Origin of the sequence: Paenibacillus bovis (assembly GCF_001421015.2) — a bacterium.
Classification (GTDB): domain Bacteria; phylum Bacillota; class Bacilli; order Paenibacillales; family Paenibacillaceae; genus Saccharibacillus; species Saccharibacillus bovis.
The window spans coordinates 4529434-4644776 of the sequence record NZ_CP013023.1 but is presented as its reverse complement, the minus strand read 5'-3'; the positions used below and the strand labels follow the sequence as shown (position 1 = coordinate 4644776).

Sequence of the window (115343 nt, the reverse complement as noted above, 5' to 3'; positions counted from 1 at the left end):
GAAATCAATCCACTACGTGGCGACTGTGGTTAACGCTTATCGTCAGGCGATTGACTCCTATATGGCTGATCCGGAGAACTATGTACTCAAGCCTGAATGGCTGGAGGATATCAACAAAGCGGCCAACCGTCCGCTGAATACCGGATTTTTCTATGATACGCCGGATAATGAAGATCATATCTATGAGCCGGAAGACAAAGCGGTACCTTATGACTTTGCCGGGTTGGTATTGGATTATGATGAAGCAACCGGAATGGCTACCATTCAACAGCGCAATCATTTCAAACCGGGACAGGAGATTGAGTTCTTCGGTCCAGGCAATACTTTCTTCAAGCAGATCGTAGGTCAGATCTGGGATGAAGAAGGCAATGAACTGGACGCTGCCCGTCATCCGCTGCAAAAAATCAAAATGAAAGTGGATCAGCCGGTCCGTTACTTTGATATGATGCGCAAGAAAAATGTAAAAAAAGTTAAAATGTCGGCTGCTGTATAAAGCAATATATCAACAAGATAGTTGGATAACCGATAGCTATAACTAAATAGATAAGGCTTTTTATACATCATAGTATAAAAGGCCTTATTTTTTGTGGGAAAAAGGTTAATTTATCCTTGGTCTTCACCGATAATGAAAGCATACGTATATCCATCGTACCTGTTTGGCAGTTTATGATAGTACATTTTAACTGTATAACTAACTTAGAATAACATCTTACTTAAAATGAATTCTAATGGGGTAGGTGTAGGGTCATGGGATTGGGACGCAAACGGAGCAAGTCGGGGCAGCAGCCAGTCAGATTGGATAAAAAATTATTGAAAAAAAGCAGGGGAAAAAGGGAGCAGGCGCAGCATACAGACATAACAGATTCATCGGCTCCAAAAGCAGTACATACATGGTTCAAAAGAAAACCTGCACGATTCAAACCCGCACGATCGATAGCGAAAGGATCAAAAAAGAAAATAATTCCTGATTGGCATTCCCTTCATCCTGCCAAATCGGTAGGGATGAAGCTGTTCCTGATTTTCTTTGTCGCGATTATGCTGTTTGTAATTTCGCTCGGCAGCTTTTCGTATTTTCAGGCCAAAAGTGTTATTAAAGAAAATGCTGCGATCAGCAATGAACAGGCTATTATCCAAACCGGTGAAAAGCTGGATGTGATGCTGAACCAGCTCGTTAATTCTTCGATTCAGGTCTTTTTTGATCCGACAATGCAAAAAGATCTGTCTACACTGTCGAGAAAAGATCTTAGTGATTATGACAAGTATCAGACCATCAATTCCGTAAGCGATAATCTGCAAAATCAGATGAATTCCATGGACTCGATTGAGTCAATCTATATGATTCCGCTCGATGAATCCATAAAAATTATCGGAGCAGGTGTAGGCATACCGGAGGCCAGTGAAGTCCGCAGTACAGACTGGTACAAGTCTCTCGCCAAAGGCGATAGCGTGATGACCTGGATACCTACCTCACAAATGGATGGAGCCAATAAAAACTTTATGTATGCACGGGCAATGCGAACATCCAGCAGTACCAGTTCCTTTGTCTTTGTTATGAATATTAACAGTAAATGGATCAATGACCAGATCAGCAGTCTCAAGCTGGGAGACGGTAGCCATGTCGATCTAATCGGAGGACCGGATCATACAGTAATTGCTTCTACAGAACCGGATACCGTAGCCAAGCCTTATGCATACGGATTTGTAAATGAGATTCAAAATGGCAGCGGACGCTTCCAGCACGATGAAGGCGCAGCACCTATGCTTATCGCTTATAGCGTACTGGATACGGTGGACTGGAAGCTGGTAGGGACTGTACCTGTATATTCGCTGGTTGCCAGTGCCGGCCAGATTCTGACAATGACCTGGCTGATGGCTGTGATCGACGGGCTGGTCGCTATTGTGATCGGTATACTGATTATTCGCATGATCGGCAGACCGCTGCGCAAGCTGCAGCAATTGATGAATCAGGGTGCACAGGGGATGCTGCATGTACGTACCGATCATCGGTCTTCGGATGAGATTGGTCAGCTCTCGCTTGCTTTTAACGATATGATGAGTAATATTACTGCGCTGGTACAGCAGACCAATCATTCTGCCCAGCAGGTACTGGATACAGCTGTATCTCTCAGTCAGGCTTCCAGACAGACCGCTACTTCAGCCAGCGAGATTGCTACCGCTACCGAAGAAATCGCAAATGGAGCAAGCAGCCTGGCCCGTGAAGCGGAGCGGGGAACGGAACTGGCGGATACCATGAATCAGCAGATGGACAAAGTGGTAGTCGCCAATAAACAGATGGGTGCTTCTGCCCAGCAGGTGGAAAAAGTCAGTGAAACCGGTGTGCAGCATATGGAGCAGTTGCTGCATAAAACGACAGTTACCCAGGACATGGTGCGCTCCCTCGGAGCACGTATTGATTCACTCAAAGAAAGTACTTCTTCCGTACAGCAGGTGCTGGACGCAATGCAGAATATTACCAAGCAGACGAATATCCTTTCCCTGAATGCAACAATCGAAGCTGCACGGGCCGGAGCCGCAGGCAAAGGATTCATGGTCGTAGCAGGAGAGGTTCGTAATCTGGCGGAGCAGTCTCGCCAGTCGATCCTGATGGTTGGTGAGATTACCGCCAATATTCAGAATGAAATGGAAGAAACAGTGAAGGTGCTGAATCAGGCGTATCCTCTTTTCCAGGAACAGACCGAATCGGTCAAAGATACGACTTCGATCTTCGAGACGGTGCAGAGTCAAATGCTGGAGTTTGTAGAGAAACTGAATTCTGCGACAACCTCGATCAGCGAACTGAATCAAGTTCAGCAGGTGATCAACGAAGCGATGAGTAATGTCAGCGCAGTCGCAGAGCAGTCTTCGGCTACATCGGAAGAAGTGGCTTCGCTCAGCAATGAACAGCAAAATGTCAGCGGTCAACTGGTCACGCTATCCGGTCAACTGGAAAATGTATCGGTAGAGTTGAAAGAAACGATTGCGCGCTTTACCATTGAGCAGGAGCAGGAGCAGGAGCAGGAGCAGGAGCAGGAGCAGGAGCAGGAGCAGGAGCAGGAGCAGGAGCAGGAGCAGGAGCAGGAGCAGGAGCAGGAGCAGGAGCAGGAGCAGGAGCATGGACAAGAATGGGATCAGGAAGATGCAGATGGTGGCGCAGCAAGTGACAAGCAAGCTGGCATCATTGTAGATATGACAAAACAGCCTGCTTCTTCCGAAGCTTCTGCAGATGCAGAAAATAAGGAAATCAAGCTTCCTATACTGGAAAAAGAAGCTTAACGCATTTACACAAAGTGTGCGTATCTGTCATAGGCAAGCTACTGGAAATACGATTCCGTCATAAATCTACTTTCCATAACAAACTTTTCCGATCATAAAATTTCCTGATAACAAACTTTCCCAATAACAAAACTTCCCAACAACAAAACCCATCGCTATCCGACATGTGTCATTTGTCAGGATAGCGATGGGTTTGTTATGATCTGGCTATGTCCAAAAGGTCTGTGTATTTACAGATAATCAGGATCGGGGAAGGTCTTCACGGATCGGTTCAAATTCTTCTTTGGGCAGACGAATCCAGCGCTGTAGATAGCCCTGCTGGAACAGCTCTTTGAGCAGAATAATCAGCACCGGTGACAGTACAAGACCGGCTACACCGAAAATGGAGAGCGAGATGATCATCGCAGACAGCATCAGATACGCCGAAGAGATACCGATCGAGTTACCGGTAATCTTGGGCTCCAGCAGCTGGCGGGTTAGCATAACCACAACCAGTACAATAGTCAATCCGATTGCCAGACCTGTCTGGCCTACAATGAACAGATAAATAATCCACGGAATAAAGACGACCGGAATTCCAAGCAGCGGCAAAATATCAAAAGCTGCACTAAGCAGTGCCAGTGCAAAAGAATGATCCACACGCAAAATCAGCAACCCTATGTATACCAGTACAAATGTAATCATAACCATGATCAGCTGGGCTTTGATATATCCGCCAATTGCGCGGAATACATACTGTTTCAGGAAATAGTAGGCTTTTTTGATCGTATTGGGTGTTTTTTCTCCAGCGACTCTTCGCCATAGATTAATTTCGGCACTCAGGAAAAAGGCCAGGATAATACCAACAGCAAAATTTCCGATAAAGGAAGAAAATGTGCCCAGCCAGCCAATTGCATAATTGAAGGTCGCTTTGACCCAGACGGCCAGTCCGGCGGTAAAGGTAGCAAAATATTCGTTGATCCGCTCAGTCAGATCAACAGGCAGTGCATTCATTTCTCGCTGCAGGATCGTTGTAAAGCTGGCAAAGTGCTGCTGTACAATCACGGCATACCGGGGCAGTTCATCGGCAACCTGACTGATCTGGGATACAAAAATCAATCCTGCACCAAACAGTGCACCCAGAATAATAAGGACAAAAGCAAGCACAGCTATCGCGGAACAGACCATTTTGGGCAATCCTCTGCGATTCAGGAACATAGCAAACGGCTCGATAATTGCAAAAATCAATACCGACAGAAATACCGGAGCGGCAATACGGTAAAGCTGACTGGAAATCAGCAGAACCAGGTAGACGGTCAGGATAACGATCCCGATATCAAAAGCCGTCCGCCAGTACTTTTTGTAAAGAGGTAACATGTGATGCCAAATCTCCTTTGCTTAATAAAATAGACAAATCTGCACCGGAAAACATGCTGTACGGCAGAATTGGAGCAATCCGTCCATAGGCAGCAATTCCGACTGTACATATACGATGTGTCCGCCGGATTTGTTACAAAAATAAAAGGAAGCATTATTGCAGGGGAAACAGATAAGATGTCTGTTCACATACAAAAGGCTTTCCCGCCTGATCTTCATCAGGGAGAAAGCCTTGGATGATCCGGCAGAGGACAGCAGAGGCCTGTGCCGGAAAATAAGCTTGGATCAGATTTTCATGATACCGCCCATACTTGCATTGGTCACAAGCTTGGAGTAACGTGCCAGATAGCCGGTTTTGACTTTTGGCTCGAATTCTTTCCATTCGGTACGACGGCGTTCAGCCATTTCTTCTTCGCTGATATGCAGTTCGATTTTGCGCTCATTCAGATCCAGCTCGATGATGTCGCCATCATGTACGAAAGCGATAGGACCGCCTTCGGCTGCTTCCGGAGAGATATGACCGATACTGATACCGCGGGAAGCGCCGGAGAAACGTCCATCGGTGATCAGGCCGACTTTGGCACCGAGGCCCATGCCGACGATCTGGGAAGTCGGAGCAAGCATCTCGGGCATACCCGGCCCGCCTTTTGGACCTTCATAACGGATAACGACAACATGGCCTTCTTTGACATGGCCGTTGGCGATACCGTACAGTGCATCATCCTGGGAATCAAAGCAGATCGCAGGACCTTTATGGTAGCCACCAACGGAAGCATCGACTGCGCCGACTTTGATAATCGCGCCTTCCGGAGCGAGGTTGCCGAACAGTACAGCCAGACCGCCGCGTTCCGAATGCGGATTGTCGATCGCATGAATAACTTCGTGATTTTGGATTTCCTGGCCTTCAACATTCTCGCGAAGCGTTTTGCCGGTAACGGTGATACAGTTCTCGTGCAGAGCACCCGGCTTTTTGAGCAGTTCGTTCAGAACGGCGCTTACGCCACCTGCGAGATGTACATCTTCAATATGCCAGTCGGAGGCCGGAGCGAGCTTCGCCAGATGCGGTACACGGTTGGCTACTTCGTTGATGCGTTCGATCGGATAGTCGATCTCGGCTTCATGCGCCAGTGCCAGTGTGTGCAGTACCGTATTGGTAGAACCGCCCATTGCCATATCCAGCGCAAAGGCATTGTCGATCGCTTCCAGTGTAACGATATCACGCGGTTTCAGATCCAGCTTGATGAGTTCCATCAGCTGCTTGGCGGATTTTTTGACGAATTCCTTGCGGTCTTCGGAAACAGCGAGGATTGTACCGTTACCCGGCAATGCGATACCCAGCGCTTCAGCCAGACAGTTCATAGAGTTGGCGGTGAACATACCGGAGCAGGAGCCGCATGTCGGGCAGCCGAACTGTTCCAGTTCCAGCAGACTCTTGTCATCGATTTTACCCGCCTGATAAGCACCTACACCTTCGAATACGGAGGTCAGGGAGATCGAACGACCATTACTGTCTTTACCGGCTTTCATTGGGCCACCACTGACGAACATGGTCGGAATATTCACGCGCAGTGCGCCCATCATCATACCCGGTGTGATTTTGTCACAGTTCGGGATACAGACCATGCCATCGAACCAGTGAGCGGAGACAACAGTCTCCAGGGAATCTGCGATAATCTCGCGGCTTGGCAGGGAATAACGCATACCGATATGTCCCATGGCAATACCATCATCAACACCGATTGTATTGAATTCGAATGGAACGCCGCCAGCTTCACGGATCGCTTCCTTGACGATTTTACCGAATTCCTGCAGATGCACATGTCCCGGTACGATATCGATATAAGAGTTACATACCGCAATAAACGGCTTGCCAAAATCTTCTTCTTTTACCCCTGCTGCACGAAGCAAACTACGATGTGGCGCCCGATCAAAGCCTTTTTTGATCATATCAGAGCGCATCTTTTTGTTTGTGTTGACTGCCATGGTGTCGGTTTCCCCCCAAATATATAATATAGTAGCTTTTTTGCTTTAGCGCGTTTGAACGCCAAAGGCACAAGCTGAAAAGAAAATGCATAATACGACAGGATACTACACGGATTATACAAAAGTTTTTAATAGAGTCTATCATAAGTGCTATCTTTTTACTAGCTTATATTACATAACATCACAAAAAGCAGACGTCTCTGCCAATTACGAACAGAGAAGTCTGCTTGATCTTGCATTATGAACGAGCATAATGCATCTATAGGGAGAATTAACGGCTGCCGCCCTTGCGTCCAATTTCTTTGTAGAAATCTTTGTCGTGCGACTCTGAAGTTGCTTCTCCACCTTTGCGCCCGATCTCCTGATAGAATTCCTTGTCATGGGATTGGGAAGTGGCCTGACCACCTTTTTTGCCAATTTGCTGATAAAACTCTTTGCTGTGATTTTTGGAAGTGGCCTGTCCGCCCATGCGACCGGCTTCTTCGCGGCTCATTTTCCCAGTACTTTTACTGCGTGCCATAACAATATCACTCCTGTCAAAATAGATTAGGTGAGGCTACATGTAGTTGCTCTTTAATTACCCGGTCCATTTGCCATGAAACGATATTTAGCCATTTATTTAGATATCGACTATGAATTATTCAGCGTAAAAACGAATATCGGCGCTGTGCATGGCGGAATTTGAGTCGTATATAACGAGGCAGTTCCGGTTCCACCCAGTAATGTGTCCAGCGCCGTACGGCAGGCTGGGCAAGCAGCAGTGTGATCAGAATCGCCAATAGGATCAGCAGCATAACTCCGGTTGTACTGCTGATATGGCCGAACATGCCCGAGGCTTCCATCGTGCGAACAAGCAGGCCGTGCAGCAGAAATACGTATAATGTGCGTCGTCCCAGCCCGGTAATGTAATGAGATCCCCACGGAACAAAAGCGAGGAATGCCAGCGAAGCGATCAGTTGCAGAATATACATAGCCAGTCGGCCGACCAGGCCATGCCATAGATCCACACCCAGCTGCATAAAGGTCTGGTTGCCATAGAACCATCCGGTATTCAGCGATCCGTCTGCCAGGATAAATCCGGCAAGCAGCATAATCGACAGTCCAGCCGCGAGCAGCTGACGATAGCTCCGGAACCAAGCCGCAAAGCGTTCAAATCCAAAATGATAACCGATAATGAAAAAAGGAAAATAGATCAGTGTTCGTGACAATGCCAGCCATACGCCATCCACAGGCAGAGAGCCAACGAGCAGCCCAAGCACTACCGACAGGATGATTTGCCGCGTAAAGCTCAGCTGGCGCATCATGATCAACATTACTCGCCACAGCATATGCCCTGCGAGAAACCAGAGCAGCAGATAGGGAGCAAAAAAGGAATGTGTAATCCCTTGCACACGGAACACCGTAAAATCGAGCAGCGAATAAATGCTCTGAAACAGAATATACTGCAGCAGGATAGTGCGCAGGATTTTAAGTCCTGTAGGTCCATATAGATTGGAACGGGCAAAATACCCGGTAACCAGCACAAACAGCGGCATATGAAACGAGAAAATCCACAGAAAAATACCATGTGCTACATCCGAATGACGAATTACGGGTTCCAGCATATTGCCGATCACTACACATATGATTAACAGAAAACGCAAATTTATAAAATAAGTCTCGCCTGCTGTGGAGCAGTGAGCCTGGACAGATGTACGCGGTTGATAGAGATGACTAATATTCATCATTTTCCCTCCACAAATTCTGATGATTTAAAAATAAGACAAAAAAGATTTTAATATTGTGATTAAATTCACAATAGAAAGCGCTCTCTGTCATTAAAATTGTGTATATATGATGAAGCTGCATCATTGACAACAAAGAAAGCGGTTGCGAAAATGGATAATATGACCAGCTACATACCACGGCATGAGTTCGATGCCGAATCAGGAGGATGGATAATGAATAATCAGAATGGTTATCCGGAAGTGGTCACTTTCGGGGAATCCATGGGTTTGCTGACTGCGGAAGACTCCCGCGGACTGGAATACGCCTCACAGCTGCGCAAATCTTTTGGCGGTGCGGAGAGCAATCTGGCGATCGGTATTGCACGTCTGGGTCACTCGGCCGGCTGGTGCGGTCGGCTCGGCGATGATCCGCTGGGGCATATGATCCAGAAGTCGATCCGGGGAGAAGGCGTGGATGTATCCCGCTCGATTCTGGCAACAGGAGAGCCTACCGGACTAATGCTGCGTGAAAACGCGTCAGGTCATGCTTCTGTATATTATTACCGCAAGCTGTCTGCGGCCAGCCGGATGACACCGGAAGATCTGGATGAAGATTATATCCGTAATACCCGCATTTTGCATGTAACCGGCATTACGGCGGCGATCAGTGAATCCGGGCTTGCTACCGTAAACCGAGCGATGGATATCGCAAGGGAAGCCGGAGTAACGGTATGTTTTGATCCGAATCTGCGGCTGAAGCTGTGGACACTGGAAGAAGCACGGCGGATCCTGCTTGCTCTGGCAGAAAAATGTGATTATTTCCTGCCCGGTCTGGATGAGCTGGCCTTACTGTACGAGACAGAAGATCAAAACGAGATTTTTGCCCGGCTGCGCCGACTGCGTGCAGTCAGCATCGTGAAAGGGGGCCCGGATCTCACATATGTGGTCGAAAAGGAAAATACCCTGGAAGTTCCTTATTTTAAAGCAGAACGTGTACTGGATACGGTAGGTGCTGGCGATGGATTCTGTGCCGGCTTTATTACAGGACTGCTGCGCGGATATACGATTGAAGAAGCAGTACGGCTGGGCAATCTGAACGGTTCGATGGTGATTCAGGCGGTTGGGGACTGGGAAGCACTACCGACCGATGCACAGGTGCAGGCGAAGCTGAACAATAAAGCTCATGTAGAGCGTTAATTGGATGATTGCAGAGGCTGCTAATCGTAGATTATGAGATTACGGGATTAAGGTCTTTGATAGACAGATACCCGCAGGACATAACCAGTTCTGACAGGTGTATGGATGTATTGCTAATCTAATTTCGATAAAAGAGGAGTAATGATATGAAAAAATTACAACTGCTGCAAAAAATGATGGATAACGGTGTAGTCGCTGTACTGCGCGGAGATTCTGCCGATCAGGTATTTGCTATGGCGGAACAGGCTATCGCCGGGGGTATCAAAGTGATCGAGGTGACGTTGACAGTACCGGGAGCACTGGGTGCTATCGAGAAGCTGAGCCGGATGTACAATTGGAAATCCGATGGCGATAATTTTGCTATTATTGGAGCAGGCACGGTACTGGAGCCGCAGACAGCGCGGGCAGCGATTATGGCAGGTGCCGAATTCGTCGTAGGGCCATCTCTGAATCCGGAAACAGTCAAAATCTGCAACCTGTACCGTGTGCCTGTACTGCCGGGAGTAACGACATTGGAAGGCGTTCAGCATGCACTGGAGCTGGGTGTGGATATTGTCAAATTGTTCCCGGGCAATCTGTATCAGCCATCTATTATCAAAACACTCAAAGGTCCTATGCCGCAGGCCAATTTTATGCCAACAGGTGGAGTATCGCTCGACAATCTGGGAGAATGGATCAAAGGCGGAGCAGTTGCTGTAGGAATCGGTTCGGATCTCACTACAGAAGCTGTCAAAACAGGCAACCTCAGTCTGGTACGTCAAAAAGCCGAGCAGTATATGCAAGTATATCGTGAAGCCAAACAAGGTTAAGTCCTACGTTTAATTATTTTTGCAGACGTGTGCATAAAAAATAAACAAAGCTTTACCGGAGCGTATTGCCGGGTAACCAGAGGGCATCACAGGTTTACCAGATAGTATGTATTGGTCCAAAAGATCAAAAATATCGATATCATCACGTGGTCCCAATTCTTACTCCAAAATAACTATTTTGGTCTGAAACACAAGTGAAAGTGTATTCCGTCATATGGAAAGTGGTATACTACACATAGAGCAGCCTGTTGTCCTGCCAGGGAAACAGGCTGTTCTTGTATATCAGCAAGGCTCCGGCAGGGCTGCGGATACAGGGAATATATTCATACCGGCACAAGCGAAATGCAAGCTGCTGCGCATGAACCCAATTCCTGATCCGGCAGAATTCATACTGACCGGACTTGAAGTGGAAGGAGAACTTATGTTTAGACGGAAACGTAAATATGCAGGAAGTTATGGAGGCAGCCGCCGCGGCGGACGTGCCGGTAAGATTGGCAAAATTCTGCTTGGTATTCTGATTGTGCTGCTTATTGTAGGCGGACTGGCAGCCTGGTATTTGTTGACACCTTATGGACCGACAGAACAAGCAGAACAGGCATTGACGGCACAGCAGCAAAAGGTAACCGTACATACGACAGAGAACTGGATAGCATTTGATGCGGCCAAGCCGAAAGGCAATAGTGTGATTTTCTATCCTGGAGCACGGGTGAAACCGGAAGCGTACAGTCTTTTTGCCAGAGATCTGGCTGCGTCGGGTCACTCCGTATATATTATGAAATTTCCATTTAATTTTGCCTTTACCAAAGCGGATGCAGCCGATGCAGTAATCAGCAGTCATCCCGATGAAAAGTTTGTGATCGGGGGACATTCATTGGGCGGCGTATTTGCTTCGCGGTATGCAGTAGCTCATACGGACCGGATTGCGGGTGTCTTTTTCCTGGCGTCCTATCCGGATCAAAATGGTAATCTGGCAGAGTTGGGTCTGCCGGTGATGTCGATCACAGGCTCCAATGACGGCGTACTGCAAAAAGACAAGTATGAAGCTTCCCGTTCGCTGCTGCCAGCGGATACAGCCTATTACAGTGTAGAAGGCGGTAATCACGGACAATTCGGCAGCTATGGTGAACAGAAAGGCGATCAGCCTGCCAAAATCAGCGAAAAAGAACAGCGTGCCCAGACGGTCAGCGCTCTGATCAGCTGGATGAAAGCATTTCCTTCAGACAGCAAAAAATAATCGCTCTGATTAACATTATCCATAACGAGCCGTATATCCAAGCAGTGTTTTCTTCCGTCATTTTTTCCGGGGGAAGACACTGCTTTTTGTATAGACGGTTTTGGGGGTAAACTAATAAGGAAGAGTACAGCACCATGAAAAGGAGATCATCAGTGGCAACTATCATCTACCAGTCACGCCAGATTCATTGCGATGCCATACTATGGGACAAGGATGGAACATTGCTCGATTTTATGCAGTTATGGGGCCAGTGGGCAGAGCAGCTGCTCAGTCGTATAGAAGCTTTTTTGCAGGAGCGTGGTCATTCCTTTACAGGCCACCGGGAAAAGGTGATGGGAACGATCTATGATCCTTCCGGCCGCTTGGTTGGTTATGATCCACGCGGCCCAATAGCTATCGCGTCTGCCCCGGAGACAATAGCTATACTTTCCTGGCAGCTGTATAGCGCGGGCATACCATGGGACGAAGCGGTGCGGCATATTACAGAGTTCAGCCGTCAGGCAATGGAGCATATGGAACAATCGAAGCCTGTTCAGCCGCTGCCGGAGTTGGTACCGCTGCTGGACAGGTGCCGCCAGGCCAGTATACCGATGGCGGTGGTGACCTCGGATTATACTTCCGAAGCTATCAAGCATCTACGCTGGAGCGGACTGGAAAATTATTTTACCGGGATGATCGGCAGTGATCAGGTATCAGCAGGCAAGCCTGCGCCAGATCTGGCTCTGCTGGCCTGTGAGCGTCTATCGGTTCTGCCGGAACGTACAGTGCTGATCGGTGACAGCAATGCCGATATGCAGATGGGCCGTCAGGCCGGTCTGGCCTGCTGTATCGGGATCTCGCCGACTGCAGGGGATACTGGACATTTGCCGGATGCAGATATTGTTATTCAGCATTACGGAGAGCTGCAGATCAGATCCACAGAGTAGCAAAGACGAGCCGGATCTGCTTTTTTGCCACACGAGTACAGACTTCAACTACAAACAAGGGAGTGATAACCATATGGATAAAGTAAATCAGCTGGCAGAGTGGATCAGGGAATCCAGCCGAATTGTCTTTTTTGGCGGAGCAGGAACATCAACCGAGAGTGGTATACCGGATTTTCGTTCGGCTGCCGGGTTGTATCAGGAAATAGGACAGCGTGGATACTCACCGGAAGAAATGTTGAGCCGTCCATTTTTTGACCGGGAGCCGGAGCTGTTTTATGAATTTTACCGATCCAAAATGCTATACCCGGATGTACAGCCCAATCCGGTGCATGAGCTATTGGCGGAGCTGGAGCAGCAGGGCAAGCTGCAGGCGATTATCACCCAAAATATCGATGGATTGCATCAAAAAGCCGGCAGCCATAATGTACTGGAGCTGCATGGCTCGGTACACCGTAATTACTGCATGGAGTGCAAAAGACAATATACGCTGTCCGATGTACTGGCTCAATCCGGTGTGCCGCGCTGTCCGGTCGATGGAGGCATTATTCGCCCGGATGTGGTGCTGTATGGAGAGTCACTGGATGGAGAGGTTATTGACCGGGCGGTAGCAGCGCTAATGTCAGCAGATTTGCTTATTATTGGCGGGACTTCCTTAACTGTATATCCGGCCGCCGGTTTTATTACGTATTTCAAAGGCAGACATACTGTATTAATGAATGCTTCGTCAACAGCACATGACCGTCATGCCGATCTGCTCATTACCGATCCAATGGGACAGGTAATGAAAAAGGTACAGCAGCTGCTGGCAGAATGATGATTGCATAATGATAACGCTTCCGGTATGATTTGTGAGGATATATGGATTTTATTCAGCTGAAGGGTGGGAATTACTTTGGTATATGTAGCGGCGGAAAATCGTTATGAGAATATGAAGTATAATCGTACCGGTCGTACCGGTCTGAAATTGCCTGCGATCTCGCTGGGATTGTGGCATAATTTTGGAGGAATCAATTCGTATGAGAATTCCAGAGAGATGCTGACACGCTCCTTTGATCTGGGAATTACTCATTTTGATCTGGCTAACAACTACGGCCCTCCGGCAGGCTCGGCCGAGGAGACGTTTGGTCAGGTGCTCAAGCATGATCTGGCTGCTTATCGTGATGAAATGATCATCTCGACCAAAGCTGGTTATTATATGTGGCCGGGTCCTTACGGCGAATGGGGCTCCCGTAAAAATCTGGTCGCCAGTCTGGATCAGAGTCTCAAGCGGATGGGTCTGGAATATGTGGATATTTTCTACTCTCACCGATTTGATCCGGAGACACCACTGGAAGAAACAATGATGGCGCTGGATCACATTGTGCGTTCCGGTAAAGCGCTATACGTCGGAATCTCCAGCTACAATGCAGAGCAGACCCGCGAAGCTGCGCGCATCCTCAAAGAGCTTGGTACTCCGCTGACGATTCATCAGCCGCGTTATTCTATGCTGGACCGCTGGATTGAGAATGGTCTGCAGGATACGCTGGATGATTTGGGAGCAGGCAGTATTGCTTTTTGTCCGCTGGAGCAGGGTGTACTGACCAGCAAATACCTGAATGGTGTACCGGAAGATTCCCGTGCTGCCGGTTCCTCGGTCTTCCTCAAGCAAGATCAAATCAAGCCCGAGACGATCCGCAAAGTTCGCGCCCTCAATCAGCTGGCTGCTGCACGCGGACAAAGTCTGGCACAGATGTCGCTGGCCTGGGTACTGCGTCATGGCCGTCTGACCTCCGCATTGATCGGAGCGAGTCGTGTATCCCAGATCGAAGAGAATATCGTAGCGCTGAACAATCTGGAATTCTCTGCCGAAGAACTGCAGCGTATTGATACGATCCTCAAATCATCGGCAGAACACAGTGAATAAACATTACGCAGGGTAGCAGGGCAACATCCAGCATGACCTTTATCGAACAAACTTGTTCAATCAAGTATCACAGGTTCTGCAAAGTGCTGGAGATTACAGAGGATTAACCGCTACAATGTGCTTGGGATTGCAGAAAATTAGGGTCTACAGACTCGGATTATGACTTTATTCCCTATAGCCCCTTTTATAATCTGCGATGCTATTGAATGAATGATAACACATACCTGAAAAAGGCTCCCTTCATCGTGGGAGCCTTTTTTGTATGGGATGCCATTGATCTGGATATTTGATTGGGAAAATATCGATAGATACCCATAGTACATCCGGCAGATATCTATAGCACACCCGGAGGCTGGATTGAAGCACGATACTGGCTGGGCGAGACTCCGTAAAATCGGCGGAACTGCTTGGAGAAATACAGCGCATCGGTTAGACCCACCGAAGCGGCAATCTGCTGAGTGGACAGCTCCGGTCGCTCGCGCAGCAGCTGACGTGCTTTGTCGATCCGGAGTTTGAGCAGATAGGTCACAGGCGTCATGCCCGTTTCCTTTTTGAAAATACGGGACATATAGGCGCGGTTATAGCCAATACTGCTGCACATGTCTTCGATCGATACGGGATGCGCATACTGGCTGGACATATAATGGATCATTTGTTTGACTGTTCGCCGGGTGATAGACTCGGCTCCAGGCAGTGCTGCCTGCCGGGTAAGCTTTTCGCTGGCTTCCGCCATAATCAGATGCAGATAACCGAGAGCGGCCAGATCAGAGCTTTCTTTTTGGGTATAAAAAGCCTGAAGCATGGACTGTAGATACAGCCCGATCTGTCCGGAATCTTCATGCTGCTCCGAACGGGCAACCGGCGAACCGGCGTGAAATCCGGTATGCTCAGCCAATTTTTCCGCTTGTTCTCCTGCAAAAGCCATCCAGTGATAATGCCAGGGCTGCTGGCGATCGGATACATAGCTGACCAGCTGACCGGGATGAATAAGAAAAGAGTCGCCTGCACTCAGCTTGTATGTGCGATTCTCGGTAATAAACTGCCCCTGACCGCTGGTAATGTAATGGTACAGGTAATAATCATAGATTTTGGGACCCAGCCTGTGGGAAGGCGGAGTCTGACTTTCTCCGGTGAATAGTACATACAGCATACCTTCATCGTGAAAGATGGGATTGGGAGCGACCTGATATGTTTTTTCGAACATGGCTACAGAGGCCTCCTTGATTCGCATAAGCTGAAATAACATATCAATAAAATAGATGATGTAAAAAGGGTAATGCAAAATGGATAGATATTCCAGTTATGAATAACGATTGTTTTATAGTAGAATTATACAACAGTGAGGTCACATTTATCCATATAAACAGCACATCTGTTCATTACATATCATAGCGCTTTCAGGATATACTGGGATCAGGACAAAACAGAACTGACAGCAGATTGAATTTATGTATAAGGTGGAATTAACCCATGAATCAGGAACAGATGAAACAGGCATTTACCGAGAAGTACGGAACAGGTGGAGATATTCGCGTTTTTCATGCTCCGGGACGTGTAAATCTGATTGGTGAACATATTGATTATAACGGCGGCTATGTACTGCCGGCAGCACTGGAATTCGGCACAGCACTCGCGATTCGTGCCAATCACGACAAGGTAGTCAGACTGGCTTCCGTCAATTTTCCCGAGCTGGAAGGAACATTTGCGCTTCCCGAGATCGGGCTGGGAACGACCAAGGAATGGATGGATTATCCACTTGGTATAATGACCGTTTTGCAAGAACGAGGAACTTCATTATCATCCGGATATGATCTGTTGTTTTTCGGCAATATTCCAAACGGATCGGGTCTTTCTTCCTCGGCATCGATCGAGGTTGTGACGGCATACGCGCTGCTCAGTCTGGAGCAAGGTCACATTGACACTGTCGAAATTGCTGTAATGTCGCAGAGAGCGGAAAATGAATTTGTCGGTGTGAATTGCGGCATTATGGATCAATTCGCTGTAGCGAACGGGGTCAAGGATCATGCGATCCTGCTGATGTGCGATACGCTGGAGTATAAACGTGTGCCTTTCCGGACCGGACAATACAAGCTGGTGATCGGCAATACCAACAAACGTCGCGGATTGGTTGATTCCAAGTACAATGAACGCCGTTCCCAGTGCGAAGCCGCACTCACAGCATTGCAGCCGCATGTGGACAATCTGAGCTATCTCGCCCAGCTGACACCGGAGCAATTTGGCCTGCTGGAAGAACAAATACAGGACAGCATTGTACGCGATCGTGCCCGTCATGTCGTGGAAGAGAATGCCCGTGTACTGGCTTCGGTAGAAGCACTGCGTCAGGATGATCTAAAGCAGTTCGGAGAACTGATGAACGCTTCTCATGAATCCCTGCGTGATCTGTATGAAGTCAGCTGCACCGAGCTGGATGTAATGGTCGAGGAAGCGCGCCGGATTCCTGGCACACTCGGCTCCCGGATGACAGGCGCGGGATTCGGCGGCTGTACGGTATCACTGGTGCATGAGGACGATACTGATCTATTCGTACAGCAGGTAGGTCAGGCTTACCGCGAACGTACCGGACTGGAAGCGGACTTTTACATTTGCGGCGTCGGTAATGGCGTCGAGGAATGGAACGGATAACAGGAAGCATACAGATAAACGCATAACAAGAAGCATACAGATAATAGATACATCAGCATAATGGATGCAACCAACGTATCATTCATAATTCATCCAAAGTTAAAAGTCAGACGGTATAATAAAACAGTACATGCGAACAGAGTATCATGAGCGCATAAAGAAATTTAATTATAATAACAGCCATCCGTCATAAAGGCAGGCCGGTACATTATGAAAAACGATGTATTCGGAACATATAGATCTTATGGCGGAAGGACTGACAGGAGGAAGAAAAGATGGCTATTTTGGTAACGGGTGGCGCAGGATATATTGGATCGCATACGGTAGCGGATCTTTTGGAACGCGGCGAAGAGGTAGTGGTAATTGATAATCTGATGACAGGCCATCGTGAAGCTCTGCTCGGAGGCAAATTATACGAAGGCGATCTGCGCGACAAGGAACTGCTGGCCCGTATTTTCAGTGAAAACAGCATCACGGCGGTAATTCACTTTGCAGCCAGCTCGCTCGTCGGCGAGAGCATGCAGAATCCATCCAAATATTACGATAACAACGTGTACGGCGCGATGTGCCTGCTGGAAGAAATGCAAAAAGCCGGCGTCAAAAACATTGTCTTCTCCTCCACAGCTGCAACCTATGGCGAACCGGAAAAAGTGCCGATCGAAGAAAGTGACCGCACCGAGCCTGCCAATGTGTACGGCGAGACCAAGCTGGTTATGGAGCGCATGATGGCCTGGTTCGATAAAGTACACGATATTCGCTATGTAGCGCTGCGCTACTTTAATGCAGCAGGTGCACATGCCAGCGGAAAAATCGGTGAAGATCACCGCCCGGAATCGCATCTGGTACCGCTGGTACTGCAGACTGCGCTGGGTCAGCGTGAACACATCTCCGTCTTCGGCGACGATTATCCGACAGAAGATGGCACATGTATCCGCGACTATATCCATGTCAGCGATCTGGCGGATGCGCATGTCAAAGCGGTAGAGTATCTGGGAGCCGGTGGCAGCAGCAATGTATTCAATCTGGGTAATGGACTCGGCTTCTCTGTAAAACAGGTTATTGAAACAGCCAAAAAAGTAACCGGACGCGATATCCCGACGAACTATGAACCACGCCGCAGTGGAGACCCTGCCGTACTGGTCGCTTCTTCGGACAAAGCACGCAGCGTACTCGGCTGGAAGCCTTCACGCGATCAACTGGAAGATATCATCGCCAGCGCATGGCAGTGGCATGAATCTCATCCACAGGGATATGGTGACCATGAATAATACGACCGAACGTACAACCGAACAGAACAGCGCTCTGCTGGCGATTGATGAACTGGTCAAATTCGCCTTTTCCAAACAAATGATCAAAATTGCCGATCTCGATTACAGCCGCAATCTGCTGCTGAACAAATTCCGATTTGATGAACCGTATAATCCTGATGTGGCCATCCTGAGTATGGTCAATGAAGGAGAAGCGGCTGCAGAGCCTCAGATCATGATCGATACACTGATCGATTATGCGTACAGTATCGGTCAGCTGCAGGAGAATACCGATACGTACCGGGATCTGATCGATGCCGAGATTATGGGGCTGCTGATGGCACGTCCGTCGGAAGTAACCGCAGACTTTTACGATACGCTGGACCGGGAAGGGATCGAAGCGGCGACAGACCAGTTTTATCAGCTGTCGATCAACTCCAACTATATCCGTATGGACCGCGTTTCCAAAAACGTATATTGGAAGCAGCCTACAGACTACGGCGATCTGGAGATGACGATCAATCTGTCCAAGCCGGAGAAAAGCTCCGCCGAGATCGCGCTGGCCAAGCTGATGCCGCCGCCGTCCTATCCAAAATGCCTGCTCTGCCGCGAGAATGTTGGTTATGCCGGACGAATCAATCATCCGGCCCGTCAGAATCTGCGAGTTATTCCGCTGCAGCTCAGCGGGGAATCCTGGTTCCTGCAGTACTCTCCATACGTGTACTATAATGAGCACTGTATTGTGTTCCATCATGATCATGTGCCAATGCAGCTCACCAGTCAGACGTTCCGCCGACTGCTTGATTTTGTGGATGAGTTCCCGCATTATTTCCTCGGCTCCAATGCCGATCTGCCGATTGTAGGCGGATCGATTCTGACGCACGATCATTTCCAGGGCGGTCGTCATACATTCCCGATCGAAAAGGCAGCGGTAGAGCAGGTCTACACGCATCCATCCCGTGAAGGTTTGATGCTGGAGCTGGTCAACTGGCCGATGAGCGTTGTGCGTCTGCGTGCTTATAACGATTCGCAGCTGCTCGAAGCAGCCAATGATATTTATGAGCAGTGGAAAGTGTATAGCGACGAGCAGGTGGATATTGTGGCTTCTTCTGCTGGCCCAGATGGTACAACGGTGCGTCATAATACAGTGACCCCGATCGTCCGCCGTCAGGGCGAGCAGTACGAGATGGATCTGGTGCTGCGCAACAACCGGACGAGCGAGCAGTATCCAGATGGCATTTTCCATCCGCATCCGGAGATGCATCATATCAAGCGCGAGAATATTGGACTGATCGAGGTTATGGGTCTGGCGATTCTGCCAGGTCGTCTCAAAGAAGAACTCGATCTGATCGCCTCGATTCTGACCGGAGACGCAGCGCTGCTCGAAGCAGTACGTGCGCAGCCGGATCATCAACTGGCACTGCATGGACCATGGATCGGGCAGCTGGTCGACCAGTACGGAACCGAGCTGGAACATGATCAGGCGACTCTCGTAGTGCAGGATGAAGTAGGCCGCAAATTTGCGCATATTCTGGAGCATGCCGGTGTATACAAAAAGGATGCTGCCGGACGCGAAGGCTTTGCACGCTTCATGACGCATCTGGGATACCGCTTAAAATAATATTATATTAAACAGCGTTAACCTGACGGGTACACTGTGTTAACACTGTCTCTGTTTTGTTATACGATCAGCCAGGACGATTCCTTTGCATATAAAGGGTCGTCCTTTTTTTATGTTTGTTATGAAAATGAACCGATTTGAAGCTCCACTAAAAACACCCTTTTCGCAGCCTTGTGCCAGAATAGGCGAACCGTATAACAACAGGCAAATCGCTCCAAAAATATAATTACTTCCAGTTGTACTTAAAAACGTAGTCATATCGAATTATGGCAATATGTCACAAAATCCGAAAAACAGGTGGATGTCCAGACGACCTGATACCGTACGCAATTTCTGTAAGCTCAATGTTAAGAATCAGGAAGGATAGCAAAATAAGGAAGTAAAGTTGAAACTGGTAATTAGTGGTGGTTATAATACAAGAAACCATACCAAATCTTCCCAAATGAAAAGAGCGGAAGAAAAAGGATAAGGTCGATCCATCTATTCTGAAATATCCTGCCGGTTGCTGTTAGCCTGCTGCTTATCAGGAGGGGAAATGATTACGGTTATGGCAGCTGCTCTAAAGGATCATGGTACATTATGGTCTGCTGCTGTATCAGAGTCTCAGGAACACAGGCACCATTCAGGGGGAGAAGGGATGCATACTTAAAAGCGTATCTGCTACATAGTTTTGTATGATGTACGAGCTGTCAGCCGGGTTTTGGGATCACCAGCGTCTTTTGTAAAATGACGGATATGGTGCTTTTCGTGATGCGCTTTTTAAATAGAATTAATTTACATATGTACAATAATTGTTATTTTTAAGTTATTTTTTGTTAATTTTCAAAAAACGTATTTACAGGTCACTCTGGATGTATTAAGGTAGCCTTGTAAGTTCGATACACATTATTATTTTTTTTATTTTAACTATCAAAATTTAAAAAAGGAGAGAGTATGGGATTAAAATTGCTGGCAAATAAAAATATCTTGATTATGGGGGTGGCCAATAACCGCAGTATTGCCTGGGGAATTGCCCAATCGCTCGCTGAACAGGATGCACGGCTCATTTTTACATACGAGAATGAACGAGTGAAGAGCCGTGTTGAGAAGCTGGTCGAGTCTATTCCCGGAGCGGTTTTGCTGCCTTGTGATGTGCAGAACGAGACGGAGATCGATCAGCTTGCCGCTTATTTGTCTGAACATATGGGTGTACTGCATGGATATGTTCATAGTATCGCTTATGCCCGCCCGGAAGATCTGGAAGGAAACTACGTCGACACTTCGCGTGAAGGATTCGGTCTCGCGCAGGAGATCAGCGCTTATTCACTGGTAGCTGTAGCCCGTCGTGTCTATCCGCTGATGACCGAAGGCGGCAGTATCATGACCATGACCTATATCGGTGCAGAGCGCGCTATCCAGAACTACAATGTTATGGGCGTAGCCAAAGCAACGCTGGAAGCTTCGGTACGTTATCTGGCCAATGATCTGGGCATGCACGGTATTCGCGTTAATGCCATTTCCGCCGGTCCGATCCGTACACTGGCTGCTTATGGAATCAAGGATTTCAACGGCATGCTCAAAAAAATCGAAGAAACCACGCCGCTGCGCAAAACGGTGGATACCGCCGAAGTCGGAGATACCGCCGCTTTCCTGATGTCGGACTGGTCCCGCGGGATTACGGGTGAAGTGATCCATGTGGATGCCGGATACCATATTACTGGAATGTAAGGAGGAGCCCTTTTGCTGACCGCACAGATGAAATGTCAGATTATTTCAGTGGACGGCAGATCGAGCCGGGAACAGCTCGAACAGGATGCAACCGGAATTAGCCGGTTATTGTCGCTCCGAGGATTATCCTCAGACAGCAGGGTCATTCTGAAATCCGCCAACTCGTACTTGTTTATCGCTGCGTTGTTTGGCCTGTGTCATCATGCAGTATCGCTTGTTGTCGTCGATCCGCAGATTGGTCTGGATGAACTGCTGCATATTCATGGCGAGACCGAAGCAGATCTGCTTATCACCGATATCGACCCGCAGCTGCCGGGTCTGGAGACCATTTTGCTTTCCGAACTGGCAGACAGTCTGTCCGTGACGCGCCGAATGGAAATTCAGTCTCCACAGGAGACGCTTTCGCTGGATGCTTGGTGCGCACGGCGTGATGCCCTGATTCTGTATTCGTCAGGAACCACCGGCAAGCCCAAAGGCATCGTCAAATCGGGACAGCTGTTTATGGACAATATCGTACACTCGATCCGGGCGATGGGATACCAATCTTCGGACTGTATGCTACCGGTCGTGCCCTATTCTCATTTTTATGGAATTTCATTAATCTTCTCATGGTGGTTAACCGCCTGCTCCCTCATCGTATGCAACCCACAGAATCTACGGAGCGTGATTACCAACATTACTCGTGAACGAGCTACTATCGTAGATGCTAACCCCTCTGCTTATTACACCATGTTACGCATGTTAGCCCGTAAACCCAGACAGCTGGAAGCTCTGCAAAATGCTCCGGTCCGGATGTGGTGCGTGGGCGGATCTCCTTTGACGAGAGACTTGGAAGAAAAATTTGATGCTTTGTTCCACAAGCCGCTGCTGAATGGCTACGGATTGTCGGAACTTGGAAATGTAACCCTGGGAACCGTCGGTAACCCGCATGGCTGCGGCGCTCCGCTGCCCGGTATTGAAGTTCGTGTACTGGATAATCAGGGGAATCCACTGCCCGATCAGGAGATCGGTGAGGTATGGATACAGACGCCCGGTTGTATGGAAGGCTATCTTGATCGCCCGGATCTCACGGCAGCAGCTATTATTAACGGCTGGTTCCGTACCGGCGATATGGGCTTTACCGACAATGGCAATCTTCATGTCGTCGGACGCACAGGCAAAACGGTCAATCGGATGGGTTATCTGGTCTCGCCTGCCTATATCGAAAGCCGGATCAGTCTGCTGGGCTGCCGCTCCTGCGTGATCGCTCTGGAAGATGAACTCAAAGGCAGTCTGCTGATTACTTTTGTGGAAGATGAAGCGGTGCTGACTCTCGCCGAACTGCGCAGGGAAATGAATCAGATCCTGCCGACCTATATGTATCCGGATCTGCTGATTCCACTGCCGGGATTCCCGCTGAACCGTAACGGCAAGGTGGATCGCCTGGAATTGGAACAGCTCGCTATAACCAAAACTACAGAGCGTAGTGTACGTAAATCCGCCGAAACATTAGTGTGAAGCAGATAACAACGATTTAATAAACTACAATTTGTAGTTTTAATACTGGAATTTCTCTGTTCCCTCTAAAAAGAACGGCGAAAAACCAGAACCATTCAAGAGAGAAGGGATGATTAATAATGAGTATGGACCAAAAGCTGACGGAGGATTTGTTGTTATTGGAAAGGCACGGAGCGGTATTGAGATGCCTGAATTATCTAATGACACAGCGTCAGGAAGTACTGGATATTCTGTCGAAGATCTCGTCATACCGTGCAGCCAATGCGGAGATTGATTCCACGATCATGACTCTGCAGGGAGCACTGGAGGAAGTGCGTAACAACAAGCCAGGCTGGCAGCAGTCGATGGCGGTATTTATGCCTTCGAACGTCATTTTGTACTCTTACGCATTGTATCTGCTGATTCCTTCGCTGTATGTTAACGAAATTGCTTTCCGACCGGCTTCGTATGTGGCGGAACATGTAGGTTTGCTGCACGAGAAGCTGCAAGCAGTACACGGTCTGCCGATCCATCACCAGAAAGTCAGCCAAAAAGTATTCGTAAATGAATATGTCAAACCGGCTGATATCGTTGTCTTCACCGGCGGATACTCCAATGCGGAGCAGATCAAAAAACAATTGCGCAAAGAGCAGTTGTACATTTTCTTCGGACAGGGGATCAACCCATTTATTATCGGTCCGGATGCGGATCTGGCACTGGCGGTAACGGATGTTATCCGGATGCGCCTGTTCAACTCCGGTCAGGATTGCCTCGGCCCGGATATTATCCTGGTTCATCAGGAAGTAGCGGATACTTTCAAAAATCTGCTGATCGAGCGCGTACAGGGACTCACCTATGGACACAATCAGGACCCGGATGCACATTACACGCCTATTTTCTACAAAGATACGCTGTATAGTGTCTCCGAATATTTCAATACGCATGATCAGTTTATCGTCTATGGCGGCGGAATTGATTTCCGTACCAAAAAGATGGACCCGACCATTCTGTACAGCACGCTGGATGAAAACCTGGATATTATCGAGTATTTCTCTCCAGTGTTTAACGTAGTGAGTTATAAGGATGATCAACAGCTGATCCAGCGCATCTCTTCCAGCTATTTCAGCGAGCGGGCGATGGGATGCAGTCTGTATGGCTCCGAGCATCTGAGCGATATTCTGCGCCGCAAGCATACACTGACGATTAACGAAACACTGGAAGATGTGGATCAGGGCAACAAGGCATTCGGCGGCTACGGAACGATGTCCAACTATATTTTCCACAATAATACGCTGGTCTCCAAACCGATCCTGATCTCGGCTGTGGTCGCGGAGTACCTGCAGGACAAGAGGACTCTGGTATGACCGCTTCACTGCCTGCCTGGGATATCGTTGTAAGCTATCTGGAATCTGTAGGTGTGAAGCATCTGTTCGGATTGCCTAGCGATGATCTGAAAATTCTGAAGCCGCTGTCCAAAGCCGATATGGAATTTATTATTTGCAAGGATCAGCGTAATGCGGTCTTTATGGCTTCCGGGTATTCACTGGCCACTAGTCGCCTTGCTGTCTGTGTGGTAGGAAAAGGGCCAGCGCTCAGCAATACGCTGACCGGCCTGCTGGAAGCACAGAATCTCAGTGTGCCACTCCTGCTGCTTGCACTGGGAACCGGCGGAGACAAGCTGGGTACGCGTTCTTTTCAGGAAGCTGATCAGATGTCGATGGTGAAGCCGCTGGTCAAATGGGCATACCGGGTAGAGCATGGCGACCGACTGCAGTGGGCACTCGAAAGAGCTGCCTTTATGGCGGTCAACGGCGCTCCCGGTCCGGTCTATATCGAACTGCCGGAGCAGCTGGTTGATCAGCTGTCACCGGTAACAGAGCATTTTGCTCCGCTTGAACGACTAAGTGTACTGCCCGGACGTGATCAGCTGAAAGCGGCAGATGCACTGCTGCGAAATGCTCGTCGTCCGCTAATTCTCACCGGTGGTGGCATGAAAAATGGAGACGGCAGCAAGCTGGAGCAGCTGGCTACCAAGTATGGAGCAGCCGTATTTGCAACAGCATCAGGCCGCGGGACAGTGGATGAATATCATCCGCTGTTCGGCGGAGTCGCCGGATTGTATACGGATGTCAGCTGCCGGGTACTGTGGGAAGAAGCCGATCTGGTCATTGCACTGGGCAGCCGTCTGGAAGAGACAGCGACTTTTGAATGGGAATCGTGGCTGGAGCAGAAGCCGCTGATTCAGGTCAATATGGAGCTGAATGATCTGGCGCACCAGTATGAAGGACTCAAATTGCTGGGTGATGGATATGCCGTTCTGGATCACTGGCTGGAGCAGCCGCTTCGTCCGGCAGATTCGGACTGGGTGCAGCGGATTGCCGATTGCAAAGAGGCAGCAGTAGAACGCCGCAAAGCAGCAATGGCCGAAATCGCTGCAGAACCCGGATTGCATGTGCCGGAGCTACTGGAGATGATCGCCAGCCAGTGCGGTGAAGATTTGGTGCTGGTACAGGAAAATGGACTGCAGGATATGTGGTCATACTTTTACCCGTATTTTGCTTTTGGCAAGCAGGCCTGGTCGATCGTTCCAAGTGATCAGACAAGTCTCGGATTCGGTGCAGCTGCTGCGCTTGGAGCGGCAGCAGCCGGTCAGCGTCCGGTCGTGGCACTCGTCGGAGACGGCGCGTTCAACTTGTTCCGCTCAGATCTGATTACGGCAGCAGAATATCGGATTCCGGCGCTGTATCTGGTACTGAATAACGGTGGATATGGATGGCTGCAAAATCAGCTGGGCTATCAATCCTCCACACTGAACGGTTCCTATCCGTTCGTATCTGGTCAGGAGCAGCTGGATGTGAGCAGCATTACGCACGAATTTGTGGATAACCGGGTTATTCGCAGCCGTGAAGAAGCGGCAGAGCAGCTGGCCGCAGCCTGGGATTCCTATCGTCAAGGCCGCTTGGTCATCGTTGATGTTCAGGTCACGCTGACGGATATTCATGAGAAAATCCGCCATGTATACGGAGACTTCCCACTGCCGGAACGGACGGCAGTTACGAAATAATCTCAACAACCATAAAGGACGTGAACCTATTGAAAAGGCGTGTAGTGGTGACCGGTCAGGGTGTAATCACACCGGTCGGGCTGAATACCGAAGACTTCTGGAACTCGCTGGTCGCAGGACGAAGCGGTGTAGGTCTGGTAGACCATTTTGACGTATCCGAGATTCCCACCAAGATTGGAGCCCAGGTCAAGGGCTTCGATCCTCTGGAATATATGAGCAAAAAAGAAGCCAACAAAATTGCACAATTCACCCAGTTCGCACTGGCTGCCGCCCATCAGGCTATGAAGCAGTCCGGCCTGGTCATCAATGAAGAGAACGCGTCCCGTGTCGGTGTCGTTATCGGCTCGGGAGCCGGCGGTCTGGATGTGGTGGAGGAGAATTACCGCAAGCTGACCGAGATCGGTCCGAAACGGGTATCGCCGCATTTTGTTACAGCCATGATGATCAATTCGGCGCCAGGTGAAGTCGCTATTGCTTTTGGTGCCAAAGGTCCGTCATTTGGCGTTGTGACGGCATGCGCGACCGGCAGCAACTCGATCGGTGAAGCGCTGCGCACGATCCAGTACGGTACTGCCGATGCGGTCATCGCCGGCGGAGCAGAAGCGAACTTCAGTCAGCTCGATCTGGCAGGATTTGCGAATATCCATGCGCTGTCCAGACGCAATGAAGAACCGCAGCAGGCCAGCCGCCCCTTTGACTCGGCGCGTGACGGGTTCGTGATCGGTGGAGGAGCCGGGGTAGTCATTCTGGAAGAACTGGAACATGCGCTCAAGCGGAACGCGACGATTCTGGCGGAAGTGGTAGGCTATGGCTGTACGACAGATGCCTATCATATTACAGCACCCGATCTGAGCGGTGCAGGCGCAGCCGATGCGATCCGATTGGCTCTGCAGGACGGCGGACTTCAGCCGGAAGATGTAGATTACGTAAATGCGCATGGAACCAGTACTCCATTTAACGATCAGATGGAAGTAAATGCACTGCGCAAAGTATTCGGAGAGCATGCACCGAATCTGGCGATTTCTTCGATCAAGTCGATGACCGGCCATCTGATGGGCGGCGCAGGAGCTGTGGAATTGATCGCTACGGTGCAGAGTATGCTGCACAGCACCGTTCCACCAACGCTCAACTGCGAAGATCCGGATGATAAGGAACTGAATTTTGTACCGAATGTAAGCCAGGAAAGGGAAGTCAATGCAGCCATCAGCAACTCCTTCGGGTTTGGTGGACATAACGTATGCATTGCTGTACGCAAATGGAAGGGAGAGTAACTCCTTTGGATTTGACCAAGATTCATATTCCTGACGTACTTCCTCACCGTTATCCGTTTGTGATGATCGATGAGGTATCCGGCTATGAGACATCCGGCTGGGCCAGAGGTTACAAAATGGTCGGCCGGAATGAATGGTATATCAGTGATACACAGCCTTATATGCCTTCTACTCTTATTGTGGAAGCACTGGCACAGCTGATGGCTTTTGCCACGATTGACGAAGCGGGCATTTCCTTTTTGACCACATTAAAAGGAGTGCGTGTACACAGTCAGGCTGCTGCCGGAGATCGTATAGATCTGTATGTGGAAGTGATTCGCCGTCGCAAAGGTTATGTGCTTGGCAAAGGAACAGCTTCCGTAGGCGAACGAATCGTCCTCGAAGCGGATGAGATCGTCTCCTACGATCTGAAGCGTTAAGACCATCATGGAAAGGGAGTTAACAGAAATGCAGCTATATTCCTTAACGAATGCCCAACAACGGATATGGTACACCGAGCTGCTGTATCCAGGCACTTCCGCATCCCAGCTCTCTGCTACCATCCGAATGACAGGGAAACTGAATTTGCCTACTTTTATGAAAGCAATCAATCTGGTTATTCGCCAGTACGATGCTTTCCGCCTGCGCATTACCACCGTAGAAGGGGAACCGCGCCAATACGTGGTTCCTTATGAAGAACAGCAGTTTGAATGTGTCAGTCTCGAAGACTTTGACAGCATGGAACATCTGGAAGCCTGGCTCGACGAGCAGAAGCGCCAGCCGCTGCCGGTGATGGACTCCTGCATGTATCGCTTCCTGTTCGTACGGATCAGTGAAGAGGAATACTGGCTGAATATCAAGGTGCATCATATTATTTCCGACGGAATCTCGATGGTACTGTTCGGCAACCAGTTTACCGATTATTACATCGAGCTCATGCAGGGCAAAGAGCCGGTGATCCCGGAAGACTGCTCGTATATCGATTATCTGACGGCCGAAGAAGAGTACGTAGAATCCGAGAAATATGCCAAGGATCGCGCGTACTGGATGGACAAATTTGCCGATATCCCCGAAGTGACCGGCTGGAAATCGTATAATCCGATGACAGTCAGCACTGCGGCTGTACGGGAACATTTTGAAGTTCCTGGTTATCTCAAGGACGAGATTCATGCTTTTTGCCGGGAAAACCGGATCTCCCTGTTCCAGCTGTTTATGAGCTCCATGTATGTGTACATGCACAAAATGACCAATCAGCAGGATATCGTTATCGGTACTTCGCTGGCGAACCGCCGTACCAAAAAGGAAAAGCAGACGATGGGTATGTTCGTCAGTACAATTGCCGAGCGGGCGTTGGTAGACAAGGATATGCAGCTGCTTGATTTTGTCAAAGGGGTCGCCCGTGGACAAATGTCGGTGCTGCGTCACCAGCAGTATCCATACAATCAACTTATTCAGGATTTGCGGGATGCGCATCACCATAATGATCTGCATCGGTTATTCGGTGTATCGATGGAATACCGTCCGATCAGCTGGGTCGATCTGGAAGGAATTCGTATCTTGACGGATTATGACTTCTGTGGAGACGAGATCAATGATTTGGTGCTGCATATTACGGAGATGCTGGATGAGAATCGGATGATGCTGCATGTCGATTACCGCAAAGAGCTGTTCGACCATGCGGAAATCGCCAATATGGTTGATCATCTGGGTATGATCACTGCACAGATTGTGCGCTATCCGGAAATGACGATTGGTGACGTCTCTCTGCTGAGTGAAGCAGAACAGCAGCAGGTGCTGTCCTTTTCTCAAATGGCTGAAGCGGATTATCCGCGTGAGCAGAATATTCATGGTCTGTTCGAGCAGCAGGTACAGCGTACACCACAGCATATCGCTGTACAAATCGATGAACACTCTCTTACATATCAGCAGCTGAATGAGCAGGCCAATCGTGTGGCTTATCAGCTGCGCGCCCATGGAATCGGTGCAGATTCCCTCGTGGGTGTAATCGCGGAACGTTCGCTGGATATGGTCGTTGGCATGCTGGCCGTACTCAAAGCCGGCGGTGCCTATGTACCGGTCGATCCGGAGTACCCGGAAGAGCGTATTCGCTATATTCTGGAAGATTCCGGTGTGCAGGTCGTGCTTAGCCAGGAGCATCTGCAGGCCCGGATTCCATTTGACGGGATCTGGATCAATATCCGTGAAGCGGCGGCTGAAGGGGAAGCGGCCAATCTGCCGCATGTATCCGGACCACGCAATCTGGCATATGTAATCTACACGTCAGGTACAACCGGCAAGCCGAAAGGCACGCTGATTGAACATAAAAACGTTGTTCGTCTGCTGTTTAATGACCGGAACCTTTTTGACTTTGATGATCGGGATGTATGGACGATGTTCCATTCATTCTGCTTTGACTTCTCGGTCTGGGAAATGTACGGAGCGCTGCTGTATGGCGGCAAGCTGATCATTGTACCTTCAATGGTCGCCAAAAGTCCGGAATCATTCCTGCAGCTGCTCAAGCAGGATAAAGTTACTATTCTCAACCAGACGCCGACGTACTTTTATCAGCTGATGCAAGCTGAGCTGGCGCATGCCGGCAGTGAACTGAATCTGCGCAAAATTATTTTTGGCGGTGAAGCACTCAGCCCTTATTTGCTCAAAGACTGGCATGATCGTTATCCGAATACACAGCTGATCAATATGTACGGGATTACGGAGACGACGGTTCACGTAACGTACAAAGAGATCGGTGCAGCCGAGATCGCAGCAGGCAAAAGCAATATCGGCGTAACAATCCCAACACTCAGTGCCTATATTCTGGACGAACAGCGTCGCTTGCAGCCGGTAGGTATTCCGGGCGAGCTGCATATTGCCGGAGATGGTCTGGCGAGAGGTTACCTGAATCGTCCGGAGACCACTGCCGAGAAATTTATCGAGCATCCTTTCCAGCCGGGTGAGCGCATGTATCGTACAGGCGATCTGGCGCGCTGGCTGCCGGATGGCAATCTGGAGTATCTGGGCCGGATCGACCATCAGGTCAAAATTCGCGGCTACCGGATCGAACTGGGTGAGGTAGAAGCGCAGATTCTGCGTATCCCGTCTGTACTGGAGACTATTGTACTGGCTCGTCCGGATGAGCAGGGACAGGATCTGCTCTGTGCGTATTACACCGCTTCCGCAGAACTGCCTGCGGCCGAGATTCGCCAGCAGCTGACTGCGGCGATGCCGGCTTATATGGTGCCGTCTTACTTTATCCAGCTGGATCGTATGCCGCTCACATCGAATGGCAAGCTGGATCGTCGCGCACTGCCTGAACCGGTGGCCGGTGTGCAATCGGCTGTAGAATATGTAGCTCCGAATACGCCAGAAGCTATAGCACTTGCTGCATTATGGCAAGATATTCTCGGTGTGCAGCGTGTAGGCATGCTGGATAATTTCTTTGAATCAGGTGGACATTCCCTGCGTGCTGCGCAGCTGTCTTCGCGGATTCAGCAGGAATTCGGCTGTGTGATTTCACTACGGGATATTTTCCAGGCACCGACACTTGAAAATATGTCACTGCTGCTGCAAAGCCAGATTCCGACCTTGTACGAATCGATTGCTCCGGCAGCGAAAATGGACTATTATCCGGTATCTTCGGCGCAAAAGCGGCTGTATGTACTGAGCCAGCTGGAAGGCGGCGAGACAAGCTACAATATGCCGGGTGCCTTTATGATGGAGGGAACACTGGATACGGAGCAGCTGCAGGCGGCTTTCCGTGCATTGATCCGTCGTCATGAATCTCTGCGTACCAGCTTCCATTTGCAAAATGGGGAGCCGGTGCAGCAGATCCATGAGCAGGTAGAGTTCACGCTTGATCGTATCGAAGCGGACGAAGCGCAGCTGGATCAGGTGATCGAGCAATATGTACGTGCTTTTGATCTGAGCCAGGCTCCACTGCTGCGCGCCGGTCTGGTATCGCTTGGTGCAGAGCGTCATCTGCTGCTGTTCGATATGCATCATATTGTATCTGACGGGATCTCGATTGCGATTTTGACTGAAGAATTATCGGCTCTGTATGAAGGAGAGACACTGCCTGAACTGGCTATCCAGTACAAGGATTATGCGGTATGGCAGCGTGAACAGCTGGAACAGCAGCGTATGAAGGAAATGGAAGCCGCCTGGCTGAGCATTTTTGAAGAAGAAATTCCGGCTCTGGATCTGCCAACGGATTACGTCCGTCCGGCAGTGCGCCATTTTGCCGGTAACCGGATCGACTTTGCCATAGGATTGCAGGAAAGTGAAGCGATCCAGCAGCTGACCCGTGAGACAGGAACTACATTGTATATGGTGCTGCTGGCTGCCTATTCTATTCTGCTGCACAAGTATACGGGTCAAAATGATCTGGTTATCGGTTCACCGGTAGCGGGTCGTCCACAGGCCGAGCTGGAAGGCACGATCGGCATGTTCGTTAATACGCTGGCTATGCGTGTACGTCCGGAAGGCACTGTTACTTTCCGTGATTATCTCGCTGAAGTGCGCGAGACCGTGCTGCATGCTTTTGACCATCAGGAATATCCGTTTGACTTGCTGGTGGATCGGCTGCAGCTGGATCGTGATTCCAGCCGCAATCCGGTATTTGATACGCTGTTCGTTCTGCAAAATATGGATCGCAGCGAACGCGGCATGGGGGATTTGCGCTTTACGCCATATCCGCAGGAAGCCCATATCGCCAAATTCGATCTGTCGCTTAATGCAGCAGAAGAAGCGGATGGACTGGCTTTTAGCCTGGAGTATGCGACATCATTGTATCGCCGTGAAAGTATCGAGCGTTTGGCTGCCCATTTCCTGAAAGTAATGGAGTCTATCAGCGCTGATCCTTCGATCACACTGAACGAGATCGAGATTATTACATTGGCAGAGAAGCAGCAGATTCTGGAGCAGTTCAATGATACACAGGTTCCTTATCCGCGTAACAGTACGATTCACGAATTGTTCGTGGAGCAGGTTAAGCGTACACCGGATCAGATTGCCCTGGTCAGCGGCGATCGCAGAATGACCTATTATGAACTGGAACAGCGTTCTGCTGCTCTGGCCCGTACTTTGCTGGCTCAGGGGCTGCAGCCGGAAGAACCGGTAGCGGTTATGAGTACCCGCAGTATGGAAATGGTCGTAGCTCTGCTCGGTATTCTGCGTGCAGGCGGTGCCTATGTACCGGTCGATCCCGAATATCCGGAAGATCGCGTACAGTATATGCTCAGCGATGGCGGCGTCAAGCTGATGCTGGTGCAGGATTGGGAGATGGCGCAGGGAGATTTTGGTGTTACGATACTGAATCTGCATGACAAACACGCCTATACGGATGGGCATTCCCTGTCGCAGTCTGCAGGACACGCCGAATCACTCGCCTATCTGATGTACACCTCCGGTACGACCGGTCGTCCTAAGGGCGTAATGATCGAGCATCGCAATGTGGTTCGTCTGGTGAAAAATACGGATTATGTCGAGCTGAATCCTTCGACGCGGATTTTGCAGACCGGTTCGGTTTCCTTTGACGCTTCGACCTTTGAAATCTGGGGAGCCCTGCTGAACGGCGGACGACTCTATCTGGCTGATAATGATGTGATTCTCGTCGCGGAGCAGCTCAAGGAAGCGATCCGCTCGTGGGAAATCAACACCATGTGGCTGACGTCACCACTGTTTAATCAGCTGACCCAGCAGGATGATCAGCTGTTCAGCGGTGTACACACCCTGATCGTCGGCGGCGATGTACTGTCTGTACCGCATGTAAACCGGACGCTCGCGAATCATCCGCAGCTGACAATTGTCAATGGCTATGGCCCGACTGAAAATACAACCTTCTCTACCACCCATCGCATCGCAGGCCCTATTCATGGCAGTGTACCGATCGGACGCCCGATTCACAACTCTACCGCTTATGTGGTGGACAAAGGGTTCCATCTGCAGCCGGTAGGCACATGGGGTGAACTTTTGGTTGGTGGCGATGGCGTAGGACGCGGCTATCTGAATCAGCCGGAAATGACAGCAGACAAATTCCTGAAAGATATAATTCGTCCGGGTGAAATCTGCTATCGTACCGGCGATATGGCGCGCTGGCTGCCAGACGGCACGATTGAATATAAAGGGCGGATCGACGAACAGGTCAAAATCCGCGGCTACCGGATCGAACTGCCGGAGATTGAAGCGCAAATCCTCAAGCTGGATGCGATCCGCGAAACAGCGGTTATCGTGCATCTGGACGAGAATGGACAAAAGCAGCTCTGTGCCTATTATGCCGCCGACAGCGAATGCTCGCCTGCAGATGTACGCCATCTGCTCAGTCAGCAGCTGCCGGGTTATCTGATCCCGTCCTATTTTGTCCAGGTAGACCGTATTCCATTGACAGTCAATGGTAAAGTAGATCGCCGCGCCCTGCCTGCACCGCAAACCGGAGTGCAGCAGAGCGGACGCACCTATACGGCACCACAGACTCCGGCTGAACAGGCACTGGCCCGTGTATGGCAGGAAGTGCTGGGAACAGGCCCGGTAGGTGTGCATGATCATTTCTTTGAACTGGGTGGCGACTCGATCAAAGCGATCCAGGTATCCTCGCGTCTGCTTCAAGCCGGTTACCGGATGGAAATGAAACAGCTGTTCAAGTACTCGACGATTGCCCAGCTCGCTCCGCTGCTGCAATCTGCAGTTCAGCAGATCGATCAGAGTGCAGTAGAAGGCGAAATGATACTCACTCCGGTACAACGCTGGTTCTTCGGGCGAAATCTGCAGGAACCGCAGCATTTTAACCAGGCCGTCATGCTGTATCGTGCCGAAGGCTTCGATGAATCTTTGCTGGAACAGGCTGCTGCTGCACTAGTGGCCCATCATGATGTACTGCGTGCGGTATTTACTGCCGGTACAGAAGGTTATACCGCATGGAATCGCGCTGCCGATGCAGATCGACTGTATAGTCTGATGATTCATGATTTGCGTGGACAGCAGCAGTCTGCCGATCGGATCGAGCAGCTGGCTACCGATATTCAATCAGATATGAATCTGTCCGAAGGACCGCTGGTGAAGCTGGGAATTATGCGCTGCGACGATGGCGATCATCTGCTGATTGCTATTCATCACCTCGTGGTGGATGGAGTATCATGGCGGATCTTGCTGGAAGATCTGGCTGCGGCCTATGAGCAGGCAGCACAGGGACAGCGTGTACAACTACCACTGAAAACTCATTCATTCCGTGAGTGGGGTCAGGCACTGGTCGACTATGTACGCAGTCCGCAGATGAGTAAACATCGGAATTACTGGCTTTCCCTGCAGACCGAGCAGATTGCTGCCCTGCCTGCCGATCATCAGCCGGAGTCACTGAAACGCAGTGGCAGTCGATCCGAGACGATCCGCTGGAATACGGAAGAGACCGATCAACTGCTTCGTCAGGCGCATTATGCCTACCAGACCGAGACCAATGATCTGCTGCTGGCTGCTCTCGGTATGGCGCTGAGCAATTGGTCCGGGCAGAATCGCTTCCTCGTGAATCTGGAAGGACACGGACGCGAGCAAATTATCCCGGATATGGATATTACACGTACAGTAGGCTGGTTTACGACCCAGTATCCTTTCCTGCTGCAGCCTGTCGATAAGGGCATGACCGCCGACTGGATCAAAGGAATCAAAGAAGGACTGCGCCGGATTCCAGGCAAAGGCATCGGCTATGGCCTGCTGACCCGGATGGACGAGCAGCTGCCAGCCGATTATCAGGCACTGGCACCGGAAATTTCCTTCAACTATCTCGGTCAGTTCGATCAGGATCTGAGCAATAATGGTCTGGAACTGTCGCCTTATTCAACCGGTGAAGCCCAGAGCCTGCATGATCAACTGGAATACAAGCTGGATCTGAATGGTGCTGTAGTAGATGGCCAGCTGGAAATGACGATTACGTATCATGGTGAACAGTATGAATCGTCCACCATCCGTCAGCTGGCGGATCAGCTGGAGAACAGTCTGCGCGAAGTACTGCAGCATTGCCTCGCCCAGGAATATCGTGAGCTGACATTGAGCGATATTATGGCCAAAGGCATTTCCAATGCAGAATTGGAAGAACTGGTACAGCATACCCGCCATATCGGCGAGATTCAGAATATTTACAATCTGACGCCTATGCAAAAAGGAATGCTGTTCCATCATCTGCTGGAGCCGCAGGACGGAGCTTATTTCGAACAGGCTGCTTTTGATGTAAAAGGCAGCTTCGAGCCGGATGTATTTGGCCGCAGTCTGAATCTGCTGGTGAGTCGTCATGATATTCTGCGGACTAATTTCCATACCGCATGGGGCAGCGAGCCGCTGCAGACCGTATTCCGTGACCGTCCTGCCGAGCAGATCTATGAAGATCTGCGGGGAATGAGCGAGGATGCGCAGATCGAATATATGCATACTTTTGCCAACCGGGATAAAACGCGTGGATTTGATCTTGCCGAAGGCAGTCTGCTGCGCATCTCTATTCTGCGGACAGGCGAAGAGAGCTTCCGTCTGATCTGGAGCTTCCACCATATTATTATGGATGGCTGGTGTATTCCGCTGATTACGCGTGAAGTGTTTGATTATTACTTTGCTTATATCGAAGGAAAAGAACCGGAACTGCATGATGTACCGCCATACAGCGAGTATATTGAGTGGCTGGAGCAGCAGGATCATGAGGAAGCGGCCGGTTACTGGAGCCGTTATCTGGAAGGATATCGTTCTCTGACCACACTGCCAGCGATTGCAGAGGCAGCAGTGCAAATATCTACAGTAACCGAATCCGCAACGTCTGCGACAGCACAATCATCTGACGTGGAAACCGGCTATATTGCCGAACAGCTGAAATACAGTACAGGTGAGTCATTGACTGCACAGCTGGAACAGGTGGCTCGTGAGCATGGCGTAACCATGAATATACTGATGCAGTCGGTATGGGGCGTAGCTTTGCAGCGGTACAACCATACCCATGATGTTGTATATGGTACTGTCGTATCCGGACGTCCTGCCGAAATTCACGGAGTAGAGCAGATGATCGGATTGTTCATTAATACCATTCCGGTTCGCGTACAGACAGCACCGGGCATGACATTCCCGCAGCTGATGAAGCAGCAGCAGGAACAATATGTGGATGCCCAGCCGTATAGTACACATCCGCTGTTCGAGATTCAGGCAGCTACAGCACAAAAGCAGGAACTCGTATCGCATATTCTGGTATTCGAGAATTACCCGGTCGAGCAGGAAATGGAGCAGAACGGCGGCGAAGCGGCTGCGTTTGAGATCAAGGATGCGGAACTACAGGAGCAGACCAACTATGACTTCAACCTGGTCGTGCTGCCGGGACGGGATATGCAGCTGATGTTCCAGTACAATGCAGCTGTATACAGCCCGGACGATATCGAGCGGATTCAGCAGCATGTAGTATATCTGCTGGAGCAGGTGGCAGACCAGCCGCAGATCGCTGTCGATGAACTGACACTGATCGATACGGAACATTATCAATTGCCTGCCTGGAAACTGGCTGCAGACTATCCGCAGGAATCGATCCTGTCCCGTCTGGCTGAATTGGAACAGGATGCCGAGCAGGAACAAGCCTATGAGCTGGTTATCGTGGATCGTCAGCTGCGCCACCAGGCGGTAGGCATTATGGGTGAACTGTGCATGGCGGTTGGAGCACTGAGTGATGCTGTAATCAATCAGCAGATTAGCACCATGACAGCTTCCAGCCATCCGCTGCATGATGGAGAGCAGGTCTATCATACTGGTGAGCTTGCCCGTCTGCTGCCGGATGGAACGATTGAATATATGGGTCGTCTGGCAGATCTGGAGCTGGCTGGAGCAGCATCACAGGCAGATACAGTATTCCAAGCACCGCGTACAGCGACCGAGCTGACACTGGCAGCGATCTGGCAGGATATTCTGGGTGTTGACCCGATTGGTATAAAAGATAATTTCTTTGATCTTGGCGGTCATTCGCTGCGAGTAGCACTGATGGCCTCGCGCATCCGCAAAGAATTGAATCGGGAAATCAAGCTGCGCGAAGTCTTCGAGGCACCAACGATCGCGGAATTGGCGCAGGTACTGGATCGTCAGGCGGAAGGTGCCCATGATCTCATTACTGCCGATATTACCGCTGCCGGTGTACGGGAATACTATCCTTTATCCTCGGCGCAGAAGAGATTGTTTATTCTCGGACAGATGGAGAATGGCAAAGTCAGCTACAACATGCCTGGCGTAATGAAAGTAGATGGACCGCTGGATCGTTATCGTCTGGAAGAAGCTTTCCGTGATCTGATTAAGCGTCATGCGGCTCTGCGTACGGTTTTTGTCACGGTAGAGGGCGAGCCGGTACAGCAGATTCTGGAGCAGGTTCCCTTTGCTATCCATTACGAGATATCCGATGAGGAACAGGCCGAGCAGGCCATCAGCCGGTTTGTACGCCCATTCGATCTGGCACAGGCACCGCTGCTGCGTGTAGGTCTGATCCAGCTGGGAGAAGAGCGTCATCTGCTGCTGTTCGATATGCACCATATCATTTCCGACGGGGTGTCCATGAATATTCTGATCGAAGAAGTGGTGCGTTATTATCACGGCGAACAGCCAGAGCCATTAGCGATTCAGTATGTGGACTATGCGGTCTGGCAGCAGGAACATATCCGCAGTGAGGCGATGCGTCAGCAGGAAGCCTACTGGCTGGAGACATTCCGCGGCAGTCTGCCGGTGCTCGATCTGCCGACAGATGAAGTGCGTCCGGCTGTGCGTGATTTTGCCGGTCATACGATTTCTTTCCGTCTGGATTCGGAACTGAGCGAGTCGCTGCATGAACTGGCAGCACGTACAGGCTCCACGCTGTTCATGGTTCTGCTGGCAGCTTACAAAACGATGCTGCACAAATATACCGGTCAGGAAGATATCGTAGTCGGTTCACCGGTCGCTGGCAGACCTTATGACAGCCTCCAGGAAATGATCGGAATGTTTGTCGGTACGCTGCCGCTGCGCACGTACCCGGCTGGCGAGAAGAGCTTTGAGGAATATGTGCAGGAAGTGAAAGATATCGCGCTACAGGCGTTTGACCATCAGGAATATCCATTCGAAGAACTGGTAGAAAAGCTGAATATTCCGCGCGATCTGAGCCGTAATGCACTGTTTGATACGATGTTTGTTTTGCAAAATATGGAGCAGACCGAGCGTACGATTCAGGGGCTGCAGTTTACGCCATATGAGCTGTCCCATCCGGCAGCCAAATTTGATCTGACACTGACTGTCACCGAGTTGGATGATACGCTGGAATGTACGCTGGAATATGCTACTTCCCTGTACAAACAAGAGACGATCGAGCGTATGGCAGGCCATTTTGTCCAGCTGGTTCAATCGGCGGTACAACAGCCGACAGCTCCACTGGCCGAGCTGGATATGGTTACACCGGAAGAGAAAGCGGTATTGATGCTGCAATCGGCAGGAGTACCAGCAGATTATCCACGGGAAGCAAGTATCCACAATCTGTTCACCGCTCAGGCGGCGCGTCATCCGGAAGCGGTAGCCGTACGACTGGATGATGAGTTCCTGACTTACCGTGAATTGGATGAGCGTACCAATGCACTGGCACGCAAATTGCGCCAGCAGGGCGTACAGCGCGATCATCTGGTAGCTGTTGTCGCCGATCGTTCACTGGAAATGATCGTTGGTATGCTGGCTATTCTCAAAGCCGGCGGTGCCTATGTACCGGTAGATGCCGATTACCCGGAAGAACGTATCCGGTTTATGCTGGAGGATTCCGGCAGTCAGCTTCTGCTGCTGCGCAGCGAGCTACGCGCGCAGTTTGATCATTTCACCGGCACGATGATTGAGCTGGATCATGCGGCATCGTATAGCGAATCCACCGCACCGCTCGAATCGTATAATCATCAGGAAGATCTGGCTTATGTCATTTACACATCCGGTACAACCGGCAAGCCAAAAGGCACATTGATCGAGCATCGCAATGTAGTACGACTGTTGTTCAATGACTGCAACCTGTTTGACTTTGGACCGGGAGATACATGGACACTGTTCCACTCCTGCTGCTTTGACTTCTCGGTGTGGGAAATGTACGGAGCACTGCTGTACGGCGGCTGCCTGGTAATTGTACCGGCGATGACTGCCAAGAGCCCGGCACAGTTCCTGCAGCTGCTCAAGGATCGTCAGGTAACTGTACTCAATCAGACACCAACCTACTTCTACCAGCTAATGCAGGAAGAACTGGGTCACGAGGACAGTCATCTGGGACTGCGGATGATTATTTTCGGCGGAGAGGCACTTAGCCCGGCACTGCTTGGCGAATGGAGAAGCCGTTACCCGCATGTACAGCTGATCAATATGTATGGTATTACCGAGACAACGGTTCACGTTACGTACAAAGAAATTACCGAGACCGAGATCGCACTTGGCCGCAGTAATATCGGAACTACGATCCCGACACTCGGCGCTTATATTCTCAATGAACAGCGTCATCTGCAGCCAATCGGTATTGCCGGGGAAATGTATATTACCGGCGATGGTCTGGCACGCGGCTATCTGAATCGTCCGGAGACGACAGCCGAGAAATTTATCGAGCATGCTTTTGTACCAGGTGAGCGCATGTACCGTTCGGGTGACCTGGCACGCTGGCTGCCGGACGGCAGTATCGAGTATCTGGGCCGGATCGACCATCAGGTCAAAATCCGTGGCTACCGGATCGAGCTGGGTGAAGTGGAATCCAGATTGCTGCAAATAGACGGTATTCGGGAAGCGGTCGTGATCGCGCATACCGAAGCTTCCGGGCAAAAATCGCTGGCTGCCTACTTTACAGCCGATATCCAGCTGACTGCCAGCACGCTGCGCAGTGAGATGGCAAGTGAACTGCCGGGCTATATGATTCCGTCCTATTTTGTACAAATGGAACAAATGCCGCTGACACCAAACGGCAAGCTGGACCGCCGTGCGCTGCCGCAACCGGAAGCTGGCGTATGGACAGGGGCTGTCTACGAAGCACCGCGTACACCGGCAGAGCAGGCACTGGCCGAAGTATGGCAGGGCATTCTCGGATCGCAGCAGATCGGTATTCATGATCATTTCTTCGATCTGGGTGGCGATTCGATCAAGGCAATCCAGATTTCCTCACGTCTGTTCCAGGCCGGCTACAAGCTGGAGATCAAAGACCTATTCAAATATCCGACGATTGCCGAACTGAGTCCGTATCTCCAGCAGGCAGGACGTACTGCCGAGCAGGGCGAGATTACCGGAGCAGCCGAGCTGATACCGATCCAGCACTGGTTCTTCGAACGCCATCTGGCAGAGCCGCATCATTATAATCATGCGATTATGCTGCATCGTGCCGATCGTTTTGAAGAGCAGGCACTGCGCAGCACGATGGATGCGGTTATCCGTCATCATGATGCGCTGCGCATGATTTTCCGCAAGGGCGAGCATGGCTATACCGCATGGAATCGCAGCACGGAGGAGGGCGAGCTGTATACGCTGGATATTATGAATATCCGCTCCGCTGCCAATCCGGAAGAAGTAATCCTTCAAGAAGCGGACCGTGTACAGGCAAGCTTCAATCTGGCGCAGGGACCACTTGTACAAATGACACTGTTCCAGGCCGAAGATGGCGATCATCTGCTGATTGTTATTCATCATCTGGTGGTCGATGGCGTCTCCTGGCGAATTCTGTTTGAAGATATCGCAGCAGGATATGAACAGGCATTGTCCAGACAGCCGGTTACCCTGCCGCAGAAAACAGATTCCTATCGTCTATGGGCAAACGAGCTGGCTGAATATGCAGCAGGTTCTGCACTGGAGCAGGAACGCAAATATTGGAATACGATCAGCGGCAGCTATATTGCACCACTGCCAAAAGATCATGATGTGGCAGCAGGCACAGTGGCTGACAGTGAATCGGTACAGATCGCCTGGTCTGCCGAGGATACAGAACTGCTGCTGCGCCAGGCCAACCGTGCCTATTACACCGAGACCAATGATCTGCTGCTGACTGCGCTGGGTATGGCACTGCGTGACTGGGCAGGAACCGAGCAGGTGCTGATTAACCTGGAAGGTCATGGACGCGAGATGATCCTGCCGGATATGGACATCACCCGTACCGTCGGCTGGTTTACAACCCAGTATCCGGTTCGCCTGGAGATCCCGGTTCATTCCGATATCTCACCGCTGATCCGTCAGGTCAAAGAAACCCTGCGGTCTGTACCGGAGAAAGGTATTGGTTATGGACTGCTGAAATATCTGAACAGCACCGGACTGACAGCAGATGCTGCCGAACCGGAAGTGTCCTTTAACTATCTGGGACAGTTTGACCAGGATATGGACAATAATGCACTGAGCATGTCTCCATACAGTGTAGGCCAATCACTGGGCGGTCAGACGCCGCTGCATTATGCACTGGATCTGAACGGCATGATCGCGGATGGACAGCTGTCGATCTCTATCATGTACAGCCGCAATCAGTATGAGCCAGAACGGATTCACCAGCTGGCCGATATGCTGAAATCCCGTCTGACCATGGTTATCCGTCACTGTGCCGTTCAGGAGCAGCCGAAGCTGACACCAAGTGATCTGCTGTTCAAAGGACTGACGATTGCCCAGCTGGATCGTCTGCTGGAACGTACCGCTTCGACCGGTGAACTGGAAGATGTATACCAGCTGACGCCGATGCAAAAAGGGATGCTGTTCCACAGTCTGATGGAGCCGGATAGTGTTACTTATTTTGAACAGGCAAGCTTTGAACTGCGCGGAAACGTTAATATTGAAGCATTCAAAGGCAGTCTGCAGGCGCTGATGAGCAGACATGCCATTTTGCGGACTGGGTTCTACAGTGATATTCATGACGAGCCGCTGCAGGTAGTATTCCGTCAAAAAGAAATGCCGGTCGATTATGTCGATCTGCGTTCGCTGTCTTCCGAACAACAGCAAGAGTGGATGCAGCAGTATGAAGCAGAGGATATGACACGCGGCTTCCGCCTGGATAGCGATCCACTGATGAGAGCAGCGATCTTCCATCTGGATCATGGCTGCAGAGTAATGTGGAGCTTCCATCATATTATTATGGATGGCTGGTGTATCCCGATTGTAACCGGCGAGATTTTCACGCATTATACAGCACTGTGTCAGAATCAGCAGGCACAGCTGCCACCTGCACCGCAGTATGGCACGTATATTGAATGGTTGAACCGTATGGATCAGGATGCCGCTTCTTCCTACTGGAAGCATTATCTGGCAGATCACGAAGGGCATACCCTTTTGCCGGAGACTGCCAAAAAATCCGGTGATGCCTATGTGCTGGAAGAGCAGACGCTTCAGCTGGGTCATGAACTGACTGCACGTCTTGATCAGATTGCCAGACAGCACCAGGTAACTGTCAATACGCTGCTCCAATCGGCATGGGGAATCATGCTGCAGCAGTATAATGGCAGCCGGGATGCCGTATTTGGTGGCGTCGTATCCGGTCGTCCGGCCGAGATTCCGGGAATCGAGGATATGGTGGGTCTGTTTATTAACACTGTACCGGTTCGGGTTCAATCGCTGGCAGACGATACATTTGCCGGAGTCATGCGCCGGGTACAGGAACAATCGCTTGCAGGAGGAGCGTATGATACGTATCCGCTGTACGAGATCCAGAATTATACCGAGCAAAAGCAGGATCTGATCTCGCATATTATGATCTTTGAGAATTATCCGCTGGATGAACAGGTGGAGCAGTCGGGCAATGAAGATGCGGATGCACTGGAAGTCGCTGATTTCCGCATGTTCGAACAGACCAACTACGACTTTAACCTGATCGTTATTCCGGGACAGGATATCCGGATTTGCCTGCGCTACAATGCTTCCGTTTATCAGGAAGAGACGATTGCACGTACCCGTGGACATCTGCTGCAATTGCTACAGCAGGTAGCTGATCAGCCGGAAATGCCGGTCGATCGACTGACACTCGTAACGCCTGCCGAACAGCAGATGCTGCTGGAGACATGGCATGGCATGATCGCCGATTATCCGCAGGATCGCTGTATTCATAATCTGTTTGAGGAGCAGGCACTCCGTTCACCGGATGCTGTAGCTGCTGTCTGCGGCGAGCGGAGCATGACATTCCGCGAGCTGGATGAGCAGTCGAATCGTCTGGCTAATCATCTGGCAGCCCGCGGTCTGGGTAAAGGCAATACCGTCGGTCTGTTGATGGATCGTTCGCCGGAACTGATTGTATCGATTCTGGCAGTGCTCAAGCAGGGTGCGGTGTTCATTCCGATAGATCCGGAATACCCTCAGGATCGCACGGAGTACATTTTGCAGGACTCCGGTGTACAGATTCTGCTGACCCAGCGTCATCTGAACGGAACAGTAAGCTTTGACGGTCTGACCCTGGAAGTGGATCAGCCGGAAAGTTACAGCGAGAATGCACAGCGTCCGAATGTAGAGGTAGCTCATGGCGATCTTATGTACATGATCTATACCTCTGGTACAACGGGCAAGCCAAAAGGAACGATGATTACCCATAAAGGTCTGCTCAACTATATCTGGTGGGCCAAAAAGATGTATACGAACGGTACTATCATGAGCTTCCCGCTGTATTCCTCCATTTCTTTTGACCTGACGTATACGTCGATCTTCACTCCGCTTATTACCGGCGGACAGATGGTCATCTACGATGCGGCAGACAAAATTGGTGTGATCCAGCAGATTGTACGCGAGAATGCAGTCGATATTCTCAAGCTGACACCGACACATCTGAGCTTTTTCAAGGATATCCAGCTGCCTGAGCAGTGCCGTATCCGCAAGTTCATCGTCGGTGGGGAGAACCTGAATACCCAGCTGGCTCATGCGATCTATGAAATGTACAACGGGGATGTAGATATTTATAACGAGTATGGTCCGACAGAGACAGTAGTAGGCTGTATGATTCACCGCTACGATCCGACTACGGATCAGGGCGAATCGGTACCGATCGGACTGCCGGCGGATAACTTCAATATTTATCTGCTGAATGAACAGCTGCAACTGGTACCGGTAGGCGTAGCCGGAGAAATGTATATTAGTGGTGATGGCGTAGCGCCGGGTTATCTGAATCGTCCGGAATTGACTGCAGAGCGGTTTATGGATGATCCATTTGTACCGGGCAGACGGATGTATCGTGCCGGTGACCTGGCCAGACGTCTTCCATCCGGAGCGATTGAGTATCTCGGACGGATGGATCATCAGGTTAAGATTCGCGGTTACCGCATAGAATTGGGCGAGATCGAAGCGCGTCTGCTGGATCTGCCGGCAGTCGAAGAATCGATTGTTGTCGCCTGGAAAGATCCGGCGGGTCAGACCTCGCTGTGTGCTTACTTTGTTGCAGACCGCGAGTGGACGATCAGTGAACTGCGTGAGCAGCTGGCTCGTGAGCTGCCTTCGTATATGATTCCATCGTACTTTGTACAGCTGGAACAGATGCCGCTGACTCCGAATGGCAAGCTGGATCGCAAAGCACTGCCGGAACCGGACCTGAGTACATTGTCCAGCAGCAGCACCTATGTGGCGCCGCGCACCGAGGCAGAGCAGGCACTGGCGGAAGTATGGCAAAGCACACTCGGCACTTCGGTTGTCGGTATCCATGATCATTTCTTTGAACTGGGTGGCGATTCGATCAAGGCGATTCAGGTTTCTTCCAGACTGCTTAATCTGGGCTACAAGCTGGAGATCAAAAACCTGTTTACCTCGCCGACGATTGCCGAGCTGGCTCCTCAGCTGGGTCAGGTTCGTCATTTGATTGACCAATCCGCAGTAAGCGGTCAGGTCAGACTAACACCTGCACAGCAATGGCTGTTCGAACATCAGCAGCAGGATCTGCATCATTTCAACCAGTCAGTCATGCTGCATTATCCGGGACGAATGGATACTCAGGCACTGGAAACTTCCATCGTTCGGATTACCAGTCATCATGATGCACTGCGTACGGTTATTCGTATGCAGGATAATCAGATGACGGCCTGGAACCGCAGTATCCAGGAAGGTCCTTTCCATACGCTGGACATCATCGATCTTACCGCAGAAGCAAATCCGGTACCGATGGTAGCTGCGCATGCACAGCGTATTCAGGAAAGCCTGTCGATTACCGAAGGTCCGCTGATGAAATTGGCACTGTTCCAGTGTGAAGACGGGGATCATCTGCTGATCGTGATTCACCATCTGGTTGTCGACGGTATCTCCTGGCGTATCCTGCTGGAAGATCTGGAAAATGGCTATGAGCAGGCCAGCCGCGGCGAAGCTATCAAGCTGCCGCAGAAAACAGATGCTTACCGTACATGGGCCGATCAGATCGCCCGCTATGCAGACAGCGAGCAGGCAGAGATCGATCGCCGCTACTGGTCACAGCTGCCGGATCAATTTGCGCAGCTGCCTAAGGATGAACATCATCCGGTGCTGCATGTACAGGACAGCGAATCGGTTACGATCGAATGGAGCCGGGAGACCACCGCTCATTTCCTGAAAAAAGCCTACCGTGCCTATAATACGGAGGCCAATGATCTGCTGCTCACCGCTCTGGGTATGGCAGTACGCAAGTGGAGCGGACTGGAACAGGTAGCGATTATTCTGGAAGGACATGGACGGGAAGAGCTGGTGCCGGATCTGGATATCAGCCGTACGGTAGGCTGGTTCACCAGCCAGTATCCGGTCGTGCTGGATATGTCTACACTGGAGCCAGGAACAGCGATCAAGACAGTCAAGGAAGGATTGCGCCGCATCCCGAACAAAGGTGCAGGCTATGGCATTCTGAAATACATGTCTTCGGATGCCGGAGCATGGGCACATCGCCGCGAACCGGAAATTGCCTTTAACTATCTGGGACAATTCGATGACGGTCAGACAGATGGATTGCTGCAAATGTCTACGTATCCGACCGGACGCGAAGTCAGCGGACAGATGATTCAGCATCAGGCACTGAATATGAACGGCCTGATCACTGATGATACGCTGAAAATGACTATCAGCTATAATCAGCGCCAGTTCCGCAAGGAAACGATCGATCAGCTTGCCGGACTGCTGCATGAGTGCTTCAGCCAGATTATCGAACATTGTGTATCCAGACAGCGTACATCACTGACACCGCATGATGTACTGCTGCAGGAAGCTACACTGGAACTGATCGAGGCGTTGGAAGCACAGACCGCTTCGATCGGCGAGATGGAGAATATGTATTCCCTGACACCAATGCAAAAAGGGATGCTGTTCCATAATCTGCTGGATTCACGCTCGGAAGTTTATTTTGAGCAGGGACGATTTGAACTGCAGGGCAGTTTTGACATCGCTGACTTTGAACGCAGCTTCAAGCATATGATTCAGCGGCATGCGATTCTGCGCACCAATTTCTACAGTGGCTATCATGATGTGCCGGTACAGGTTGTATTCAGGGACCGTCCTTTCCGGATCGCTTACGAAGACCTGCGCGGCTGGAGCGGACATGAACAGCAGCTGCAAATCGATGCACTGATGACCAGAGATAAGCAAAAAGGATTCGATCTGGCCCGTGATCCGCTGCTGCGTGTAACGGTAATGCAGACCGCCGATGATTGTCATCTGCTGCTGTGGAGTTTCCATCATATTATTATGGATGGCTGGTGTATGCCGCTTGTGATCCAGGAAGTATTCGATACGTATGCTGCACTGCATGAAGGCCGGGTACCGGAGCTGCCAGATACCGTACCATACAGCCGTTATATCCAGTGGCTGAATGAACGTGGGGAAGAGGAAGCTTCGGCTTACTGGAAACAGTATCTGTACGGCTATGATCGCCAGACCCTGATTCCGCAGGCACGTCTGCAAGGTCAGGCCAAGCAGTACCAGTCCGAGAAAATGGAATTTGCTCTGGGTACTGTACTGACCGAACGTCTGGAACAACTGGCCCGTCGCCACCGGGTAACGATGAATATCCTGATGCAGTCTGCGTGGGGACTGGTGCTGCAGCGGTATAATGCCAGTCGCGATGTAGTCTTTGGCAGCGTCGTATCCGGACGTCCGGCAGAGATTCAGGGAATCGAAAGCATGATCGGCCTGTTTATCAATACGGTGCCGGTTCGTGTGCAGGCGATGGAGGAAGACAGCTTTGCCGATCTGCTGGTTCGTCAGCAGCAGCTGTATGTACAGGGACATGATTACGACTTCTATCCATTATATGAAGTACAGGCACAGAGCGATCAGAAGCAGGAGCTGATCTCGCATATTATGGTATTCGAGAATTATCCGGTTCAGGAAGAACTGGATGAGCGTCAGGTCGGCGGGAAATCTGGCTTTGAGATCACCGATGTGCAGATGTTCGAGCAGACCAACTATGACTTTAACCTGATCGTTATGCCGGGGCCTAACCTGCAGGTGCTGTATCGCTATAATGGCACGGTATATGATCAGGAGAGTATCGAGCAGATTCAGTCCCATCTGGTACAGATTCTGGAAAGAGCGGCTACCGAACCTGATATGCCGGTGACTCATCTGGATATGATGACCGCAGCAGAGCAATCCATGATTCTGGAACAGTGGAATGATACGGCTGCCCCTGTTCGCACCGACAGTACGCTGTTTAGTGTATTGGAGCAACAGGCAGCTCGTATGCCGCATCAGCCGGCATTGATCAGTGGCAGTGAACAGCTGAGCTATGATGAGCTGAACCGTAAAGCCAATGCACTGGCACGCACTCTGCGGGCGAAGGGAGTCGCACCGGATCAACCGGTAGCGATTATGCTGGAACGCTCTCTGGATATGATGGTTGGCATTCTGGCTATTCTCAAAGCAGGCGGAGCCTATGTACCGGTCGATCCGGAATTCCCGGAAGAACGGATTCGCTATATGCTGGAAGATTCGGGAGCACAGCTCATGCTGACACGCAGTGCGTGGCAGAATCTGATCCCGCTTCCTCATATCCAGCTGGTTGATATCGAAGACCCAGCCAGCTATGATACCGACGAATCTAATCTGGAGCCATTGTCCGGACCGGAACATCTTGCTTATATCATCTATACGTCCGGTTCAACCGGCCAGCCAAAAGGTGTGATGATTGAGCATCGCTCGGCTGTCAATTTGCTGGATCAGCTGCAGGCGGAGTATCCGATGCAGCAGGGAGACCGTTTCCTGCAAAAAACGACGATTACGTTTGACTTCTCTATTCCGGAGTTATTCAGCTGGTTCTTCGGTCCGGGTACACTAGTTATTCTGCCACCGGGCGATGACAAAAATCCGGCTGCCCTACTGGAAGCGATCGAGAAGTACCGGATTACGCATCTCAATCTGGTACCGTCCATGCTGCAAATTCTTGTTCAGCAGCTCAAAGTGAGCGGACACGACAGTATGCGCAGTCTGAAATACCTGTTCGCCTGTGGCGAGATTCTGCCATCCCGTCTTGTCGGTGAATATTACAAAGTGGCTCCGTACGGCCGCCTGGAAAATATTTATGGACCGACTGAAGCGACCGTATATGCGACTCGCTATATGACAACTCCGGCTACAGCAGACCTGCCGCTCGTACCAGTCGGCAAGCCGTATGGCAATATGGAAGTGCTGATTGTCGATGAGCATGCACGTCTCGTACCGGTCGGCGTACCGGGTGAACTGGTTATTGGTGGCAAAGGTCTGGCGCGCGGCTATTTGAACAAGCCCGAGCTGACCGCTGCCCAATTCACTGCTCATCCGTATAAGCCGGAGGAACGCATTTATCGTACCGGCGATATGGCCAGATGGCTGCCAGACGGTAATATCGAATATCTGGGACGGATGGATCATCAGGTCAAAATTCGCGGTTACCGGATTGAGCTTGGTGAAATAGAGTCCCAACTGCTACGGATTCCGGCTGTACAGGAAACAGTAGTTCTGGCGCTCCAGGATGCGGGCGGAAGTGCACAGCTGTGTGCCTACTTCGTCGCTACCCAGCCGCTGAGCACTGCAGAACTGCGCTCGGCACTGGCAGAGGAACTGCCTGTTTACATGATTCCGAGTGCCTTTATCCAGCTGGATCAAATGCCGCTTAACGTAAACGGCAAGCTGGATCGCAAAGCACTGCCTGCACCGGAGCAGCTGCAATCGTCGGCAGACTATGTGGCACCGGCGACTGCGCTGGAGCAACAGCTGGCGGATATCTGGAGTGATGTGCTTGGTATGGAGCGTGTCGGTATGAACGATAACTTCTTTGAACGGGGTGGACACTCTCTCAAAGTGCTGACGTTGATCCAGCGGATTCAGCACGAACTGAACGTGGAGATCGGTCTGCAGACCGTATTTGCCCATCCGGTACTGAAAGATCTGCTGATGCAGATCGATCAGACGGCGTCCGGAAGCCATAGTGCCGACGAGATGGAGATTATCCGTTTCCATAGCAGCAGCGACCGTAAAGTCTTCTGCTTCCCGCCTCGGGTCGGTTACTCGCTCGGTTATTACGAGATGGCCAAAGAACTGCAGCAGGATGCCGAAGTGATCGGTCTGGAATTTATCGGTGATCGTCTGCAGGGTGAAGCCATGTTGAAGCAGTATGTGGATACCATTACGGAGATTCAGCCGGAAGGACCATATCTGTTCCTTGGTTATTCACTTGGAGGCAATCTTGCCTTTGAAGTAGCGAGAGCGATGGAAGCGCATGGTTATAATGTAAGTGATGTGATTATGGTCGATTCCATGCGCAAAACAGCCAGAGACGAGATGACTCCGGCAGAAATGGAGCATATCGTTGATACGGTACTGAACAGTGTAGCGGATCAATACCGCGAATTCCTAGCTAATCCGGATGATCGCGAAGTGGTCCGCAGCAAAATGTTGGTCTACTCCGCTTATCGGAATGAGCTGATCAACGCAGGCGAGATTCAGGCGAATATCCATGCACTGATCGCCGAAGTAGACTGTAGCGGTATGAAGCCTACCGATCATCTGCAATGGCAGCGTTCCACTACCGGCCAGTATGCAGAGTATCCGGTACAGGGAACACATGATGTACTGCTAGATTCGGAGTACGTTGGACCGAACACGTCAGTCATTCGCCGGATTCTGATAGAAGCTGCCGTCACTGACAGACAGCAAAAACCGATCTTATCCTGATAGCTGGTCTTTAAATGGATTCGATTAAGGACAGCAGATTAACAGGCTGAAAAAGTAGCGGAACAAGAAAGCAAGGAACCACCCAAGAAAGAGATCAATAGAGCAACAAAGCAACGCAGTAAGAGAATAACAGAACAACGCATTAAGAAAACAAGAGAACAACACAGTAACAGAGCAACAGATCAACAAAGCAACAGATCAACAAAGCAATAAAAAGACCAGTAAAGTAACGGTTGTAAGAGGGAAAAACAGCAAAACAGCAAAAAAGCAATAAAGAAATGAACAAAAAAGCAAGAGCCAGGGATAAAATCTCCTGGCTCTTGCTTTTTTTCTTTTTAAATCATATTCATAACTGCTCGGCTATATTCTGGCTATATACAGCCAATTCCGATCCTTTATGACGATCCAGCCCCGCTTCCCGCTGCACTTTTTCCGTTATCAGACGATTTCTGCCGAATCTCTGCCAGCAGCTCTTCGATAACCCGGATAACGAGCTTAGGCTGATCATGAATAATCATATGCTCGCTTCGCTTGGCTACAATCAACTTGCTGTTATTCGAAATAGCGAGCATTTCGCGCTGTCCAATCTGCCAGCTTTGCTCAATCTTGTTATTCGCTTCTTCGCTGATTCCAAAACGGGTCAGATCCTGCTCCTGTCCTCTGGCAATAATACGTACAGGCAGATTGCCCAGCTTTTGATTGCGAATAGCATCTTCGGTGGTACTGGCGAGTTTTCCTTCTTCAGATACAGCTTTAAAATATTTTGGTGAAGCCACTACGTTTACAAAATCCTGCCGATCTTCCGGTTCAACCCGTCCGGTTAGCATAAAATTTGGAAATAAACGAAAAGCGCCTACTTCATCGAGGAAAATAGAAATATAAGGCGATGGCGTGGAACTGCCTGCATGTTCTTCCTTGTAAATGGCTTCTGTACGTTCGGCATCATTTTCCGGCCGTGCATCGATCAGTACCATGCCTGCAATCTCATCGGGATACGTTTGTGCGAATAATCGAGAGTACATACCGCCAAGCGAATGACCGGCCAGTAGATACGGACCCGGAATATTTGCTTTCTGCAAAGCGGTATGCAGCTCTTTGACAATATTCTGTCCGGTTCGTGGCAGTGGGCTGGTATCGCTCCAGGCGTAGCCTGCCCGGTCATAGGTTACGACTGTAGCGCCTGTAGAGGCTGCCAGCTGCTCCGGAATCTGTCTCCAGGAGAGACTGGTCTCCCCACTGCCTGCTTCAAGCAGAATAGTCGGTGAGCCGGTTCCATACGTATGCACATGCAGCCGGTACCCATTGATATCGATCATTTTACCCGGTGGAGGATGGGTGGCCTGGGCGTGCCGTGAAGTTATACTTTCATAAATAAATCCTGCTGCCAGCAGAAGTAAAACGACTCCGACCAGTGAAACGATGGCGCGGAGAGTGATCTTTTTCCAGGAACGCCCGCTTTTGCGGTGCCCTGAAGGATTGGATGTTTTCATGAGTAGGGTAATCCTTTCTTTAATAGGGTGCCAATACAATGAATAGTCAATAATGGGGAACTGCGGAACCAAGGAAGCGTAGTAGCAAGAGCAACCTTGTTGGTGATTGAAATTGGTAAATCCTCTACACGTATATTGGACAGGGAAGAGAGTTATTTAACTGTACACCTACCAAATTCAACCTCTGGATGGAGCTGGCAGCCTCTATACGTAATCGGACACCATACAGCGGTGTAGCCAAGCGGATAAATCGAGATAAAGCAAGCATGATTAGGCACCAGCAATACCGTGTTCTAAAAAGAAAGAAGCAGCAGCTGTTGGTTATTCATACTGATGTCCCACAGATTATCAAAAGGTGGACAGCTTCCGTTTGGCCGGTGTCTGTTGTGGTTAAATCTGCAAAGGGACACGTCGGATTTTATTTTTACGACGCGACAGTGTATACTTGTAAAGTAGTGAGAAACCGTAACTTACTTATTACTTCCTATCAACGTTCTGATCCCTGGAACAGAAGGGAAGTCGTTTCTCATGTGTTTTCCTAAATCTTATATCCTGTAAGGGAGGCTATTTCAGATGAAATCATTTGAATTTTATAATCCAACCCGCCTGATTTTTGGTAAAGGCCAATTGGAGACATTGAAGCGTGAAGTTCCAAAATACGGCAAGAACATCCTGCTGGTATATGGTGGCGGCAGCATCAAGCGTGCAGGCCTGTACGATCAGGTAATCAAATACCTGGGCGAAATCGGTGCGAATGTAACCGAACTGGCAGGCGTAGAACCGAACCCGCGTCTGACTACTGTCCACAAAGGTGTAGAGCTGTGTAAAGCAAATAACATCGATCTGGTACTCGCTGTCGGCGGCGGCAGCGTTATTGACTGCGCCAAAGCGATCGTAGTCGGTGCCAAATACGATGGCGACATGTGGGATATTATCGAACGCAAAGCAGCTGCAACGGATGCACTGCCGCTGGGCGTTGTACTCACAATGGCAGCAACTGGTTCCGAAATGAACTCCGGTTCGGTTATCACCAACAGCGATACCCAGGAGAAACTGGGCTGGGGCAGCGCATACTCTTTCCCGGCATTCTCGATTCTGGATCCGGAATTCACGTATTCCCTGCCTAAAGATCAGACAGTATACGGTATGGTAGATATGATGTCCCACGTACTGGAGACGTACTTCCATCCGGAACAAAATACACAGGTACAGGATGGCTCGTGTGAATCCGTACTGCGTGCCGTTATCGAAGCGGCTCCACAACTGATCAATGATCTGGAGAACTACGAGCTGCGCTCCACGATTATGTACTCCGGTACAATGGCGCTGAACGGCGTACTGAGCATGGGCGTAACCGGTGACTGGGCAACCCACAATATCGAGCATGCGGTATCCGCAGTGTACGATATTCCGCATGGCGGTGGTCTGGCGATCCTGTTCCCGAACTGGATGCAGTATAACCTCAAAGTCGATCCTGCCCGTTTTGCGAAGCTGGCAGTTAACGTATTTAATGTTGATCCTGCAGGCAAGAGCGACGAAGAAGTAGGCGCAGCAGGTATCCAGGCACTTCGTGATTTCTGGACATCGATCGGTGCACCTAGCCGTCTGGCTGACTACGATATCGACGATAGCCAAATCGACCTGATGGTCGAGAAAACACTGAAGTTCGGACCTTCCTTTGGTAACTTTGCCAAACTGCAGGCAGACGACGTACGCGAAATCTACCGTATGTCCCTGTAAGCAGGAGCGCTTTTAAACCGAAGTATCAAGTTTGGTATAAGAAGTGTGATGTTGCGATCAGAGATAGCCTGTTTAATGTAAAAAGACAGCTCTTGTATTCGCTAAAGAGTAATTTTTTCCAAAAAGCAGAGCAGTCTGCATAAAACATTTCACAACCAAAAGCACAGTTTCCTTGATCCTATGGATCTTGGGAAGCTGTGCTTTTTTGACGTCTCATATAATGAATAGAACTATCTATAAAGGCGTAACAATTGGACATCAAATGAAAGAGAAAAAGCTGCTTTTTGTAATTTAATTTCCTTTAAAGGTAAAAATATGCAACCTCATCTGTATATATACGTAAATAAAGGTATATCGCCAACCAGCAGTATTTTTGTTTTTGAATAAAAAAAGTCTTGAAGACTGTGCGGCGGTCTTGTCACAAAACGGAAAGGAGACCGCAATTATGGAAACGCTATATTGGACCTGTCTGATTATCGGAGCAGTATATGCGCTGTTCAGCCTGCTTTTCGGTGACTTGCTCGGTGATGTACTGGGCGGACTGGAGCTGCCCGGACCGGATGTATTCAAGCCGGTTGTACTGGCAGGCATGGTAACGGTATTTGGTGGAGCAGGCATTTTGCTGGCCAGGTATACGGACATGTCTATAGGAGTAGAGCTGTTATTATCCATTCTGGCGGCTATTGCAGGAGCATTGTTTGTATTTTTCGTGTATGTCAAACCCATGGAGAATAGCGAAGTGTCCACGTCCTATTCGATCCGGGAGATGATTGGGCGGATTGGAGAAGTTACCATACCGGTACCAGGCGAGGGATATGGCGAAGTTATGATCAAGGTAGCAGGTGGCAATACGGTACATATCGCGTCGAGTTTTGAGCATTCTCCTATCGCGGCAGGTGTCCGTGTCGTCATTGTAGAGGAGTCGGCAGGTGTTTTGGCAGTAGCGGAATTTGAACAAGGTCTGGCAGCAGACCCGGCACCACTATAAATAAAAGCAGCAAGTATAATCCATGGATAGTGTATCCAGGCAAAACGCAGTTGGAAATAAGAATATGACGGAAGCAGTAACCATGTAACCTGGCAGCAATACCCATATAACTTTAAATACAGTTTCAAAGGGGAGAATACAATGACAATAATAAACGAAATGATTTTGATTCCTGCCATTGTAATCGTCGTTCTAATCGTACTGGGCATAACATTCTGGGCACGGTACAAAACCGTTAGTACAGATGAGGCAATGGTCGTGACCGGCTCTTTTCTCGGCAACAAAAATATCTCGGATGATGGTGCCGGACGCAAAATCAAGATCGTACGCGGCGGCGGTGCATTTATCTGGCCGATTTTCCAGAAATCCGAATTTCTGTCCTTGCTGTCCCACAAGCTGGACGTCACTACACCGGAGGTGTATACCGAACAAGGTGTACCGGTACTGGCTGACGGAGTAGCTATTATCAAAATCGGCAGCTCGGTTGAAGATGTAGCAACAGCCGCAGAGCAGTTCATGGGCAAGCCGATCCAGGCTCTGCAAGGAGAAGCCCAGGAAGTGCTGGAAGGCCATCTACGCTCGATTATGGGCTCTATGACCGTAGAGGAAGTGTACCGCAATCGCGATCGTTTCGCCCAGGAAGTGCAGAGCGTAGCCGCACGTGATCTCAAAAAGATGGGTCTGCAGATCGTTTCCTTTACAATCAAGGATATTCGCGACAAACATGGCTATCTGGAATCCCTCGGTAAACCACGGATTGCAGCCGTGAAAAGGGATGCCGATATTGCTGAAGCCGAAGCGCTGCGCGACTCACGCATCCAAAAGGCTCGTGCCGAAGAAGAAGGACAAAAAGCCGAGCTGCTGCGTGATACCCATATCGCTGAAGCGGAAAAGGAAAAAGAGCTGAAAATTGCTGCTTTCAAAAAGGATCAGGATACCGCTCGCGCCGAAGCTGATCAGGCATATCAGATTCAGGAAGCCAAAGCAAAGCAGATCATGATTGAAGAACAAATGAAAATCGAACTCGTCCGCAAAGAGCGCGAAATCGATCTGAAAGAAAAAGAAATTACCGTACGCGAGAAACAATATGATGCCGAAGTGAAAAAGAAAGCCGAAGCCGACCGTTTTGCTGTCGAGCAGGCAGCCCAGGCGGACAAAGCCCGCAAAATGCGCGAAGCCGAAGCCAGACAATACTCGATCGAGACCGAAGCCAAAGCCTCTGCCGAGCAGCAACGCCTGGCCGGTCTGGCGACAGCGGATGCCGAACGTGCCAAAGGTACGGCGGAAGCCGAAGTCATCCGTCTACGTGGTCTGGCAGAAGCCGAAGCCAAGCAAAAGCTGGCTGAAGCTTTTGAAAACTACGGTCAGGCAGCTATTCTCGATATCGTTGCCAAAATGCTGCCGGAGCTGGCAGGCAAGATCGCAGAGCCGCTTAGCAGTATTGACAAGCTGACAGTCGTTGATACAGGCAAAGGAGAAGGCGGAGGAGCGACCAGAGTCAGCAATTATGTGACCGAGCTAATGGCTACTGCTCCTGAAATGCTGAAAAGTGTATCCGGTCTTGATCTGGAGCAGCTGATCCAGGGATTCGCCGGACAAAAAGAGAATTCTGCCGAACGCCAACCTGCACTTTCCGATAAAAAACGTTCCTATCCGGTCCATATTGAAGCAGAGGATATCCAACCGGTTGAAATGGTAACACCGACGATTGATATCCAATCAACCAATATTAAATCAACCAATCGTATCTCGGATGCAACCATGGATACAGACTAAAATAGTCTATGCTTCGTATGATGCAGCTGGCGCGTAGACACAGCTGCAGCTTGAACCAGCAGGTATAGCAGTTAGGATGTCATTTTGTCGGCAAGCTCAAAATATGTTTTATAATTGATCTGTCCATATACAATTTTTTCATTGGATCAGCCGGTTATTTATGTACTTGTCTGGCGTTTGTAACCTGATGGTGGCAAGTGTATAATAACAGTATCTGTGTACAACAACTCTGGATTTCCGACAAGGATATCTGCGGAATAGTTCAAAAGACGATGAAGCCGGATAAATAAAGGCTTCATCGTCTTTTTCGCTGTAACGAAGCAGTGTACAGATTGTGTTGACTAGCCTGTTATTTTTTGATAACTTAGTCGGGATAAGGCGATATTAAAAGGGGTGCAACTGTGAGCAGCCTACAAGTGGCTAAAGTACTGAATAATAACGTAATTATTGCAGATCATCCTCAGTATGAAGAGGTCGTCGTGATCGGCAAGGGAATCGGATTTAACCGCAAGACACGCGATCAGATTCCGCTCAATGTCGTCGAGAAAATGTTTATTTTAACCAACCAACAGGAGCAGGAGCAGTACAAGCAGCTGGCTGCGCAGATTGACGAACAGATCATAGAAGTGATTAACGAGATTATTCACTTTATTAATAAAGAAAGCAAAACTCCGCTCAACGAGCATATTCATATTGCATTGACCGACCATATTGCGTTCGCCATCAAGCGTGCCGAACAGGGGATGACGGTACAGAATCCTTTTTTGTATGAGACACGGGAGATGTATCCGAACGAGTATCGTCTGGCTGAACATGCATTGGAAATGATTAAAAACAAGCTGGGTGTCAGTCTGGAGGAAGATGAAATCGGATTTGTTGCCCTGCATATTTACAGCGCACTGACCGATCAGCATATTACCCAGATCAAGGCGCATTCCCGCCTGATTGCCGATATGGTCAAAGTAGTAGAAGACAGCTTGAATATTACTATCACTGGTGACAGTCTGGATTATTCGCGGCTGCTGACCCATTTACGGTTCGCGATTGAGCGTATCCGCCGCGGCGAGAAGGTAGCAGCGACACACCGGCTGGAAGAGATGCTCAAGATCGAGTACCCGGAAGTATATTCGCTCGCCTGGAAGCTGACCAAGATGATGGAAAGACGCCTGCGTCGGCCTGTATATGGAGCAGAAGTTAGTTATCTAACGATGCATCTGCAGCGGTTTGTCGAGAAAAATGAAACCGAAAATTAAGCTGGTGAATTTTTTTGTTGAAAAGGCTTGCATGTTCAAAATGAGAGTGCTATAATTCAGAACGTAATCAACAAACGAATAGCGGTTATAACGTGTTACTGATTCGATCAGGCATGAGTTAACAACGTATTTGTAGCGAAGCTGCATAGCAGAGGGCGTATTTTATCCTTATCTGCACGCATAGCTTTATGTTACATGTACATTGTTTGCTCATGCCTTTTTTGCATGCTATCCGCAAAGCGGTTGTTGAACGCAGTGAGGTTACGGAATCATGAAAGTTCCATTTATGTAATAAATTAGATGAATTGGTTTAATTTATTACATGTTTGGGTCATACACATTGAAGAAGTGAATCCTGCCTGCACTGCAACTCAAAATCATACATTATATTCAAGAGGGGAAGTGGCTGTATTGTTTAGACGTCTGTTTGGCGTTTTGCAAAAAGTTGGTAGAGCACTGATGCTTCCGGTTGCGATCCTGCCAGCTGCAGGTCTGCTGCTGGGTATCGGTAACCTGTTGGTTAACCCGGACTTTTTGCAGTATATTCCTGCACTCAATGCCAAGTGGGTTCAAATTACTGCTGAAGTAATGATGAACTCCGGGCAAATCGTATTTGATAACCTATCCTTGTTATTTGCCGTCGGGGTTGCCGTCGGTCTCGCAGGAGGAGAAGGCGTTGCCGGTCTGGCAGCAATTATCGGTTATCTGATCATGAACGTAACTATGGGTACAGCAATGGGTATCAAAGCTGCGGATGTAGGTACAGGCAACTTTGCTCTGGCTTCCGTACTGGGTATTCCTACACTGCAAACTGGTGTATTCGGCGGTATTATCGTCGGTATCCTGGCAGCATCGATGTACAAGCGTTTCTTCAAGATCGAACTGCCGTCTTACCTGGGCTTCTTTGCAGGTAAACGTTTCGTTCCAATTATGACTGCTGTAACCTCCCTGATCCTCGGTCTGATTATGATCGTGGTATGGCCTCCGATTCAGTCTCTGCTGAATAACGTTTCCCACAACATGGTTGATGCGAACCCTACACTGTCCGCATTTATCTTCGGGGTAATCGAGCGTTCACTGATTCCTTTCGGACTGCATCATATCTTCTACTCACCGTTCTGGTTTGAATTTGGTGAATATGTCAATAAAGCGGGCGAACTGGTACGTGGTGACCAGAAGATCTTTATGGCTCAGCTGCGTGACGGCGTACCGTTCACAGCGGGTACATTCATGGTTGGTAAATTCCCATTCATGATGTTCGGTCTGCCTGCGGCAGCACTGGCTATCTATCATGAATCCAAGCCACAGCACAAAAAATACGTTGCAGGTATCATGGCTTCTGCAGCACTGACTTCTTTCCTGACAGGTATTACAGAGCCGCTGGAATTCTCATTCCTGTTCGTTGCTCCAATCCTGTTCGGTATTCACGCAATCTTCGCAGGTCTGTCTTTCATGACAATGCAGATTCTGGGCGTTAAGATCGGTATGACTTTCTCAGGTGGTCTGATTGACTTTATCCTGTTCGGTGTTATTCCGAACCGTACCCCTTGGTGGGACGTTATCATCGTCGGTCTGATTCTGGCGGTTGTGTACTACTTTGGTTTCCGTTTTGCTATTCGCAAGTTCAACCTCAAGACACCAGGTCGCGAAGACACTGTTGCTTCCGAGGAGAACAGCTCTGGTGGCAGCGCAACACAGGACGAACTGCCTGGCAAGATTCTGGACGCGTTTGGCGGCCAGGAAAACATCTCCAGTCTGGACGCTTGTATCACTCGTCTGCGTATTCAGGTTAAAGAACCAAAAAATGTTAACAAAGACCGTCTGAAATCCCTGGGCGCTTCCGGCGTACTGGAAGTGGGTAACAATATCCAGGCGATCTTCGGTACACGTTCCGATACCATCAAGTCCCAAATGCAGGACATTATCGCAGGACGTACACCACGTGCTACACCTCCAAGTGTAGACAATGAGCCAGCCAAAGGCACAGCCGAGAATCAGGTTAGCCTGATGACCGACGAAGTGATTGTTGCTCCGGCCAGTGGTGAACTGCTGAATATCAGTGAAGTACCGGATCCGGTATTCTCGCAAAAAATGACCGGTGACGGATTCGCGATTCTGCCTTCGAGCGGAACGATCGCTTCTCCGGTAAACGGTAAAGTATTCAATGTATTCCCGAGCAAGCATGCGATTGGCATTATGTCCGAGACAGGCAAAGAAATTCTCGTACACGTTGGTGTGAACACCGTTAAGCTGAAAGGCCAGGGCTTCACTGTACTGGTTGCTGAAGGCGACGATGTTATGGCGGGTCAGCCAATCCTTGAAGTAGATCTGGAATATGTAAAAGCAAACGCTCCATCTATCATTACACCAGTAATCTTCTCCAACCTGCCGGAAGGTGCAGCGGTAACGCTGAAAAAATCCGGAACGGTTAAAGGCGGAGAAGGCGACATTATCACCATCAAGTAAGCAGAGTGATCAACCTTCAACTGAATAGTCAGGCATCCAGAAAATACAGATTAATTTGGCAAATCAGTTGGGTAAGGCTTGGTAAGCTGCTTAACCGCATGGATTTATGTCTAAGTAATACTAAGTGTATGCATGCAGGATGTGTTTCACAGCAAACTATAGGCGGTTCTTCGGAACTTCGCCTATAGTTTGCTATCATTATAAAATGAAAGCATCTTTTGGTGAAAACGAGCATTTGTTTGGTAAAGAAATGAATTTGCCTAAATTTTGCCGCAAATTGCTAGTAATTGCTGAAAAAAGTCGAAATTTTTTCTTCCAGAACGTGCATCATGGTTTATAATGCTGTACAATAGAGTGGATGGCTTGATATTCACATCTATACTACTACTAACAGAAAGCGAGTGACTTTATAATGGAAAAAACATTTAAAATCGTTGATGAAGATGGTATCCACGCACGCCCAGCAACTGCACTGGTAACAGCTGCTAACAAATTTGCTTCTACTGAATCTTTCGCTGAAGCTAAAGGTAAAAAAGTAACCCTGAAATCTATCCTGGGTGTTCTGTCTCTGGGTCTGGAGCAAGGTGATACTATCGTTCTGTCCACTACTGGTGCAGAAGAAGAAGCGGCTCTGCAAGCTCTGACTGACGTAATGGTTAACGAAGGGCTAGGCGAAATCAATGGCTAATATTTTGGGAATTGCGGCGTCTTCGGGCATCGCCATTGCCAAAGCATTCCGTCTGGAACATCCTGAGTATGAAATCACCAAACGCTCAGTAAGTGATACCGATGCGGAACTGGCTAAACTTGAGTCTGCTCTGGCGCAATCCAAAGTGGAACTTGAGGCGATCAAAGAGCGCACGCTGCAAGAAATGGGAGCAAAAAAGGCAGAGATTTTCGAATCTCACCTGCTCATTCTGAATGATCCTGAATTGATCGATCCGGTAAAAGACAAAATCTCTTCCGATATGATCAATGCTGAATATGCACTGAACGAAGTGGCTTCCCAGTTCGTAACCATGTTTGAGAACATGAAGAGTGCTTATCTTCAGGAACGTGCTGCGGACATGCGCGACGTAACGAAGCGTGTGATCAACCATCTGATGGGCGTTAATTTCCAAAGCCCTGCTGAAATTCGTGAAGAAGTGGTCATCATTGCTGAAGACCTGACGCCTTCCGATACAGCTCAGCTGGACCGCAATTATGTAAAAGGCTTCACAACCAACATTGGCGGACGTACTTCCCACTCTGCGATTATGGCACGCTCCCTGGAGATTCCGGCAGTAGTAGGAACGAAGGAAGTTATGGACGTTGTACAAAACGGTGACATGGTTATCGTCGATGGTCTCGAAGGTAACGTTATTGTAAATCCGGATGAAGCTACACTGGCAGAATACCGTGCAAAACGTGAGGCTTATGAAGCTCAAGTAGCAGAGTGGCGCAAACTGCGCGACGAAGCAACGGTATCCAAAGACGGCGTTCACGTCGAACTGGCTGCCAACATTGGTACACCAAACGATGTAGCTGGCGTTCTTGATAACGGCGGCGAAGCAGTAGGTCTGTATCGTACCGAGTTCCTGTATATGGGTCGTGACGAGTTGCCATCCGAGGATGTTCAATTCAACGCTTATAAAACAGTACTCGAAAAAATGGCAGGCAAGCCTGTAGTTGTTCGTACACTGGATATCGGTGGCGACAAAGAACTGCCTTACCTGGTTCTGCCAAAAGAAATGAATCCGTTCCTTGGTTTCCGTGCTATCCGTCTGTGTCTGGATCGTCAGGACATTTTCCGCACTCAACTGCGTGCGCTGCTTCGTGCAAGCGTATATGGTGAACTGCGCGTGATGTTCCCAATGATCGCTACACTGGGCGAATTCCGTGAAGCAAAAGCGGTTCTGATGGAAGAGAAAGAAAAACTGGTTGCTGAAGGTGTATCCGTATCGGACAACATCCAACTCGGCATCATGGTTGAGATTCCTTCCACAGCTGTTCTGGCTGATCAGTTTGCCAAAGAAGTAGACTTCTTCAGTATCGGTACTAACGATCTGATCCAGTACACCATGGCAGCTGACCGTATGAACGAACGTGTATCTTATCTGTATCAACCATATAACCCGTCCATTCTGCGTCTGGTTAAAATGGTTATCGATGCAGCGCACAAAGAAGGCAAATGGGCTGGAATGTGTGGCGAGATGGCAGGGGATGCTACAGCGATTCCATTGTTGCTCGGTCTGGGACTCGATGAGTTCAGTATGAGTGCAAGCTCTATTCTGCCTGCACGCAGTCAAATCGCCAAACTGTCCAAAGCTGAAATGCAAGAGCTGGCTACCAAAGCACTCGATATGCAGACAGCAGAGCAGGTTGTCGAACTGGTTAACGCTATTCAGGCGTAATTGCTGGATACCGTTTTTGGTATAGCTATTCTTTTTTCCAACAATCCCATTAAGCTGATTTCCTGAAATGATTCGGGAAATCAGCTTTTTTTCTTTTTTTGGTGTGAAGATGGATAAGAGCTAAGAGGGACTTCGCTGCGGGAAAGGATTATTCCGGCGACCTCCGGTTAAGATCCGGTTAAGAATGGATATTTTTGAATCACCGCTGTCGCGGTAAATATCCATTCTTAAATGTTGGCCTTTGGAATGATTCCTTTCCTTTCGCTAAGTGCGTCTGAGGGACAGTGTATTGGAAAAAATCTTGTGAAAAAGAAACGAGTGGTATGGTAGGAGGGCATTTACTAATCATTTCGCATTCAATTGAATAATAGATAGCTACTTATATTGAACAATAAATGATACTTATAAAGTAGAAGGGAGCCCTTTCCCGCCGAGGGGGTGGAGGGTGCTGATTCTTTCCATGCCGGTGATAATGGGTTTGGCTTTTTGGATTAGAGTCTGGGTGACTTCCAGTTGAAGGGATGCCTGATGGGCTTGCTCGCTGCTCCATACTTCATAGACGTACACGCAGTCCGGTTCGTTTTCGGCGATGCTGACCATGTAGATTTCGCATTCTTGCAGATTTTTCATGGATTCTGCAGCGTCAAGCAGGATATTGACCATGGTATCGCGCTGATTTTCCTGTACCGTGAACTTGCCAAACAATCCAAATCGGCTCATATGAATCCTCTTTTCGTAAAATAGTAAGGGTATTTAGCGAAAATAGTCGGGATAGATAACCTGGAACAGGAAGTCTAGCTTATTTTATGATATAGTCGCATCTCATCTAAGTCGGTTTGCAGAAATCGAATTGCCTGGATATGGAATCAATTCGATGTGTGGCAGCCCAGTTCGTAGTAGTTGTTATTGTTGAACTCGAAGCTTTTGATCACATCGAGGCCAAGCTTTTGGGTGTGTGCAGCGTAGGATCTTGGGTTGATATGATTGATAAAAGTGATCAGGATCGGGTATCTTTGGCTCATTTGTGTTTTGGAGAATTCAAAAATATTTTTAAGTACTTCTGTGCCACGGTATTCGGTATCGATACAGATCGGTCCGTATTGGTAGCTGTTTTCGGTAGATAGCACCGTTCCTTTGTACTCGGTGTGCTGCAGATCGCCGATCATATGTTGGAAAAGAGGCCATTTGGACCAGTATTCCCAGGAAGCTGCCATGACGTAAGCAACGACTTTATCCTGGTCACAGGCGATAGTGATGCCATTTTCTTTTTCAATCAATTCCTGGAATTGTTCATCTGTAAAGAGCGTGGTGACAAAGCCGTGTGGTTTGTCTTCTTCACTGATGGTGGTGACATGGTACTTTTGCTGTAGTTCTGCGATAGCAGGGATATCCTCGATAGTAGCATTTCTGTAAATCATGATTGTCCTCCTGTGCGGGATAAAATGGAATTTATCGATCTGAGCTTATGCTCCAGTTACAATTCCTATGTAGAGTACGTATGGAATTGTTTTGAGTATAGCTTCAAAAAAAAGATCTTTCAACTGCTTGATAGCTTTCTTGTGGGCAGAAGCAAATAGCCGTTCGATGCACAATGATACGTAGTTGCTGATGAACTCTATGTATTTAGTGCAGCGGTTTACAAGAAAGCTTTTATGGTGATTTCCAGTATCGATAGACAGGATATGATGAATTAAGGAATCAGTATGACTAGACGAGCAGATACCGTAAGAAAATACATCAAGGAAATGATGTGGTAAAGTCGGTAAAGAACATAAAATATGAAGGAGCTTATCATCGTGATAAGCTCCTTCATATTTTTTATGGATCATAGTAATCATATAAAAGGATATGGATATCTTTTACACTGAATATTGTCTTTTAGGATCAACATTAGCTTATATCATCAACATGATCTCATACGATAAATATTATCTTTTATAATAATCGTGACCTGTTGCGCTGAATATCCTTCTTTACCATCAACGTGATCTCTTATATGATTATTACCTTTTATAATAATCATTATCTCATAGAACCAATATTATCTTTTCTAATAAACACCATCTCGGACATAGTGAAGCTGCCCTTATAATAACGCATCCTGAAGTCTTCGCGAATTAACTGCAAGCGCAGTTGAGTACCGGCTTGCGGGCTGCAGTTGCTTCATCCAGACGTTTGACCACCGTCGTGTATGGCGCATTAATTACTAATTCCGGTGTTTCTTTGGCTTCATTTGCTATCTGGATCATTGTATCGATAAAGGCATCCAGCGTTTCTTTGCTTTCGGTCTCGGTCGGTTCGATCATGATGCATTCTTCCACATTGAGCGGGAAGTAGACGGTAGGCGGATGATAGCCAAAATCAAGTAATCGTTTGGCAACATCGAGTGTGCGTACGCCGTACTGTTTTAGCCCTTTGCCGGACATCACGAATTCGTGTTTGCATACATTGTCATACGGCATAATGTAATGATCTTTGAGGCGATGCATCATGTAGTTGGCGTTCAGCACTGCACATTCGGATACCCGGCGCAGACCTTCCGGACCGTAGGTACGGATATACGTATAGGCGCGTACCAGAATACCAAAGTTGCCATAGTACGCTTTGACACGACCAATAGAATCCGGTGAACCGGAGCGCAGTGTGTAGCTGCCATCTTCGAGCTTCTCGACGACCGGCTCTGGCAGGAAAGGCAGCAGTCTGCTTTTCACACCAACAGGACCGGCTCCCGGACCACCACCACCGTGAGGCGTACTCATCGTCTTATGCAAATTCAGATGGACCACATCAAAGCCCATATCGCCCGGACGAGTGATGCCCATGATCGCATTGGAGTTGGCACCATCGTAGTAGAGCAGGCCGCCGGCTTCGTGCACAACTTGGGCAATCTCGGTAATCTGTTCTTCGAACAGTCCCAGTGTATTCGGATTCGTCAGCATCAGCGCTGCTGTATCCGGTCCAACGGCTGTACGCAGAGCTTCCAGATCGACCAGACCTTTTTCATTCGAAGGAATAGTAATGGTCTGGAATCCGGCGACAGTCGCACTGGCCGGGTTCGTACCGTGCGAAGAATCAGGCACGATGACTTTGGTTCGATGTTCACCGCGTTTTTCGTGATAGGCACGAATCATCATCAGACCGGTCCATTCTCCGTGTGCTCCGGCAGCAGGCTGTAGGGTCACGGCATCCATACCGGTCAGAACAGCCAGATCGTTTTGCAGGGTATGCAGCATTTCCAGTGCTCCCTGAATACTGGTCTCAGGCTGATACGGATGGATTTTGGCGAATCCGGCATAACGGGCTACATCTTCATTGATTTTTGGATTGTATTTCATTGTACAGGAACCGAGCGGGTAGAATCCGTTATCCACACCAAAGTTCAGGCGGGATAGCTCGGTATAGTGACGGATAACATCGACTTCGTATACTTCCGGCAGGGCAGCTGCTTCACTGCGCAGCATGTCCTGAGGAATTACCGAACTGGCTTCCACGCGAGGTACATCACATTCCGGCAAAGAGTAGCCGACCCGGCCAGGCTGGCTAAGTTCGAAGATCAGTGCTTTTTCCTTGATTACTGCACCAATTAATTCATTGGATGCTGTAGCTGTGGAAGGAGTATCTGTATTGGTTGTCGTTATCATTTCGTTTGTCATAGGGATGCCTCCAGTTGGGTAGCCAATTGATCAATCTCGGATTTGGTACGCTTTTCCGTTACGGCAAACAGCATGTGACCGGATAATTCCGGATAGGATAGACCCAGATCATATCCACCGATAACGCCCTGCTCCAGCAGCTTCAGATTCAGCTCGGCAGCAGAGGTGCCTTCTGGCAGAGTAATCACGAATTCATTGAAAAAAGGAGACTGGAATGTCAGCTTCAGCCCGGCTACAGCAGACAGTTTCTGTGCAGCATAGTGGGCTTTTTGAATATTCAAATCTGCCACATCGATCATTCCCTGTTTACCCATAATCGACATATAGACAGAGGCGGACAGGGCGAGCAGCGCCTGATTGGAACAAATATTGGAAGTCGCTTTATCACGGCGTATATGCTGTTCACGGGTCTGCAGCGTCAGTACAAAGCCGCGCTTGCCATCACTGTCTTTGGTCTGGCCGACGATTCGTCCAGGCATACGGCGCATCTGTGCTTGTGACACCGCGAAAAATCCACAGGTAGGGCCGCCGAGAGACATGGATATACCGAGCGGTTGTGCATCACCGACTACGATATCGGCTCCGAGCTTGCCCGGTGCTTCGAGCAGTCCGAGTGAAATTGGATTGGTACTGACGACGAGCAGGGCGCCGCGCTCATGAGCCAGATCGGCAGCAGCGCGAATACCTTCAATACCACCAAAGAAGTTCGGCGATTGTACCAGTACAGCTGCTGTCTGATCGTCAAGTACTTCGGCGAGTGCGCTGATATCTGTTACTCCGTCACCATAGGCAACTTCAACCACTTCCAGATTCAGACCGCGTGCATAACTGCGTACAACAGCGCGCGCTTCCGGATGAATCGTGGAGAAAGCGACAATCTTGGTGCGGCGGGTTGCGGAAGCTGCCAGTGAAGCGGCTTCGGCCAGAGCAGTTGCTCCATCATACATACTCGCATTGGCTACAGCCATTCCAGTCAGTTCACAGATATAGGACTGGAATTCAAAAATCGCCTGCAGCTCGCCCTGGCTGATCTCCGGTTGATATGGAGTATACGCTGTATAGAATTCAGAACGGGAGATTACATGATTGATGACCGATGGGACATGATGATCATAAATGCCTGCTCCGAGAAAGCTCGTATAACGATCGGTATCTGCATTGCGGCCAGCCAGTTGTCCCATATGACGGGTGAGCGCATATTCGTCCAGCATCTCCGACATAGGCAGCGTACCCTGATAACGGACAGCGGCCGGAATATCCTTGAACAGATCCTCTATGGATGACGCGCCGACAACAGCCAGCATATCCGCTTCATTTTGCGGCGTCATCGGAATATAGCGATGCTTTTTCATTATATATACTCCTTTTGGCAGATCAGGCTGCCGGGTAATGGTAGAAACGACGTGCTGTTATGCAACCAGATATATGTTATGAGATGTATGTTATGAATAGAAATAAAGATGTAGATGGATATAAGGAAAAATAATGACAGCAGATGATCAATGGATCATACAGCCCACCTTTGTCGTACTCATAGGAATGCCACAGCAAACGATCAGACAGTTACCGGCTTTCTTTTGTAAAAGGGAGCTTTGACTACTTCGGCTTTGAGCAATTTACCGCGAATCTCTATTTCGATGGCTGTACCTATAACGGCATGTTCAGCCTCGATCAAAGCCAGTCCCAGATTACGCTTGAGAGTGGGAGACTGTGTACCGGTAGTCACTTCGCCAATCTGGCGGCCTTCAAGAAATACCGGATAATGGGAGCGCGGAATACCGCGATCGATTAATTCGACACCGACCAGCTTGCGGGGAGTGCCCTGTTCTTTTTGTTTAACCAGCACATCGCGTCCGATAAAGTCGCCTTTGTCCAGCTTTACAAAGAAACCAAGACCCGCTTCCAGTGGGGTAATATCTGCAGACAATTCCTGTCCATACAGAGGCAGCTTGGCTTCAAATCGCAGTGTATCCCGCGCACCGAGTCCGCATGGCACGAGTCCGTCGGGTTCTCCTGCGGCGAGTAGTCCGGTCCAGATTTCACCTGCTTGATCGGCAGGAGCATAAATCTCGTAACCGTCTTCGCCGGTATAACCGGTACGGGACAGGATCACTTTGACGCCAAACAGCTCTGCATTCGCTACGAAAGAAAATCCGGGAAGTTCACTGTACTCTTTACTGCCGGTTGCTTTGGCCAGAATATTGGCAGCCAGCGGTCCCTGCAAAGCGATCAGGGCTGTCTGTTCGGAGATGTTTTGCAGCGTTACACTTTCCGGCAAATGCTCCTGTAGCCACTCTATATCCTTATCAATATTGGAAGCATTAATGACCAGCATATAATGCTCTTCTTCCAATCGATAGACCAGCAGGTCGTCCACAACTCCTCCGGTCGGATAGCACATCAATGTGTACTGGGCCTGTCCATCCTGCAGCCGGGATACATCATTGGTAAGCATATTTTGCAGATAAGCCAGTGATCCGTTGCCGCTGATCATCACTTCACCCATGTGGGAAACATCGAACAGTCCTGCTTGTTCGCGAACGGCTTCATGCTCTTTTTGAATACCTCTAAACTGGACAGGCAGTTCCCAGCCGCCAAAATCAATACAACGTGGAGAACCGGATGCAGCATATAACGGGTATAGCGGTGTACGCTTGAGCTCTGTAGTCATGAATGATTCACCTCATGGTTTATTTGATAAAAACAAAAAAACAGGGAGGGTCAGGAAATAAACAGGCATTGCCCGCATTTTCCTTTCCTCCCTGTCCTTGGTACCTGAGAGTTACCTTATTCACCCGATGCGTTATGATCATACAGCATAATCCATTACGGTATGCTATACTCCTCGTAACAGCACAGAACCGACATAAGTTTCCCCTTTGGTGATCCGTTCAGGCATTATGATTATAACTACTCATAACCTTCGGATTCTCTCCAGAGCCGCGTCCAGTACAGGTCCTTTTGCCTGAGAGATTCACCATAACGGCTTACTCCTTCGGCGCTGCCCTGATGCTGGTGGCAGTCTCTCCCTGTACGTTCATCCGCTCACATATGATGTTATGTATTTCCGAACATTGAGTAATAAAAGTGTTAAAAATGTATGTATATTATATTAATACTTGATTCATAGAGTGATGTCAAGACTCTTGACAGCGCAATCTTCCTTACTATACGCTTGTGGCATCAGGAACCAAATCATGACATGAACCGGAGGAATGAGACAATGAGTGAGATCAAAGACCAATTGTTGTACAGTGAAGAGCACGAATGGGTAGAACGTATCAATGAAGACACGGTACGTATTGGCATTACTGATTTTGCTCAGCATCAACTGGGAGATATCGTATTTGTGGAACTGCCAAAAGTAGGTCGCGAAGTAGCTGCTGACGAAGAAGTAGGAACAGTGGAATCTGTCAAAACGGCATCAGAGCTGTTCTGTCCACTGGCAGGTACGGTCGTTACGTTCAATACTGATCTGGAAACGGAGCCCGAGCTGGTCAATTCCGATCCTTATGGACGCGGATGGATGATCGAATTGAAAGTAAACGGTGATTTGGAAAGCGCGTTATCCAAACTGATGGATGCCAAAGCTTACGCTGAACACGCACAGGATTAATCGAGCGGTCAACAGGTATTGATATCAGATTCATTCCTTGTATAGTTGACTGCAGATGATGAATTACAGGTTCAGGATTAACGGTCAACCATACATATAGCCTGTACAGCACCGAAACTATGATCCAGACATGGATATCATCATAATCTGTTACTGTGACAGATTCGCATTTCAATTGTAGGTCTAATTATGCACAAGCACATTACGCAAAAAGAGGTTCAGCAGCTTGCACTATGTAACCGGGATCGTAATACATCTATCCCGGAACAGCCAAGCCTGTCTGCTGCCTGCCACTCGTTGAGCAGGTTATCTTTTTGCTGTACTGTGCTTTTTTGCTGTATGGATTGTTATCTCTGCAACAAGATATACAGCACTCAGAACATCCTGCAGATCAGAAAGATGGATCTAACCGTCTATTCAGTACGATCTCCTGCATATGTGTGAAAAAGCGCTCCTGCGTTTATTTAAAAGAATAAACCCGACAGGAGGAATACGATGAACGCAAAGCGGATATTCATTACAGGCGCCAATTCTGGCATGGGGCTGGCATCAACGATCGAATTGGCCCGGCGTGGACATGAAGTGATTATGGGCTGCCGCAATGAAGAACGCGGCCAGAAAGCACTGGAGCAGGCACGTCAGGAGAGCGGATCGGATAAAATTACTCTTATGAAATGCGATCTGGGATCGCTGGAGACCATTCGCCATTTTGCGGAGGAGTTTGGCAAACGTTATGATTATCTGGATGTGCTGCTCAACAATGCGGGCGTGGTTAACCTGAAGCGCAAAGAGACATCCGACGGTTTTGAGATGAGTATCGGGGTGAATCATCTGGGGCATTTCCTGCTAACCCATCTGCTGCTGGACAGCCTGCAGCAAGCCAAGGCAGGACGTATTGTTGTCGTCAGTTCCGGTGCCTACAAACTGGGTAAAATCCATTGGGATGATCCTAATCTTCGCAGCGGCTATAACGTGGTCAAAGCCTATGCACAATCCAAATTGGCCAATATTTACTTTACCCGTATACTCGCCCAGCGGCTGGAAGGAACTTCAGTAACTGTTAACAGTCTGCATCCTGGTGCAGTAGCTACCAGCATCGGTGTAGACCGGGAAACAGGATTTGGTAAACGAATTCTCGCTTCAGTCGCGCATATGCCTTTTTTCCAGACACCGGAGCAGGGAGCAGAGACGGCGATCTTTCTCGCGGACGATGCATCGGTAGAAGGGAAATCGGGTGCTTATTATTACCGCAAGCAGCTGCATCGGCTGCACGCAAAAGCAAAAGATCAGCAGCAGGCCGAGCGGCTATGGACTTGGAGTGAAAAGCAGGTTGGATTGTAAACAGGCCGAGCTGAATCGATAACTGATGCATACTCTGACATTTACGATATAGCTACCTGATGAACGCAAAGGCAAATCAGGCTATCCTCACCGGATCGGAGGGAGAGTTAAAATGTGATTCTCCCGGAACCTGTGGTAGACTGAATAGGAATGTTGCTGCGGCGTCATGGACTGATGCTAATTTTCAGAGAAAAGAAGGTACAAAAAATGAATAATAATTATCCACCTAATCCGAATGATCAAGAGCGTGAGCGTCCGCCCTATGGTGCACCCCAGCCACCGGGTCCGCGTCCTCCGCTGGTAGGTCTCGGCGGCTGGCTGACCGTGTTCCAGATCTATATGTATTGGAGTCTGTTTATTGCATTGGTCTCGATTCCTACTTACATAGCGGTATTATTCCTGGCGGCCAATGAAGATGCGCTTCCGGAAGAAGTACGCTCCGTGCTATCGCTGTACGGGGATAATCTACAGGCGCTGTCGGTGTATGAGCTGATTGTAGCGATTATCCAGTTTGTACTGCTGGTACTGATGATGGTACTGCTGTACACGCGCAAAAAATCGTTCCCAAGGCTGGCCAAAATGTATCTGATTCTCAGTCTGGCGTTTGCCGTTATCGCCTTTTTCGTAGTGCCGCCTACATCGGGCATGGTCGCTTCGATGATCTGGGGCGCAGTGCTGACACTGGCCTGGAATATGTATTTTAACCGCTCGGTACGTGTCAAAAATACATTTATTCGCTAAATAAGGCTCCAGCAGGAGGGAATAGACGGATCGGTATTCAGGTGGTATCTTAGATAGAAATAAATTGCAGGAGTGATACCCTTGAACAATGCTGTGTCCTATGAAATCAAGATTGCCCGGCAGGAGGATCTGCAGCCGATCGTGGAAATCTACAATGCTTCTATTCCAGCACGTCTGGCAACGGCTGATACAGAGCCGGTTACGGTGGAGAGCCGTCAGGCCTGGTTTGATGAACATGTACCGGAACGCCGTCCACTCTGGGCACTATGGCAGGATGGGCAGATTGCCGGCTGGGCGAGTCTGCAGACCTTTTACGGGCGTCCTGCTTATAATGGAACTGTAGAATTGAGCGTTTATGTGCATAATGATTTTCAGGGAAAAGGTATTGGCAGCAAGCTGGTCAGCTATGCGATTGAGCAGGCTCCGGCGCTGCATATACATACGCTGCTTGGATTCGTATTTGCCCATAATGATCCGAGTCTGAGTCTGCTGCGCAAGTTCGGTTTCGAAGATTGGGGTCATCTGCCGCGTGTAGCAATTCTGGATGGAGTAGAGCGCCATCTGACTATTCTGGGCAAGCGGCTGGACGCCTAGATATTCATTAGCAAATAACAAAGAACAGCAAAACCGCCTGTATCCAAAAAGGAGCAGGCGGTTTTGTATGTAACAGGAGCTAATCGTCAAACAGGCTTTTTCGTGAGACAGGTGGTAGAGCCAATAACGGATAAAACGCATTACGGTCTGCAGGTGTCTAAGCCAATATTTTCTTTGTGCTGTTTTCTTTCTACTGGCTGCGAACGTTCTCGATCTGATTGTATATTGCCTGGCCTTCATTCTGTGGTTTGCTGCGCATCATATCTTTGAAAAACAGTACATAATCATCCAGATTCAGCATTCCTGCCAGTATGACCAGAGGAGTAAACACAATCCATTTGCCAATATGAAGTAAAGTACGCATGAGTATTGCTCCTTTTCAAATAGGATAATCGTTATACGTTCTTTGGTACATCAGGTTTCACGAGTAGGCACCACGATCAGTTGCTCAAACCGCACGTTAGGTTTACTATATAATAAATAGTGGCAGTTATCGGATCATCTTTGTATCTATGTGCATAGCGCCTGGAGATTACTGTAACGTATAATACTTATACTTTCTATAAGTTATGAAGACCTTTCTACTTGCTGTATCCTTATATAGTTGTCATAACAATTAAATTCCAAATTTTGTAAATTATAAAATGGAACCATGATACGGATTCGATTGATTCCAGAATGGTACTGTTATTAGCGAAAGGAAGCCTACATCCATGATTATATTGAAATCAGCCAAAGAAATAGAAGAAATGAAAACAGCCAGTCAGATCGTAGCAGACTGCCATCGTCATCTGGCCCGTATGATTGCACCAGGTATAACAACGATGGAAATTAATGATTTTGTGAAAAAACATATCAAAAAGCTGGGCGGACAGCAGTTTACGAATGGGTACAATGGTTTTCAGTATGAGACCTGTGCATCGGTCAATGATGTGATCGCCCATGGATTTCCGAGCCGTCAGCCTCTGCAGGAAGGTGATGTACTCAAGATCGATATTGTGGCCGAGTATGGCGGATGGCTTGGTGATTCTGCATGGTGTTACGCGGTAGGACAAGTATCTCCGGCTGCTGAGCAGCTGATGCGGGTTACCAAAGAATGTCTGTATATGGGAATCGAGCAGGCTGTGGCAGGCAATCGTCTGGGAGACGTCACTTCTGTTATTCAGCAGCATGCCGAGAGTTATGGTTATGGCGTAGTGCGTGATTTGCTTGGTCATGGAATCGGACGGAATCTGCATGAACAGCCCAGCTTTGCACATATCGGACAGGCCGGCAAAGGACCACGTCTCAAAGAAGGCATGGTATTTACTATTGAGCCTATGATCAACGAGGGCACTTACCGCATGACTGTAGATCAGGACGGATGGACAGCGCGGACAGCGGATGGCACATTGTCTGCCCAGTATGAGCATACTATTGCGATTACGGCCGAAGGGCCTGTTATTTTGACAGAACAATAAGAAATAGATAAGCAGCTGCGGAATTATTTTGCGGCTGCTTCTTATATTAACGACGGAAAATCAAAATTGTAATTTTTTATTCAAATAAGGTGATTTGCGGTAATAATAATTCAAATTATAAGCTATTGCTTCGCTAAAATTATAAAAATGAAAAACAGCTTTATTCTTTTGTGCTAACGATTGCACCAAAATAATTTCCTGTTGTTTATCGGATACAATCACTAGAACATAGGACTAAAGTTTTACAAAACCTTCAAAAATTCGACAAAATTTCCGATGAATAAAATAGATGAATAACTTTGCTGTATGGGTTAATAAACCGATAGAGAAGGAAATGGATAGTTTCCCTGTGAAAAAATAATGCTCGTGAATAAATAAATCCTGTAAATAAATAACGAATAATAAAAGTCTATGTAAATGGTGGTGAATAATATGCTAGATAAAATGAATCACTCGCTGACACGTAATATGAATATTGCGACTGACTATTTTTATGATATAGATGATCTGGGCATTCAATATACACCGCAGCACAGCATCTTCAAAGTATGGACACCGGATGCGGTACGTGTGGATGTAGCCTTGTATGATGAGCCGGGAGAATACGATCATGAAGGTCTGGTTCATAATCATACCGGAGGCCTGGAGATTCCGATGGAGCAGGAAGAAGGCGGCGTATGGGTACTGGAGCACGAAGGCAATCTGGCCGGCAAATATTATATGTACCGGGCAGAATTCCAGGATGGCAGCGTGGAATACGCAGTGGATCCTTATGCTCGTGCGGTCTCGCCGAATGGTCAGCGTACGGCTATTGTAGATCTGCGCAAAACCGATCCCGAAGGTTGGGAAAACGATATTCGTCCGCCGATGGCGAGTCTGACCGATGCGGTTATTTATGAGCTTCATGTAAGAGACTTTTCGATTGATCCCGAAGCATCGATACAGCACAAAGGCAAGTTTCTTGCTTTTACCGAAACCGGATTGTGCGATGAATACGGCAATAGTATCGGTATTGACCATCTGCGCGAGCTGGGTATCACGCATGTGCATCTGCTGCCGATAGCCGATTTCCAGACAGTGAATGAACTGACTGTGGACGACCCCGATTCTGATCAGGTCAAATATAACTGGGGTTATGATCCGCAGCATTATAATGTTCCGGAAGGCGCCTATTCGACTGATCCATGGGACCCAACATCCCGTATCCGTGAATTCAAAAAAGTAGTGCAGGCTCTTCATGGCGAAGGCATGCGCGTAGTGCTGGATGTCGTGTACAATCATACGTTTTCCGTGGATGATGGTCCATTCGATCGCCTGATTCCGGGTTATTTCTACCGGACGGATGAGCGCGGACAGCTGACCAATGGCTCCGGAGTGGGCAACGAGATTGCGACCGAGCGTCCGATGGTGCGCAAATATATCAAGGATTCGCTTCGGTACTGGGCAAACGAATACCATCTGGACGGGTTCCGCTTTGACCTGATGGGACTGATTGATACCGAGACTGTTACCCAGCTGACCCAGGAGCTGCGTCGTGATATTGATCCATGCATCCTGATCTATGGTGAGCCGTGGACAGGCGGCTGGTCGCCGCTGCCGCAGCAGACGCTCAAGGGTGCACAGCGTGGCAAGGGATTTGCTTTATTCAATGATAACTTCCGCAGTGCGATCAAAGGTGGCAGTGATGACGAGACCCGCGGATTCGCGACCGGTGAATTCGGCAAGGAAGGCGATCTGGTCAAAGGAATCTACGGCTCGATCGGTGACTTTACCGATCATCCAAGCGAGAGTATCAACTACGTAACCGCACATGACAATCTGAATCTGTGGGACAAAATTGTACGTGTGAGCGGAGCGGAAAAAGAACTGTCTTTCCTGCATATGGACAACGGCCGACTGCCGGATGGGCGTGATGTAGCTGAAGCTGTGCAGCAGGCAGATCCTTATAAATATATCAATCCCGATCATGTGCTGGATCAGGAATGGGTACGCCGCTCAATCCTTGCCAATGGTATTGTGCTGACGAGCCAAGGAATTCCTTTTATCCATGCAGGCGATGAGTTGCTGCGCAGCAAGTTCGGTGATCATAACAGCTACCGCAGCCCGGATGCGATTAATGCGATTCGCTGGAGCAACAAGCAACGTTTCCGTCAGGTATTCGATTATTATCAGGGACTGATCCAGCTGCGGATGAGCCATCCGGCTTTCCGTATGATTGACCGCAAGGAAGTAGAGAAGCATCTGCGTGTACTGCGCAGCGATCATCAGATCGTAGCTTTCCAGCTGGGCGAGTATGCCCATGGGGATAAATGGCGTCATATTATCGTGATCTACAATTCGGCTACAACAGAACAAGCGGTTACACTGCCGCAGTTCAGTCGCCAATGGCAGGTAGTCGTCAATGACCATGCTGCAGGCGTACGTCCACTGGCTTCGGTGCTCGGTGGCGAAGTAGTAGTCGCTCCATTATCGATGATGGTACTGTTTGATGAAGAAGATCAGTACAAGCCGATTCCGGCGAGTCTGGAATGGGAATATACGCCGAGCATTATGGAGCCCGGCGAAAAATTGCATCTGAGAGTCGTGCCGCGTGATCAGCGAGGCCGGATCTACACGGCTGAGCGTGTACGCTACCAGTCTTCCAATGACAAAGTAGTCTCTGTACGCTCTGACGGTCAAATGAAAGCACTAAGCGAAGGTTCCAGTACGATCTGTGTATCGTGCGGAAACGTAGAGAGCTGTCTGCTGCTGCATGTAGAGACATTGGTGCCGCATATGGTGAATTTGCAGGGGGAACACCAGGTATACATTGGCAAAAGAATGCGCCTCAAAGCAGATGTGCTTGATCAGTACGGCCGTCCGATTGCCCGTCCAAAGCTGACCTGGAATTCCAGTGACAAGCGTGTGGCTCGTGTTAACAAAGACGGCGTGATTCGCGGCATTCATCCGGGCAAGACCAAGATTACAGTCACTTCCGGCAAAGCGACTGCCCAGTGGTTTGTAGAGGTTATGCCTTATGTACCGCGCAGTATTGAAGTGGAATACGAACGTCCTAACCAGGATTATCGCGGCTGGAATCTATGGGTATGGGGATCTGTACTGGGTCACCGTCAGGTAGATTTTGAACGGGTAGAGAATGGCCGCGCAATCGCGAATATTATGATTGCTCCGGATGAAACGAATATCGGCTTTATTATCCGGCTCAAGGATTGGCAGGCCAAGGATATAGATACAGATCGCTACATTTTCGTCGATACCAAACAGGATACGATGAAAGTGGTTATCAAAAGCGGCGATCCTCAGTTTGATATTGAACCAACCGGCTGATCATGACAGAGCCGCTCTGAACAGAGCGGCTTTTGTCTGTCTATCGGAGACAATCTGCAGGTCGGCTGCATTGGTTGTGGAAATCATGGACTGTTCCTGTTAAAATCATAACCAACCCGTAAACGTGAATAATGACTTTACCGAAGGAGGTACTCGTTAATGACGATGATTATAACCAGGGATGCGTGCATGGCGAGGACACAATGAGCGATAATCGTAACCGGCTCGGAGTCATTGATATTGGTTCGAACTCGATCCGTCTGATTATCTATGAAGCGGGCAGTGATCGTACCAGCCGGATGGTACACAAAGCCAAGGAAACGGTACGTCTTGGTGTACGCAGAGATGAACACGGCAATATGAGTGAACAGGATATCTGGACAGTTATTCCGATTCTGCACAAATTCCAGGATATTTGCAGAGCCAATAGAGCTGCCCAGATCCGGGCGGTTGCTACGGCAGCTGTCCGTCAATCAACCAATATGGAAGATATTATTGCCTGCTGGGAGCAGGAGACAGGGATCGCTGTACAGGTGTTATCCGGAGAAGAAGAAGCCTATTATGGGTTTCTCGGCGTGACCCGTTCGCTGCCTGCCCATATTCATGAAGGATTTATCGTGGATATCGGAGGCGGCAGTACAGAGATTTCCTATTTCAAACACGAAGAATTGCTGCATAGTACATCACTGCCCTGCGGAGCAGTAAATATGACAATGCAAAATGGTGGCAGGGATACGTGGAATGAACAATCCAGAGAACGGCTTGCCGACAAGATCAGCAGTCAGCTGCAGGACTACCCATGGACAGCGGTTCATGCCGGCCTGCCGCTGATCGGCCTGGGCGGCGGTATTCGGGCATTGGCCCGCATGGAAAGGGAGCGTAGACATCAGCTCAAACCCGCTGGTGATCCTTTTCCGATTGAGGCGGATACGATCCACTTTTATGCAGATGCACTGGCAGGACTGAATCTGGAGGAACGTATTCATCAGTTTGATCTGGCTGCAGATCGAGCGGACATTATTGTCGCCGGCACGATGATCCTGAGTACCGTGTTTGAGCATATGCAGTGTTCTGTACTGCTAGCCAGCTGGCGCGGACTTAGCGATGGATTGGCGCATCATACCTTTAATATCGCACAGACGACGCAGCGCCAGATGAACGGCCAATAATAAATGATTTATCATAAATAAACAAAGACAGACCCTTTTTGTATACTCCGGTATATTAAAAAGGGTCTGTTTGGCGTAGTGCAGGAGTACGCATAAATGCGCATATACAAGCAGTGTATCGTTTGAAAAATATCGAAAACAGGTTAATAAGGAAAAGATTCATACCTATCATGGTGAGCGGACAGGAGGAAGAAGCGCATGTATTCTCTTTTTGGACTGAGTCATGAAGCCACATTGCTCCTATGGGCATTGGTGGCGATTGTTATTTTGATCGTGATGATTGCCAAGTTTAAATGGAATCCTTTTGTTGTACTGCTGATGGCCTCGTTATTTCTCGGGTTGATTATCGGGATGAAGCCGCTGGATGTAGTCGATTCCGTACAAAGCGGACTGGGAGGCACTCTTGGTTCGATCGCTATCGTTATCGGTCTGGGTACCATGCTCGGCAAAATGATGGCCGAATCCGGCGGAGCAGAGCAGATTGCCAATACGTTGATTAACCGGTTTGGCGAGAAGCGTATACCGTGGGCGATGCTGATCGTGGGTCTGATTGTCGGAATGCCAGTCTTTTTTGAGGTAGGGATTATTTTGTTGATTCCTATTCTGTTTACGGTTATCCGCAAAACGAATATATCTCTTCTCAAAGTTGGGATACCGATGCTTGCCGGGCTATCGACTGTACATGGTCTGCTGCCGCCGCATCCTGCGCCGATGATCGCGATTGATGCATTTGGCGCCAATATCGGAATGACGATTATGTATGCGCTGATTGTCGGTATACCGACTGCTATTATTGCAGGCCCGCTGTTTGGTACATATATCGGTAACCGGATTGTGGTACATCCTCCGCAGGGACTGTCCGAGCAGTTTACATCGCATCGTCCGGATCAATCGGAACGGTTATTGCCCGGATTCGGTCTGACCATGCTGACGATTCTGATGCCGGTGATTCTGATGCTGACCGGTTCGATTGTCGAGATTGCTGCGCCGGAGAGCAGCAGCGGTCTGGCGATGTTTTTCCGTTTTATCGGCAATGAAGTGGTGGCGATGTTTATTGCGACAGTATTTGCCTTTTTCTCTCTTGGATTTGCCCAGGGATTCAGTAAAGAGGATATCTCCAAATTCACCAGTGAATGTCTGGCACCGACCGCTTCGATTATTCTGATTATTGGCGGAGGCGGTGCGTTCAAGCAAATACTGATCGATAGCGGTGTAGGGGAGGCTATTGCCAGTGTGGCTACTGCCGCTCATGTGAATGTGGTAGTGTTTGCTTATCTGGTAGCGGCTCTGATCCGCGTGGCTACCGGCTCGGCTACCGTCGCCATGACGACCGCAGCAGGCATTGTAGCGCCTGTACTGGCGCTGACACCGGGAGCCAATGTAGAGTTGGTCGTACTGGCTACCGGTGCAGGATCACTGATTTTGTCCCATGTGAATGATGCCGGCTTCTGGATGGTCAAGGAGTTCTTCAATATGTCTGTACCGCAGACGCTGAAGTCCTGGACTGTGATGGAGACGCTCCTTTCCCTGGTCGCTTTTATTATCATTTTTGTATTGAATATAATGGTATAGAGAAATAACTGTTCAGATAGACAATTCGAGTACGGAATAATACTTATGAATTTATGACGGAAAGTAGGTAGACGAGTATGAGTGAAACCAAATTTATGATCGGTGTAGATATTGGAACGACCAGTACCAAAGCAGTTCTGTTTGAAGAATCAGGCAAAATCGTCTCTCAGGGAGCCGTGGAATATCCACTGCATACACCTGTCCCATCCGTAGCCGAGCAGGACCCGGACCAACTGTTCCGGGCAGTGATCGACTCTATTCGCCAGGCGATGGACAAGAGCGGCAGAGGACCAGAAGATATTCTGTTTGTTTCTTTCAGCTCGGCGATGCACAGCATGCTGGTCGTTGGCAAAGACGGCAAGCCGCTAACCCAGTGCATGACCTGGGCAGACAACCGCAGTGCTGCTTATTTCAAACAACTAAAAAATGAGAAAAAAGGTCATGAACTGTACATGCGTACCGGTACGCCGATTCATCCCATGTCTCCTTTGACCAAGATTATGTGGATTACGCGGGAGCATCCCGAGATTGCCGATTCAGCCTACAAATATATTTCGATCAAGGAATATGTATTTATGAAGCTATTTGACGAGTATGTAGCTGATCATTCCATGGCTTCGGCGACCGGTCTGATGAATCTCCAGCAGCTGGACTGGGATGAAGAGGCATTATCGACAGCAGGGATTACGCGGGAGCATCTGTCGAAGCTGGTACCGACTACTCACGTGATGAACGGACTGCATGAGACTTATGCTGCGGAGATGGGACTCAGTTCTGCCGTACCTTTTATACTGGGAGCCAGCGACGGCGTATTATCCAATCTGGGCGTAGGCGCGATCGATCCCGGTGTCGTTGCGGTGACGATCGGTACGAGCGGCGCGATTCGTACTGTCACGGACAAGCCGGTAACCGATCCCAAAGGAAGATTTTTCTGTTATGCACTGACCGAGGATAAATGGGTCATTGGCGGACCAGTCAATAATGGAGGTATTATTTTCCGCTGGATTCGGGATGAATTTGCTGCTTCCGAAGTAGAGACTGCCAAGCGGCTTGGCCTGAGTGCCTATGATGTACTGACCCGTATTGCCGAGAAAGTACGTCCGGGTGCAGATGGACTGCTGTTCCATCCTTATCTGTCTGGGGAAAGAGCGCCGCTATGGAATCCCGATGCACGAGGTTCATTCTTTGGGCTTGCCCTGCATCACAAAAAAGAGCATATGATCCGTGCCGCGCTGGAAGGTGTATTGTTTAATCTCTATACTGTTATGCTGGCTGTGGAAGAACAGATCGGCGTACCTCAGAAAATCCACGCAACCGGCGGATTTGCACGCTCTGAATTATGGCGTCAAATGATGGCCGATATTTTCGATCAGCGGGTAATCGTGCCGGAAAGTATCGAGAGCTCCTGTCTGGGCGCAGCTGTGCTCGGTCTATATGCCCTGAAGCGGATCGATTCTCTGGATGAAGTATCCAAGATGATCGGTACCACCTACGAGCATAAGCCGTATAAGGAACACGCGGCTATTTATCGCGAACTGCTACCTATTTATATTCGTATTTCGCGCAAATTTGCCGAGGATTATGAAGATATCAGTGCTTTTCAGCAGCGTATGCTGGAGAAGGGCATGACCAGTGAGCCTGTAGAAGATCTATAATTGTAATATATATGCAGACCGGCAACTGGATATGGTCATATCATGTCCAGCTACCGGTCTGTATTGAGTTGCTGCCATTCATTCCAGGTATTGCATTGTATAGCAGCGCTGACCTGTAAAGATTCGACTTCAATCACCTAAGCAGGTAAAATAGAAAAGAACCTGATAGAACAGTATGATTGCAGCCATGTTCAATACAACGAGAGGAGATCAGAGAATGATTGAATTAATTCCGATGGACGACAAACAGTATACCGAGTTTTATCATCTGTCTACCACTGATTATGCCGCCGAGAAAGTAGCTGCTGGAGAATGGACAGAAGAGGAAGCGATGGATCGGGCAGCCGAGTCATTTCAGAAATATCTGCCGAATGGAGCCGATACGGAAGGTGCTTTTATTTACAGCGTATTCGATACAGAGCAGCAGAAGTCTATAGGACATGTATGGATGAATATTACAGATACTCCCAAAGGGAAACAAGCCTTTTTGTACGATATCCTGATCTATGATGGTAACCAGAACAAAGGATATGGGCAGGAAACGATGAAAGCTCTGGATGAACTGGCAATCCAGCAGGGAGCTGTGCGTATCGGACTGCATGTGTTCGGTCATAATCAGCGCGCTTTGCATGTCTATCAAAAATCGGGTTATGTAATTACCGATTATCAGATGTCCAAGGCACTATAGTCCGGCCGCGTATGGCAATTCAGTAACCATATGCAGCGGGGTGAATAGCCGATGCTGCTTTTTGTGTAATACCTACTTACATATACCAACTACGTATGACATCATCGCTGTAAAAAATGCAGAAATGCCCAAAAAAGCTCTGCCGTTATGTCCCTGTATCGATAACAGGACATATGCGGCAGAGCTTTTGTATATTCATATTTTATCTTCAATAAGCTTACATCCGGTAAATCAGTGCTTCGTACGGACGCAGCTGCTGCAGCTCTGCCATTGTATGTTCATCTTCACGGTCTACAGGGCGAGAGAACTTGGTATAGTTACCGTGCAGCTTGATCATATGATCCGCCCATTCTACTTCTTCACCGCTCCAATCGATATTGACTTCATGATCGGCAAAATTAAGCACGACCAGCCATTTCTCGTCTTCCCACTCTCTGGTAAAAGCAAAAATCTCCTCGTGCTCCGGCAGCAGCAGCTGGAAAGATCCATAGGACATCATCGGGTTCTGCTTGCGCATCTGGATCAGCTGGCGATAGTAGTAGAATACCGAATCCGGATGATTCTCCTGCTCGCTGACCCGTTTGCCTTCCAGCTTGGCAGCAGGCGGCAGATGGATCCACGGCTCTACAGTGCTGAAGCCGGCATATTCATTGCTGTCATCCCACGGCATTGGAGAACGTGCTCCATCCCGGCTGCGACGATGAATACGGGCAAGTGCCTGCTCGGATGACAGTCCTTCCCGCAGCGCCTGTTCATAATAAGCGAGAGTACCGGCATCCCGGTAGTCTTCGATTTGGTTATATGTGGTATTGCCCAGGCCCAGTTCCTCTCCCTGATAAATAAGCGGTGTACCCGGAATCGTATGGAGAAAAGTAGCAATCAGCTTGGCAGCAGTAATCTCGTGTTCATCGGCACCGAGCAGATCCGGCATAATACGTGGATGATCGTGAGTGCTGAGATAGAGAGCATATCCTCCTTTGCCGAATACACCGGCATACCAGTCGCTAACCGATTTTTTGAGTTCGCGAATAGACCATTCCTGTGAACCCCAGGCATCTTTCGGGTCTTTGCCGATGCGGATCAGATCCATAGCGAGCACCATATCCATCTCATGACGTTCAGGAGCAGTATAACGCACTACTTCATTCATCGTTACCGAAGGCGCTTCGCCAAGCGTAATTACATCGGGATAGCGGGAGAAAGTCTGCTCATGCATTTCCTGCAGGTATTCGTGAATATGTGGACCATTTTTGTAAAATTCCTGTCCTGGCGGGTGAGGTGCATCAGCCGGAGCATCCGGCAGCTGTGGGTCTTTGGAGATCATATTGATCGCATCCAGACGGAATCCATCGATACCTTTGTCCAGCCACCAGCGGATCATTGTGTACAGTTCCTGACGCATATGCGCATTGTCCCAGTTCAGATCCGGTTGCTTGCGATCAAATAGATGCAGATAATATTCGCCGCTCGGCTCATCATACGTCCAGGCTGATTCATTCAGAAAAGACTTCCAGTTATTCGGTTCCTGTCCATCCGCTCCCGGTTCTTTCCATATGTAGTAATCCCGGTAAGGGCTGTCCTTGGAACTTATAGCCTGCTGGAACCATGGATGTTCATCCGAAGTATGGTTGATGACCAGATCCATAATCAGTTTGATACCGTTCTCATGAAGTTTGGCCAGCAGCTGTTCAAAGTCTTCCATCGTGCCATAGCGGGGATGAATCTGCTGATAGTCGCTGATATCATAACCGTTATCGACCATCGGCGATTCACATACCGGTCCCAGCCAGACAATATCGACTCCCAGTTTGACGAGGTAATCGATTTTGGAAATAATACCCTGCAAATCTCCCCAGCCATCGCCATTGCTGTCCTTGAAGCTCTGTGGATAAATCTGATAGATCACGGATTCTTTCCAGGATGGTGCGTTCATATGTCAGCCTCCCGTTCATATAATATAAAAATAATATTGGACGAAATATGATAAGAAAATAAAGATACTATTGCTATATTCTTCCTAATGAATGGTTAAACGTAACAATCCTTCACTAAACAGAAACAGCAAACAACCGAACACTGCAAGTGTCCGGTTGAAATTTTTATTTCATATAAAAAACGAAAACAATATACATACCGTGCAGCTAGCTGCCTGCATGTACCATGCATCTGCCTGTTCGCAAGCTTATGTAACGGGCTGCTGCTTGACCATCCGATGATAGGCGTGTCCGCGGATATGAATCATTCCATCTTCTGTATAACCGAGCCGTTCATAAAGAGATCTGGCTTTGCTATTATCTACATCCACAATCAGCAGCAACCGATCATATCCTTGCTCTGCAGCCAGTTGTTCAAAGCTGGCGATCAGCCGGGAACCTATTCCCTGTCCCTGAAAAGCAGGATGAACAGCGATAGAATCCAGATAATATTCATCAGGATGCGCTTCCGGAATTACATCGTCTGCCTGCTTACCGAGCTGCTGCAATCGCTGGATAATTGGAGTATCCAACCGGTCGATATCTTTGCCGTGATAAGAGAGTACGAAGCCTGCTACCTGGCCGTCCTGTTCGGTAACGATCACATTCTCGTAACTGAGCCGGTTGCCTGTACTGCGAAACAGCTGCTCCATAACCAATATCGCCTCGTCTGCATGTTCCGTACCTGTCAGTGCATAGGCAATCTCACCAATAGCATCATAAATCAACGGAACTACAGCAGCTGCATCTTCTGGTCGTGCCTTTCTGGTGATCATTGATTTGAACCTCCTTGGGGAATACTATGTATGTCCAGTATATCATGTCAATTCCGTATTTGCAGAAAGGAAGCAGGTTACGCAAAGCGTATTTTACCGCTCGGAAAGTCTGATTCTGTCATATTGTTCGATTTGCCGAATATTGTGGCAGAAAGGCCGGTTCTGTTTAATGAAGGGAGAGGGGTAATTAGTATACTTAACGATTTCATAATAGCAAATACGGTACAGGCATGTGCATTCATGCAGGAATCAGGGTGCAATGTACCAATCATAGCAGACGGAAGGATGGAGATTGGCAATGGAAACGACTCAAATTCGTACTCAATATGGAGAAGTGCAGGGTGTACGGGAGAATGGCGCAGTTATATGGAGAGGCATTCCGTATGCCGAGCCTCCGGTTGGAGATTTGCGGTTTCATATGCCTCGTCCACCACAGCCATGGGAAGGCGTGCGGGAAGCGACCCGGTTCGGTCCGGTCTGTCCGCAGCCCGGCAATGAGCTGGAAAACAGCATGTTTGGACCATCCAATGCACGTCCGGTACAGTCTGAAGATTGTCTGTATCTGAATATATGGGCATCCGACAAATCCACCGAAAAGCGGCCAGTCATGGTATGGATTCACGGAGGCGCTTTTGTAACGGGAGCAGGCAGTCTGCCGATCTACGATGGAACCTCGCTTGCGGTAAACGGGGATATGATCGTGGTAACAATCAATTATCGTCTGGGGCCGCTCGGATTTTTGGATTTGTCTTCTTATGGCAATGCCTATGCAGCGAATCTTGGACTGCTTGACCAGATCGCAGCATTGGAATGGGTACGCAGCAATATTGCAGCCTTTGGCGGAGATCCGGAGAAGGTTACGATATTTGGCGAATCTGCAGGAGCGATGAGTATAGGTGCCCTGCTGGCGATGCCGTCAGCCAAAGGACTGTTCCGCGCAGCTATTATGCAGAGCGGCGCCTCCCAGGTACTGCCGCCCGAAGCGGCCAAGCGAATAGCAGATAGTTATCTGCAAGAGCTGGGCGGCAGCCCGGATGATCTATCGGTGCTGCAGTCGGCGTCTACAGCAGAATTGCTGCAGGCAGCGGATCGTCTGCGGCAGTCGGGGCAGGGTAATACGTTGTCGCTGCTGTTCCAGCCAGTGATCCATCCGCAGACACTGCCGGTAGAGCCGGTTGTGGCTATCGAGAATGGAGCAGCCAAGGATATTGCCCTTATTATCGGGACCAACCAGGATGAAGGCTCATTGTTTATTAATCAATCTTCGCCGATCATGTCCCGCGAGCAGATTAGCGGTGCACTGGAAATGATGACCGGACTCAATGGCGATCATCTGGTAGACCAGTATCCGATGACGGTACAGGGACAGGCACAGATTATGACCGATCTGTTCTTCTGGCGTTCCGCTGTACGATATGCACAGGCCCAAATCAATCATGGACCGGTGTGGATGTATCGTTTTGATTGGAGCCAGCCGGGTCATCCATGGCTTGGAACAGCTACCCATGCAGCAGAGATAGCCTTTGTATTCAATAATCTGCCGCTGCTGAGACATATCGGAATTCAGCCGGATGAGCTGACTACCAATCTGGCGGTACAAATGCAAAAAGCATGGATTACCTTTGCCCATACGACAACACCAGCGACCATGGAAATCCCATGGGGCGATTACAAAAAGCATGACCGGACCACCATTATATTCGATCGTCAGATTAATCTGGTGGAAGACCCCGATCATGATAAGCGGGTACAGCTGATCGGAGACTGATCCGCAGGCTGTAACTAACAGATAACAGAACAATGGAAAAGCGAAGCGGAATGTCCGTTTCGCTTTTTCTGGTTCCATCGAGAGCAGATTTACACAATTATGCAGATAACCACTCCATTATTAAGCAGTAAGTGCTATATAATTAGAGGCTTCATTTGCCGATAACAATTATATTTCACGGATATCTGCTCTACATAATGCAGGACCAATTGAATAGCAACAAGATGGCAGGTATACATAAACGGAGGGGTACTATTGTTAATCCATATTTTTGATCTCAAGCAGGGAGACACACTGCTTGCAGATGCCTTTAATCGTCAGGGCGTTCCTCTCTTAAAACAAGGAACACAACTGACCGATGAAGATATCAGGCTGCTCACGCGCCATCAACTGGACTATGTGGATGTCGCTTCCTCGCAGGGAACAGCAGCGTTTGCAGAATCACCTGCAGAGCAGGATCTGATCGGTCTTCCGGCACGGCTCAAGCAGAGCGTCGAACAATCTCTGCAGACCTATCAGTCCATTTTTCTGGAAGCGCTGACTAAAGGCAAATTCAGTGCCGAACTGGCAGATCATCTGATGGAGCCGCTGCTGCTGAATCTGAATGGACAAAATGATATTGTCTCACTGCTGCTGATGCTCGAAGCCGAAGATGACCATATCTACAGTCATTCACTCAAAGTAGGTCTGCTCAGTTATTACATTGCTGACTGGCTTGGTTATTCCGAAGAAGAGTGCTACCGGATCAGTCGTGCCGGTTATCTGCATGATATCGGTAAAAGCCGTCTTCCTTCCATTATACGTTCGGATCGCGAGAGCATGAACGAATCGGAGCGCAAAGAACTGAAAAAGCATACCCAGTACGGATACGATTTGATTATGGAATCTCTCAATGATAAAACAACCGCACTTGTCGCACTCCAGCATCACGAGCGTAATGATGGCACCGGATATCCGCAGCGCCTGTACAAAAACGGGATTCATGCCTATACCCGGATTGTCTCGGTAGCGGACGAATTTGTGAATATGACTTCTGCGAGCAGTGACGGCAGCAAGCAGGGACTGGTAAGCATTTTACAAAATATTTATGAACTTGGATTCTCCAAGCTGCACGAAAAGCCAGTACAGGCGCTGATTCATCATATGTCTCCCAATCTGGTCGGCAAAAAAGTTCAGCTGGATAATGGAGAAAATGGTATGATCGTGCTCGCCAACCAGACCGATATGTTCCGTCCGCTTATTCAGACGGACAAGCAGTTTATCGACCTATCCAGAGAACGCAAAATCCGAATTAGCAAAGTATTTATATAAAAAGCAATGCTTTGGTACCGAGTTGATTGTTAATTATTGTCGTTTTTATTTATTGTTCTTTTTATTTAGGATTGACCGTTTATACATTCCGGAAGACGCAGTTGGCAGGATAGATAGGATGCCCGCTGCTGCTTCCGGTTTTTTGGTATGCCAAAAGAAGCAGTATACACAGTTAGCAGAAGACCGTGTGATTGTGTGCATATTTACATCGTTCGTTACATTGCGGAAGCGGGCACTCTACGCTACTATGCATATAAGGGTGAAGCTGGAAGAAGCTAACAAATCCATTACCGGACAGCACCCCGAAAGGAGACGATGGGTATGAGCGACAAACGAAATGTACAGGCAGAAGATCTATATCAGTTCAAGTGGATAGAACAACCGGCAGCTTCTCCGTCAGGCGAGTGGGTAGTCTATGTCAGTCGACAGGTCAATGATAACCGCGACGGTTATGAATCCCATCTGCGCATGATCCGGCAGGATGGCAGCGGAGATTACCGGTTTACGTCAGGACAGAGGGATCATTCTCCTGCTTGGTCACCAGACGGCCGCAAGCTGGCTTTCCTGCGTAAAAAGGATGATCATACCCAGGTATGGATCATGCCGGCAGCTGGGGGAGAAGCGTATCCGGCGACCAGTCTGAAGCACGGCGTGGCTTCATTCAGCTGGTCACCGGATAGCAGCTGGCTGCTTCTGCTGGCAGAAGAGGACAAAGAAGAAGAGGTATCAACACAGCATACAACAGAAAACAGCAAGCGATCGGAATCAGCATCTCCACAGCCTCCTGCCGGCAAAAAGGCAGTTGTTATTGACCGGATTACATACAAGTGGGATGGCGAAGGGTTATGGCAGGGACGCCGTACCCATCTGTACCTGCATTCTCTGGTGGATGGCTCGGGCCGCTGGCTCACAACAGGCGATTATGATGTACAGAGCTATGCCTGGGCACCGGATAGTACGCGTGTAGCTTTTATTACCCATATGCCATCTGCAGATGAAGCAGACCCGGATTTTACACTGAACAACGATTTGTATACGCTTCCTGTGAACGGTGAAGGTCTGCACCGATGGACACAGAACGAATACGGCATCATCTCGCTGGCATGGTCACCGGACGGTCAGCAGATCGCTTTTATTGCAAGCGACCAGTCTTATCATAATGCTACCCTGACCCGGCTGTACCAATTATCTGTGCCGCACGGTACGATTGCCTGTCTGTGTCAGGACTCCGATATGCTGATCGGCAATTACCTGGTAGGAGATACGGGTATATCTTCCACTGTAGAGCCGGTATTCAGTGCAGATGGTCAGTTCATTTATACGCTGCTATCCGAACGAGGAACGGTTCAGTTGATCACAACAGCGGTGGATGGTTCAGGACATCAGGTTATATTGGATGGTCAGCGGAATATCCACTACTTTACCCTGACTACGGATGCCAAGATCATCTTCGTTGCTGCCGACAGTATGCAGCCAGGCGAGCTGTTCCTGCGCGATACGACACAACTGCAGGAACAACAGCTCACCTTCTGGAATGATGAACTGCTGTCCGGGCTCCGGCTCAGTGTTCCGCAGGAGCTGGAGCTTACTGCGGTGGATGGTCGTCCATTGCAGGCCTGGCTGATGCCTCCGGTGCAGGAATATGATGCCGATAACCGGGTGCCTGCTATTTTGGAGATTCATGGCGGGCCGCATATGATGTACGGATTTACATTTATGCACGAATTTCAGCTGCTCACTTCCCAGGGATATGCAGTCATATTCACCAATCCACGTGGCAGTCAGGGCTACGGTCAGCAATTTGTAAATGCCTGTCGTGGTGACTATGGTGGTGGTGATTATCGCGACCTCATGGAAGTGACAGATTATGTACTGGAGCATTATGACTGGATCGACAAAGACCGGCTCGGTGTAACCGGCGGTAGCTATGGCGGGTTTATGACCAACTGGATTGTGGGACATACCGACCGCTTCAAGGCTGCTGTTACCCAGCGCTCGATCTCCAACTGGATTTCCTTTTACGGAGTGAGCGATATCGGCTTTTACTTTACCGAAGATCAGATAGACGGTACGCCATGGCAAAAGCTGGAGACACTGTGGCAGCATTCGCCGCTGGCTTTTGTGGAGAATGTGAAGACACCTATTCTGATTCTGCATGGCGAGCAGGATCTGCGCTGTCCGATAGAGCAGGCCGAGCAGTGGTTTACCGGGCTCAAGCGGCTCGGTGCGGTGACGCGGCTAGTGCGTTTTCCGGATGCCGATCACAATCTGTCCCGCAATGGCCACCCACAGCTGCGCATCCAGCGACTGGAACAGATAGCTGGCTGGTTTGCACAATACGTATAGAATCTATGGGCTAACGGAGATGATGAGCTATTGATGTATAGAGATGGAGAAGTATGTATACGTCCAATGGAAGAACAGGATATGTACCGCCTGTGGGAGATCGGTTATAAGGAAGCAGCACCCGAATGGAAAAAATGGGATGCTCCTTATTATGAACATATTGCACTCACCTATGATCAATTCTGTGCAGGTCAGCAGGAGAGTATGCTCCGCAGTCCAAACCGTTGGGGTATTGAAATCAATGGCGAACTGGTCGGACTGATCAGCTACTATTGGGAGCATGAGGCATCGTTGTGGCTGGAGATGGGCATCGTTATATTTGTTCCTTCCTACTGGAGTGGAGGCTATGGTACGCGGGCGATACGGATGTGGATGAAGCACCTGTTTACCACGATGCCGCTGGTGAGGGTCGGATATACGACCTGGTCAGGCAACGAGCGCATGATTGGTGTAGGCTACAAGATGGGGATGACGATGGAGGCACGCCTGCGCAAATGCCGTTTGTATAACGGAGTGTATTATGATTCGATCCGAATGGGCATTCTGCGCGAGGAGTGGGAGAGTCATACGGGTACAGCACATCAGGAAGTGGAAGCGGTGGAAGTTCTGCCGGACTAGATAGCAGGATGGGGAATAGGCTAGCCTGAGAACTTTAGTAATCTGACTAAGCTAAAAAGGTTGAACTCTTCTATTTCCGAATGCTGGAGGTTACTCATAGAAAAGTATCTAAAGTATAGGCAAAACGGATAGTCCATATATAACGATTCACAAAAAAGAACCCGCAGCGGCGATTTGCCGGCTGTCGGGTTCTTTTGCTATCCGTGATCAGGATTGAGATGTGCTCTCACCTGATGCTGTATCATCCGTGTCTTCCTGGGCTGCATGATCAGCGCCGGCTGCAGGCTGGCTCATTTCAGGATGCTTTTGCAGATAATCCAGCGCATTGTAGATCATGACTGCTGCTTCTGCGCGGGTGATTTTACCTTTGGGATCAAAGTTTCCTTTGGCATCCAGTTCGTTGATGTTCATGACCAGGGAACGCTGGACTGCTCCCTGATAGGAAGGAGTCAGTTGGGCACTGTCACCGATCTTGACCGGCTTGATATTGATCATTGGCAGATTGCCTGCCTTTTCCATAGACTGCATCAGGTAGCTGGTGAACTGCTCCCGTGTCAGATCCGCCGCAGGATCCACCGAGCGCGGCACTTCAACGCCATTAACCGCTGCAATAATAAAAGCATCTGAGTACCATACACCGTCTTTGACCTTGGTATAGGAATCGCTGGCTTTTGGTGCCTTGATAAATGTAAACTGGGCCAGACTCAACTGGAAGCTGTTCACCAGCATCTGGATGCCCTGAGCGGCATTGAGTGTTTGATTCGGCTTGAACTCGGTAGCGGTTACTCCACTGACAAATCCGCGTTCTTTGAGAGATTCGATCTTTTGCTGTCCCTGTACATTACGGAGATCCGTAAAAGTACTATCTGCCGCCAGTGCCTGTCCGCTTATCGAAAGCGTCAGCACAGAAGCTGTCAGAAGAGACAGCCATTTAGGCTGTATTCCCATTTCCTATTCCCCTCTCCAGACTATGATTTTGGCCTTTCCTATTCCTACAGACGAGTACACTTCCTATTAGGTTGCAGATTCGATACTTTTAATTTTATTTTATGTAAATGGGTATCGCCTTGATATGACTGCTTTTTTCGACATATGTAGGTCTTTGGTTTTAGTTATAGTCAAATAATGACAAAATTAATCCCAAGTAAGGTTGAGAGATTTTTGACGAAACTGGGACCGCTGAATCATTTATAAAATACTGCCAAAAACGGGACTATTTTATGTTTTCAATAGGAAGAATAGAGGGTATAACTTAATTAACTAAAGTATCACGTAGGAAACAATAGGAACCCACTAGGAAGTCACTTCCTACTTCTGGATAAATGAAACTTAAACCACTATCATAAAGGAGCGTGAAAGGTTATGAACATCAACTTAAGCGTATATCAAGCAACTCCCTACAATCATCAGCAATTCAGACCACAAGCGGCAACTATGACAGCGGACAACACCAGTGTAAATACTGGCGGACAAAGTTTCCAGGAACTGCTGAATGCTCAAATGGCAGCAACTACAAGTGTAACTACGTACAGAAGACGCTAATAGGATCACTGTTTAATCAAATAACCGTCATCTTTTTGTAAGGTGGGCGGAGGATAAATATAGACTTTTCAGGACTACACATAAGATATAAAGTCTTGCAGCAATCTGTTTACACGTAAAGATTAATATTTTTGTATAACAATGGAGACGATCCATGGTATACAGCGCGAATTACATATCAGGGCATGTTCCTATCCGGAACATGCCCATTATTATGTCCAAATGAGAAATCGCTTTCATTATCAAAAAGAGGTATGATAATAAATGGTAATGAAAGCAACTTCATTTCTTCGGGAGGTATTCGATTATGGCATTGATGCAATGTAGTTTTTATTCGGAAGTACTGGGATTATCTACTTCCATGAACGTTATTGTTCCCCAGGAAACGCATACCCAGATCGGTATGGAAGGCCATGCTGCCAGCGGCAAGCATCCTGTGCTGTATCTGCTGCATGGATTATCGGATGATCATACGATCTGGTTGCGCCGCACATCGATAGAGCGTTACGCAGCGGCATACGGGCTGGCTATCGTGATGCCTGATGTGCATCGCAGCTTTTATACGGATATGCAGCAAGGGGGCAAGTATTTTACATTTGTCAGCGAAGAGCTTCCACGGCTGGCAGAATCGTTTTTCCATTTCTCCAATCGTCGGGAAGACCGTTTTGTAGCCGGCCTGTCCATGGGCGGGTATGGAGCGCTCAAGCTGGGTATGAGCCTGCCAGAGCGTTACGCAGCTGCTGCCAGTCTATCAGGAGCGACTGATATTACTTCTATGTATAATCGTAGAGATGAAGAATACGAGCTTGAGGTGCGCCGGATTTTTGGTTCGCCGGAAGAAGTCAAAGGATCTTCCAATGACCTGTTTTATCTGGCAGAGCAGCTGGCATCCCACAAAGGGACTGCTTCACTGCCACAGTTGTACCAATGCTGCGGTACCGAGGACTTTTTATATGAAGACAATATCCGTTTCCGGGATCATATGAAGGAGCTGGATATTCCGCTAACGTACGAAGAAGAGCCGGGAGAGCATGAATGGGGCTACTGGGATACCAAGATCCAGCGGGTGCTGGAATGGCTGCCGTTATCTCGTTAATCTCCTGCAGTCTTTGCTGTTATTCGTATCATCAGGCATTAGGAAATGAAATATCTGCAATTCTGCAAGGAATTCGTCCATACACCCGTATTCTGGAGTACAGGACGTTCCATCTTATAGACCTGCAAAGAAGCAGCCCTGTATATAAAATAGGGCTGCTTCTTTATTATGCAGAATAATATGCAATTAGGCTTTGTCCGGTTCTTGAACGAGTACACGATGGGTAGGATAAGCCAATTTGGCTTCTTCCTCATGAAGAATCTGCATAACCAGCAGATTCAGCTTCTGGCGGTACTCCAGATTGTCTCCCCAGGCAGGGGATTTGGTAAAGCACTGTACCATAATCCCCAGACTGCTTTCGTAGAATTCATTGAATTTGACCATCACTGATCCTGGCGCGACAGCTTCGTCATTTTCCAGATGTTCAGTCAGACGATCGACGATTCGCTGAATACGGTCTCCCGGCGTCTGCAGCGACAGCTTGATATTGAAAAAGATTTTGCGTTTGCCCATCTGGCTGCCGTTCGTAATCGCAGATGACGCCAGCTTGGAATTTGGCACAATCACCAGAGCATCGGTAAATGTACGTATTTTGGAGCTGCGGAATGTAATATCCTCTACGATGCCTTCAATATCCGGTGTGGAGATCCAGTCTCCTTTGGAAAAAGGCTTTTCCAGAATAATCACGATCCCGGCAATGATGTTACTGAGCGATTCCTGGGCAGCCAGTGAAATAGCGAGCGTACCCAGACCCATACCGGCGACTACCCCGTTAATGCTGAATCCCCATTCTGCACCGATGCTGGTCACCGCCAGCACCACCACGATAAACCGGATCAATTTGGAGAGGAAGGGAATAATCATGCTGGTCGCATCGAGACCGAACTTCTTGCCTACACCTTCCAGCAGGATCGAAGAGGCAGCAGATACATTATAGAATCCCCAGCCCAGCAGGACCACGCTGATGCTGCGATAAATCCGGTTGATATCAATCACAAAGCTCCACTGCTCATGCATAAAGTAGCGCAGTGCCGCATATGTACCGATCAGGATAAAGAAATACTGCAGCGGCTTCTCAAATGCTTCGGCCCAGCGAATCAGTGCCGGATGATTTTTGAAGCGCCCGATTACAAATGCAAACAGATATCGGGTAAACAACTTGCGAAATAACAGAAATAAAACCAAAATGACGATGGATACGAACAGATCGATCCAGCGCACGTTATAATACCATTGTATCAAGCCATCAATAAGGTTCATATTCACCATCCTTTTTCTATGATTTGCATACCTAATGATTACCCTTTTCCGGTCGCTGCGATTGACATTTTGATTAGTTAAATTTATCCGGTCGTCTTATACAGCAAAAAGCCCGCTCTGCATAAGAGCGGGCTTTTTATTGAGGAACGTTGCTGTTCCTGAATGGTGTATTCGATTAACGAGGTAAGCAGTAATTAGCTGCGTGTGCGACGCATCGAACGGAAGATCATGCTAGCAATGAATACCAGGATGACTGCACCGATAATCGATTGGATAACGAAGAATCCACCGATTTCCGGGCCCCAGTGACCCAGCAGCATGTTACCCAACCAACCACCGATGAAACCTGCGATAATATTACCAATGATACCACCCGGAATATCGCGGCCTACGATCATGCCTGCGATCCAACCAATAATACCACCTACGATTAATGACCAAATGAATCCCATAATGTTCTCCTCCTAAGTAAGTCAATATCTTTATTAAGATGTTCGAATAATTTTTCAAGATAACTTATGGATATCCGTGAAACTGGTAAGTTAGTTTGGAAAATGTATTCGATTATCTCTTCACGTCTATTTATTAACCACTGATAACCAAATTAAACCGTATGTTAAAAATTTAATAAATAAATTGGTTGTCAGGCATCATGCCAGCGCATAAAAAAGCCTGTACCAACAAGGGTACAGGCTTGTAAATACGGATTTATTTAATATTGCCGTTTGCTTTGAGTCGTTTGGCAATCTCGGCAAAATCTTCCTGGGAAATGCCTGGTGCAAACTCTTCTTCCACTTCCGGATACTCGGGTACAGGCACACCTTCAGGGAAGCCATGGATGACTTCCAGTGGCAAACCATCTTCCGGATGAGTACCTTTCCAGATCTGGTCGATCGCTTTGAAGTCTTCGGTGCTGTGAGTATACAGCTTGGTATGAACACCTTTGTCCTCGTATTTACGTGCTTCATTGAATGCTTTGTTGCTTAATGAAGGAACAGGTACGAGCTTGGTGACATCCACGCCGGTAGCCATTTGCAGAGCTTTGGCATACGCTACAACGTGCACACCACCGCGAACCAGCAGGAAGCCTACGACTTCGCGGGCAGCCGGATGATCAGTCATTTCATACACTTTCATCTTATGTGTTCTGGCACCACACTCCAGGAAGAAGTTGTGCAGCAGATCCTCTACCAGATTACCGCTGTTGAACACATTGTCGCCTGTCCATGGTCGGCCCATGGAGTCACGCGGCATAGCACCCTGGGCGCCAGCGAGGTATGGATAACTCAGCCTTGCATTTTTTACTGAATCAAGAGGGGTATCATCCGGCTGCTTATACGAAGTTGAGCCGGCTTGAATCTTGTTAATCCCGTGAGCGACGAGCTCGACATGACCCAGTTCTTCGGCGGTAATACTCGTTACCAGATCGTAGAATGGCTTGAGCTTGGTCTTGTTGCGGAAGTTAAAAGACTGGTACAGATAATTGTTCAGAGTCGACATTTCGCCGAATTTGCCGCCCAGCAGCTCCTGTACAGCAGCTGCTGCATTAGGGTCGGGACGGTCCACATCCGGTATTTCGATCATAATCTGGTCAAGACGTGTGAACATAATCATACCTCCAGTATTCAGTTGTTTTGACTTTTTTCTTCTGTACAGATAATTGCAGATCGGACAGCTTATTGTTCTGCGATCGGAGCAGCTAGATCACTCGATAGCAGTTCCCTATTCTGTTCCAAATGAATACGCCATCATTGTATTGCAAAAAACTGTATTGAGAAAAACAAAGCCTATAGTACCAATACCCTAAATGTTCCACTGCAAACGTTAAAAAGACGAAATTCCATAATATTCATTTAAAGTTCACAATATAAATAAAGCTGGAAAATTCACTGTTACAAGAGATAAATATACTTTGAGATCTATTCAGAAGTGAAAAGACACTGTACAGCAGCAGGAAACAAGTAAACATCATCATACCGATCTGCACGAAATGCTTGGCATCCGACCATCGTAATTATTTTGGGAAAAATGTATAATATGTAAACGGTATCTGTGCATGTAAGGGCACAGACAAGATCACGATAGAGATGTGGGATGAAACGATGGATCATGAGAAACAGCGGCTCAGCATCGAGACCGCCCGGTTATACTACTTATCTGATTACAGCCAGCAGGAGATAGCGTCACGACTCGGCGTGTCCCGTCCAACGGTATCCCGCCTGCTGCAGTATGCCAAGGAAAAAGGTTATGTGAGGATCAATATTGTCGATCCGCTGGAAGATCTGGATGAGCTCGCCGAGCAGCTCAAACGCAAGTACAAGCTGGATACCGTGCATGTATGCTATTCTCCGGTTAACGAATACAAGGAGATTCAAAAGCATATCAGCAAGCGGGCAGCAGATTATTTGCATGAGATTGTACAGGATTCGGATATTATAGGCGTAACCTGGGGAACGACCATGTACTCGGTCGCCCGTCAGCTGGAGCAGAAGCAGGTACGCGGGGTAGAGGTCGTTCAGCTCAAGGGTGGAGTTAGTCATTCTCACGTGAATACGTATGCAGCCGAGACGGTGAATCTGTTCGCCGAAGCGTATCATACGAGCGCACGCTATCTGCCTTTGCCTGTTATTTTCGATAATATTGAAGTCAAACGCATGGTCGAGGAAGATCGCCATATCCAGCGTATTATCGAACTGGGCCGACAGGCGAATATCGCCATGTTCACAGTCGGTACGGTCAAAGAAGATGCGCTGCTGTTCCGGCTGGGCTATTTTAACAAGGAAGAACAGCAGCTGCTGCAGCGTACTGGTGTAGGCGATATCTGCTCCCGTTTCTTCGACAAGGATGGCAATATCTGCAGCCCGGCGATCAATGACCGGACGGTAGGGATTGATCTGCCCGATCTGCGTAAAAAAGAAAAATCGATCCTCGTGACCGGTGGTCAGCGCAAGATCGAAGCGATTGAAGCGGCACTGGTAGGCAAGTATGCGAATATTCTGGTTACTGACCAGTTTACTGCCCAGGCGCTGCTGAACGAGACATAGGGCAGGATGTAGATAGAGTAAGGCATAGGACGGTATTATCTAAAATAAGCCATAAGTAAATTTGAAGAGTCCGACTGCGAGCAGGGTGGAGCCGAGCTGATAACAGTATATTCGTAAGCCATGCATAGTCGATAGAAGTAAACTATCATAGCTATAGCAAATATCTGCTTTTATTTATCTTTTTGCAGAAGTAGTATGGGCTGGGTCGAAACTATCTCAATGTAGATAGTAAATGTGGATAGTATAGGTACAAACTGTTATGCCAGGTGTAGAATATTCCTGTTTTTGATCCAAACTATACATTTGTGTTTCAAACGAAGCACGGAAGCCGGGATTTATCGGTATCCGTGCTTTTTGTTTGAATTTTACAATGTAAAATCTTATCCATTGTATTGACAATAGTTGCGGACTAAACTAATATTGGTTCGAGTTCGAACTAATACCGTGTGTTATGTAGATTTGAAATAGCATGCCGGAAAGGAAGAAATGATTACTTATGGATTCCCGTACTGTACCTTCCAGCGAGATGATGGACAGTCCTGCTCATATCGTCAAAGTACTATATATTATGATCCGGCGCGAGATTGAGACTGTACTGCGTCCGCTGGGACTGACGCCTCAGCAGGGACAGGCGCTGTATGCTCTATCCCAATCACCTGGTCTGACCAACCGAGAACTGGAACAACAGCTGATGATCGAGAAATCCAGCGTGACCAGCCTGATGAACGGCATGGAGAAAAAAGGCTGGGTTATTCGCCGTAGCCATCCGGAAGATGCACGTATGCGCCAGAATGAATTGACTGCATCCGGTCAGCAGATTCACCAGGCCGCTCATGCTGCGGTAGAAGAGGTCAAGCTGCGTTCCCGCAGTGCCCTGACTGCAGAGGAGCTTCAGCAGCTTACCGGATTATTATCCAAATTACATCAGGTCTACCATCCATCTTGACAAGCTTATAATGCGCTTGTTTGTCTACAGCGTAAGTGTATATCCATTTTGAATGACAGAAAGGAATCTATCCCCTCATGAATCAGGAACAACAAGCCTATCCAAACGGCGATAAATTGATGCGGGTGCTCGCTTTTACGCTGGTATTCTCCGTCATGAATGCCTCCATGTTCAATGTAGTGATGCCGATCATCAGCCAGGAGTTCCATATCGGCGCATCCGAGGTTAGCTGGCTGCTGACCGCGTATATGATCGTCTATGCTGTCGGCTCTGTCACCTATGGCAAGCTGGCGGATAAATATCGTCTCAAGGATCTGCTGACATTCGGTCTGATCTTCTTCGCACTCGGTTCAATCGTCGGTCTGACCGCTACTCATTTCTGGATGATGATTCTGGGTCGCGTGCTTCAGGCAGCAGGAGCAGCTGTTATTCCGGCTACAGCGATGATTGTGCCCGTTCGCTACTTCCCGCAGGAAAAGCGCGGTGCAGCGCTCGGGATGACAGCAGTCGGTCTGGCACTTGGTACTGCCATTGCCCCGATTGTAGCAGGACTCGTGACCAGCTTTGCCAGTTGGCGCTTTCTATTCCTGCTGTCTATTCTGCCGCTGATCGCTCTGCCATTTTTCCGTAAATATCTGGATGATGCCAGAGGCACTGCGCAGAAGATCGACTTTCTTGGCGGCGGACTGCTTGGAGGAACGGTGGCTCTGCTGCTGCTGTCTATTTCCCAGAGCAACTGGATTAGTCTGGTGATAGGCATTATTCTGCTCGTACTGTTCATTATTCGTATTCGTACAGCCAAAGAGCCCTTTATCCAGCCCAAGCTGTTCCGCAATCGACAGTATTCGTTCAGTCTGTTTATTGCCTTTCTGGCGACAGGAATGAGCTTTGGATTGCCGTTTCTGACACCACAGTTTCTGTCCAGTCTGAATGGACTATCGCCAGCTATTATTGGCCTGATCATGTTCCCGGCAGCGATCTGCTCGGCAATTCTGGGGCGCCAGGGCGGTAAATTAGCGGATCGCAAAGGTAATTCGTACCTGGTGTATATTGCTACGACGCTGATCTTTATCTGTTTTGTCACCTTATCGATCATGGTAGGCATCTCGCCATATGTAGTCCTGTTCCTGCTGATCTTCGGTAATGTGGGACAGACCTTTATGCAGATTGCCATGTCCAATACCATCTCCCGTACACTGACCAAAGATCAGGTAGGCGTAGGGATGGGCATGTTCTCCCTGCTGAACTTTATCGCCGGCGCGATGGCGACGAGTATTATTGGCAAAGTCATTGATACCGATGCCCAGGGATTCCATCTGAATCCGGCCGCGCTGTTCAGCGAGGCGTATACGTTTAGCAATATTTTCTCTGGATTGGCGCTGCTCGTTGTAGTTGTAATTGTACTGTATACGGTGCAGTCGAGATGGACAGCCGGACAGGCAAAGTAGAAAATAATAGAATATATACAATGTAGAAAAACCCACTGATTCTCTAATCAGCGGTTTTTTTTATATGGTCATTAGATCTGAAGAAGAATGTACAATTATTGAAATAAAAAGTATAAAAGTTTATCAATATATATAATTCCCATTTTTGTAAACTAGCCTTATAATCTTCTGTAAGACGCTGTAAGGGGATGAGTGGCTTTTAATACATTATATATTCACGTATGGTTGATTTTGCTCCAATTTACACGTCCATACTCATAAGAAAGGAGGGATTTCGTATGATTCAAAATTATCTTCGGAAAATTGCAATAGTTTTATTTTCGGTAAGTATCTTATTCTCTGCTGTACTTACGGCATCTGCTGCATCTACCAGAGTATATGAATATGATGTTAATGGCAGATTAATAACTACCTACACAGCAACTCAGAAAGTTACATACATCTATGATAAGAACGGTAATCTGCTGAATAAAAAAGTAGAAAAAGGGAATTACACTGCTAATTTACATGCAGCCAACAAAAAATAAAAAGAGATTCGAAGGGGATAAATAAGTGAATACAATCAAGCGATTAAAAGTTCCGGTAGTGTGGATACTCAGCTTAATGCTGGTGCTGGAGATGATTGGAGCACCAGCATATGCAGCTGCGAAATCTGTATCCAAAGAAACACTCTCTTCCGTTCAACCACCAAGCCGCACTGCAGCGGCACAGGATACAGATCCAGACCAATGGACGACAGTTGCCAAAAGTGTATATGGAGATGTATACGAAGAAACTGATCCTGAAATGGACGCATTGGAAGCGAAGATCAAGCAGCTGGATTACCCGGAAACTAACTTTCACATGAATTCCTTTGCTATTCAATCGGAGATTGCGGGACTTCCAGAACCAGAAGCAATCACTGAACTGGGAGAAGAAAAGATTTATCTGCTGCTCAAAGATGGAGCAGAGCCTGTTGATATTTACTGGATTGAATATCTGTATCGCCTCACAGGCAGAGATGGCGATCAGATATGGCAGGATTACCAGGAGCAGAAAATAAAATGGGCAGAACTGGAGCAACAATACAGCAAAACATCAGTTACGGAAGATGTATACAGAAACGTACAGGATGATACATATGGACCAGTGCTCTCTACACAAGGTCTACATGCGATACGAGGATTGACAGCTGATGATTCCAGCGCTCCTGCAATGACGCTGTCGGCAGCACTGCAAAGTGCATTAGACGATATGATTAATGATCAACGAATCGATAATCTGGGCAAACAGCAATATGATGAGAATCCAGAAAATACAGAAAGTATCAGTACTTCAACCGGAAGTTTGTCATGGGATGCTACACAGATCCATTTGCCGGGACGTGATGGTCTGGATCTGAATATTGGAGTACATTATGATTCTTTAGACACTTCGCCTTATACCAGAAAATCTTCCAAAAAACGTAGTGCCAGTATATACAAACGCAGCTATACTTATGAGCGAAATGATCTGGGGATGGGATGGTCTTTTCAATTGCCTTCCATAGAGGGTGGATCACCTAACTGTAATAATGTTCAGTATGTTTACCATTCCGGCACAGGACAGAGCTATGAATTTAATACGTACTCTTCATTTACTGTCGAGGTGAAGAAAGAGAGTGGTAGTCTTTTAGTATTTACCAAAGTGATTCCTCAAAATGAGCAATTTTCCAATGGAGAATTACAAGCATGTATACTGGTAAAACATCTGGATGGAACCAAGGAATACTTCTCTTCCTTTGGCTTGCTTATTGGCAAAGTAGACAGGTATGGTAATACAATTACGTACCACTATCAGGATCGAAAAGTGAACTCCGATGTATCCGTAGGCTGGGGTGGATTCGTACCATCCTATATTACCGATACGCTTGGACGCAAAGTCACGTTTGATTATGAGACCAAATTGAATCAGGGCGATGAGTTCCAAGGAGAGAATATCATTGTTACCGTATATAATCCGCAGGGTCAGCCCCAGCAAAAAGTAATCTATACCAAAAGCCGGGCTAAGTTAATCGAAAATCAGCAAGATCAAGGGTATGTACCGATACTGCAAAGTATTACTAACAATATGCAGGAAAAGCAAACTTTTGATTATAATCTGGTGAATGCGAAGTTTAGGTTTAAGGGTGGAGTGGACTTTGTAGAAGAACCTTATTTCTTATTAAGTCAGGTCAATTCACCTCGATCTATTACGCATTATGACTATGAGACAGTAGAACGTATGCCAGCTGATTTCGGAGAAAGTATAGAATATAGAATTCGTTCACGCTATGATGCGCCTCTTCTTGCAAACGGAAGCCAGGGAACGAAAATGAATCAGGTTGATTATACGTATGAAGGAGACTATACCAAATATCGTAATACTTTTAATTCATGGGGTGGACTGGATTATAGTCTCTATCATTATTATCAGACTGCCCACGTCAAGAGTAATACAGCATCCGGTGAGACAAGAATTACCAGTCATTACAATGGTAAACACCTGTTGTTATCGAAAGAGACCAAAACAGCTCAAGGCGAGACAGTTACAACGAATTATCAGCAATTTGATCCAACTTATGAATATAACCCTACCAAGATCCAAACAATTCAACAGGATGCGAACGGCACCATCACTCGTTACAAGGATATTACCTATACCGACTGGGGTGGCACATCAGCCGAAACCGATGACCTGCTGGAAAGCGACTATAACAACGCTGATACTAGAGCGCGTCATACTATAAACTATACCTATGATCCGACGTATCATTTGCCACTCAGCAAATCATGGTATCAAAGCGATAACAAACAAATCAGCGAACAATACAGCTATAACACCTCTGGTCGTCTGCAAAGTACAACCAATGCCGCGGGAGAAGTAACCAACTATAGCTATGAGTCTGCACCATCGGGTCCAAACCAGATCCAAAAAGTCACTGAAACTCGCAAGGTGCGCGATGGTATGAACACCAGCGTCACGACAACATTCGGTGCCGATTATAACTATGCCTATCCAACCGAACAGACCCAGACGCTGACCAATGCAGGCAAAAACACACAAACCGTCCGTCAGACGATGAAATACGATAGCGGCACCGGTCTGGTGACAGAGCAAATAGACAGCGATGGACGCAAAACAACGACGACCTACGATGCTCTCGGCCGACCAACCCGGATTGTCTCTCCATCGATCACTAATCTGGATGGCACCGTGTACGCAGTAGAAGACCAGTATGCCTACACCAATCGTGCTTACAGTACTGAGGCAGATAGCATTAATAGCGGTATCCTGACGATGCGAGTGGACAGCATCCGTCAATATACCAATACATCAACAGGTGCGACGACCATACTCACACGCCAGTCTTCCTATTATGATGGTATGGGCTTCCTGCGTGTCGATGAAACGTACAATGGCACCAATGGCTGGACCCGTTCCCAGTATCATCCGGACGATCAGGGGCGTGCCGTCTATGCAATAGACCCGGCTGGCAATACCCAGACTGCAGCCTACGACGCATGGGGCCAGCAGATGGAATTTACAGATGCCCAGGGCAACCTGTTTGTGAATAAAGCCGAGCTGACTCAGCATAAAGCCAAACGATTTGCTGTTGCAGCCGATCAGGTAGCTGCCTATCGCTCCAACCCGGGCAATACAGCGATACAACTTAACTATGTGGAGCAATCCTACGATGCATATGGACATATGACAGGAATGCTCGCTTACCAGGATGGATCAGCTCGCAGCCAGCCAATCAGAGAGAGCTATACGTATGATCTAGTAGGGAACGTGCTGTCTTATATCGATCCGAATAATAACCGCAACAGCAGCGGTGTAACTACAGTCTTTACGTATGACGGATTGAACCGTCTGACTTCTGTACAGGACGCGATGGATCAGACGAGCCGTTATGGATACGACGGGCTGGGCAGTTTGTCCAACGTAACCATTAGCGATACAACAGGCAAAAGTGAGACCCTGTACAGCAAGGATTACAACGAGCTTGGCCAAATGACCAAGAAGACCGATCCATCCGGTAACAGTACCGATCTGACATATAATCAGCGTGGTCTTAACGATCAGCAAACGGATCGCAATGGCACCGTGACGAATTATCAATATGATGAACGCGGTCAAAATACTCTAGCCACTCTGAAAGGGACAGACGGTAGCACACTGCAGACCAAGAGCATCTTTGGCAGTGACGGTAATCTGCTTACCGATCGTCATGAACTATACCTGAATGGTACCAAAACAGCCACGCAGACAAGTACCATCGATAAGCTGGATCGGGTCACCAATCTGGTCTCGACAGCCAATGGATACAATGCACAGCTGAATGTGACATACGATCCGCTGGATCGGATCATGAGCCAAAAAAATAGCTTGAATGGCAATAGCCTGTTCACCAACTATGGCTACGATAAATCCCGTCTAACCCAGATTCAGACCAACGGCGGCCAGACCCGTACAACGGCCAAGACAGCGAATGTTCAATATGACTACACACCGCTCGGTCAAGTACGCAGTATCACGTTCCCTACCCTGTCGGATGGAACGACCTTGCGTGAGAGCATGAGCTACGATCCACTGAATCGATTGTCCCGACTGACCAATGCAAAAGGCGATCAATTGTTGTCAGTATATAACTATCAGTACGATGCCAACGGCAACATTACAGGGATCAAAGAACAAGTGCAGAGCGGTGCAGCTCAGACTTCCACATATGCATATGACAAGTTAAATCGTCTCACAGTAGTGAAAAGAGCCGACGGCAGCGAGACCCAGTATACGTATGACTTGCGTGGTAACCGCAGGACGATGAGTGATACCCAGGAACTGCCGGAGACAGAGCCAGCAAGCTATACGTATGATCTGCAGAATACATTAACATCTACAACCACAACTAAAGGCAAAACTAACTTTGAATATTTACCAGGCGGATTACGAGCCAAAAAAACTACCGGAACTAAAGTTACCCACTACGGTTATAATGGAGCCGGTAAGGTGGTCTCTGACAAAACTGCTGATGGTACAGCATCCAGCTATATTCGCGGTGACCGGGTACTTGTCAAAAAAGACCAAACGAATAAGAAGGATTACTATTATTTGTACAATGGACATGGTGATGTCGTACAGATGATTGGAACAAATGGTAGTCTCGTGAACAGCTATCGTTATGATGAGTGGGGGAACATTACACAGCAAAAAGAGACGGTAACAAATGAGTTTAAGTATGCTGGAGAGATATATGACGGAGAGATAGGATTATATTATTTAAAATCAAGATATTATGATCCAAGTATTGGGAGATTTTTGAATGAAGACACATATGAAGGGGAACTTACAAATCCCTTAAGTTTGAACGTTTATACTTACGTTCATAATAACCCACTGATTCATATTGATCCTTATGGAAATAAAGCTTGGTTAATTCATGGAACTTTTTCTGACGGGAATACTTGGAAACCTGAATTTGTTGATTATATTGAGAAGGTATTCAATGAAACAAGTGAGAAGTTAAATTGGTCAGGTGAAAATAATAAAAAAGCACGTTCGGATGCAGCTGAAGAGTTTGCTGGCAGAATTTATGCATGGCAAAAGGATCATCCTAATGAACCAGTAAGATTAATCGGACATAGTCATGGAGGTAATGTAGCAATTATGGTCGCAAACTTATTAAAAGATAAAGTACCTGTAGACACTTTAGTTACTATTGCAACCCCAGTAAGAGAATATCAATTGGAGACCAAGGTAGGACAACATATAAATGTTTATAATGAAAGAGATATAGTACAGGGAGATATGGCAGGACACTGGTGGTTAGCAGGAACTACATTGACAAGGAAATTTGATAATGCAGATAATATATATGCTAAAGATGGAGAGCAAGGCACAAAAATCGAATCACATTCTACGATGCATAGTGACGTGAAAATATGGAAGAAGTATATTGAACCGGTTTTGCATAAAGGAAGATATTGGTATTCAGGCTCTGGAGGATCTTTTTAAGAAAATTATTTAAAATATTAAAACAAGTGAAAAGTAAAATAAAAAGTTGCATTTTAAAGCCTTATGATAAGTATTATCTATTTAATCTAGTCTAGATAGCTACTTGATACTGTCTAGACTAGAATTTATTAAACAAAAGGAGTTAATAATTATTATGCAGGGTGCGCTGAAAATTACACTTTTAATTATTATTATAACTAGCCTTATATGCTTTTTTTGGTTTATTACTGGTGCCACTGCATATTTTCAACGAGGTATGGATATTATAGGTACTGCCTATCTATGGTATGTAGGAGTTCCTCTTCTATTATTTGACTCACTATTTGTCCTAATTCTTATTAAAAGATGGAACCCAACAAGCAAATTAGATTATATAGGTTTTAGCATATCTCTAATAATAACCCTCTTAATTTCTATTGCTTTAGTTAATAGTGTAAAAAATCATGGTTGGATAAATAAAAAAATAGAAAGTGATTCAGTTAAAATTACTGCTGATCAAAAATATGAATACCATATTGATTTGATTAATTTATTTCAAAAAAATAGTTCGGCAGAACTTTACCTTAAAGATTTAAAGACTGAGGAAGTGACTCACATACCTATTAATATTAAAACTAATGAAATTATAGGATTAGGAGTGAAGAAAACAAATCATTGGGTGAAACTTGAAATTACAAACAATGATAATATTTATCTTTTATATACAACAAAAGAACTAGGAATACCTCAAAAAAAATTCATGGTTAACGTCTCTACAAAGTCTTCTAGCATAATAAGCCAATAATAATTTTTAATTAATGAAGATTAACACCATAAGTTCTTTATAAATCTTAGGTTATTATATAAATGTAAAATTAAACATCTCTACTGAATTTTATTAAATTAGTTTATGATTGGTTCAAATTTTAATTTTAAAAGATTAGACAAAAAATAAATAATATTAATATATATATTGAAATGGTTACTTCTTTTGTAGTGTGTGAAGTCCATATTCATCCAGCTCTCCAAGCAGCATTTAACAACTCACAAACCATCCACAAACCCCTCACGAAAAATTCACATGCCAATCCACGAATTTTGTGCTATCATACAATAGTTTTCCCCTTCTGACGAATGTTCGTCCGTCTCTGAACAAACTTTCAAAAACTGTTTTACATTTGTTCATACCAGTGCTATGATGTTAATGCAAACAAGGATTACAACAGATTTGCCATATACACAGCATGTAATTTGTTATCCAGGGTAATAACAAGCGTATGAAATTATGAATAGTTTAAAGGAGCGATACACATATGAATTTGGCCAAACTTATTGACCATACATTGTTGAAAGCGGACGCAACAAAGGCGGAAATCACCAAACTGACAGATGAAGCGAGAAAATACCAGTTTGCTTCTGTCTGTGTAAACCCTACTTGGGTAGCTTACTGCGCAGAGCAGCTCAAAGGCAGCGGAGTGGATGTATGTACGGTTATCGGATTCCCTCTGGGAGCGAACACTCCGGAAGTAAAAGCTTTTGAAGCAGCTAACGCGATCGAGAACGGTGCAACCGAAGTCGACATGGTTATCAACATCGGCGCTCTCAAAGACGGCGACAACGATCTGGTACTGCGTGATATCCAGGCGGTTGTGAATGCTGCCAAAGGCAAAGCACTGGTGAAAGTAATCATCGAGACTTGCCTGCTGACCGATGAAGAGAAAGTTCGCGCTTCCGAACTGTCTGTTCAAGCTGGAGCAGACTTTGTGAAGACATCGACTGGATTCTCCACTGGTGGAGCAACAGCAGAAGATATCGCCCTGATGCGCAAAACGGTAGGACCTGACGTAGGTGTCAAAGCTTCCGGCGGCGTACGCAGCCTGGAAGACCTGAACCAGATGGTTGCAGCCGGCGCAACACGTATCGGCGCAAGCTCCGGTGTGAAAATCATGGAAGGTGGCCAAGCCACTTCGGATTACTAATTCACAGTACCTTTCCAGGTCGGTTGTTCCTTTGCCAAATAGGGAACACTGACATGGAATCAGGAATTACACAGGACAGAGAGACTGTCGGAGGTTGCAGTACACCTTGACCATTCATCCAAGTGGCAACCTTCCGGCAGTCTGGCTTTCCGGCTTCATTATCGTCAATTTTTATGCCCAAGGAGGCTAGTACGATGAAAGAACAACTGATTCAGGCAGCTATTGAAGCACGCCAGAATGCCTATGTACCTTATTCCAACTTCCAGGTTGGTGCGGCGCTGCTTGCAGACGGCAAAGTGTACGGTGGAGCCAATATTGAGAATGCTTCCTACGGACTGACCAACTGTGCAGAACGTACAGCGATCTTCAAAGCCGCTTCCGAAGGCATTCGCAAGATTGATGCGATTGCAATCGTAGCCGACACAGATGGCCCGGTATCTCCATGTGGAGCCTGCCGCCAGGTTATTGCGGAATTCAGCGACGAGAATACCCGCGTCTATCTGACGAACCTCAAAGGCGATGTTACCGAGTGGAGCGTATCCGAGATTCTGCCGGGATATTTCCAGGCCAAAGATATGGATAAAAAGTAAGACCTGCTTTTGATCCGTACAAGCCAGATGATTCATCTGGCCCTATCATTTTCAAAAGAATAATCCAGATAGGACTCATTCTTTTGGCAAACAATGTAAGCGCTTCATGAGTGTAGAGAAAGTGTTTCGCAAATTTTTCACAGCAAGTTACAATATCGACCGTGATGAACGGGTTCCTGCACCATATTGGATGCAGACTTAGAATAGGAGCTAATCGTTTATGAAATATCTTATCGCTATTATTGGTATTCTCGTAGTATTCGGATTGACTTATATTGCAAGCAATAACAAGAAAAATATCCGCTATCGTCCGCTCATCATCATGATTGTGCTCCAGGCGATATTGGCCTTTATCCTGCTTAACACTACAGCAGGTGCATGGTTGATCGGCGGTTTCTCGACCATATTTAATCATCTGCTCGGATATGCGCATCAGGGTACGGACTTTGTATTTGGCGGTTTTGCCTACAAGGAAGGCTCCACGCCGTTCTTTATCAGCGTTCTGATGCCAATCGTATTCATCTCTGCACTGATCGGTATTCTGCAGTATTTCAAAATTCTGCCGTTCATTATTCGTTACATCGGTCTGGTACTGAGCAAGATCAACGGTATGGGCAAGCTGGAATCCTATAACGCGGTAGCATCCGCGATTCTGGGACAATCTGAAGTATTCATTTCTGTGAAAAAACAAATCGGTATGCTGCCGAAGCACCGCCTGTATACGCTGTGTGCTTCTGCGATGTCGACTGTATCGATGTCCATCGTAGGTTCCTACATGGTCATGCTGCAGCCGCGTTATGTAGTAACAGCACTTGTACTCAACCTGTTCGGTGGTTTCATCATTGCGTCACTCATTAATCCGTATCGTGTAACGCCGGAAGAAGATATACTGGAAGTACAGGAAGAAGAGAAACAAAGCTTCTTCGAAATGCTGGGCGAGTACATCATGGACGGCTTCAAAGTTGCTATTACGGTAGCTGCGATGCTGATCGGTTTTGTAGCCTTGATCGCGATGATCAATGGACTGTTCGATCTGATCTTCCATATCACGTTCCAGGAATTGCTGGGTTATGTATTTGCACCGTTTGCATTCATCATGGGTGTACCTTGGAGCGAAGCGGTTACCGCAGGTAGTCTGATGGCGACCAAGCTGGTATCCAACGAATTCGTAGCGATGCTGGATCTGGGTAAACATACCGAGCTGAGCGCACGTACGATCGGTATCGTATCCGTATTCCTGGTATCCTTTGCTAACTTCTCTTCGATCGGTATCATTTCCGGTGCGGTCAAAGGCCTGAACGAGAAGAAAGGTAACGAAGTAGCCAAGTTCGGTCTGAAGCTGCTGTACGGCGCGACCATGGTCAGCGTATTGTCTGCGATCATTGCCGGTCTGTTCCTGTAAGAAAGAGTATTTCCAATCGTAACTTATCTGTTGTAAAATAGTCCTTTGCACAATTTTACAGCTTATCAGCTTGTTGAATCGTACTTCTCGGGCAGCCCTGCTGTTTGAGCATGACTACAGGGTGTTATATCCTGTATGAAATGGCGTATGATTCAACAAGCTGTCTATTTTGAAAGGAGTAATAAACGATGACACCATTCAAACGCGTACACTTGGTAGTAATGGATTCAGTAGGTATCGGTGAAGCACCGGATGCTGCAGAATTCGGCGACGTTGATGTCGATACATTCGGACATATCGCTCGTGAGAACGGCGGACTGAATATGCCGAACATGGCGAAATTGGGATTGTCCAATATTAGCGAAATTGAAGGCGTTCCGGTAGCAGAGCAACCGCTCGCTTACTACACCAAAATGCAGGAAGCTTCCCGCGGTAAAGATACCATGACAGGTCACTGGGAGATCATGGGACTGTATATCGATACACCGTTCCGCGTATTCCCTGATGGATTCCCGGATGAGCTGATTCAGCGCATCGAGGAGAAAACAGGCCGCAAAGTGATTGGCAACAAGCCAGCCAGCGGTACCGAGATTATCGACGAGCTGGGCGAAGAACATGTGAAGACCGGCGCGCTGATCATTTATACTTCTGCGGATTCCGTACTGCAGATCGCTGCGCACGAAGATGTGGTTCCACTCAAGGAACTGTATGAGATTTGCGAATTCTGCCGCGAGATTACACTGGATGATCCGTACATGCTAGGCCGCATTATTGCACGTCCATTTGTCGGTGAAGTAGGGAAGTTCACCCGTACATCCAACCGTCATGACTACGCCCTGAAGCCATTCGGACCGACGACGATGAATGCTATGCAGGATGCAGGACTGGATGTTATCGCAATCGGCAAGATCTCCGATATCTACGACGGCGAAGGCGTAACCGAGTCGATCCGTACCAAATCCAATATGGATGGCATGGATCAGCTGGTAAATGTATTGTCCAAGCCCTTCCATGGCATGAGCTTCCTGAACCTGGTCGACTTTGACGCCCTGTTCGGTCATCGCCGCGATCCAAAAGGCTATGCGGACGCACTGGAAGAATACGATGCACGTCTGCCAGAAGTATTCGAGAAAATGGAAGAAGATGATCTGCTGATCATCACCGCCGATCACGGCAACGATCCAACCTACACCGGAACCGATCATACCCGTGAATACGTGCCGCTGCTCGTCTACTCCAAACGTTTTGCAAATGGTGGCAAAGAACTTCCACTACGCAAAACTTTCGCCGATATCGCTGCAACCGTAGCCGAGAACTTTGGCGTCAAAATGCCTGAATACGGCGAGAGCTTCCTGTCCGATCTCAAGTAAGAGATCGAGGCATAGACAAGCAGTAATTAGCACTGCTACGTCGTTTGAAAGAGAACTTTATTTTCTTTCGGGTTTAACGAATTGTGATTAATGACTTTTGTAAAAGTAGTCAGGGTGCTCCTAGCGAAGTGAATGGAACGGACGGAGAGTCTCCTTTAAGAATGAATATCGACTGCTGAAGGCAGTCATTCAGGATATTCATTTTTAACAGAGACACGACGCCGATCCATTTACGGAGCGCTGTAGCACAACCATGACACTAATTTTACTTTGGAGGTATACACAAATGAGTGTTCATATTGCTGCAAAACCAGGCGACATCGCCGAAACAATCCTGCTGCCGGGAGATCCCCTGCGCGCCAAATACATCGCCGATACGTATCTGGAAGATGTAACTTGCTATAACGAAGTACGCGGTATGCTCGGCTTCACCGGTACGTACAAAGAACAACGCATTTCTGTACAAGGCACAGGTATGGGTCTGCCATCGATCAGCATCTACGCAAACGAGCTGATCAGCGAGTACGGCGTGAAGAACCTGATCCGTGTAGGTACATGTGGCGGTATGCAGGAGAATGTCAAAGTGCGCGATGTAATCATCGCTCAAGCGGCAAGCACCGATTCCAGCATGAATAACCACATCTTCGGTGGATACAACTTTGCACCGGTTGCCAGCTTCCCACTGCTCAAAGCAGCTTATGATCGCGGTGTGGAAAAGGGTCTGAATCTGCATGTAGGTAACATCTTCAGCTCGGACTCCTTCTACCGTGACGACAAAACGATCACAGGCCGTCTGATGGAATATGGCGTACTTGGTGTAGAGATGGAGACGAGCGCGCTGTACACACTGGCTGCCAAGTTCGGTGTAAACGCTCTGACGATCCTGACAGTAAGTGACCATCTGCTGACAGGCGAAGAAACCACATCCGAAGAAAGACAAACCACTTTCAACGAGATGATGGAAGTCGCTCTGGATGCAGCGATCTCTTTTCAAAAATAAGAGAGCAAGCATTCAGTAAGAAACAAAAATAGCCGGGAAATGGTGGCTCCATGAGGACGAGAAGATTGCAGCAAGATCACTCTCGAAGAGCATAAACCAGCATTTCCCGAATTGCATACAGCACAGCAGCATCTGATCCTAACCCGATTAGCGGTTGGATGCTCTGCCGCTGTTTCCCAGGATGTTAGGTTCATGTCAAATATTTCATTATAAGTGAGGAGATTTAACGATGAGAATGGTAGACCTGATTGAGAAAAAACGCGATGGTAAAGAACTGACTACAGAAGAAATCAACTTTATTGTTGAAGGATATACCAACGGAGATGTGCCGGATTATCAGATGAGTGCGTTTAACATGGCTGTATTCTTCCAGGATATGACCGAGCGTGAACGTGCAGATCTGACGATGGCTATGGTGAACTCCGGTGAGACGATTGATCTGTCCGCTATCGAAGGTGTCAAAGTCGACAAGCACTCTACAGGCGGTGTAGGCGATACAACGACTCTGGTACTCGCTCCACTCGTAGCAGCTCTGGATATCCCTGTAGCCAAAATGTCCGGACGCGGTCTAGGACATACCGGCGGTACGATCGACAAGCTGGAAGCAGTTGAAGGTTTCCACGTGGAGATTACCAAAGACGAATTCATCAAGCTGGTGAATGAAAGCAAAATCGCTGTTATCGGACAAAGCGGTAACCTGACGCCTGCCGACAAAAAGCTGTATGCACTGCGTGACGTAACAGCTACAGTCAACTCGATTCCGCTGATCGCAAGCTCCATCATGAGCAAGAAAATCGCTGCTGGTGCAGACGCAATTGTACTGGATGTTAAAACAGGCGCAGGCGCATTTATGAAAACACCGGAAGATGCCAAAGAACTGGCACATGCTATGGTAAGCATCGGTAACAACGTAGGCCGTAAAACAATGGCGGTTATCTCCGACATGAGCCAGCCGCTGGGTCTGGCGATCGGTAACTCCCTGGAGATCCAGGAAGCAATCGATACACTCAAAGGACAAGGTCCTAAAGATCTGGAAGAACTGTGCTTCGCACTGGGCAGCCAAATGGTCTTCCTGGCAAACAAAGCAAGTTCCCTGGAAGAAGCAGAGCAAAAACTGAGAGAAGTCATTGCCAACGGTAAAGCGCTGGAGAAATTCAAACTGTTCCTGGCTAATCAGGGCGGCGATGCCTCTGTCGTGGATCATCCGGAACGTCTGCCACAAGCGAAATTCCATATCGAAGTACCTGCCAAGCAGGATGGTGTGGTAGCTGAACTGGTAGCTGATGAGATCGGTACAGCAGCAATGCTGCTCGGCGCAGGGCGCGCAACCAAAGAATCCGAAATCGATCTGGCTGTAGGCCTGATGCTGAACAAAAAAGTAGGCGACTCCGTCAAAGCTGGCGAATCTCTCGTAACGATCCACTCCAACCGCGAGAATGTGGACGATGTAATGGCTATGCTGTACGAGAATATCCGCATCGCTGATCATGCTGATGCACCAACACTCGTATATGGTACAGTTACCGAGTAAAGAAGTAGCATATTGGATATGCTGTGATTACAGCAGTATATCCTGAGCTTATTCAGGGTCAAGCAGACGAATAATCATTGTCAAAATGAAGCAATAGATGTACTTCTACACCCTTTTGCTCTCTGCTGACAGTCATTCAGACAGCAACTTTTCTCAACAGTATGATACTGAGAAAGGTTGCTGTCTGTTTTTTTACATAAATATGGGATTATACATAAAAATAATACAAATTTTGAAAGCCTGTCCGCCGATATAAATAATAGTCGTCTTTACCGCAAAATTGCTGGCAGCTGGTCGTTAAGCGCAGCTTTACCAAGAGTAGGATGTACCCTTATGAAGCTAACGGTAACTTCAAACCAATAAATAAGATGAATATAAAAGAAGACTATGGAATCAGAGGAAGGGATGACAGGTGGACATGATCGGATGCCTAAAAAGGATTGAACAGGAGCGTGAAGAACTTCATTATCTGGTAGAACAATACGGATTCTCGGATCACCGTGTACTGGTCAAGTCTCAGCAGCTGGATCAGACACTGAATGAATTTAATCGGAATGCCTGCATTTACGATAGCAGCAAATTAAAAATGTAATCCTCGAAATCTCGAAGTTCCTTTGGTGCTTCGAGGTTTCTTTATATGATGTTGCCTTAAAATCAGAATCCTTATCGAAGGCAACATGTATTACACTATATGGTAATAATGGAATGTATACTTATGATTTCAAAGAAATGCAGAACATAGAGAAAGCCAAAAAATAACAAATAAACAGATAACTTAATAATCAGATTGCAGGTAATACAGTCACAAATAGATGATTCCTAAAATTTTAATAATATAAAATAAGTGCGTTGAAATATACAGTTGTGGTAGTATATTTACCAGGTGAAGTAAGGAGAGACGGAATATGCAGAACACGCTTAATATTCGTTCCATTGTAGAGCAGGAACTCCAGCAAAAAGGA

The 115343-nt window shown here is 48.2% G+C and carries 73 protein-coding genes, 1 pseudogene and 1 riboswitch (2 of these 75 only partly in view); of the genes and pseudogenes, 55 read left to right on the top strand and 19 right to left on the bottom strand.

Going from position 1 to position 115343, the window contains the following annotated elements:
- Together AR543_RS19725 and AR543_RS19720 are read left to right on the top strand one after the other, a co-directional pair.
- A protein-coding gene (locus AR543_RS19725) for a peptidase U32 family protein (protein WP_060536093.1) crosses the window boundary here: on the top strand, positions 1 to 493 show its end. The gene continues 866 nt to the left of window position 1, outside the view; the window shows 493 of its 1359 coding nt (coding positions 867–1359); its start codon lies off the left edge, out of view; its stop codon occupies positions 491 to 493.
- Positions 494 to 747: 254 nt separating this feature from the next.
- The gene (locus AR543_RS19720; RefSeq protein WP_082472289.1) at positions 748 to 3273 is read left to right on the top strand and encodes a methyl-accepting chemotaxis protein; all 2526 of its coding nucleotides are present in this window, start codon (positions 748 to 750) and stop codon (positions 3271 to 3273) included.
- A gap of 240 nt (positions 3274 to 3513) precedes the next feature.
- Here AR543_RS19720 and AR543_RS19715 read toward each other — a convergent pair whose 3' ends face one another.
- From AR543_RS19715 to AR543_RS19700, 4 genes are all read right to left on the bottom strand, one after another.
- Positions 3514 to 4629 (bottom strand): AI-2E family transporter, encoded by a 1116-nt coding sequence (locus tag AR543_RS19715; RefSeq protein ID WP_060536092.1) that lies wholly within the window; start codon positions 4627 to 4629, stop codon positions 3514 to 3516.
- Positions 4630 to 4914: 285 nt separating this feature from the next.
- Complete coding sequence (gene ilvD / locus AR543_RS19710) at positions 4915 to 6588, bottom strand: dihydroxy-acid dehydratase (RefSeq protein WP_060536856.1); 1674 nt, start codon at positions 6586 to 6588, stop codon at positions 4915 to 4917.
- 295 nt (positions 6589 to 6883) lie between these two features.
- Positions 6884 to 7132 carry a KGG domain-containing protein gene (locus AR543_RS19705; protein WP_017813475.1) on the bottom strand — a complete coding sequence of 83 codons (249 nt, stop codon included), beginning with the start codon at positions 7130 to 7132 and terminating at the stop codon, positions 6884 to 6886.
- Between the two features lie 121 nt (positions 7133 to 7253).
- Positions 7254 to 8339, bottom strand: coding sequence for an acyltransferase family protein (locus AR543_RS19700; RefSeq protein ID WP_227871787.1), 1086 nt, complete (start codon positions 8337 to 8339; stop codon positions 7254 to 7256).
- A 213-nt stretch (positions 8340 to 8552) separates the two neighbouring features.
- Here AR543_RS19700 and AR543_RS19695 point away from each other — a divergent pair, with 213 nt between their 5' ends.
- The 6 genes from AR543_RS19695 (at position 8553) to mgrA (ending at position 14387) form a co-directional block, all read left to right on the top strand.
- Positions 8553 to 9515: a sugar kinase gene (locus AR543_RS19695; RefSeq protein WP_060536090.1), complete on the top strand. Its 963-nt coding sequence runs from the start codon at positions 8553 to 8555 to the stop codon at positions 9513 to 9515.
- A gap of 146 nt (positions 9516 to 9661) precedes the next feature.
- Positions 9662 to 10324: a bifunctional 2-keto-4-hydroxyglutarate aldolase/2-keto-3-deoxy-6-phosphogluconate aldolase gene (locus tag AR543_RS19690; protein ID WP_060536089.1), complete on the top strand. Its 663-nt coding sequence runs from the start codon at positions 9662 to 9664 to the stop codon at positions 10322 to 10324.
- Between the two features lie 421 nt (positions 10325 to 10745).
- Complete coding sequence (locus tag AR543_RS19685; RefSeq protein WP_060536855.1) at positions 10746 to 11558, top strand: alpha/beta fold hydrolase; 813 nt, start codon at positions 10746 to 10748, stop codon at positions 11556 to 11558.
- Between the two features lie 152 nt (positions 11559 to 11710).
- Positions 11711 to 12484, top strand: coding sequence for an HAD family hydrolase (locus tag AR543_RS19680; protein ID WP_227871786.1), 774 nt, complete (start codon positions 11711 to 11713; stop codon positions 12482 to 12484).
- Positions 12485 to 12557: 73 nt separating this feature from the next.
- Positions 12558 to 13298 carry an NAD-dependent protein deacylase gene (locus AR543_RS19675; RefSeq protein ID WP_060536087.1) on the top strand — a complete coding sequence of 247 codons (741 nt, stop codon included), beginning with the start codon at positions 12558 to 12560 and terminating at the stop codon, positions 13296 to 13298.
- A gap of 78 nt (positions 13299 to 13376) precedes the next feature.
- Entirely contained in the window at positions 13377 to 14387 is a 1011-nt protein-coding gene (mgrA, locus tag AR543_RS19670) for an L-glyceraldehyde 3-phosphate reductase (RefSeq protein ID WP_060536086.1), read from the top strand.
- Between the two features lie 334 nt (positions 14388 to 14721).
- Here mgrA and AR543_RS19665 read toward each other — a convergent pair whose 3' ends face one another.
- The gene (locus AR543_RS19665) at positions 14722 to 15591 is read right to left on the bottom strand and encodes an AraC family transcriptional regulator (protein ID WP_060536085.1); all 870 of its coding nucleotides are present in this window, start codon (positions 15589 to 15591) and stop codon (positions 14722 to 14724) included.
- 266 nt (positions 15592 to 15857) lie between these two features.
- On the opposite strand from AR543_RS19665, the gene AR543_RS19660 reads away from it, so the two are divergent.
- The 10 genes from AR543_RS19660 (at position 15858) to AR543_RS19615 (ending at position 50465) form a co-directional block, all read left to right on the top strand.
- A complete protein-coding gene (locus AR543_RS19660; RefSeq protein ID WP_060536084.1) occupies positions 15858 to 17030 on the top strand; it encodes a galactokinase in 1173 nt (390 codons plus the stop codon).
- A 275-nt stretch (positions 17031 to 17305) separates the two neighbouring features.
- Positions 17306 to 18298 carry a UDP-glucose 4-epimerase GalE gene (gene galE, locus AR543_RS19655; protein WP_060536083.1) on the top strand — a complete coding sequence of 331 codons (993 nt, stop codon included), beginning with the start codon at positions 17306 to 17308 and terminating at the stop codon, positions 18296 to 18298.
- Positions 18291 to 19898 (top strand): UDP-glucose--hexose-1-phosphate uridylyltransferase, encoded by a 1608-nt coding sequence (locus AR543_RS19650; RefSeq protein ID WP_060536082.1) that lies wholly within the window; start codon positions 18291 to 18293, stop codon positions 19896 to 19898. Before galE ends, AR543_RS19650 begins: the two co-directional genes overlap by 8 nt.
- A gap of 933 nt (positions 19899 to 20831) precedes the next feature.
- Positions 20832 to 21605: an enoyl-ACP reductase FabI gene (gene fabI / locus AR543_RS19645; protein WP_060536081.1), complete on the top strand. Its 774-nt coding sequence runs from the start codon at positions 20832 to 20834 to the stop codon at positions 21603 to 21605.
- A 12-nt stretch (positions 21606 to 21617) separates the two neighbouring features.
- Positions 21618 to 23102, top strand: coding sequence for a class I adenylate-forming enzyme family protein (locus tag AR543_RS19640; protein WP_418304203.1), 1485 nt, complete (start codon positions 21618 to 21620; stop codon positions 23100 to 23102).
- A 119-nt stretch (positions 23103 to 23221) separates the two neighbouring features.
- A complete protein-coding gene (locus tag AR543_RS19635) occupies positions 23222 to 24445 on the top strand; it encodes an aldehyde dehydrogenase family protein (protein WP_060536080.1) in 1224 nt (407 codons plus the stop codon).
- Positions 24442 to 26145 carry a thiamine pyrophosphate-binding protein gene (locus AR543_RS19630; protein ID WP_060536079.1) on the top strand — a complete coding sequence of 568 codons (1704 nt, stop codon included), beginning with the start codon at positions 24442 to 24444 and terminating at the stop codon, positions 26143 to 26145. Before AR543_RS19635 ends, AR543_RS19630 begins: the two co-directional genes overlap by 4 nt.
- 29 nt (positions 26146 to 26174) lie before the next feature.
- Positions 26175 to 27416: a beta-ketoacyl-ACP synthase II gene (fabF, locus tag AR543_RS19625; protein WP_060536078.1), complete on the top strand. Its 1242-nt coding sequence runs from the start codon at positions 26175 to 26177 to the stop codon at positions 27414 to 27416.
- Entirely contained in the window at positions 27401 to 27835 is a 435-nt protein-coding gene (locus tag AR543_RS19620; RefSeq protein ID WP_060536077.1) for a 3-hydroxyacyl-ACP dehydratase FabZ family protein, read from the top strand. The genes fabF and AR543_RS19620 overlap by 16 nt, the downstream gene beginning before the upstream one ends.
- Before the next feature lie 28 nt (positions 27836 to 27863).
- Positions 27864 to 50465 (top strand): non-ribosomal peptide synthetase, encoded by a 22602-nt coding sequence (locus tag AR543_RS19615; RefSeq protein ID WP_060536076.1) that lies wholly within the window; start codon positions 27864 to 27866, stop codon positions 50463 to 50465.
- 142 nt (positions 50466 to 50607) lie between these two features.
- On the opposite strand, the pseudogene AR543_RS25075 reads toward AR543_RS19615, so the two are convergent.
- Positions 50608 to 50787, bottom strand: a pseudogene (locus tag AR543_RS25075) (hypothetical protein); the annotation flags it as partial.
- Between the two features lie 73 nt (positions 50788 to 50860).
- The gene (locus tag AR543_RS19610) at positions 50861 to 51955 is read right to left on the bottom strand and encodes an alpha/beta hydrolase (protein ID WP_060536075.1); all 1095 of its coding nucleotides are present in this window, start codon (positions 51953 to 51955) and stop codon (positions 50861 to 50863) included.
- A gap of 573 nt (positions 51956 to 52528) precedes the next feature.
- Here AR543_RS19610 and AR543_RS19605 point away from each other — a divergent pair.
- The 7 genes from AR543_RS19605 (at position 52529) to ptsP (ending at position 62571) form a co-directional block, all read left to right on the top strand.
- Positions 52529 to 53695 (top strand): iron-containing alcohol dehydrogenase, encoded by a 1167-nt coding sequence (locus AR543_RS19605; RefSeq protein ID WP_060536074.1) that lies wholly within the window; start codon positions 52529 to 52531, stop codon positions 53693 to 53695.
- Positions 53696 to 54140: 445 nt separating this feature from the next.
- Positions 54141 to 54683, top strand: coding sequence for an NfeD family membrane protein (locus AR543_RS19600; protein ID WP_060536073.1), 543 nt, complete (start codon positions 54141 to 54143; stop codon positions 54681 to 54683).
- A 141-nt stretch (positions 54684 to 54824) separates the two neighbouring features.
- A complete protein-coding gene (locus AR543_RS19595) occupies positions 54825 to 56459 on the top strand; it encodes a flotillin lipid rafts scaffold protein FloT (protein WP_060536072.1) in 1635 nt (544 codons plus the stop codon).
- Positions 56460 to 56860: 401 nt separating this feature from the next.
- Positions 56861 to 57712: a glucose PTS transporter transcription antiterminator GlcT gene (gene glcT, locus AR543_RS19590; protein ID WP_060536071.1), complete on the top strand. Its 852-nt coding sequence runs from the start codon at positions 56861 to 56863 to the stop codon at positions 57710 to 57712.
- Between the two features lie 411 nt (positions 57713 to 58123).
- Entirely contained in the window at positions 58124 to 60178 is a 2055-nt protein-coding gene (gene ptsG, locus AR543_RS19585; protein ID WP_060536070.1) for a glucose-specific PTS transporter subunit IIBC, read from the top strand.
- A 412-nt stretch (positions 60179 to 60590) separates the two neighbouring features.
- Positions 60591 to 60866: an HPr family phosphocarrier protein gene (locus tag AR543_RS19580; RefSeq protein ID WP_017813500.1), complete on the top strand. Its 276-nt coding sequence runs from the start codon at positions 60591 to 60593 to the stop codon at positions 60864 to 60866.
- Complete coding sequence (gene ptsP / locus AR543_RS19575) at positions 60859 to 62571, top strand: phosphoenolpyruvate--protein phosphotransferase (RefSeq protein WP_060536069.1); 1713 nt, start codon at positions 60859 to 60861, stop codon at positions 62569 to 62571. The genes AR543_RS19580 and ptsP overlap by 8 nt, the downstream gene beginning before the upstream one ends.
- 402 nt (positions 62572 to 62973) lie before the next feature.
- Here ptsP and AR543_RS19570 read toward each other — a convergent pair whose 3' ends face one another.
- From AR543_RS19570 to gcvT, 5 genes are all read right to left on the bottom strand, one after another.
- Entirely contained in the window at positions 62974 to 63291 is a 318-nt protein-coding gene (locus AR543_RS19570; protein WP_060536068.1) for a putative quinol monooxygenase, read from the bottom strand.
- A 146-nt stretch (positions 63292 to 63437) separates the two neighbouring features.
- Entirely contained in the window at positions 63438 to 63989 is a 552-nt protein-coding gene (locus AR543_RS19565) for a GNAT family N-acetyltransferase (RefSeq protein WP_060536067.1), read from the bottom strand.
- A 699-nt stretch (positions 63990 to 64688) separates the two neighbouring features.
- Positions 64689 to 66224, bottom strand: a complete 1536-nt coding sequence (gene gcvPB / locus AR543_RS19560; RefSeq protein ID WP_227871784.1) for an aminomethyl-transferring glycine dehydrogenase subunit GcvPB — start codon at positions 66222 to 66224, stop codon at positions 64689 to 64691.
- Positions 66221 to 67576 carry an aminomethyl-transferring glycine dehydrogenase subunit GcvPA gene (gene gcvPA, locus AR543_RS19555; RefSeq protein ID WP_060536066.1) on the bottom strand — a complete coding sequence of 452 codons (1356 nt, stop codon included), beginning with the start codon at positions 67574 to 67576 and terminating at the stop codon, positions 66221 to 66223. The genes gcvPB and gcvPA overlap by 4 nt, the downstream gene beginning before the upstream one ends.
- Before the next feature lie 203 nt (positions 67577 to 67779).
- A complete protein-coding gene (gene gcvT, locus AR543_RS19550) occupies positions 67780 to 68895 on the bottom strand; it encodes a glycine cleavage system aminomethyltransferase GcvT (RefSeq protein WP_060536065.1) in 1116 nt (371 codons plus the stop codon).
- A gap of 272 nt (positions 68896 to 69167) precedes the next feature.
- Positions 69168 to 69265, bottom strand: a riboswitch (glycine riboswitch).
- Positions 69266 to 69447: 182 nt separating this feature from the next.
- Here gcvT and gcvH point away from each other — a divergent pair.
- From gcvH to AR543_RS19530, 4 genes are all read left to right on the top strand, one after another.
- Entirely contained in the window at positions 69448 to 69840 is a 393-nt protein-coding gene (gcvH, locus tag AR543_RS19545) for a glycine cleavage system protein GcvH (protein WP_060536064.1), read from the top strand.
- Between the two features lie 495 nt (positions 69841 to 70335).
- Complete coding sequence (locus AR543_RS19540) at positions 70336 to 71181, top strand: SDR family oxidoreductase (RefSeq protein ID WP_060536063.1); 846 nt, start codon at positions 70336 to 70338, stop codon at positions 71179 to 71181.
- 207 nt (positions 71182 to 71388) lie between these two features.
- Positions 71389 to 71922 (top strand): DUF2569 family protein, encoded by a 534-nt coding sequence (locus AR543_RS19535; RefSeq protein ID WP_060536062.1) that lies wholly within the window; start codon positions 71389 to 71391, stop codon positions 71920 to 71922.
- 81 nt (positions 71923 to 72003) lie between these two features.
- Positions 72004 to 72516 (top strand): GNAT family N-acetyltransferase, encoded by a 513-nt coding sequence (locus AR543_RS19530; protein ID WP_060536061.1) that lies wholly within the window; start codon positions 72004 to 72006, stop codon positions 72514 to 72516.
- Positions 72517 to 72706: 190 nt separating this feature from the next.
- On the opposite strand, the gene AR543_RS24385 is transcribed toward AR543_RS19530, so the two are convergent.
- Positions 72707 to 72880, bottom strand: a complete 174-nt coding sequence (locus AR543_RS24385; protein ID WP_158523994.1) for a hypothetical protein — start codon at positions 72878 to 72880, stop codon at positions 72707 to 72709.
- Positions 72881 to 73229: 349 nt separating this feature from the next.
- On the opposite strand from AR543_RS24385, the gene map reads away from it, so the two are divergent.
- The 6 genes from map (at position 73230) to AR543_RS19500 (ending at position 82387) form a co-directional block, all read left to right on the top strand.
- The gene (map, locus tag AR543_RS19525; protein ID WP_060536060.1) at positions 73230 to 73976 is read left to right on the top strand and encodes a type I methionyl aminopeptidase; all 747 of its coding nucleotides are present in this window, start codon (positions 73230 to 73232) and stop codon (positions 73974 to 73976) included.
- Positions 73977 to 74408: 432 nt separating this feature from the next.
- Positions 74409 to 77303, top strand: a complete 2895-nt coding sequence (gene pulA / locus AR543_RS19520) for a type I pullulanase (RefSeq protein WP_060536059.1) — start codon at positions 74409 to 74411, stop codon at positions 77301 to 77303.
- Between the two features lie 131 nt (positions 77304 to 77434).
- Positions 77435 to 78472, top strand: coding sequence for a Ppx/GppA phosphatase family protein (locus AR543_RS19515; protein WP_082472287.1), 1038 nt, complete (start codon positions 77435 to 77437; stop codon positions 78470 to 78472).
- Between the two features lie 198 nt (positions 78473 to 78670).
- Positions 78671 to 80044: a GntP family permease gene (locus AR543_RS19510; RefSeq protein WP_060536057.1), complete on the top strand. Its 1374-nt coding sequence runs from the start codon at positions 78671 to 78673 to the stop codon at positions 80042 to 80044.
- 77 nt (positions 80045 to 80121) lie between these two features.
- On the top strand, positions 80122 to 81699 hold the full coding sequence (gene gntK / locus AR543_RS19505) for a gluconokinase (RefSeq protein WP_060536056.1): 1578 nt from the start codon (positions 80122 to 80124) through the stop codon (positions 81697 to 81699).
- A 217-nt stretch (positions 81700 to 81916) separates the two neighbouring features.
- Positions 81917 to 82387, top strand: a complete 471-nt coding sequence (locus AR543_RS19500; RefSeq protein ID WP_060536055.1) for a GNAT family N-acetyltransferase — start codon at positions 81917 to 81919, stop codon at positions 82385 to 82387.
- A 217-nt stretch (positions 82388 to 82604) separates the two neighbouring features.
- Here AR543_RS19500 and AR543_RS19495 read toward each other — a convergent pair whose 3' ends face one another.
- Both AR543_RS19495 and AR543_RS19490 read right to left on the bottom strand, forming a co-directional pair.
- The gene (locus AR543_RS19495) at positions 82605 to 84320 is read right to left on the bottom strand and encodes a glycoside hydrolase family 13 protein (protein ID WP_060536054.1); all 1716 of its coding nucleotides are present in this window, start codon (positions 84318 to 84320) and stop codon (positions 82605 to 82607) included.
- A gap of 249 nt (positions 84321 to 84569) precedes the next feature.
- Entirely contained in the window at positions 84570 to 85136 is a 567-nt protein-coding gene (locus AR543_RS19490) for a GNAT family N-acetyltransferase (protein WP_060536053.1), read from the bottom strand.
- 298 nt (positions 85137 to 85434) lie between these two features.
- Between AR543_RS19490 and AR543_RS19485 the strand changes: the two genes are divergently transcribed.
- The 4 genes from AR543_RS19485 (at position 85435) to AR543_RS19465 (ending at position 91179) form a co-directional block, all read left to right on the top strand.
- Positions 85435 to 86904: a carboxylesterase/lipase family protein gene (locus AR543_RS19485; RefSeq protein ID WP_060536052.1), complete on the top strand. Its 1470-nt coding sequence runs from the start codon at positions 85435 to 85437 to the stop codon at positions 86902 to 86904.
- 255 nt (positions 86905 to 87159) lie between these two features.
- Positions 87160 to 88215, top strand: a complete 1056-nt coding sequence (locus AR543_RS19480; RefSeq protein WP_060536051.1) for an HD-GYP domain-containing protein — start codon at positions 87160 to 87162, stop codon at positions 88213 to 88215.
- A 321-nt stretch (positions 88216 to 88536) separates the two neighbouring features.
- On the top strand, positions 88537 to 90561 hold the full coding sequence (locus AR543_RS19470; RefSeq protein WP_060536049.1) for a S9 family peptidase: 2025 nt from the start codon (positions 88537 to 88539) through the stop codon (positions 90559 to 90561).
- 33 nt (positions 90562 to 90594) lie between these two features.
- Positions 90595 to 91179 (top strand): GNAT family N-acetyltransferase, encoded by a 585-nt coding sequence (locus AR543_RS19465; protein ID WP_060536048.1) that lies wholly within the window; start codon positions 90595 to 90597, stop codon positions 91177 to 91179.
- A gap of 207 nt (positions 91180 to 91386) precedes the next feature.
- Here AR543_RS19465 and AR543_RS19460 read toward each other — a convergent pair whose 3' ends face one another.
- Positions 91387 to 92127: an S-layer homology domain-containing protein gene (locus AR543_RS19460; RefSeq protein WP_060536047.1), complete on the bottom strand. Its 741-nt coding sequence runs from the start codon at positions 92125 to 92127 to the stop codon at positions 91387 to 91389.
- A gap of 414 nt (positions 92128 to 92541) precedes the next feature.
- Here AR543_RS19460 and AR543_RS19455 point away from each other — a divergent pair, with 414 nt between their 5' ends.
- Positions 92542 to 92721: a hypothetical protein gene (locus AR543_RS19455; protein ID WP_017813526.1), complete on the top strand. Its 180-nt coding sequence runs from the start codon at positions 92542 to 92544 to the stop codon at positions 92719 to 92721.
- A gap of 307 nt (positions 92722 to 93028) precedes the next feature.
- Positions 93029 to 93817, top strand: a complete 789-nt coding sequence (locus AR543_RS19450; RefSeq protein WP_060536046.1) for an alpha/beta hydrolase — start codon at positions 93029 to 93031, stop codon at positions 93815 to 93817.
- Positions 93818 to 94003: 186 nt separating this feature from the next.
- On the opposite strand, the gene AR543_RS19445 is transcribed toward AR543_RS19450, so the two are convergent.
- From AR543_RS19445 to AR543_RS19435, 3 genes are all read right to left on the bottom strand, one after another.
- A complete protein-coding gene (locus AR543_RS19445) occupies positions 94004 to 95077 on the bottom strand; it encodes a mechanosensitive ion channel family protein (protein ID WP_060536045.1) in 1074 nt (357 codons plus the stop codon).
- Between the two features lie 194 nt (positions 95078 to 95271).
- Entirely contained in the window at positions 95272 to 95529 is a 258-nt protein-coding gene (locus tag AR543_RS19440; RefSeq protein ID WP_060536044.1) for a GlsB/YeaQ/YmgE family stress response membrane protein, read from the bottom strand.
- A 256-nt stretch (positions 95530 to 95785) separates the two neighbouring features.
- Entirely contained in the window at positions 95786 to 96685 is a 900-nt protein-coding gene (locus tag AR543_RS19435; RefSeq protein WP_060536043.1) for a manganese catalase family protein, read from the bottom strand.
- A 494-nt stretch (positions 96686 to 97179) separates the two neighbouring features.
- Between AR543_RS19435 and AR543_RS19430 the strand changes: the two genes are divergently transcribed.
- The 14 genes from AR543_RS19430 to AR543_RS19365 all read left to right on the top strand — a co-directional run.
- Entirely contained in the window at positions 97180 to 98121 is a 942-nt protein-coding gene (locus AR543_RS19430; protein ID WP_060536042.1) for a DNA-binding transcriptional repressor DeoR, read from the top strand.
- 496 nt (positions 98122 to 98617) lie between these two features.
- Entirely contained in the window at positions 98618 to 99067 is a 450-nt protein-coding gene (locus tag AR543_RS19425; RefSeq protein WP_060536041.1) for a MarR family winged helix-turn-helix transcriptional regulator, read from the top strand.
- Positions 99068 to 99144: 77 nt separating this feature from the next.
- On the top strand, positions 99145 to 100515 hold the full coding sequence (locus tag AR543_RS19420; RefSeq protein WP_060536040.1) for an MFS transporter: 1371 nt from the start codon (positions 99145 to 99147) through the stop codon (positions 100513 to 100515).
- 278 nt (positions 100516 to 100793) lie between these two features.
- On the top strand, positions 100794 to 101042 hold the full coding sequence (locus AR543_RS19415; RefSeq protein WP_060536039.1) for an RHS repeat domain-containing protein: 249 nt from the start codon (positions 100794 to 100796) through the stop codon (positions 101040 to 101042).
- A gap of 25 nt (positions 101043 to 101067) precedes the next feature.
- On the top strand, positions 101068 to 106530 hold the full coding sequence (locus tag AR543_RS19410) for an RHS repeat-associated core domain-containing protein (RefSeq protein ID WP_145953933.1): 5463 nt from the start codon (positions 101068 to 101070) through the stop codon (positions 106528 to 106530).
- Positions 106531 to 106684: 154 nt separating this feature from the next.
- Positions 106685 to 107314: a hypothetical protein gene (locus tag AR543_RS19405; protein WP_060536037.1), complete on the top strand. Its 630-nt coding sequence runs from the start codon at positions 106685 to 106687 to the stop codon at positions 107312 to 107314.
- 508 nt (positions 107315 to 107822) lie between these two features.
- Positions 107823 to 108488: a deoxyribose-phosphate aldolase gene (gene deoC, locus AR543_RS19400; protein WP_017813539.1), complete on the top strand. Its 666-nt coding sequence runs from the start codon at positions 107823 to 107825 to the stop codon at positions 108486 to 108488.
- A gap of 194 nt (positions 108489 to 108682) precedes the next feature.
- Positions 108683 to 109078, top strand: coding sequence for a cytidine deaminase (locus AR543_RS19395; protein WP_017813540.1), 396 nt, complete (start codon positions 108683 to 108685; stop codon positions 109076 to 109078).
- A 220-nt stretch (positions 109079 to 109298) separates the two neighbouring features.
- Positions 109299 to 110480: a NupC/NupG family nucleoside CNT transporter gene (locus tag AR543_RS19390; protein WP_060536036.1), complete on the top strand. Its 1182-nt coding sequence runs from the start codon at positions 109299 to 109301 to the stop codon at positions 110478 to 110480.
- A gap of 188 nt (positions 110481 to 110668) precedes the next feature.
- A complete protein-coding gene (deoB, locus tag AR543_RS19385; protein ID WP_060536035.1) occupies positions 110669 to 111850 on the top strand; it encodes a phosphopentomutase in 1182 nt (393 codons plus the stop codon).
- Positions 111851 to 112136: 286 nt separating this feature from the next.
- Positions 112137 to 112850 (top strand): purine-nucleoside phosphorylase, encoded by a 714-nt coding sequence (deoD, locus tag AR543_RS19380; RefSeq protein WP_060536034.1) that lies wholly within the window; start codon positions 112137 to 112139, stop codon positions 112848 to 112850.
- 229 nt (positions 112851 to 113079) lie between these two features.
- Entirely contained in the window at positions 113080 to 114381 is a 1302-nt protein-coding gene (locus AR543_RS19375) for a pyrimidine-nucleoside phosphorylase (RefSeq protein ID WP_017813544.1), read from the top strand.
- Positions 114382 to 114799: 418 nt separating this feature from the next.
- The gene (locus AR543_RS19370; protein ID WP_145953948.1) at positions 114800 to 114973 is read left to right on the top strand and encodes an aspartyl-phosphate phosphatase Spo0E family protein; all 174 of its coding nucleotides are present in this window, start codon (positions 114800 to 114802) and stop codon (positions 114971 to 114973) included.
- 313 nt (positions 114974 to 115286) lie between these two features.
- A protein-coding gene (locus AR543_RS19365; protein ID WP_060536033.1) for a helix-turn-helix domain-containing protein crosses the window boundary here: on the top strand, positions 115287 to 115343 show its 5' portion. Its footprint extends 1365 nt past the window's final position; 57 of the gene's 1422 nt are visible here — the first part of the coding sequence; it begins with the start codon at positions 115287 to 115289; its stop codon lies off the right edge, out of view.

Coding starts and splice junctions, on each gene's coding strand:
- AR543_RS19405 (WP_060536037.1), top strand. CDS start 106,685: ATGCAGGGTGCGCTGAAAATTACACTTTTAATTATTATTATAACTAGC.
- AR543_RS19465 (WP_060536048.1), top strand. CDS start 90,595: ATGTATAGAGATGGAGAAGTATGTATACGTCCAATGGAAGAACAGGAT.
- deoB (WP_060536035.1), top strand. CDS start 110,669: ATGACACCATTCAAACGCGTACACTTGGTAGTAATGGATTCAGTAGGT.
- AR543_RS19455 (WP_017813526.1), top strand. CDS start 92,542: ATGAACATCAACTTAAGCGTATATCAAGCAACTCCCTACAATCATCAG.
- AR543_RS19605 (WP_060536074.1), top strand. CDS start 52,529: ATGAAATCATTTGAATTTTATAATCCAACCCGCCTGATTTTTGGTAAA.
- pulA (WP_060536059.1), top strand. CDS start 74,409: ATGCTAGATAAAATGAATCACTCGCTGACACGTAATATGAATATTGCG.
- AR543_RS19715 (WP_060536092.1), bottom strand. CDS start 4,629: ATGTTACCTCTTTACAAAAAGTACTGGCGGACGGCTTTTGATATCGGG.
- AR543_RS19395 (WP_017813540.1), top strand. CDS start 108,683: ATGAAAGAACAACTGATTCAGGCAGCTATTGAAGCACGCCAGAATGCC.
- galE (WP_060536083.1), top strand. CDS start 17,306: ATGGCTATTTTGGTAACGGGTGGCGCAGGATATATTGGATCGCATACG.
- AR543_RS19565 (WP_060536067.1), bottom strand. CDS start 63,989: ATGATTTACAGAAATGCTACTATCGAGGATATCCCTGCTATCGCAGAA.
- AR543_RS19595 (WP_060536072.1), top strand. CDS start 54,825: ATGACAATAATAAACGAAATGATTTTGATTCCTGCCATTGTAATCGTC.
- AR543_RS19490 (WP_060536053.1), bottom strand. CDS start 85,136: ATGATCACCAGAAAGGCACGACCAGAAGATGCAGCTGCTGTAGTTCCG.
- gcvH (WP_060536064.1), top strand. CDS start 69,448: ATGAGTGAGATCAAAGACCAATTGTTGTACAGTGAAGAGCACGAATGG.
- AR543_RS19600 (WP_060536073.1), top strand. CDS start 54,141: ATGGAAACGCTATATTGGACCTGTCTGATTATCGGAGCAGTATATGCG.
- ptsP (WP_060536069.1), top strand. CDS start 60,859: ATGGCTAATATTTTGGGAATTGCGGCGTCTTCGGGCATCGCCATTGCC.
- AR543_RS19700 (WP_227871787.1), bottom strand. CDS start 8,339: ATGATGAATATTAGTCATCTCTATCAACCGCGTACATCTGTCCAGGCT.
- AR543_RS19435 (WP_060536043.1), bottom strand. CDS start 96,685: ATGTTCACACGTCTTGACCAGATTATGATCGAAATACCGGATGTGGAC.
- AR543_RS19415 (WP_060536039.1), top strand. CDS start 100,794: ATGATTCAAAATTATCTTCGGAAAATTGCAATAGTTTTATTTTCGGTA.
- AR543_RS19495 (WP_060536054.1), bottom strand. CDS start 84,320: ATGAACGCACCATCCTGGAAAGAATCCGTGATCTATCAGATTTATCCA.
- AR543_RS19660 (WP_060536084.1), top strand. CDS start 15,858: ATGAATCAGGAACAGATGAAACAGGCATTTACCGAGAAGTACGGAACA.
- AR543_RS19460 (WP_060536047.1), bottom strand. CDS start 92,127: ATGGGAATACAGCCTAAATGGCTGTCTCTTCTGACAGCTTCTGTGCTG.
- map (WP_060536060.1), top strand. CDS start 73,230: ATGATTATATTGAAATCAGCCAAAGAAATAGAAGAAATGAAAACAGCC.
- AR543_RS19690 (WP_060536089.1), top strand. CDS start 9,662: ATGAAAAAATTACAACTGCTGCAAAAAATGATGGATAACGGTGTAGTC.
- AR543_RS19500 (WP_060536055.1), top strand. CDS start 81,917: ATGATTGAATTAATTCCGATGGACGACAAACAGTATACCGAGTTTTAT.
- ilvD (WP_060536856.1), bottom strand. CDS start 6,588: ATGCGCTCTGATATGATCAAAAAAGGCTTTGATCGGGCGCCACATCGT.
- AR543_RS19695 (WP_060536090.1), top strand. CDS start 8,553: ATGAATAATCAGAATGGTTATCCGGAAGTGGTCACTTTCGGGGAATCC.
- AR543_RS19440 (WP_060536044.1), bottom strand. CDS start 95,529: ATGGGATTCATTTGGTCATTAATCGTAGGTGGTATTATTGGTTGGATC.
- deoD (WP_060536034.1), top strand. CDS start 112,137: ATGAGTGTTCATATTGCTGCAAAACCAGGCGACATCGCCGAAACAATC.
- AR543_RS19635 (WP_060536080.1), top strand. CDS start 23,222: ATGAGTATGGACCAAAAGCTGACGGAGGATTTGTTGTTATTGGAAAGG.
- gcvT (WP_060536065.1), bottom strand. CDS start 68,895: ATGACTACAGAGCTCAAGCGTACACCGCTATACCCGTTATATGCTGCA.
- gntK (WP_060536056.1), top strand. CDS start 80,122: ATGAGTGAAACCAAATTTATGATCGGTGTAGATATTGGAACGACCAGT.
- AR543_RS19450 (WP_060536046.1), top strand. CDS start 93,029: ATGGCATTGATGCAATGTAGTTTTTATTCGGAAGTACTGGGATTATCT.
- gcvPA (WP_060536066.1), bottom strand. CDS start 67,576: ATGAAAAAGCATCGCTATATTCCGATGACGCCGCAAAATGAAGCGGAT.
- AR543_RS19650 (WP_060536082.1), top strand. CDS start 18,291: ATGAATAATACGACCGAACGTACAACCGAACAGAACAGCGCTCTGCTG.
- AR543_RS19445 (WP_060536045.1), bottom strand. CDS start 95,077: ATGAACCTTATTGATGGCTTGATACAATGGTATTATAACGTGCGCTGG.
- AR543_RS19485 (WP_060536052.1), top strand. CDS start 85,435: ATGGAAACGACTCAAATTCGTACTCAATATGGAGAAGTGCAGGGTGTA.
- AR543_RS19580 (WP_017813500.1), top strand. CDS start 60,591: ATGGAAAAAACATTTAAAATCGTTGATGAAGATGGTATCCACGCACGC.
- AR543_RS19720 (WP_082472289.1), top strand. CDS start 748: ATGGGATTGGGACGCAAACGGAGCAAGTCGGGGCAGCAGCCAGTCAGA.
- AR543_RS19470 (WP_060536049.1), top strand. CDS start 88,537: ATGAGCGACAAACGAAATGTACAGGCAGAAGATCTATATCAGTTCAAG.
- fabI (WP_060536081.1), top strand. CDS start 20,832: ATGGGATTAAAATTGCTGGCAAATAAAAATATCTTGATTATGGGGGTG.
- AR543_RS19705 (WP_017813475.1), bottom strand. CDS start 7,132: ATGGCACGCAGTAAAAGTACTGGGAAAATGAGCCGCGAAGAAGCCGGT.
- deoC (WP_017813539.1), top strand. CDS start 107,823: ATGAATTTGGCCAAACTTATTGACCATACATTGTTGAAAGCGGACGCA.
- AR543_RS19535 (WP_060536062.1), top strand. CDS start 71,389: ATGAATAATAATTATCCACCTAATCCGAATGATCAAGAGCGTGAGCGT.
- AR543_RS19615 (WP_060536076.1), top strand. CDS start 27,864: ATGCAGCTATATTCCTTAACGAATGCCCAACAACGGATATGGTACACC.
- gcvPB (WP_227871784.1), bottom strand. CDS start 66,224: ATGACAAACGAAATGATAACGACAACCAATACAGATACTCCTTCCACA.
- AR543_RS19540 (WP_060536063.1), top strand. CDS start 70,336: ATGAACGCAAAGCGGATATTCATTACAGGCGCCAATTCTGGCATGGGG.
- AR543_RS19675 (WP_060536087.1), top strand. CDS start 12,558: ATGGATAAAGTAAATCAGCTGGCAGAGTGGATCAGGGAATCCAGCCGA.
- AR543_RS19570 (WP_060536068.1), bottom strand. CDS start 63,291: ATGAGCCGATTTGGATTGTTTGGCAAGTTCACGGTACAGGAAAATCAG.
- AR543_RS19420 (WP_060536040.1), top strand. CDS start 99,145: ATGAATCAGGAACAACAAGCCTATCCAAACGGCGATAAATTGATGCGG.
- AR543_RS19425 (WP_060536041.1), top strand. CDS start 98,618: ATGGATTCCCGTACTGTACCTTCCAGCGAGATGATGGACAGTCCTGCT.
- AR543_RS19430 (WP_060536042.1), top strand. CDS start 97,180: ATGGATCATGAGAAACAGCGGCTCAGCATCGAGACCGCCCGGTTATAC.
- AR543_RS19620 (WP_060536077.1), top strand. CDS start 27,401: ATGGAAGGGAGAGTAACTCCTTTGGATTTGACCAAGATTCATATTCCT.
- AR543_RS19665 (WP_060536085.1), bottom strand. CDS start 15,591: ATGTTCGAAAAAACATATCAGGTCGCTCCCAATCCCATCTTTCACGAT.
- AR543_RS19515 (WP_082472287.1), top strand. CDS start 77,435: ATGACTTTACCGAAGGAGGTACTCGTTAATGACGATGATTATAACCAG.
- AR543_RS19510 (WP_060536057.1), top strand. CDS start 78,671: ATGTATTCTCTTTTTGGACTGAGTCATGAAGCCACATTGCTCCTATGG.
- AR543_RS19375 (WP_017813544.1), top strand. CDS start 113,080: ATGAGAATGGTAGACCTGATTGAGAAAAAACGCGATGGTAAAGAACTG.
- AR543_RS24385 (WP_158523994.1), bottom strand. CDS start 72,880: ATGCGTACTTTACTTCATATTGGCAAATGGATTGTGTTTACTCCTCTG.
- AR543_RS19685 (WP_060536855.1), top strand. CDS start 10,746: ATGTTTAGACGGAAACGTAAATATGCAGGAAGTTATGGAGGCAGCCGC.
- AR543_RS19370 (WP_145953948.1), top strand. CDS start 114,800: ATGATCGGATGCCTAAAAAGGATTGAACAGGAGCGTGAAGAACTTCAT.
- AR543_RS19390 (WP_060536036.1), top strand. CDS start 109,299: ATGAAATATCTTATCGCTATTATTGGTATTCTCGTAGTATTCGGATTG.
- AR543_RS19630 (WP_060536079.1), top strand. CDS start 24,442: ATGACCGCTTCACTGCCTGCCTGGGATATCGTTGTAAGCTATCTGGAA.
- AR543_RS19610 (WP_060536075.1), bottom strand. CDS start 51,955: ATGAAAACATCCAATCCTTCAGGGCACCGCAAAAGCGGGCGTTCCTGG.